At 56.5% G+C, this 115,343-nt stretch carries 109 protein-coding genes and 1 pseudogene (2 of these 110 running past the window's edge); 56 read left to right on the forward strand and 54 right to left on the reverse strand.

All coding sequences use genetic code 11. The features are described from left to right. The 5 genes and pseudogenes from ENH71_RS16110 to zapE all read right to left on the reverse strand — a co-directional run. Positions 1 to 882, reverse strand: a pseudogene (locus ENH71_RS16110) (cytochrome b); its annotated part reaches 387 nt to the left of the window's first position; the annotation flags it as partial. Further along, entirely contained in the window at positions 882 to 1,484 is a 603-nt protein-coding gene (petA, locus tag ENH71_RS15395) for a ubiquinol-cytochrome c reductase iron-sulfur subunit (RefSeq protein ID WP_294131171.1), read from the reverse strand. The pseudogene ENH71_RS16110 and the gene petA, both read right to left, overlap by 1 nt. Before the next feature lie 396 nt (positions 1,485 to 1,880). Continuing rightward, positions 1,881 to 2,273, reverse strand: coding sequence for a 30S ribosomal protein S9 (gene rpsI / locus ENH71_RS15400; RefSeq protein ID WP_294131169.1), 393 nt, complete (start codon positions 2,271 to 2,273; stop codon positions 1,881 to 1,883). A gap of 37 nt (positions 2,274 to 2,310) precedes the next feature. Further along, a complete protein-coding gene (gene rplM, locus ENH71_RS15405) occupies positions 2,311 to 2,739 on the reverse strand; it encodes a 50S ribosomal protein L13 (RefSeq protein ID WP_070119093.1) in 429 nt (142 codons plus the stop codon). 98 nt (positions 2,740 to 2,837) lie between these two features. Continuing rightward, positions 2,838 to 3,947 carry a cell division protein ZapE gene (gene zapE, locus ENH71_RS15410; RefSeq protein ID WP_294131152.1) on the reverse strand — a complete coding sequence of 370 codons (1,110 nt, stop codon included), beginning with the start codon at positions 3,945 to 3,947 and terminating at the stop codon, positions 2,838 to 2,840. Between the two features lie 186 nt (positions 3,948 to 4,133). Here zapE and ENH71_RS15415 point away from each other — a divergent pair, with 186 nt between their 5' ends. From ENH71_RS15415 to cysN, 3 genes are all read left to right on the forward strand, one after another. Next, a complete protein-coding gene (locus ENH71_RS15415) occupies positions 4,134 to 4,700 on the forward strand; it encodes a Z-ring associated ZapG family protein (protein WP_294131149.1) in 567 nt (188 codons plus the stop codon). A 75-nt stretch (positions 4,701 to 4,775) separates the two neighbouring features. Next, positions 4,776 to 5,684 carry a sulfate adenylyltransferase subunit CysD gene (gene cysD / locus ENH71_RS15420; RefSeq protein WP_294131146.1) on the forward strand — a complete coding sequence of 303 codons (909 nt, stop codon included), beginning with the start codon at positions 4,776 to 4,778 and terminating at the stop codon, positions 5,682 to 5,684. 1 nt (position 5,685) lies between these two features. Next, positions 5,686 to 7,596, forward strand: coding sequence for a sulfate adenylyltransferase subunit CysN (gene cysN, locus ENH71_RS15425; RefSeq protein ID WP_294131143.1), 1,911 nt, complete (start codon positions 5,686 to 5,688; stop codon positions 7,594 to 7,596). 7 nt (positions 7,597 to 7,603) lie between these two features. Here cysN and ENH71_RS15430 read toward each other — a convergent pair whose 3' ends face one another. Further along, positions 7,604 to 8,365, reverse strand: a complete 762-nt coding sequence (locus ENH71_RS15430; RefSeq protein ID WP_294131142.1) for a Nif3-like dinuclear metal center hexameric protein — start codon at positions 8,363 to 8,365, stop codon at positions 7,604 to 7,606. Between the two features lie 143 nt (positions 8,366 to 8,508). Here ENH71_RS15430 and ENH71_RS15435 point away from each other — a divergent pair, with 143 nt between their 5' ends. After that, a complete protein-coding gene (locus tag ENH71_RS15435; protein ID WP_294131139.1) occupies positions 8,509 to 9,741 on the forward strand; it encodes a S1C family serine protease in 1,233 nt (410 codons plus the stop codon). Positions 9,742 to 9,753: 12 nt separating this feature from the next. Here the strand turns inward: ENH71_RS15435 and hisD are convergent, their stop codons facing one another. From hisD to ENH71_RS15460, 5 genes are all read right to left on the reverse strand, one after another. Continuing rightward, positions 9,754 to 11,094 carry a histidinol dehydrogenase gene (gene hisD, locus ENH71_RS15440; protein ID WP_294131137.1) on the reverse strand — a complete coding sequence of 447 codons (1,341 nt, stop codon included), beginning with the start codon at positions 11,092 to 11,094 and terminating at the stop codon, positions 9,754 to 9,756. Positions 11,095 to 11,107: 13 nt separating this feature from the next. Then, entirely contained in the window at positions 11,108 to 11,758 is a 651-nt protein-coding gene (gene hisG / locus ENH71_RS15445; protein ID WP_294131134.1) for an ATP phosphoribosyltransferase, read from the reverse strand. A 17-nt stretch (positions 11,759 to 11,775) separates the two neighbouring features. After that, entirely contained in the window at positions 11,776 to 13,044 is a 1,269-nt protein-coding gene (gene murA / locus ENH71_RS15450) for a UDP-N-acetylglucosamine 1-carboxyvinyltransferase (RefSeq protein WP_294131132.1), read from the reverse strand. 42 nt (positions 13,045 to 13,086) lie between these two features. Beyond that, positions 13,087 to 13,338 (reverse strand): BolA family protein, encoded by a 252-nt coding sequence (locus ENH71_RS15455; RefSeq protein ID WP_294131129.1) that lies wholly within the window; start codon positions 13,336 to 13,338, stop codon positions 13,087 to 13,089. 92 nt (positions 13,339 to 13,430) lie between these two features. Next, the gene (locus ENH71_RS15460; protein ID WP_294131126.1) at positions 13,431 to 14,042 is read right to left on the reverse strand and encodes an MlaC/ttg2D family ABC transporter substrate-binding protein; all 612 of its coding nucleotides are present in this window, start codon (positions 14,040 to 14,042) and stop codon (positions 13,431 to 13,433) included. Positions 14,043 to 14,271: 229 nt separating this feature from the next. Between ENH71_RS15460 and ENH71_RS15465 the strand changes: the two genes are divergently transcribed. From ENH71_RS15465 to yjgA, 11 genes are all read left to right on the forward strand, one after another. Further along, positions 14,272 to 15,222: a calcium/sodium antiporter gene (locus tag ENH71_RS15465; RefSeq protein WP_294131123.1), complete on the forward strand. Its 951-nt coding sequence runs from the start codon at positions 14,272 to 14,274 to the stop codon at positions 15,220 to 15,222. Positions 15,223 to 15,242: 20 nt separating this feature from the next. Continuing rightward, entirely contained in the window at positions 15,243 to 16,217 is a 975-nt protein-coding gene (locus ENH71_RS15470) for a KpsF/GutQ family sugar-phosphate isomerase (RefSeq protein WP_294131120.1), read from the forward strand. Positions 16,218 to 16,304: 87 nt separating this feature from the next. Further along, positions 16,305 to 16,844, forward strand: a complete 540-nt coding sequence (locus ENH71_RS15475) for a KdsC family phosphatase (RefSeq protein ID WP_294131117.1) — start codon at positions 16,305 to 16,307, stop codon at positions 16,842 to 16,844. A gap of 52 nt (positions 16,845 to 16,896) precedes the next feature. Further along, positions 16,897 to 17,487, forward strand: a complete 591-nt coding sequence (gene lptC / locus ENH71_RS15480; RefSeq protein WP_294131114.1) for an LPS export ABC transporter periplasmic protein LptC — start codon at positions 16,897 to 16,899, stop codon at positions 17,485 to 17,487. After that, the gene (locus ENH71_RS15485; protein WP_294131111.1) at positions 17,474 to 18,082 is read left to right on the forward strand and encodes an LptA/OstA family protein; all 609 of its coding nucleotides are present in this window, start codon (positions 17,474 to 17,476) and stop codon (positions 18,080 to 18,082) included. Before lptC ends, ENH71_RS15485 begins: the two co-directional genes overlap by 14 nt. Further along, the gene (gene lptB, locus ENH71_RS15490; protein ID WP_294131109.1) at positions 18,082 to 18,807 is read left to right on the forward strand and encodes an LPS export ABC transporter ATP-binding protein; all 726 of its coding nucleotides are present in this window, start codon (positions 18,082 to 18,084) and stop codon (positions 18,805 to 18,807) included. The genes ENH71_RS15485 and lptB overlap by 1 nt, the downstream gene beginning before the upstream one ends. A 198-nt stretch (positions 18,808 to 19,005) precedes the next feature. Then, positions 19,006 to 20,550: an RNA polymerase factor sigma-54 gene (locus tag ENH71_RS15495; protein WP_294131107.1), complete on the forward strand. Its 1,545-nt coding sequence runs from the start codon at positions 19,006 to 19,008 to the stop codon at positions 20,548 to 20,550. Between the two features lie 80 nt (positions 20,551 to 20,630). Continuing rightward, positions 20,631 to 21,098 (forward strand): PTS IIA-like nitrogen regulatory protein PtsN, encoded by a 468-nt coding sequence (gene ptsN, locus ENH71_RS15500; RefSeq protein WP_294131105.1) that lies wholly within the window; start codon positions 20,631 to 20,633, stop codon positions 21,096 to 21,098. A 92-nt stretch (positions 21,099 to 21,190) separates the two neighbouring features. Beyond that, positions 21,191 to 22,069, forward strand: a complete 879-nt coding sequence (gene rapZ / locus ENH71_RS15505; protein ID WP_294131103.1) for an RNase adapter RapZ — start codon at positions 21,191 to 21,193, stop codon at positions 22,067 to 22,069. Further along, a complete protein-coding gene (locus ENH71_RS15510; RefSeq protein WP_294131101.1) occupies positions 22,066 to 22,332 on the forward strand; it encodes an HPr family phosphocarrier protein in 267 nt (88 codons plus the stop codon). Before rapZ ends, ENH71_RS15510 begins: the two co-directional genes overlap by 4 nt. 16 nt (positions 22,333 to 22,348) lie before the next feature. Beyond that, entirely contained in the window at positions 22,349 to 22,915 is a 567-nt protein-coding gene (gene yjgA / locus ENH71_RS15515) for a ribosome biogenesis factor YjgA (protein ID WP_294131097.1), read from the forward strand. Positions 22,916 to 22,958: 43 nt separating this feature from the next. Here the strand turns inward: yjgA and ENH71_RS15520 are convergent, their stop codons facing one another. Beyond that, positions 22,959 to 25,112 carry a prolyl oligopeptidase family serine peptidase gene (locus ENH71_RS15520; RefSeq protein WP_294131094.1) on the reverse strand — a complete coding sequence of 718 codons (2,154 nt, stop codon included), beginning with the start codon at positions 25,110 to 25,112 and terminating at the stop codon, positions 22,959 to 22,961. A gap of 15 nt (positions 25,113 to 25,127) precedes the next feature. Further along, a complete protein-coding gene (locus ENH71_RS15525; RefSeq protein ID WP_294131180.1) occupies positions 25,128 to 26,015 on the reverse strand; it encodes a LysR family transcriptional regulator in 888 nt (295 codons plus the stop codon). Positions 26,016 to 26,173: 158 nt separating this feature from the next. On the opposite strand from ENH71_RS15525, the gene ENH71_RS15530 reads away from it, so the two are divergent. From ENH71_RS15530 to ENH71_RS15545, 4 genes are all read left to right on the forward strand, one after another. Further along, positions 26,174 to 26,869 (forward strand): histidine phosphatase family protein, encoded by a 696-nt coding sequence (locus ENH71_RS15530; RefSeq protein WP_294131091.1) that lies wholly within the window; start codon positions 26,174 to 26,176, stop codon positions 26,867 to 26,869. Between the two features lie 46 nt (positions 26,870 to 26,915). Continuing rightward, a complete protein-coding gene (locus ENH71_RS15535) occupies positions 26,916 to 27,956 on the forward strand; it encodes a phosphotransferase family protein (protein WP_294131088.1) in 1,041 nt (346 codons plus the stop codon). A gap of 75 nt (positions 27,957 to 28,031) precedes the next feature. Further along, entirely contained in the window at positions 28,032 to 28,355 is a 324-nt protein-coding gene (locus tag ENH71_RS15540; RefSeq protein WP_317622354.1) for a DUF4212 domain-containing protein, read from the forward strand. Next, entirely contained in the window at positions 28,352 to 30,025 is a 1,674-nt protein-coding gene (locus ENH71_RS15545) for a sodium:solute symporter family protein (protein ID WP_294131082.1), read from the forward strand. Before ENH71_RS15540 ends, ENH71_RS15545 begins: the two co-directional genes overlap by 4 nt. Before the next feature lies 1 nt (position 30,026). Here ENH71_RS15545 and apbC read toward each other — a convergent pair whose 3' ends face one another. Then, entirely contained in the window at positions 30,027 to 30,875 is an 849-nt protein-coding gene (gene apbC / locus ENH71_RS15550; RefSeq protein ID WP_317622353.1) for an iron-sulfur cluster carrier protein ApbC, read from the reverse strand. A gap of 144 nt (positions 30,876 to 31,019) precedes the next feature. On the opposite strand from apbC, the gene ENH71_RS15555 reads away from it, so the two are divergent. After that, positions 31,020 to 31,637 (forward strand): hypothetical protein, encoded by a 618-nt coding sequence (locus tag ENH71_RS15555; RefSeq protein WP_294131079.1) that lies wholly within the window; start codon positions 31,020 to 31,022, stop codon positions 31,635 to 31,637. Positions 31,638 to 31,697: 60 nt separating this feature from the next. Here the strand turns inward: ENH71_RS15555 and ENH71_RS15560 are convergent, their stop codons facing one another. Next, entirely contained in the window at positions 31,698 to 32,315 is a 618-nt protein-coding gene (locus ENH71_RS15560) for a hypothetical protein (protein ID WP_294131075.1), read from the reverse strand. 220 nt (positions 32,316 to 32,535) lie between these two features. Between ENH71_RS15560 and ENH71_RS15565 the strand changes: the two genes are divergently transcribed. From ENH71_RS15565 to ENH71_RS15575, 3 genes are read left to right on the forward strand one after another with little or no spacing between them, the layout of a single operon-like run. Next, the gene (locus ENH71_RS15565) at positions 32,536 to 33,894 is read left to right on the forward strand and encodes a hypothetical protein (RefSeq protein WP_294131073.1); all 1,359 of its coding nucleotides are present in this window, start codon (positions 32,536 to 32,538) and stop codon (positions 33,892 to 33,894) included. A gap of 57 nt (positions 33,895 to 33,951) precedes the next feature. Then, on the forward strand, positions 33,952 to 35,190 hold the full coding sequence (locus ENH71_RS15570; protein WP_294131070.1) for a cystathionine gamma-synthase family protein: 1,239 nt from the start codon (positions 33,952 to 33,954) through the stop codon (positions 35,188 to 35,190). Positions 35,191 to 35,213: 23 nt separating this feature from the next. Beyond that, positions 35,214 to 35,558 (forward strand): Rieske (2Fe-2S) protein, encoded by a 345-nt coding sequence (locus ENH71_RS15575; RefSeq protein WP_294131067.1) that lies wholly within the window; start codon positions 35,214 to 35,216, stop codon positions 35,556 to 35,558. Between the two features lie 12 nt (positions 35,559 to 35,570). On the opposite strand, the gene ENH71_RS15580 is transcribed toward ENH71_RS15575, so the two are convergent. Beyond that, entirely contained in the window at positions 35,571 to 36,785 is a 1,215-nt protein-coding gene (locus ENH71_RS15580; RefSeq protein ID WP_294131065.1) for an aminotransferase class I/II-fold pyridoxal phosphate-dependent enzyme, read from the reverse strand. A 318-nt stretch (positions 36,786 to 37,103) separates the two neighbouring features. Here ENH71_RS15580 and dksA point away from each other — a divergent pair, with 318 nt between their 5' ends. The 11 genes from dksA to ENH71_RS15635 all read left to right on the forward strand — a co-directional run bounded on the left by dksA (position 37,104) and on the right by ENH71_RS15635 (position 50,663). Next, on the forward strand, positions 37,104 to 37,550 hold the full coding sequence (gene dksA / locus ENH71_RS15585) for an RNA polymerase-binding protein DksA (RefSeq protein ID WP_294131063.1): 447 nt from the start codon (positions 37,104 to 37,106) through the stop codon (positions 37,548 to 37,550). Between the two features lie 10 nt (positions 37,551 to 37,560). After that, complete coding sequence (gene gluQRS / locus ENH71_RS15590; protein ID WP_294137927.1) at positions 37,561 to 38,460, forward strand: tRNA glutamyl-Q(34) synthetase GluQRS; 900 nt, start codon at positions 37,561 to 37,563, stop codon at positions 38,458 to 38,460. A gap of 11 nt (positions 38,461 to 38,471) precedes the next feature. Continuing rightward, on the forward strand, positions 38,472 to 38,648 hold the full coding sequence (locus tag ENH71_RS15595; protein WP_294135454.1) for a hypothetical protein: 177 nt from the start codon (positions 38,472 to 38,474) through the stop codon (positions 38,646 to 38,648). Beyond that, the gene (locus tag ENH71_RS15600) at positions 38,638 to 41,565 is read left to right on the forward strand and encodes an ATP-binding protein (RefSeq protein WP_294135452.1); all 2,928 of its coding nucleotides are present in this window, start codon (positions 38,638 to 38,640) and stop codon (positions 41,563 to 41,565) included. Before ENH71_RS15595 ends, ENH71_RS15600 begins: the two co-directional genes overlap by 11 nt. A gap of 36 nt (positions 41,566 to 41,601) precedes the next feature. Next, on the forward strand, positions 41,602 to 42,993 hold the full coding sequence (locus ENH71_RS15605; RefSeq protein ID WP_294135450.1) for a sigma-54-dependent transcriptional regulator: 1,392 nt from the start codon (positions 41,602 to 41,604) through the stop codon (positions 42,991 to 42,993). 542 nt (positions 42,994 to 43,535) lie between these two features. Further along, positions 43,536 to 45,083 carry a polynucleotide adenylyltransferase PcnB gene (gene pcnB / locus ENH71_RS15610; protein ID WP_294135448.1) on the forward strand — a complete coding sequence of 516 codons (1,548 nt, stop codon included), beginning with the start codon at positions 43,536 to 43,538 and terminating at the stop codon, positions 45,081 to 45,083. Beyond that, positions 45,083 to 45,730, forward strand: coding sequence for a deoxynucleoside kinase (locus ENH71_RS15615; RefSeq protein ID WP_294135446.1), 648 nt, complete (start codon positions 45,083 to 45,085; stop codon positions 45,728 to 45,730). Before pcnB ends, ENH71_RS15615 begins: the two co-directional genes overlap by 1 nt. A 43-nt stretch (positions 45,731 to 45,773) precedes the next feature. Further along, complete coding sequence (panB, locus tag ENH71_RS15620) at positions 45,774 to 46,586, forward strand: 3-methyl-2-oxobutanoate hydroxymethyltransferase (protein WP_294135444.1); 813 nt, start codon at positions 45,774 to 45,776, stop codon at positions 46,584 to 46,586. 17 nt (positions 46,587 to 46,603) lie between these two features. Next, a complete protein-coding gene (gene panC, locus ENH71_RS15625; protein ID WP_294135440.1) occupies positions 46,604 to 47,458 on the forward strand; it encodes a pantoate--beta-alanine ligase in 855 nt (284 codons plus the stop codon). Between the two features lie 42 nt (positions 47,459 to 47,500). Further along, positions 47,501 to 49,438, forward strand: a complete 1,938-nt coding sequence (gene acs / locus ENH71_RS15630; protein WP_294135438.1) for an acetate--CoA ligase — start codon at positions 47,501 to 47,503, stop codon at positions 49,436 to 49,438. A gap of 46 nt (positions 49,439 to 49,484) precedes the next feature. Further along, on the forward strand, positions 49,485 to 50,663 hold the full coding sequence (locus tag ENH71_RS15635; protein ID WP_294135436.1) for an acetyl-CoA C-acetyltransferase: 1,179 nt from the start codon (positions 49,485 to 49,487) through the stop codon (positions 50,661 to 50,663). Between the two features lie 16 nt (positions 50,664 to 50,679). Here ENH71_RS15635 and sulP read toward each other — a convergent pair whose 3' ends face one another. Further along, the gene (gene sulP, locus ENH71_RS15640) at positions 50,680 to 52,386 is read right to left on the reverse strand and encodes a SulP family inorganic anion transporter (RefSeq protein ID WP_294135434.1); all 1,707 of its coding nucleotides are present in this window, start codon (positions 52,384 to 52,386) and stop codon (positions 50,680 to 50,682) included. Positions 52,387 to 52,427: 41 nt separating this feature from the next. After that, positions 52,428 to 52,856, reverse strand: coding sequence for a protein tyrosine phosphatase family protein (locus ENH71_RS15645; RefSeq protein ID WP_294135430.1), 429 nt, complete (start codon positions 52,854 to 52,856; stop codon positions 52,428 to 52,430). 510 nt (positions 52,857 to 53,366) lie between these two features. Here ENH71_RS15645 and ENH71_RS15650 point away from each other — a divergent pair. From ENH71_RS15650 to ENH71_RS15675, 6 genes are all read left to right on the forward strand, one after another. Continuing rightward, positions 53,367 to 53,891 (forward strand): GbsR/MarR family transcriptional regulator, encoded by a 525-nt coding sequence (locus tag ENH71_RS15650; protein WP_294135428.1) that lies wholly within the window; start codon positions 53,367 to 53,369, stop codon positions 53,889 to 53,891. Positions 53,892 to 53,932: 41 nt separating this feature from the next. Continuing rightward, on the forward strand, positions 53,933 to 55,117 hold the full coding sequence (locus ENH71_RS15655) for an efflux RND transporter periplasmic adaptor subunit (protein ID WP_294135426.1): 1,185 nt from the start codon (positions 53,933 to 53,935) through the stop codon (positions 55,115 to 55,117). After that, the gene (locus ENH71_RS15660; RefSeq protein ID WP_294135424.1) at positions 55,114 to 58,257 is read left to right on the forward strand and encodes an efflux RND transporter permease subunit; all 3,144 of its coding nucleotides are present in this window, start codon (positions 55,114 to 55,116) and stop codon (positions 58,255 to 58,257) included. Before ENH71_RS15655 ends, ENH71_RS15660 begins: the two co-directional genes overlap by 4 nt. A gap of 269 nt (positions 58,258 to 58,526) precedes the next feature. Further along, entirely contained in the window at positions 58,527 to 58,724 is a 198-nt protein-coding gene (locus tag ENH71_RS15665; protein WP_294135422.1) for a CsbD family protein, read from the forward strand. A 222-nt stretch (positions 58,725 to 58,946) separates the two neighbouring features. After that, entirely contained in the window at positions 58,947 to 59,522 is a 576-nt protein-coding gene (locus ENH71_RS15670; protein ID WP_294135420.1) for a general stress protein, read from the forward strand. A gap of 164 nt (positions 59,523 to 59,686) precedes the next feature. Next, complete coding sequence (locus ENH71_RS15675; RefSeq protein WP_294135418.1) at positions 59,687 to 60,097, forward strand: CBS domain-containing protein; 411 nt, start codon at positions 59,687 to 59,689, stop codon at positions 60,095 to 60,097. A 277-nt stretch (positions 60,098 to 60,374) separates the two neighbouring features. Here the strand turns inward: ENH71_RS15675 and ENH71_RS15680 are convergent, their stop codons facing one another. From ENH71_RS15680 to ENH71_RS15695, 4 genes are read right to left on the reverse strand one after another with little or no spacing between them, the layout of a single operon-like run. Continuing rightward, a complete protein-coding gene (locus ENH71_RS15680) occupies positions 60,375 to 61,139 on the reverse strand; it encodes a hypothetical protein (RefSeq protein WP_294135416.1) in 765 nt (254 codons plus the stop codon). 58 nt (positions 61,140 to 61,197) lie between these two features. Beyond that, the gene (locus ENH71_RS15685; protein ID WP_294135414.1) at positions 61,198 to 62,421 is read right to left on the reverse strand and encodes a molybdopterin molybdotransferase MoeA; all 1,224 of its coding nucleotides are present in this window, start codon (positions 62,419 to 62,421) and stop codon (positions 61,198 to 61,200) included. Further along, a complete protein-coding gene (locus tag ENH71_RS15690) occupies positions 62,414 to 63,319 on the reverse strand; it encodes an SDR family oxidoreductase (protein ID WP_294135412.1) in 906 nt (301 codons plus the stop codon). Before ENH71_RS15690 ends, ENH71_RS15685 begins: the two co-directional genes overlap by 8 nt. Positions 63,320 to 63,345: 26 nt before the next feature. Continuing rightward, positions 63,346 to 63,888: a single-stranded DNA-binding protein gene (locus tag ENH71_RS15695; protein ID WP_294135410.1), complete on the reverse strand. Its 543-nt coding sequence runs from the start codon at positions 63,886 to 63,888 to the stop codon at positions 63,346 to 63,348. A 185-nt stretch (positions 63,889 to 64,073) separates the two neighbouring features. Between ENH71_RS15695 and uvrA the strand changes: the two genes are divergently transcribed. Beyond that, a complete protein-coding gene (gene uvrA, locus ENH71_RS15700) occupies positions 64,074 to 66,935 on the forward strand; it encodes an excinuclease ABC subunit UvrA (protein ID WP_294135408.1) in 2,862 nt (953 codons plus the stop codon). Here the strand turns inward: uvrA and ENH71_RS15705 are convergent. Next, entirely contained in the window at positions 66,899 to 69,088 is a 2,190-nt protein-coding gene (locus ENH71_RS15705) for a PQQ-dependent dehydrogenase, methanol/ethanol family (RefSeq protein ID WP_294135406.1), read from the reverse strand. The two genes, uvrA and ENH71_RS15705, sit on opposite strands and share 37 nt — an antisense overlap. Positions 69,089 to 69,227: 139 nt before the next feature. Next, positions 69,228 to 69,965: an SIMPL domain-containing protein gene (locus ENH71_RS15710; protein ID WP_294135402.1), complete on the reverse strand. Its 738-nt coding sequence runs from the start codon at positions 69,963 to 69,965 to the stop codon at positions 69,228 to 69,230. 36 nt (positions 69,966 to 70,001) lie between these two features. Here ENH71_RS15710 and pxpB point away from each other — a divergent pair, with 36 nt between their 5' ends. From pxpB to pxpA, 3 genes are read left to right on the forward strand one after another with little or no spacing between them, the layout of a single operon-like run. Continuing rightward, the gene (gene pxpB / locus ENH71_RS15715) at positions 70,002 to 70,694 is read left to right on the forward strand and encodes a 5-oxoprolinase subunit PxpB (RefSeq protein WP_294135400.1); all 693 of its coding nucleotides are present in this window, start codon (positions 70,002 to 70,004) and stop codon (positions 70,692 to 70,694) included. Then, positions 70,691 to 71,662: a 5-oxoprolinase subunit C family protein gene (locus tag ENH71_RS15720; RefSeq protein WP_294135398.1), complete on the forward strand. Its 972-nt coding sequence runs from the start codon at positions 70,691 to 70,693 to the stop codon at positions 71,660 to 71,662. The genes pxpB and ENH71_RS15720 overlap by 4 nt, the downstream gene beginning before the upstream one ends. 29 nt (positions 71,663 to 71,691) lie before the next feature. Next, the gene (gene pxpA / locus ENH71_RS15725) at positions 71,692 to 72,444 is read left to right on the forward strand and encodes a 5-oxoprolinase subunit PxpA (protein WP_317622406.1); all 753 of its coding nucleotides are present in this window, start codon (positions 71,692 to 71,694) and stop codon (positions 72,442 to 72,444) included. A 36-nt stretch (positions 72,445 to 72,480) separates the two neighbouring features. On the opposite strand, the gene gspN is transcribed toward pxpA, so the two are convergent. From gspN to ENH71_RS15795, 14 genes are all read right to left on the reverse strand, one after another. Beyond that, the gene (gspN, locus tag ENH71_RS15730) at positions 72,481 to 73,281 is read right to left on the reverse strand and encodes a type II secretion system protein N (RefSeq protein WP_294135395.1); all 801 of its coding nucleotides are present in this window, start codon (positions 73,279 to 73,281) and stop codon (positions 72,481 to 72,483) included. Positions 73,282 to 73,284: 3 nt separating this feature from the next. Beyond that, positions 73,285 to 73,770 carry a type II secretion system protein M gene (locus ENH71_RS15735; protein ID WP_294135393.1) on the reverse strand — a complete coding sequence of 162 codons (486 nt, stop codon included), beginning with the start codon at positions 73,768 to 73,770 and terminating at the stop codon, positions 73,285 to 73,287. After that, complete coding sequence (gspL, locus tag ENH71_RS15740; RefSeq protein ID WP_294135391.1) at positions 73,767 to 75,104, reverse strand: type II secretion system protein GspL; 1,338 nt, start codon at positions 75,102 to 75,104, stop codon at positions 73,767 to 73,769. Before gspL ends, ENH71_RS15735 begins: the two co-directional genes overlap by 4 nt. 17 nt (positions 75,105 to 75,121) lie before the next feature. After that, entirely contained in the window at positions 75,122 to 76,180 is a 1,059-nt protein-coding gene (gene gspK, locus ENH71_RS15745; RefSeq protein WP_294135389.1) for a type II secretion system minor pseudopilin GspK, read from the reverse strand. After that, entirely contained in the window at positions 76,177 to 76,923 is a 747-nt protein-coding gene (gspJ, locus tag ENH71_RS15750; protein WP_294135387.1) for a type II secretion system minor pseudopilin GspJ, read from the reverse strand. The genes gspK and gspJ overlap by 4 nt, the downstream gene beginning before the upstream one ends. A 1-nt stretch (position 76,924) precedes the next feature. Continuing rightward, positions 76,925 to 77,341: a type II secretion system minor pseudopilin GspI gene (gene gspI, locus ENH71_RS15755; protein ID WP_294135386.1), complete on the reverse strand. Its 417-nt coding sequence runs from the start codon at positions 77,339 to 77,341 to the stop codon at positions 76,925 to 76,927. After that, positions 77,338 to 77,937 carry a GspH/FimT family pseudopilin gene (locus tag ENH71_RS15760; protein WP_294135385.1) on the reverse strand — a complete coding sequence of 200 codons (600 nt, stop codon included), beginning with the start codon at positions 77,935 to 77,937 and terminating at the stop codon, positions 77,338 to 77,340. The genes gspI and ENH71_RS15760 overlap by 4 nt, the downstream gene beginning before the upstream one ends. Continuing rightward, positions 77,912 to 78,364: a type II secretion system major pseudopilin GspG gene (gspG, locus tag ENH71_RS15765; RefSeq protein ID WP_294135383.1), complete on the reverse strand. Its 453-nt coding sequence runs from the start codon at positions 78,362 to 78,364 to the stop codon at positions 77,912 to 77,914. Before gspG ends, ENH71_RS15760 begins: the two co-directional genes overlap by 26 nt. A gap of 49 nt (positions 78,365 to 78,413) precedes the next feature. Continuing rightward, the gene (gene gspF / locus ENH71_RS15770; protein ID WP_294135381.1) at positions 78,414 to 79,634 is read right to left on the reverse strand and encodes a type II secretion system inner membrane protein GspF; all 1,221 of its coding nucleotides are present in this window, start codon (positions 79,632 to 79,634) and stop codon (positions 78,414 to 78,416) included. 40 nt (positions 79,635 to 79,674) lie between these two features. After that, positions 79,675 to 81,114 carry a type II secretion system ATPase GspE gene (gene gspE, locus ENH71_RS15775; RefSeq protein ID WP_294135458.1) on the reverse strand — a complete coding sequence of 480 codons (1,440 nt, stop codon included), beginning with the start codon at positions 81,112 to 81,114 and terminating at the stop codon, positions 79,675 to 79,677. Between the two features lie 32 nt (positions 81,115 to 81,146). Next, positions 81,147 to 83,198, reverse strand: coding sequence for a type II secretion system secretin GspD (gene gspD, locus ENH71_RS15780; RefSeq protein ID WP_294135380.1), 2,052 nt, complete (start codon positions 83,196 to 83,198; stop codon positions 81,147 to 81,149). A 24-nt stretch (positions 83,199 to 83,222) separates the two neighbouring features. Then, a complete protein-coding gene (locus ENH71_RS15785) occupies positions 83,223 to 84,092 on the reverse strand; it encodes a type II secretion system protein N (RefSeq protein WP_294135378.1) in 870 nt (289 codons plus the stop codon). Positions 84,093 to 84,173: 81 nt separating this feature from the next. Then, positions 84,174 to 86,846 carry a TonB-dependent receptor domain-containing protein gene (locus tag ENH71_RS15790; protein ID WP_294135376.1) on the reverse strand — a complete coding sequence of 891 codons (2,673 nt, stop codon included), beginning with the start codon at positions 86,844 to 86,846 and terminating at the stop codon, positions 84,174 to 84,176. A 110-nt stretch (positions 86,847 to 86,956) separates the two neighbouring features. Continuing rightward, on the reverse strand, positions 86,957 to 88,594 hold the full coding sequence (locus ENH71_RS15795; RefSeq protein WP_294135374.1) for a beta-helix domain-containing protein: 1,638 nt from the start codon (positions 88,592 to 88,594) through the stop codon (positions 86,957 to 86,959). Between the two features lie 282 nt (positions 88,595 to 88,876). Here ENH71_RS15795 and ENH71_RS15800 point away from each other — a divergent pair, with 282 nt between their 5' ends. Together ENH71_RS15800 and ENH71_RS15805 are read left to right on the forward strand one after the other, a co-directional pair. Continuing rightward, a complete protein-coding gene (locus tag ENH71_RS15800) occupies positions 88,877 to 89,917 on the forward strand; it encodes an MBL fold metallo-hydrolase (RefSeq protein ID WP_294135372.1) in 1,041 nt (346 codons plus the stop codon). A 102-nt stretch (positions 89,918 to 90,019) separates the two neighbouring features. Next, positions 90,020 to 90,832 carry a toxin-antitoxin system YwqK family antitoxin gene (locus ENH71_RS15805; protein ID WP_294135370.1) on the forward strand — a complete coding sequence of 271 codons (813 nt, stop codon included), beginning with the start codon at positions 90,020 to 90,022 and terminating at the stop codon, positions 90,830 to 90,832. 25 nt (positions 90,833 to 90,857) lie between these two features. Here the strand turns inward: ENH71_RS15805 and ENH71_RS15810 are convergent, their stop codons facing one another. Genes ENH71_RS15810 through ENH71_RS15820 form a run of 3 tightly spaced genes read right to left on the reverse strand, consistent with a single transcriptional unit; the run spans position 90,858 to position 93,864 of the window. Next, a complete protein-coding gene (locus tag ENH71_RS15810) occupies positions 90,858 to 92,405 on the reverse strand; it encodes an ATP-binding cassette domain-containing protein (RefSeq protein WP_294135369.1) in 1,548 nt (515 codons plus the stop codon). A 7-nt stretch (positions 92,406 to 92,412) separates the two neighbouring features. Continuing rightward, the gene (locus tag ENH71_RS15815; RefSeq protein WP_294135367.1) at positions 92,413 to 93,435 is read right to left on the reverse strand and encodes an alpha/beta hydrolase; all 1,023 of its coding nucleotides are present in this window, start codon (positions 93,433 to 93,435) and stop codon (positions 92,413 to 92,415) included. A gap of 15 nt (positions 93,436 to 93,450) precedes the next feature. Then, positions 93,451 to 93,864 carry a hypothetical protein gene (locus ENH71_RS15820; protein ID WP_294135365.1) on the reverse strand — a complete coding sequence of 138 codons (414 nt, stop codon included), beginning with the start codon at positions 93,862 to 93,864 and terminating at the stop codon, positions 93,451 to 93,453. Positions 93,865 to 94,050: 186 nt separating this feature from the next. Between ENH71_RS15820 and ENH71_RS15825 the strand changes: the two genes are divergently transcribed. Both ENH71_RS15825 and ENH71_RS15830 read left to right on the forward strand, forming a co-directional pair. Then, positions 94,051 to 94,986 carry an FkbM family methyltransferase gene (locus tag ENH71_RS15825; RefSeq protein ID WP_294135363.1) on the forward strand — a complete coding sequence of 312 codons (936 nt, stop codon included), beginning with the start codon at positions 94,051 to 94,053 and terminating at the stop codon, positions 94,984 to 94,986. Further along, the gene (locus tag ENH71_RS15830) at positions 94,983 to 95,813 is read left to right on the forward strand and encodes a glycosyltransferase family 2 protein (protein ID WP_294135361.1); all 831 of its coding nucleotides are present in this window, start codon (positions 94,983 to 94,985) and stop codon (positions 95,811 to 95,813) included. Before ENH71_RS15825 ends, ENH71_RS15830 begins: the two co-directional genes overlap by 4 nt. A gap of 93 nt (positions 95,814 to 95,906) precedes the next feature. Here ENH71_RS15830 and ENH71_RS15835 read toward each other — a convergent pair whose 3' ends face one another. The 3 genes from ENH71_RS15835 to ENH71_RS15845 all read right to left on the reverse strand — a co-directional run bounded on the left by ENH71_RS15835 (position 95,907) and on the right by ENH71_RS15845 (position 100,016). Then, positions 95,907 to 97,097 carry a serine hydrolase domain-containing protein gene (locus ENH71_RS15835; RefSeq protein WP_294135359.1) on the reverse strand — a complete coding sequence of 397 codons (1,191 nt, stop codon included), beginning with the start codon at positions 97,095 to 97,097 and terminating at the stop codon, positions 95,907 to 95,909. Between the two features lie 229 nt (positions 97,098 to 97,326). Further along, complete coding sequence (locus tag ENH71_RS15840; RefSeq protein ID WP_294135357.1) at positions 97,327 to 99,120, reverse strand: thioredoxin domain-containing protein; 1,794 nt, start codon at positions 99,118 to 99,120, stop codon at positions 97,327 to 97,329. A 248-nt stretch (positions 99,121 to 99,368) separates the two neighbouring features. Then, the gene (locus tag ENH71_RS15845) at positions 99,369 to 100,016 is read right to left on the reverse strand and encodes a TetR/AcrR family transcriptional regulator (RefSeq protein WP_294135355.1); all 648 of its coding nucleotides are present in this window, start codon (positions 100,014 to 100,016) and stop codon (positions 99,369 to 99,371) included. Between the two features lie 186 nt (positions 100,017 to 100,202). Here ENH71_RS15845 and ENH71_RS15850 point away from each other — a divergent pair, with 186 nt between their 5' ends. Both ENH71_RS15850 and ENH71_RS15855 read left to right on the forward strand, forming a co-directional pair. After that, entirely contained in the window at positions 100,203 to 100,559 is a 357-nt protein-coding gene (locus tag ENH71_RS15850) for a glutaredoxin (RefSeq protein ID WP_294135353.1), read from the forward strand. A 10-nt stretch (positions 100,560 to 100,569) separates the two neighbouring features. Then, complete coding sequence (locus tag ENH71_RS15855) at positions 100,570 to 101,013, forward strand: DUF2214 family protein (RefSeq protein ID WP_294137929.1); 444 nt, start codon at positions 100,570 to 100,572, stop codon at positions 101,011 to 101,013. 20 nt (positions 101,014 to 101,033) lie between these two features. On the opposite strand, the gene ENH71_RS15860 is transcribed toward ENH71_RS15855, so the two are convergent. Continuing rightward, entirely contained in the window at positions 101,034 to 101,699 is a 666-nt protein-coding gene (locus tag ENH71_RS15860; RefSeq protein WP_294131681.1) for an alpha/beta hydrolase, read from the reverse strand. A 133-nt stretch (positions 101,700 to 101,832) separates the two neighbouring features. Here ENH71_RS15860 and ENH71_RS15865 point away from each other — a divergent pair, with 133 nt between their 5' ends. Then, positions 101,833 to 102,594, forward strand: a complete 762-nt coding sequence (locus ENH71_RS15865; RefSeq protein ID WP_294131683.1) for a class I SAM-dependent methyltransferase — start codon at positions 101,833 to 101,835, stop codon at positions 102,592 to 102,594. Between the two features lie 2 nt (positions 102,595 to 102,596). After that, positions 102,597 to 103,013 (forward strand): SMI1/KNR4 family protein, encoded by a 417-nt coding sequence (locus tag ENH71_RS15870; protein WP_294131685.1) that lies wholly within the window; start codon positions 102,597 to 102,599, stop codon positions 103,011 to 103,013. A gap of 7 nt (positions 103,014 to 103,020) precedes the next feature. Here the strand turns inward: ENH71_RS15870 and ENH71_RS15875 are convergent, their stop codons facing one another. The 3 genes from ENH71_RS15875 to glpD all read right to left on the reverse strand — a co-directional run bounded on the left by ENH71_RS15875 (position 103,021) and on the right by glpD (position 107,597). After that, on the reverse strand, positions 103,021 to 104,418 hold the full coding sequence (locus tag ENH71_RS15875; RefSeq protein ID WP_294131687.1) for a methyl-accepting chemotaxis protein: 1,398 nt from the start codon (positions 104,416 to 104,418) through the stop codon (positions 103,021 to 103,023). Between the two features lie 233 nt (positions 104,419 to 104,651). After that, on the reverse strand, positions 104,652 to 106,058 hold the full coding sequence (locus ENH71_RS15880) for a 1-acyl-sn-glycerol-3-phosphate acyltransferase (RefSeq protein WP_294131688.1): 1,407 nt from the start codon (positions 106,056 to 106,058) through the stop codon (positions 104,652 to 104,654). Positions 106,059 to 106,061: 3 nt separating this feature from the next. Then, positions 106,062 to 107,597 (reverse strand): glycerol-3-phosphate dehydrogenase, encoded by a 1,536-nt coding sequence (gene glpD / locus ENH71_RS15885; protein WP_294131689.1) that lies wholly within the window; start codon positions 107,595 to 107,597, stop codon positions 106,062 to 106,064. Positions 107,598 to 107,668: 71 nt separating this feature from the next. Between glpD and glpK the strand changes: the two genes are divergently transcribed. The 4 genes from glpK (at position 107,669) to lspA (ending at position 111,292) form a co-directional block, all read left to right on the forward strand. Next, positions 107,669 to 109,186, forward strand: coding sequence for a glycerol kinase GlpK (gene glpK, locus ENH71_RS15890; RefSeq protein ID WP_294131690.1), 1,518 nt, complete (start codon positions 107,669 to 107,671; stop codon positions 109,184 to 109,186). After that, positions 109,183 to 109,842, forward strand: coding sequence for a histidine phosphatase family protein (locus ENH71_RS15895; protein ID WP_294131691.1), 660 nt, complete (start codon positions 109,183 to 109,185; stop codon positions 109,840 to 109,842). The genes glpK and ENH71_RS15895 overlap by 4 nt, the downstream gene beginning before the upstream one ends. Next, positions 109,832 to 110,638: a DUF1499 domain-containing protein gene (locus ENH71_RS15900; protein ID WP_294131693.1), complete on the forward strand. Its 807-nt coding sequence runs from the start codon at positions 109,832 to 109,834 to the stop codon at positions 110,636 to 110,638. Before ENH71_RS15895 ends, ENH71_RS15900 begins: the two co-directional genes overlap by 11 nt. Before the next feature lie 138 nt (positions 110,639 to 110,776). After that, a complete protein-coding gene (gene lspA / locus ENH71_RS15905) occupies positions 110,777 to 111,292 on the forward strand; it encodes a signal peptidase II (RefSeq protein WP_294131695.1) in 516 nt (171 codons plus the stop codon). A 13-nt stretch (positions 111,293 to 111,305) separates the two neighbouring features. Here lspA and ENH71_RS15910 read toward each other — a convergent pair whose 3' ends face one another. The 6 genes from ENH71_RS15910 to rpsM all read right to left on the reverse strand — a co-directional run. Then, entirely contained in the window at positions 111,306 to 112,484 is a 1,179-nt protein-coding gene (locus tag ENH71_RS15910) for a pyridoxal-phosphate-dependent aminotransferase family protein (RefSeq protein WP_294131696.1), read from the reverse strand. A 111-nt stretch (positions 112,485 to 112,595) separates the two neighbouring features. Beyond that, positions 112,596 to 112,991 (reverse strand): 50S ribosomal protein L17, encoded by a 396-nt coding sequence (rplQ, locus tag ENH71_RS15915; RefSeq protein ID WP_294131697.1) that lies wholly within the window; start codon positions 112,989 to 112,991, stop codon positions 112,596 to 112,598. Positions 112,992 to 113,039: 48 nt separating this feature from the next. Next, positions 113,040 to 114,038, reverse strand: coding sequence for a DNA-directed RNA polymerase subunit alpha (locus tag ENH71_RS15920; RefSeq protein WP_294131698.1), 999 nt, complete (start codon positions 114,036 to 114,038; stop codon positions 113,040 to 113,042). Positions 114,039 to 114,110: 72 nt separating this feature from the next. Beyond that, the gene (gene rpsD / locus ENH71_RS15925) at positions 114,111 to 114,731 is read right to left on the reverse strand and encodes a 30S ribosomal protein S4 (protein WP_294131700.1); all 621 of its coding nucleotides are present in this window, start codon (positions 114,729 to 114,731) and stop codon (positions 114,111 to 114,113) included. Between the two features lie 70 nt (positions 114,732 to 114,801). Then, positions 114,802 to 115,200 (reverse strand): 30S ribosomal protein S11, encoded by a 399-nt coding sequence (gene rpsK / locus ENH71_RS15930; protein WP_070119188.1) that lies wholly within the window; start codon positions 115,198 to 115,200, stop codon positions 114,802 to 114,804. Between the two features lie 70 nt (positions 115,201 to 115,270). Beyond that, positions 115,271 to 115,343, reverse strand: partial view of a 30S ribosomal protein S13 gene (rpsM, locus tag ENH71_RS15935; protein WP_294131704.1) — the 3' portion only. It continues 284 nt past the right edge of the window; the window shows 73 of its 357 coding nt (coding positions 285–357); the start codon falls outside the window, past its right edge; its stop codon occupies positions 115,271 to 115,273.

The raw sequence follows: 115,343 nt of genomic DNA on the forward strand, positions 1-115,343 counted from the left end.
CAACGGATTGGCTTCCTGGAAGTTTGGTGGCTCAAGGAAGTAGCCGCCCATTTCCGGCGCAAAGAAAATCACGAAACAGAACACAAACAGGAAGACAGTGATGCCGACCAGATCGTGCACCGTGTAGAACGGGTGGAAAGGAACACCGTCGACAGGGATGCCGTCCGGACCCTTGTTCTTCTTGATATCGATACCGTCAGGGTTGTTCGAGCCGACTTCGTGCAGCGCCAGCAGGTGCAACACAACCAGACCGATCAGGATGATGGGCAATGCCACCACATGCAGCGCGAAGAAACGGTTGAGAGTAGCACCGGAGATCAGGAAGTCACCGCGCACCCAGATCAGCAGATCTTCCCCAATGACAGGAATGGCACCCACCAGGGACACAATGACGTTCGCACCCCAGTAGGACATCTGGCCCCAGGGCAATACGTAACCCATGAAACCTTCCATCATCAGAACCAGGTAAATGGCCATGCCAAACACCCAGATCAACTCGCGTGGTTTCTTGTATGAGCCATACATCAGGCCGCGGAACATGTGCAGATAAACCACCACAAAAAACGCGGACGCGCCCGTTGAGTGGATGTAACGCAACAGCCAGCCGAATTCCACATCACGCATGATATATTCAACGGACGCGAAAGCAGCCTCGGCACTGTTGGTATAATGCATGGTCAGGAAGATGCCTGACACCAGCTGGATAACCAGAACTATCAGCGACAGGACACCAAAGAAATACCAGAAATTGAAGTTCTTCGGTGCGTAATACTTGCTCATATGCTTTTCCCAAGCATTTACTATGGGCAAGCGGTCATTAGTCCAGTCTCGTAGTCCCGCCAGGGCAGATACGACAAAGCCTTGTTTCTTAGTATCGCTCATTATGCGTTCACCCCGTCTTCACCAATCACCAGGACATTATCGGTTTCGTAGTAATAAGGCGGTACTTCCATATTCCGCGAAGCCGGTGAACCGTTATAAACACGACCCGCCATATCAAACTTGGAGCCATGACAGGGACAGTAGAAACCGCCTTTCCAGTTAGCCTCAAAAGGCTCCGGCCGGATGGCCAGACGTGGTGTCGGCGAGCAGAACAGGTGCGGGCACAGACCTATCAACACCAGAATTTCCGGTTCGCGCGAACGATATTCATTCTGAGCGTACTCCGGCTGTTCCGGCTGCTCTGAACCAGGGTCCTGCAGGACATCCTCGCCCAACGTATCCAGTGCTGCCAGTGCTTCCTGAGTGCGTCGCACGACAAAAATGGGTCGTCCGCGCCAGGCGGGAATCGGGCCAATAATGGCACCCTCTTCAATACGACTGATATCAACCCTAACCGGCGCTCCCGCTGCACGCGCTTTCGCGCTGGGATTCCAGGAACCGACGAAAGGAACAATTGCCCCCACGACGCCGGCTGCCCCTACGACCGAGGTTGACCCCAATAAAAACCGTCTGCGGCCAGAATCAGTACCGTCTTCACTCACCGTGTATTCTCCTGAGCTTTGTCGTCTGTCAAAAAAGAGTAGAGCCTGCCCCGATACTGAATCCGGGCTCGGCAAAAATCTGCTAATGCTGCTTTGCTGCGCTTATTATTATGCTGGCCTCTTGACCCCGGAGCTGACAAAAACCCCGGATCGACAGCTTCAGTCCCTGCTGTCTGACAATGATGGTACTGGCTGAAAGGCGCAAACCGGCAAACGGGCGAGATGGTAGTCAATTTCACGATTTTTTTCAAGCACGCCATCATGGCAATTGCACTTAAGCGGCTGAATTAAAAAGGAATTTATTTTTTCACCAGAAACAAAAAAAGCGCCTGCCTATCGGCAACAGCGCTTTTTTTGTTAATCAAGGGCTGATAAGGCCGGGATAACCCCGACAGATCAACGCTTGGAGTACTGAGGACGCTTGCGTGCTTTACGCAGACCGACCTTCTTACGCTCAACCTCACGTGCATCACGGGTCACAAAGCCAGCTTTACGCAGCGGCGACCGGAGCTCTTCGTCATAAGCGATCAGAGCACGGGTCAGACCGTGGCGAATCGCGCCTGCCTGACCAAAACTACCACCACCTTTTACGGTGACCTTGATATCGAACTTGCCAGACATCTCCAGCAGCTCAAGCGGCTGCTGAACAATCATGCGGGCAACTTCACGGCCAAAAAAGCCGTCGAGCGTGCGCTGGTTTACCGTGATATTGCCACTGCCTTTGGTGATGAACACGCGAGCAGTCGCTGTTTTACGTCGGCCAGTGCCGTAGTATTGAGTCGTTGACATAGGAATTCAGTGAGCCTCGTAAATCCTTTGTAAATTCTTACAGTTGCAGTGCCTGCGGCTGTTGGGCCGCGTGAGGATGCTCAGTACCAGCATAAACTTTCAGCTTTTTGAACATCGCCCGACCCAGCGGCGTGCGAGGCAACATGCCTTTCACAGCCAGCTTGAGCACACGCTCAGGAGAGCGGTCAATGAGCTTCTCAAAACTGAAAGTCTTCAGTCCGCCCGGGTATCCCGAGTGGCTGTAATACATCTTGTCTTTTGCTTTCTTGCCGGTTACCCGGACCTTCTCAGCATTTACCACAACAATAAAGTCACCGGTATCCACGTGAGGCGTGTACTCAGGTTTGTGTTTTCCACGCAGGCGGCTTGCGATTTCAGTTGCCATACGCCCAAGCGTTTGGCCTTCTGCATCTACGAGCAGCCAGTTATGTTCTACATTCTGTGGTTTTGCACTAAAAGTCTTCATGTAACGTCACCGAACGGGCATTATCTTCAGGGAGCGCGAATACTACCGAAGCGCCTGTCATTATTCAAGCATTTTATGGATAGAAAGTATTAAATTGATCACGGGCGGTGTTCGCGGGCCAGATATTCTTCCGACTGCATCTCCAGCAGTCGACTGCGGGTGCGCTCAAACACAAACGCCAAACCCTGCCCAATGTATAAATCAGACAATGGCACGGCGGCGGACAAAATCAATTTTACGTGGCGATCATACAGCTCATCGACCAGACTGACAAATCTGCGTGCAACATCGTCCTGCGCCGGGCCCATTTGCGGGACACCGCCCAGCACCACCGCGTGATAAACTTTTGCCAGCTCTATATAGTCATAAGCACTGCGGGCTCCGTCGCACAGATCATCAAAATCGAACCAGACCACATCATCAGCCACTCGCCTGACCGGTAATGAGCGCCCCAGAATCCCGATCTCTCCGCCAAGCTGGGAGTCGGCATGTTCGGGCGCCAGCCGCGCAAAAGCTTCCTTCAGGGCCTGCTCCGCGTCATCGCCTAACGGCGAGAAGTACAGACTGGCCTGCTTCAGGGCACGCAAACGGTAGTCAACCCCGCCGTCCAGCTCAATGATATCGGTATGTTTATGCAACAGGGCAATGGCGGGCAGAAAACGCTCACGCTGCAAACCGTTGGCATAGAGCCCATCGGGATGAATATTGGAGGTTGCAATCAGCACTACTCCCGCCTCCAGCAAATGCTCCAGCAAGCGCCCGAGGATCATCGCATCACCGATATCGGAAACAAAGAACTCATCGAAACACAACACTTGTGCATTTTCTGCGATATCAGCCGCGACTTGCTCAAGTGGATTCTTCTGGCCCTTTAGCGCCGTCAGGCGGCCGTGCACCATTTGCATAAAACGGTGAAAGTGCGTGCGCTGCTTACTGGCCAGTGGCAGACACTCGTAAAACGTATCCATGATGTAGGTCTTGCCACGACCCACGCCGCCGTGAAAATAGAGCCCTTTCACCGGCCCCGCCGGCTTGCCTGCCAGCGCACCCGCCAGCCTTCCCCACCAGGAATCCCGGCTGCCACGTCGCTCGGCAGCCATCACGTCGTCGTAGACGCGCTGGACATGAACAATCGCCCGCGCCTGCGCTTCGTCGGGCAGCAGCAGACCCTGGGCAATATCTTCCTGGTAGCGCTGTATAGGTGTCATTGTGTGAAAACCGGCATTGCCTGAAAGCCCAGCATTCTAGACTCCTTAAGGGGACGGAGGGAAGACTCCGTCCCCTTAAGGACTGCTGTCGTTCAACACTGGGCAGACATCATGCTAGAATACCGGCAGGTCATCCGGCCTTAATCGTTATACTTGCGCTTACTCGGGCGAAGGAAGAGTTTTAATATGTTGTGGTTAACCGGTATCGTTTGCCTGGCTGTCGGCCTGGTGGCGGGGGTGCTTATTGCCAAACGATTTAACGGCAGCAACTCTGCCAAAGTATCTGAACTCGAAACACGGGTGCAGGAACTGCAGCGTCATCACGCGCAGTATCGCGACGATGTCAGCACTCATTTTAATACCACCGCGGAGCTGGTTCAGCAAATGACCGAGAGTTACCGCGATGTTTACCAACATCTTGCTGGTGGCGCGCAGGATCTGTGCACAGATGATGTTGCCAGCAAGCTGCTGCCGGCGACAGAGCAGTCGATGTTTTACCACGCCGACGACAACGCGCTGGAGCCGCCCAAGGACTACGCACCGAAAAAGATTCCCGGGCAGTCCGGCGCGCTGGCTGAGAACTTTGGCCTGGACATTGATACTGGCCCGGGCCAGGCCAAGACTCCTTACCAGAGCAAGGACAGCAGCCAGGGCCCGGCGTCGGACGCCAAACCGGACGGAAGCCCCGACAACGCCGCGAAAGAGAGCCGAGAGAAAGCCAAAGACCACAGGCAGACTGTCGACGAAAGCTGAGCAACCCCCGAACCCTATTGAACCATCACAGCGCCGGCTTACTGAAGGCGCTGCAGAACCCGGTGCGAAAACATCATGGCTGATTATAACCTCACACACCTCAAACAACTGGAAGCAGAGAGCATTCATATCATTCGCGAGGTTGCCGCTGAATTCAGCAACCCCGTCATGCTCTATTCGATTGGCAAGGACTCCTCAGTCATGCTGCACCTGGCACTGAAAGCGTTTTATCCCGGACGCCTGCCGTTTCCCCTGATGCATGTTGATACCACCTGGAAGTTTCGCGAAATGATCGAGTTCCGGGACGCCCAGATGGAAAAACTGGGACTGGACCTGATTGTCCATATCAACCAGGAAGGCGTTGCTGCCGGTATTGGCCCGTTTACGCATGGCAGTGAAAAACATACCGATGTCATGAAAACCCAAGGCCTGCGACAGGCGCTGGATGAACACAAATTCGATGCCGCTTTCGGCGGCGGTCGCCGCGATGAAGAAAAATCTCGCGCCAAAGAACGGGTATTTTCCTTCCGCGACAAAAACCACCGCTGGGATCCGAAAAATCAGCGACCGGAGCTGTGGAACATCTACAACGGCAAGGTCAATCGTGGCGAAAGCATCCGTGTGTTTCCGCTGTCCAACTGGACCGAGCTGGATATCTGGCAGTACATCTACCTTAACAATATTGAAATTTCACCCCTGTATTTTGCCAGGGAGCGGCCTGTCGTCAATATGGACGGTATTGACATCATGGTTGACGACGACCGCATGCCCATTGCACCGGGTACCAAAATCGAAAACAAGATGGTGCGTTTCCGTACCCTGGGCTGCTATCCGCTAACCGGCGCCGTAGAGTCTAACGCGACGACGCTGCCCGACATTATTCAGGAAATGCTGTTAACCACCAGCTCCGAACGCCAGGGACGACTGATCGATTCAGACCAGGCCGGCTCCATGGAAGAAAAGAAACGCAAAGGGTACTTCTGACATGTCACACCAATCAGAGCTTATCAGCACAGACATTACCGCCTACCTGGCACAACACGAACGCAAAGAAATGCTGCGCCTGCTGACCTGCGGCAGCGTTGACGACGGCAAAAGCACCCTGATCGGACGCCTGCTGCACGACTCCAAGATGATCTACGAAGATCAGTTGGCCGCGATTACCGCCGACAGCGTCAAATCCGGCACCACTGGCGGCAAGGTTGATCTGGCACTGCTGGTCGATGGTCTGCAGGCAGAGCGCGAACAGGGCATCACCATTGATGTGGCTTACCGCTACTTCTCCACCTCCAAGCGCAAGTTCATCATCGCCGACACGCCCGGTCACGAACAGTACACGCGCAACATGGCCACCGGCGCCTCTACCTGCGACCTGGCCATCATTCTCATCGACGCCCGCCACGGCGTGCAGGTGCAGACCCGCCGTCACAGCTTTATTACGTCCCTGCTGGGCATCAAGCATATCGTGGTGGCCATCAACAAGATGGATTTGATGGAGTACAGCGAGGAAGTCTTTGCCAGGATCAAGGCTGATTACCTGAAATTCAGTGAAAAGCTGCGCGATGCCGAGTTCCACTTTATACCGATGTCTGCCCTGGACGGTGACAACGTGGTTAACGCCAGCGAACACATGCCCTGGTACGCAGGGCCGACCCTGATGTCGCTGCTTGAGCACGTCCAGATTGCGGAAGACCGGAACTACGACGACTTCCGCTATCCCGTGCAGTACGTCAATCGCCCCAACCTGAACTTCCGCGGCTTCTGCGGTACCGTTGCCTCCGGGGTTGTCCGCAAGGGTGACGAGATCATGGTGTTGCCCTCACGCAAAAAAAGTCGCATCAAATCGATTGTCACCTTCGACGAGGAGCTCGAGCTGGCGCATGCGGAAATGGCAATCACACTGACCCTGGAAGATGAAGTGGATGTCAGCCGTGGCGACATGATTGTGCACAGGGATAACCTGCCAACCATTACCGAAGAATTCGACGCAACCGTGGTCTGGATGACAGACGCTGCCATGTTGCCGGGCAAACTTTACGACTTCAAACTGGGCAGCAAAACGGTGAGTGGACGCATTAACGCCCTGAAATATCAGATCGACGTTAACAGCCTGGAAGAAAAACCGGCGCCGGGCCTGGAGCTCAATGAAATCGGACTGTGTGAAATCAGTGTCGATCAGCCGGTCTGCATCGACAGCTATGAAAAGAATCGCAGTACCGGCGCTTTTATCGTTGTTGACCGACTAACCAATGTCACGGTCGGCGCCGGCATGATCAATCTGGAAAGTGCCGCTGCCCGTCGCAACAGGGCTCGCAGCAGCGCAACACACGTTACCCGCGAAGAGCGCGCCGCCAGATATGGCCAGAAACCAGCCACGATTATGTTCATTGGCGTCTCCGGCGCCGGCAAATCGACGCTGGCTCATGGTCTGGAACGCCGTCTGTTTGACATGGGCCGGGTCAGCACCGTGCTGGACGGCAAAGCGATGCGTCTGGGTATCAGCAAGGATCTGCCTCATGATGCCCAGGGCCGTGCTGAAAACCTGCGCCGCAGTGCTCACATCGCACGCTTCCTGAACGACTCAGGCATGATCTGCTGCGCCGCTTTTGTCGCACCCAATCCGGATTCGCGGGAACACGCGGTCAGTGTTATTGGCAAAGACAACTGCCACATCGTGTACCTGAATCCGCCCATAGAGGTGTGTCAGCAGCGCGACCCCAGTGGCATTTACGCAGCGGCGGAAACGACCGGTTCGGCGGACATCCCCGGCATCTCCTTCCCCTATGCTCCACCTGAAAAAGTGGACCTGGAGCTGGATACCGGACATCTGTCAGTCGAGGACTGCCTCGACCAGGTCGTCGCCCTGATGCAGGATAAAGGCGTGATAAAAAGTTAGGGAACCCCTAAACCGGGTTGTCGATATCAATAAACTGATGCTGCAAATCAAAACGCTGGGCCAGCAATTGGCCCAGCGCCTGCACACCATAACGTTCGGTCGCGTGGTGACCGGCGGCGAAATAGTGAATGCCGTGCTCACGCGCGCTATGCACAGTCGGCTCGGATATCTCACCCGAAATATAGGCATCAGCACCGGCGGCTACCGCCTGCTCGATATAACCTTGCGCAGCGCCCGTGCACCAGGCCACCGTGCGGATAGGCGCTTCTGACCCGGCAATATGCAGGGGCTCTCGTTGCAGGCGGGCGGCCAGCAGCGCGGCAAAATCGGCACCGGACATCGGCGCTGGCAGCTGCGCCACCAACCCCATATCGTGATTGTTTTGCCGGGATAGCGCCGAGCCGGGGTTCAGTCCCAGTATTTTCGCCAATTGCACATTGTTGCCAAGCTCAGGGTGGGCATCCAGCGGCAGATGATAGGCTATCAAGCTGACATCATGTTCCATCAAGGTTTTGATCCGACGCCGCTTGATGCCAGTCAATACCGCATCCTCACCACGCCAGAAGTAACCATGGTGTACCAGTATTGCATCGGCTTTCTGCTCGATGGCAGCATCAATCAACGCCTGACATGCGGTCACACCTGTGACCAGCCGCCCAATGTGCGCCCGTCCCTGAACCTGAAGCCCGTTCGGGCAGTAGTCCTTGAACTGTTCGGGCTTCAGCTCGCGCGTCAGTGCGGCCATCAACTCATCTAAACTGACAGTCATTCCGATTTACCTTCACTTAGGCTGTAATTGTTCGCATAATACATTCTGAAGCTGTGCCTGCAGACAATGTGAGCACACTCTATAATATCCGAGTATCAAAGAAGTCGGCGATTATAGCAATTCACACGAACAACAGCGGCCCTATGAAGAAATTTCTGCAGTTTATAAGCTGGCCCGTCATGACCGGTATTCTCCTCGCTTTGGTGCTGGTGCAGTACCAGCAATTGCAAGACCTGTCGCGCCAGATCTCATCCATGCCCGCCGCTCCTGCAGTGCCACTTACTGCTGCCAATGCCATACCGACAACCACGGCCACAAATCCGACCTCCTACGCCGATGCAGTGGCACGTGCGGCGCCATCAGTGGTCAGTATTCACTCCACCATTCGCGAGCAGATCGAGCTGCCGCCCGCCGATGAATTGCCGCCTGCATTCCGTGACTTGTTGCAAACCATTCCATCGGAGCGCTTGTGGGATAGCCTGGGATCAGGTGTTGCCGTCAGCGATGAAGGTCACATCCTCACTGCCCTTCACGTCATCGAGGGCGCCGAAGACATTGAAGTGCATTTCACCGACGGGCAAGGCAACAGCGTCAATGCGCGGGCACGGTTGATAGGCTCCGACACCAGCACTGATCTGGCCCTGCTGCAGGTGGACAGCGCTGTGCTGCCGCCACCGATGCCCATCGGCACGTCGGAGGGTATACGCTTGGGCGACCCGGTTTTGACCATCGGCTATCCGCGCCGTGATCTGATGAATCAGAAATCCGTTTCGCTGGGTGTCGTCAGCGCGCTGGGTATTCCACGTGACGGGCTGCCCATCGTTCAGTACATCCAGACTGATGCAGCAATGAATTATGGCAATTCCGGTGGTGCGTTGATTGATGCCAATGGCTCGTTGATTGGCATCAATTCATTTATCTATTCCGAATCGGGCGGATCCGATGGCATCGGTTTTGCGGTACCCGTGAACAAAGCCATGATCGTTGTCGAACAATTAATTCAGCACGGTGTTGTCACCCCGGGCTATCTGGGCGTGATAACCGGCGAGCTGTTAACAGAAGAGACAAGTCGCACATTTTTTGGCAATGCCGATATCGAAGGCCTGCTAATTGAACAGGTGACGGCCGGTAGCCCGGCCGAGGAAGCCGACATTCAGGCAGGCGATGTCATGGTGGCGATTGACGGCAATGCAATCAGCAGCGTCATCGGTGCGATCGAGCAAATTAACAGGAAGGCGCCCGGCCAGACAGTAGAGCTGACCATATATCGGGGCGGTGAGTATCAGACAATTTCAGTCACACTGGGCACCGGCACTGCGCAATACCGGACCCAGTTCAATGACAGCGCAACCATACCGGAAAGTGGCCTCGACTAGTTTCTCCCGGACTTATTCGCGCCCCGATTTGCGACCCGGAATTCGCCACGCGGCTGACAAAGCGTGCGCCTGCAGATGCTCGTTCTGCGCCAGCTTTTCCGCCACCGGTGCCAGTCTTGCCGCCCCTGCCGCTGAACAGTTAATGATTGAACTACGCTTCTGGAAATCATAAACCCCCAGCGGGGAAAAGAATCGTGCCGTGCCCGATGTGGGCAGAACGTGGCATGGTCCTGCGCAGTAGTCACCCAGCGCTTCCGGTGTGTACCTGCCAAGAAATATCGCCCCGGCATGCCGCACTTTGGGCAGCCATTGCTCGGGTTCTGCCACCGATAACTCCAGATGCTCGGGGGCTATCTGGTTACAGATTTTCATCGCCGCGTCCTGGTCAGGCGCATAGATAAGAGCACCACGATTCTGCATCGAGGTACGAATGATGTCCCGTCGCTCCATGCCTGGCAGCAGCCGATCAATGCTCGCGGCCACCTTGTCCAGAAAAGCCCGGTCGGTGCTGATCAGAATCGATTGCGCCTGCTCGTCATGTTCGGCCTGTGAAAACAGATCCATGGCTATCCAGTCAGGATCGGTGTTGCCGTCGCAGATCACGGTCAACTCAGACGGCCCGGCAATCATGTCGATGCCGACCTCACCAAAAACCTGCTTTTTGGCCGCAGTCACATAGACATTGCCCGGGCCGGTGATCTTGTCGACGCGCGGGATGGTCTCAGTTCCAAAGGCGAGCGCTGCGATTGCCTGCGCGCCGCCAATGGTGAATAACCGGTCGACACCAGCCACCGCAGCTGCAGCAAAAATAAGCCGCCCTTCACCGCCGGCATCTGCGCCATAAGGCGTCGGTACCACCGCGATGACTTCATCAACACCTGCGACTCTGGCAGGTATCGCATTCATCAACACCGACGATGGGTAATTGGCCTTGCCGCCCGGCACATAGATGCCCACCCGCTCTAGCGCAACAACATACTGACCGTAAACCGAGCCATCCTCCTCTTCATACTGCCAGGACGGCTGCACCTGTCGTTCGTGATAACTGCGAATCCGGTCTGCTGCCGTATGCAAAGCATCAGCCAGTTCCTGATCGAGACTGTCCAGTGATGCCTGCATTTGCGCTTTGCTCACTTCCAGTTCACTGACCGTATTGCCGGCAAAGCGATCAAAGCGACGACTGTAGTCGACCACTGCGGCATCGCCACGAGTGCGGACATCAAGCAGAATATCGGCGACTGTTTTGCTGGTCTGTGGATCCTCGATCATACGGCGATCCAGCAAGGCATCCAGGGCCCGCGTAAAATCCGCCTGTCCGGCATCCAGTCTTTTAATAACCATGTTGTCAGTCATTTCCGGTCCCGTTTCAGTCCTGTTTGTTGACTGCCTGCTCTATGCTGGCCAACAACCCACTGAGTTCAGTGTGCTTGATTTTCATGGCGGCCTTGTTGACGATGATGCGCGAGCTGATATCCGCAATCAGCTCCAGTGGCTCCAGACCGTTGGCACGCAGGGTATTGCCACTGTCCACGATATCCACAATCCAGTCCGCCAGCCCCATGGAAGGCGCCAGCTCCAGCGCCCCGTTGAGTTTGATGATATCGGTTTGCAGGCCCTGCTCGGCAAAATAGCGGCGGGCGATGTTGACGAACTTGCTGGCGACCCTGACGCGGCCGCGTGGCGGCTGGGCGCCCACCGGCGCTGCCGTCATCAAGCGGCAGCGGGCGATCCCCAGATCCAGCGGTTCATAAAATGCACCCTCACCATACTCCATCAACAGATCCTTGCCGACCACACCCAGGTCGGCACTGCCGAATTCGACATAGGTCGGTACATCCGAGCCACGCACAATCATGATACGCAAACCAGCCATATTGGTATCAAAAATGAGTTTCCTGCTCTTGCTGTAGTCTTCCAGCAGACGGATACCGGCGCGCTCGAGCAACGGCATGACTTCATCCAGGATACGACCTTTGGTCAAGGCCATCACAATTGGCTGCTTTGATTCTTCCACCATGGTTTGCTCCCTGCCCGTCAGCTTCCGGATGCCACACGACGTATAATCGCACCCAGTGACTGCATTTTTTCTTCAATACATTCATAACCACGATCGATATGGTAGATGCGATCTATCAGCGTCTCGTTGTCAGCCACCAGGCCGGCAACCACCAGGCTGGCCGAGGCTCGTAAATCCGTCGCCATCACCGGCGCGCCTTTGAGTCTGGCCACGCCGTTAACAATAACGGTATTACCCTGCACCTGCATGGACGCTCCCATGCGGTTCATCTCGTGCACATGCATGAACCGGTTTTCGAACACGGTTTCGGTGATCGACCCGGTACCGCTGGCAATAGCATTCATGGCGGTAAACTGAGCCTGCATATCGGTCGGAAATGCCGGGTACGGCGCGGTACGCAAAGACACCGCCTTCGGGCGTCTGCCATGCATATCCAGCTCTATCCAGTCGTCACCAACACGCACATCGGCACCGGCTTCTTCCAGCTTGCTTAACACCGCTTCCAGAGTGTCGGGCCGGGTGTCCTTGATTTTGATTTTGCCACGCGTGGCCGCGGCGGCGATCAGGTAAGTGCCGGTTTCGATGCGGTCGGGCATCACCGAATAGCTACAACCATGAAGTTTGGCTTTGCCATTAATAATAATGGTATCAGTGCCCTGCCCGTGAATATCAGCACCCATGGCAATCAGGCAGTCAGCCAGGTCAACAACTTCCGGTTCCCGCGCAGCATTCTCGATCACTGTCTGGCCATCAGCCAGCGTCGCCGCCATCAACACGTTTTCGGTGCCGGTAACTGTGCACATATCCATAAAGATATGACACCCCTTTAGCCTGCCATCCACTGAGGCTTTGATATAACCGTCTTCCACAACAATGTTGGCGCCCATCTTCTGCAAAGCGGTGATGTGCAAATTGACGGGCCTGCTGCCAATGGCACAACCGCCGGGCAACGCAACTTCGGCCTGACCAAAATGCGCCAGCATCGGCCCCAGCACCAGAATAGAGGCACGCATGGTTTTTACCAGATCGTATGGGGCACTGAAATGCGTGATTGAGGAGCTGCTGATCTCCACATTCAGCCTGGCATCCACCACATGCTCCACGCCCATGCAGCCCAGCAGCTCGAGCATGCTGGTGATGTCATACAAATGCGGGAGATTGCAGACCTGCACTGTATCGCGGGTCAGTAGCGTTGCCGCCAGAATCGGCAATGCCGAGTTCTTGGCGCCAGCGGCACGAATTTCTCCGTTCAGGCTGGCGCCACCCTGAATTAAAAGCTTGTCCATTGATGATCCTGGTGCCGGGGTAGGCTGGGTAGGGATGCGAAATCAGGCCGTGGCAGACTCGCCGGGCGTGAGCAAATTCATTGATACGGCATGCACAGCGCCGGAACGTATATGCGCATTCAAATGCTGGTATACCAGCTGCTGCCGCTTGACCGCATTCAGTCCGGAAAAAGCATCACCCACCATGGCGACCTGAAACTTGCCGCCACCGCCTTCAACCCGCACCTCACAGTCCGGAAAGCTGTTTCGCAGCAAATCTTCCAGGGCATGGGCGTCAATAATTACATCTGTCATTCATCTTTCTCCAACAACGGGCTCCAACAACGGGCTCCAACAACGGGCTCCAACAACTTGCTTCGATGGCTGCCGACAGCGGCAACCGCGACTTATTGCCAGGCGTCAATAACGGCATCAATATCATTGTTGTGCCGGGCCATCAGCGCAGCAAACTGGGTGTGGTACTGCCGACGCAGGTTGATACCACCCACATACAGGTTCCGCAACTTCCACTCTCGGTCTGCATTCAGGAACAGGGCATATTGCAATTCGATACGCGTCCCGTCAGATACAATCTGCATGCGCACATTGGTTGGCGCTTCAGGATCTTCAGGCGGGTTTCGCGGTGGCATGTAGTTAAGCTCCTGACCACCGTACTCAACCAGGGCTGACCCGTAGAATCGCGTCAATGTCGCCCGCAGTTTTTCGCCAAACGCGTCAATCTGCTCGGCTGTGGCGTCTTCGGAAAAACGCGCCATGACCCCGGTCGCTACCTGGGTAAAATCAACGAAACGACCGACTTCCTCTTCGATGCCGGCATAATACCTGTCCTTGTCGGATTCGAAATACGGGCGCAGCTCTTCCACACGCTTGAGCAATTGCGTAACGGACTGCTCCGCAGCTTCAACCGCCGTCAGGGCCGGTGCCTGCGCCTGCACTGCAGTCAGCGGCAACAGTATCAGAGCAAAACTCAGGAACACAAATTTAGTAATATATTTCATATGGTTAAAACTCCAATCAAGCCCGGCAAGCAAAGACTGCCAAGGCGGGCCGATGTTGACGACAGATGCAATCGATTGAGAATAACGGTAACATCCGACGACTATTCGGGACACTGATGCAGTGTACCTCAATTAGCACGGCCAATAAATTACTACTTGCAAGCCTAAACAATCATCCGTCTAATGAGCGACCCGCGATTAGCCCAAACATGACTTTGTACTAAACACTATGCTGTTAGACGTAATTATAATTTGCCTGGGTTTCGCCGGCCTGATCTGGGGCGCTGACAAATTCGTCTTCGGCGCATCAGCGCTGGCCCGCAATCTGGGTATTTCACCGCTGGTGATTGGCCTGACCATTGTCGCGTTCGGCACTTCCGCGCCGGAAATTTTCTCGTCCGCCGCGTCGGCGCTGGCGGGAGAGCCCGAACTGGCAATCGGCAATGCTATCGGTTCCAATATTTTCAACCTGGGCGTGGCGCTTGGCGTTGCCATCATCATCAAACCCATCACTCCGCCCAAATCCCTGTCCCGCAAGGAAATGCCCGCATTGTTACTGGTCAGTGTGGTCTGTGGCCTGCTGCTGGCGAATCTCTACCTCGGCGCCGCGGACAGCCTGATTCTGATAGGCGTTATTGCCTACTTTATCTACGCCCTGTTCACGCGCAAGGCTGCAGGCCTTGAAGAAGATGACACTGAGTTGCCGGAACAGACCTCTATCCTGCGCGCCTCAGGCTTTCTGGCACTGGGCCTGACGCTGCTGATTATCGGCGCCGAAGCTCTGGTCTACAGCGCCATTTCAATCGCTGACACACTGGGTGTTTCATCCGGCATTATCGGGCTGACCCTGGTCGCACTGGGCACCAGCCTGCCCGAGCTGGCCGCCACCGTTACCTGCGCACTGCGTGGCCATCACGAACTGGCCATCGGCAATATCATTGGCTCCAATATCCTCAATATCCTGGTGGTGCTGCCCTTTCCCGGGCTACTGGCAGCAGGCAGCTTCAACAGCGACCTGTTCTACCGCGACTACACTGCGATGATGGTGATGACCCTGCTGTTGGCGGCGCTGTGCTATTTTGCCATCCGCCACGGCAAACAGATCGGACGACTCAGCGGCATTGCATTCCTGCTGCTTTATGTCGGCTGGTTCGGCATAATGTATTATCAGATCCACTAGTTAATCGAATGCAGGTAAACATGGAAAAAAGGCAGTCGCTGATCAACAGTGCCTTGCGCACTATTCGCATCGAACACGACGCCATTGGTGCGCTGGCGGACCGGATTGATGACAGTTTCGCCCGCGCCTGCGAGCTGATGCTGGCCTGCGACGGCCGGATTGTTGTCACTGGCATGGGCAAATCGGGACATATCGCCCGCAAAATCGCCGCTACCCTGTCCAGCACCGGCAGCCCTGCGATGTTTGTACATCCCGCCGAAGCCAGCCATGGCGATCTAGGCATGATTACCGCCAGAGATGTGGTGCTGGCGCTGTCCAATTCCGGCACCACCGAAGAGCTGATCAATATCCTGCCATTGTTCAAACGCAAAGGCGTGCCATTTATCACCATGACCGGCAATCCGGACTCCATGCTGGCTCACAGTGCCGACGTCAATCTGGATGCCAGTGTCGACGAAGAGGCCTGTCCGTTGGGCCAGGCGCCAACCTCGAGCACAACGGCTGCGCTGGTGCTGGGCGATGCCATCGCCATGGCCCTGCTCGAAGCCAAAGGTTTTACCCAGGAAGATTTTGCCATTTCACACCCGGGAGGCCGACTGGGTCGGCGTCTGCTGCTGAAAGTCGCTGATATCATGCACGGCGGCGATGCCATACCACGAGTGCAGGAAAATACATTGCTGAAAGATGCACTCTACGAGATCAGCAGCAAAGGCCTGGGCATGACCACGGTTGTCGATTCGGACGGCCAGTTGGCCGGCGTTTTCACCGATGGCGATTTACGCCGTGCACTGGACGCCGGTCGCGATATCCTGGCAACGCGCATGCAGGATGTCATGTCGAGCAACAGCAAAACGGTAAAAGCCCAGGCACTGGCCACCGAAGCCGCAAAACTGATGGAAGACAACCGGGTGTACACTCTGGTCGTTGTCGACGAAGAATCGCGCATGAGCGGTATTATCCGTATGCATGACCTGCTGCAAGCCAATGTTATCTGATGACGGTTACTGCACCGATGATCTCGGCTGTGCTGCCCCCAGTGCCCCATTACAACCAAGTCATTATTGCCGCCGGAGCGCCAACCAATGAAATACTATGACACCGCCGACGAGGTTTTGCAGCGTGCAGCAACCATCAGTCTGCTGCTGCTCGACGTTGACGGCGTGCTGACCAACGGTCAACTGTATTACGGTGAGCATGGGGAAGTCATGAAAGCCTTCAATACACTCGACGGTCAGGGTATCAAGCTGCTGCAACAAAACGGCATCAGGGTTGGCATCATCAGCGGGCGCAAGTCGGCGGCGCTGTCGCTGCGCGCCGCGGCGCTGGGCATAACGCTGATAGCGCAGGGGCGGGAAGACAAAGCGGTCGCCCTCGATGAGCTGTTACAGGACCATCCGTGCCCGCTGGACCGCATAGCTTATATCGGTGACGATTTGCCCGACCTGCTGGTCATGCGCCATATCGGCTTGCCGATCGCCGTACCCAATGCACACGACAGCGTTCACCACTGCGCAGCACTGTGCACTACCCGTGCAGGTGGCGATGGAGCTGTGCGGGATGTCGCCGACTTCCTGTTGCGGGCACAGGGAAAGTACGAAGACGCCCTGCGAGCTTTCCTGTGACACCACAGCGCACGATTGATAACCTGAATCCAACTGGCACCGCAGAGCAGACATGAAACGATTGAGATACCGATGGTTACTGGCACTGATTCCGGCCATTCTGATTGCCTGGTTGCTGACCGAGCGCACAGGCGTATCGCCCGTCGAAGAGGCCGGTGTCAGCACTGAGCTGAACCCGGAAACCGGCTATGAAGGTTTTGGTCGTGGTATTCGCAGCGTCATCTATGATGCCAACGGGCAGATGGCTTATACCCTGTCTGCCAGCCAGCAGAGAGTCTTCCCCGGACAGGTAACCGAGCTGACCGCACCGGTTATGCAAATGTTTGAGGGGAACCGGGAACGCTGGAATATCTCCGCCGCTTCAGGCAGAATTCGGGCCACCAGCGGAGGTGACATTCTGGAGCTGAATCTGACGGATGCCGTGCAGATCCTGCATCGCAGTGAGGACAACAGCAATGTGCGCCTGACCAGCAACCGACTGACAGTGGAGCCACCGACACAAACCATGTTTACCGACGCCCGCGTCAGAGTTACCGGCAAGGGCCTGGAGCAGACGTCTCAGGGCATGCATGCCGACCTCAGTGTAGACACCATTACTTTTTTATCCGACATACAGGGCCGCTACTATCGTGTTGACAATTAAGCTGACAGGTCAGACATCACTGGCGGGCGCCGCCATCGCGCTGATGCTGTGCCTTGTTTCCCCGGCTCACACGCAGCCCCTGTCTGAAGCTCAGTCAGCCAGTGATGACGACGTGCTGACCATTGACGCGGACGGCGCCAGCAGCATAGAAACCTCAGGCAATACCCGCATCGCGACGTTTCGTGACAATGTCCACTTCCGCCAGGGCCTGATCGAGATCATTGGTGACACCGCCCGTCTCGAGCAGGATATTGTCACCGGCGACCTGATCAGGATCACTGTAGAGGGTGACCCGGCACTTTTCTCAAGAGATGCGGAAGTCAGTGCAGACGTCATCACCGGCCACAGCGACGCTATCGTGTATTATTACCAGACGGTCAACGAGACCTTGCTGTCCGTCGTCGAATTCATTGGCAGCGCCAGCTTCAACCGCGGCCGCACTGCGTTCGAATGCACACAGATCAAACATATCATCGAAACCGGCGCCACTGACTCGCCGGGCCCGTGCAGCGGCCTGTTGGCACCCACAGCACAGGCAGAGCAACCCGTATCACAACCGGACGCCAGCGCGGTGCCGAACGACAGCGAGAACTGATGGATACTCTGGCAGCCAGACACCTGGCCAAATCATATAAAGGTCGGCAAGTGGTTCGTGACGTGTCCATAAGCGTCAACAGCGGCCAGATCGTTGGTCTGCTGGGCCCCAATGGCGCAGGCAAAACGACCTGCTTTTACATGATCGTCGGCCTGGTGAAGGCCGATGCCGGCACGATACAGCTCAACGATACCGAGCTTTCCGGCCTGCCGATTTATTCGCGCGCCCGACTGGGTGTGGGCTACCTGCCACAGGACTCGTCGATTTTTCGCAACCTCAGCGTTGAAGACAATATCATGGCTATTCTGCAGACCCGTAAGGATCTGGAACCGGCACAACGTCATGACAAGATGGAAAGTCTGCTCCAGGAGTTCCATATCACCCACATACGCCACAACAAAGGCATGAGCCTGTCAGGCGGCGAACGCCGCCGCACTGAAATTGCCAGGGCACTGGCCAATGACCCGCGCTTCATACTACTTGATGAACCGTTTGCCGGCGTCGACCCGATTTCCGTCAGTGATATCAAATCCATCATTGAGCATCTGAAAATGCGTGGTATCGGTGTTTTGCTGACGGATCACAACGTCAGGGAAACGCTGGACATCTGTGAGAAAGCCTATATTGTCAGCGAAGGTTGCATCATAGCCGAAGGTAACTCCGAGCAGATTCTGTCCAACCAAACAGTACGCGACGTCTATCTGGGCGAAAAATTCCGGATTTGAGCGGGCTCTTTCCTTTCGTGCGCAACCGATGCCGGCGACAGCCGAATTTTTCCTGGTAAAAATATTGCAAAATGTGCCACATATCGGCATGATGCTTGCTTAGCGCGCATGACCAGAGCGCTATAGACCACCGCCACCAAAGCGGCTCATCGACAACCGGTTTCGCGACCTACGAGCAACAAAGATGTATTGGATGCCATGAAAATTTCGCTACAGCTAAAGCTTGGTCAACAGCTGACCATGACTCCCCAGCTGCAGCAGGCAATCCGGCTTCTGCAGCTATCCACTCTGGATCTTCAACAGGAAATTCATCAGGCACTGGAATCCAACCCCATGCTGGAGGTTGATGAATCCCATGACGCCGACAGCACCGACACCCGCTTCGAAAACGACACCGGCGAGTCGAATTCGCAATCCGACGGAGGCAAGGACAACACTGGCCCCGACGAGGTTCGCGACACCTTCGCAGAGCAGTCGTCGGCTGACGCCTCCTACGAAGCCAGCGGCGACGAGTCACATTGGGAAGACAACATCCCGGAACAACTGACCGTTGACACCAACTGGGATGACATCTACCAGAACAGCTACACCAGCGGCAGCCCTGGCCCCGATAACGACGATTTCGAATCACGTGACGCGGCGTCAGAAACGCTGCAGGATCACCTGCTCTGGCAGCTGAACCTGACCACGATGTCGGATACCGACCGACTGATCGCCATGGCCATCATCGATGCAGTTGCTGCCAACGGCCAATTGTCCGCCAGCCTGGAGTCCATTCTGGAAGGCTTGCAGGAACACCTGGAGATAGAAGAAGACGAGGTGCTCGCGGTACTGCACCGGATCCAGCACTTTGACCCGGTCGGCGTGGCTGCGCGGGACTTGTCCGAGTGCCTGCTGATACAACTCAATCAGGTCCCTGATTCGATGGTCACCGACGCCGTGCGCCATGCCCGCATTCTGGTCAGGGACCACCTGCCGCTGCTGGGCAATCGCGACTATGCCCAGGTCATGCGCCTGACCCGACTGAAAGAGCCGGATTTGCGCGATGCCATAGCCCTTATTGAGAAGCTTGACCCGCGTCCTGGCGCCGATATCGCGCCCTCCTCCGCCACCTATATTGTGCCGGACGTCTTTGTCAGCAAGGACCCTCGCAGCGGGCGCTGGCGCGTGGAACTGAACCCCGAAACAGCGCCCAAGCTGCGTATCAACGCGGATTACGCGGCGCTGGTCAAACGTTCTGAAAACAGCTCCGATAACAACTACCTGCGCGACAATCTGCAGGAAGCGCGCTGGTTCCTGAAGAGCCTGCAAAGTCGCAACGAGACCTTGCTTAAAGTATCCAGCCGTATCGTCGAGCACCAGCAGGGCTTCCTGGAGCAAGGTGAAGAGGCGATGAAACCACTGGTCCTGCACGACATCGCCGAAGCCGTGGAAATGCATGAATCCACGATCTCGCGGGTGACCACACAGAAGTACATGCACACTCCGCGTGGTATCTTCGAGCTGAAATATTTCTTCTCCAGTCACGTCAGCACAGCCGGTGGCGGCGAGTGTTCCTCCACCGCCATCCGCGCCCTGATCAAAAAACTGGTGATCGCGGAGAACCCCCGCAAGCCGCTAAGCGACAGCAAGATCACACAATTGCTGGAAGAGCAGGGAATCAATGTCGCCCGACGCACCATCGCCAAATACCGGGAGTCGTTATCAATACCGCCTTCCAACGAACGAAAACGACTGGTATAGCGCCAGACTTAACGTTGACGCATTGCCAGCGACCAGCCAAGGTTCTAGAATGGCAGCCATCGGAAGATTAGGAAAACCTGATGCAACTGAGCAAAATTCTTAGCCCCGAACGCACCGTCTGTGATATGCCCGGGGTCAGCAAAAAACGCTTTCTGACTACAATCAGTGAGCATATTGCGACGAGTACCGGCAGCCTGTCAGCGGACGCGATCTATACAGCCCTGCTGGCGCGCGAACAATTGGGCAGCACCGGCATCGGCAATGGCATTGCCATCCCGCACTGCCGCGTGCAGGAATGCACGCAGATCATAGGCACACTGGTCAAGCTGGACGAAGGTATCGACTTTGACGCCATCGATTCGCAGCAGGTCGATTTGCTGTTCGTGCTGATCGTGCCGGCAGAGGAAACCGATGAACACCTGCGCGTCCTGAGCGGGCTGGCGCGACTGTTCCATCAGGAGGCATTTTGCCAGGCTCTGCGTGACGCCGGCAGCAGCAATGAGCTTTACCAGACCGCCATCCGGTTCAGCGAACAGACAGAAAGCTGATAACAGGCTTTAATCGGCACCATCCGTACCGGCATATCTGCTCCGGGAAAAACAGACTGATACCCAGACTCAACTGAGACAGGCGGGCAATTGTGAGACTCCTGATCGTTAGCGGCCGCTCCGGTTCCGGCAAAAGCACCGCGCTCAACATGCTGGAAGATCATGGCTATTATTGTATCGACAATTTGCCAGCCAGCCTGTTGCCGGCGTTTATCAGCCGAATCTCTACGGAAACGGTGGCATTGCCCTGGGTCGCAGTCAGCATTGACGCGCGCAACATCCCTGATGACCTGAAAAAGGTACCGCAGATAATTGTTGAGTTACAGACGTCGAAAATAGATACGGAAATTATCTTCCTTGATGCCAACAGCCCGACGCTGATCAAGCGCTTCAGTGAGAGCAGACGCAAACATCCGTTAACCACTGAGACCATCGGGTTGCGCGAGGCAATCAACAAAGAGCGCGAGATGCTCGAGCCCATCGCGGCACTGGCAGGCCTGTCGATTGACACCAGCACCATGTCAGTTCATGAACTGCGCGCCACGGTACGTGCTCGTGTGGTAGAGAAAAAGGACAGCTCGCTGGCTCTGATGTTTGAATCGTTCGGCTTCAAGAATGGCGTGCCCATTGATGCCGATTTTGTGTTTGATGCCCGCAGCCTGCCGAATCCTTATTGGGACCCGGCGCTGCGCCCATTAAACGGACTTGACGAACAGGTCAGTCAGTATTTGTCGACCCAGGACGACGTCATCGCCATGCAGACTGACATATTCCAGTTTCTGGAAAAATGGCTGCCCCGGATAGAGCGCAGCAATCGCAGCTATCTGACTGTCGCTATTGGCTGCACCGGTGGACAACACAGGTCTGTGTATTTGTGTGAACAACTTAAAAAGGCGTTTTCGGGCCGCATCAGTAATCTGCAGGTCATGCACCGGGAACTCGCACGCAAGGAGGCTTCCCGTCAGCCATGATCGAATCCACTATCACGATTTGCAACAAAGCAGGATTGCATGCGCGTGCCGCCGCACGGCTGGTCGGAACCGCATCCCAGTTCGACAGCAGTGTTCGAATAGGTACTGAAAAACTGGTCGATGGCAAAAGCATTCTGTCATTGATGATGCTGGCGGCCAGCAAAGGCACTGTGCTTACTATCGTTGTCGATGGCAACGATGAGTCCGAGGCGCTGCGCGCGATACAGGAACTGGTAGACAACCGCTTTGAAGAAGGCGAATAAAGGTACAGGCACTGACATGAAAGATAACCGGTTGAACCTGGATGAACAGTCCGGACATGACGACAACGCTGAAGACGGCGAGGAAAGCAAAACCCAGCGCAAGAAGCGCATGACCGAGCTGCAGAAAATGGGTGAAGACCTGTTGAGCCTCAACAAAAAACAGCTGGAACAGATAGATGTTCCCGAACCTTTGCTGGGCGCCTTGCGCGAGTATCAGCGCCTGCCTAACCGCAACGAAGCCAAGCGGCGCCAGCTACAGTTCATCGGCAAACTGATGCGCGGCAGTGACCACGAAAGCATTCGCGCGGCACTGGAAAAGTTACGCACACCGGATCGCCAGGAGATCCGCAGGGGCCAGGATATCGAACATTGGGGCACCCGCCTGCTCGACGGCGGTGAAGATGAAATCCAGGCTTTTATCGAAACCTGGCCCAGCGCCGAACGGCAGACCCTGCGGCAACTGCTGCGTCGATACAGCCAGGTAGCCACCACAGCCAGCGAAGTCGAGGAAGAAAAAACCAGCGAGGCGGCAAAGATCCAGCGCCGGCGGCTGCTCGATTACATCAAGACCTGTATTGACTGATTCGCGCCCTCTCCACTCAGCCCTCTCCACTCAGTCCAGGCACTCAGTCCTTGACTCCGGTCCTGCTCAGAAACGTCCAGCGCAGCGCATAATCGTCAATCATGTCTGCCACGCGCTCACTGCTACCATGACCCCGGCCCGGCGTTACTGCCAGCAGCGCGTCGGCCGGCGCGGATGACAACTTTGCCTGCAATGCCTGCACATACTTGAAACTGTGCGCCGGTGCGACCACCGTGTCATTGGCGCGCGTAACCAGCAACGCAGGTGGATGCGCGTCAGGCCCGGGCTCAGCTGATAGCAACATTTGATACGGCGACGATGTTGCACCGTGATATTCCTGCTGCCAGAACCCGGCCCCACCCAGAGCGTCAAGTCGCATCAAATCGAACACGGCCGCGTCCGTTACCAGGGCGGAGAACAGGTCCGGGGCCCGAAGCACAACTTCGGCCGCCAGCAGTCCGCCATGGCTGCGGCCACTGACGGCCAGCCTGCCATTGTCAGTCAGTCGCTCATCGCGCAACCAGCCCGCTACCGCCAACACATCAGCAATACTGTTAACTCTGCGCTCGCCACTGCCGTCCACATGCCAGCTCGCGCCGTAGTCGCCGCCGCCCCGGGGCCCGGCGATGGCGAGAGCGCCGCCGTTGGCTACCCATACCAGGCGACTGATCGAGAACGAGGTTTCCATGGGCGAGGCAAATCCTCCGTAAACCTCCAGTAACATGAGGTCGTCATCACCGCCGCGCATAGCACCCGAACTGGTCACCCAGACCGGAACCCGGACGCCATCACGGGTGTCCACCCGAAACAGAGAAGCACGCAGGTCACTCAATGGCACATCTGGCTGGTCGCTGGTAAGGATTGTTTGCTGACCATTGCGCAGATCAACAAGCACGCTTCGCGGCGGCGTCAGCATACCGCTGAAGGACACCAGTAACTCATGCTCACCGGCTGCCCGCAAGGCTTCGATCCTCACCGGCGCCGGCAGGACCAGCGCATCATTGTCGCCGGCGGAGCGGCCATCAAGATCAACGACTTGCAACGTTGAACTGCCATGCACCAGATACTCCAGCACCAATTTCTCACCAAGCACCAATGCAGACAGCAGAGGGACTTCCGACTCGGGGATCAGGGTCCGCGACTGCCGAGTATCAGCCAGCATGATGGCACCAGTACCGCGCACACCCCGGGCAAGGAATGCAGGCACACCACCGATGTCGCCGACAAATTGTGCGGCATGGCGATCGGCTGTACGGGTCGGTTGCAGAGACAGTCGGCTTGCCCGCGCCGGCGCATCAATTGTTGCCTTGTCCGGCTCGATAACAGCCCAGCGGCGGGTGTTGCTGTCGCCGACACCGGACGCTTGATCAGCCACTGCAATCAGTAAGCCGCTGTCACTGACATGCAATTGTTCAATATGACGCGAGGCCGCCTCGAGGTAGATCAGCTCGGCAGCTGGTATGGACCCATTGACCCGCCAGGCATACACCCGGGACTGCCAGTCAGACCCGGTGAGGGTATCTGGCGCTGCCATCGGACCCGTAACCGGGGGTGCCGATACCGTGAAAAACACACGGCCACTATCACGCCCCCATGCCAGTTGCTCCGCCGGCAGGGTCCATACCTTATGCTCAACACTCAACAACAGCGGCGCTGCAGTCGTGTCTGCTAACGACTGCAGATACCACAGACTTTGCTGGTTGCCGGACGGCATCCACCGGTTGACCTGATAGGCCAGCCACTGCGCATCCGGACTGATCGAAATGGCACCCGGATTGGTGTTGTCGGCAAAAGTATCGTTGCCCAGCAATCGCCGCGCGCGGCCAACCGGCGCCAGACCACGGGCACGGTCTGCAATGAACGCCGGATACGACTGCTGATACAAGCTATAGTGGTCCTCAAGACCCGGGTTGAAATAAAAGAATACCTGATCACGCTGAATGGCGGCGACCATCCATTTGGGGTGATCCCACGCGGCATGCAGCTGTTCCCGGAACCGGTGATAGTTCGGCTGTTGCTGTTGCCAGTTTTGCGTAGACTGCGCCTGTTGCTGAAGCCAGGCTTGCACCCGGGGACTGCTCGCCGGCGACTCCAGCCAGCGGTGCGGATCAGTGTCGGTTACCGTGACCGGAGCATGCGTGCAGCCTGCCAGCAAACCCAGCATCAGCATCAACAACAGGCGGCCCCGGATTCGCATGCGCACCGACCGCACCTAACCGGCTTTGAACAAGGCCAGCAGACTTTCCCGTAACCAGCGATGAGAAGGGTCGCTGTCGGATTGTCGATGCCAGTATAAATGCAGATCCAACGGCGGCACTTCAAACGGCAGCGGTCGCAACGTCAGATTATACTGGGACGCCAGAAAGCGCGGCACCGTCAACACCTGATCAGTGCCACTGACCACCTCCGCTGCTACCCGATAGTGCTGCACCCGTAATTGAATTCGGCGTTCGGCTTTATGTTTGAGCAAGGCCATATCCACTTGACCCAGACCTTTACGACGGCTGGATACATGAATGTGGCGCAAGTTCAGATACGCCTCCAGAGTCAACTCCTGGTCGGCCAGCGGATGTCCTGGACGCATGGCACAAACGTAGTGATCACTGATCAGTGACTGATGCGACACCTGCGTGTCCTCAATCAGCGGCACATCAATGGCAAAGTCCAGCTCTCCCCGCGACAGGTGACGGACCAGCTCATGGCGCTTGGTGTAATAACTCTGCAGCACCAGGTGGGGCGCATTGATTTCGAAGAACGGAAACAGCCGCGGCAAAATGATCGCTTCGGCGAGATCTGTCATGCTGAAATGATAGGTCCGGTCTGCCGAATCCGGGCTGAACTCCTCACGCTCCAGTACGCTGGCGTTCAACAGCCCCAGGGCCGCCGACACATTTTGCGCAATGCCATCAGCGACCGGTGTTGGCAGCATGCCTTTTGAGGTCCGCACAAACAATTCATCGTTGAACACACGTCGCAGTCGCGACAGCGCATTGCTAACCGCCGGTTGCGTAATTGCCAGCGATTTAGCCGCCTGCGTCAGATTACGCTCGGTATAGATGGTATCGAAGACCAGAAAAAGATTGAGATCGATTTTCTTCAGAACGGCCTACCTTTCGCCCAAGACGTTGTTTCTGTAAATTTCATGGCGAGAGTCAACACAGATGTGTTTTCCAATGACGTTTTCTTCCATGTCCTATTTGTTTCATGAATAATAGCTAAAATACTGGATAATACAAATCAATAGCCGGAAATTTTTATATGAGTCAGCTCTACCTCGTGCGGCACGGCCAGGCCTCCTTTGGCGCCGCCAATTACGATCAGCTTTCACCGTTGGGTTATCAGCAAGCCCAGTGGCTGGGCGAACATTGTCGGGAACTGGGTATTCGGTTTGACCGGGTTGTTTCCGGCAGTCTTTCGCGGCAGCAGCAGACCGCGCAAGCCATTCTGGCCGGCAATGATCAGGACCTGCCACTGAATATTGATGCCGGTTTTAATGAATTTGACTTTCATGGCCTGGCCGCCATTTATTGCCGGTTCAGCGATATTCCACTGCCGGGGACAGACAACGGGGGGCGGGAATTTTTCCAGATGCTGCGCAAAGCCATGACAGCCTGGTCACGCGGCGAGCTGCATGCAGCGGGTCAGGCGTCGGACAACCCGACGCTGGAAACCTGGGAACAGTTTCACGACCGGGTTCATCACGCGCTGCAGCAACTTGTTGCCCGGGAAAAGGACGAAACGGTGCTTGCGGTCAGCTCGGGCGGCGCCATGGCCATGGCGTTAAGCCAGGTGCTGCACTGCGGTGTCGACACACTGATAAACCTGAACATGCAAACTCGCAATACCGGCGTGCATCACCTGTTCTACAACCAGCGCGGATTTCAACTGGCGGGCTTTAACTCTCTGGCGCACCTGCAGAGACCGGAACGCCTCAACGCCCTTAGCTACACATAACCGCAGACCTGCCAAGCAATCACCATCAAGAAGAGCCAACCTGATTATGTCATCACATCAAAGCAGCACAAACAGCGAACAGCAAAATACGGCGTTGCATACATGGCTGGCACAAACGTTGCCGGATTACACCGGCCACTTCCATCTGGAGAAATTTGCCGCCGGACAATCGAACCCGAGCTTTCTGCTCGACCTGGGTTACAACAAATACGTGCTGCGCCGCAAACCGGCCGGCGAGCTACTGGCTTCCGCGCACGCCGTGGATCGCGAATTCAGACTGATCAGCGCTCTGCAGCACACGGACGTGGCGGTGCCCACACCCATCGCCCTGTGCGAAGACAACAACGTTATTGGCAGCATGTTCTACCTGATGAGTTATGAGGACGGCGACATCCTTTGGGACCCCGCTTTGCCGGAAGTGACGGCGGCAGAGCGTCCGACATACTACCAGGCACTGGTGGAATCGCTGGCCCGGCTGCACCGCGTGGATTACCACGCAGTGGGCCTGGGCGACTTCGGACGACCGGGCAATTACTACGAGCGCCAGCTGTCGCGCTGGGCCAAGCAATACCAGGCCTCCGCAACCTCTGAGCTGCCGCAAATGGATGCACTGATTCAGTGGCTACAGGCTCACCTGCCGGAGGACGACGGCCAATGCAGCATTATTCATGGGGACTACCGGCTGGACAATGTCATCTTCTATCGCGGTGAAGCCAGAATACGCGCGGTGCTGGACTGGGAGCTGGCAACACTGGGGCACCCCATGGCAGATCTGGCCTATTACTGCATGGCCCTGCGCCTGCCGCGCAATGGTGAAATAAAAGGCCTCATGGGAGAGGATCTGACAGCGCTCAATATTCCTGACGAAAACACCATCATCAGGCACTACTGCACGGCACGCGGAATTGAAGCTCCAGAACACTGGACGTTCTATCTGGCATTCAGCTTTTTCCGGCTGGCTGCCATTTTGCAGGGAGTATACAAGCGCGGCCTGGACGGCAATGCATCCAGTGACAAGGCTATTCGCATGGGGCGTCTGGTCGCGCCACTGGCGGCGCAGGGGCTCAGGACAACGCTGGAAGAATAGCTGCACCGCTCTGCTATGCACTCTCTGTGATTAGTGCTAATATCGAAAAAAACCAATAAAAACCGAGGGTAAGGCATGCGCGACGAACACGCACGAGCATACTGGAAAGCCAATGTCAGGATACTGACCATCCTGATGAGCATCTGGTTCTTCATTTCATTTGTCTGCGGCATACTGCTGGCAGACTTTCTCGATAACTTCCGTTTCGCCGGCTTCAAACTTGGTTTCTGGATCGCCCAGCAGGGCTCCATTTATGTTTTTGTCATCCTGATTCTGGTGTACCTGGTTTTGATGGACCGGCTTGATGCCCAGTACACACGAAACAAAAAGACCGGAAACCACATCGACAGCGACAGTAACAACGCGGATCAGAAACACCCGCCGGAGGGACAGGCATGAGTGTTCAGATCTGGACCTACATATTTGTTTTCCTTTCCTTCAGTCTTTATATCGGCATCGCCATCTGGTCGCGGGCCGGCTCCACCAATGACTTCTATGTCGCCGGCGGCGGCGTCCACCCGCTCGCCAACGGCATGGCAACTGCCGCCGACTGGATGTCTGCCGCCTCATTCATCTCAATGGCCGGACTGATCTCCTTTCTGGGCCGTGATGGTGCTTTTTATCTGATGGGCTGGACCGGCGGTTATGTCTTACTGGCCTTGTTGCTGGCCCCCTACCTGCGAAAATTTGGTAAATTTACCGTACCGGATTTCATCGGCGATCGTTACTATTCCAACAGTGCCCGACTGGTCGCTATTTTCTGCGCCATTTCTGTATCGTTCGTTTATGTTTGTGGACAAATGCAGGGAGCAGGCATCGTTTTTTCCCGCTTCCTGGAAGTCGACATCACCACCGGCGTCATCATCGGCATGACCATCGTTTTTTTCTACGCGGTCATGGGTGGCATGAAAGGCATTACCTATACTCAGGTGGCCCAGTACTGTGTGCTCATCTTTGCCTACCTGGTACCGGCCATTTTTATCTCATTGATGATGACCGGCAACCCCATTCCGCAGCTTGGTTTTGGCTCTGAACTCACCCCGGAATACGGCGGCGGCTACCTGCTGGACCGGCTCGACAATCTGAGTCTGGATCTGGGTTTTGCGGCCTACACGGAAGGCCTGCGACCGACTCAGGATGTGTTTTTCATCACCGCGGCGCTGATGTTTGGTACTGCCGGCCTGCCCCATGTCATCATCCGTTTCTTCACCGTGCCCAGTGTGCGCGATGCACGCAAATCAGCAGCCTATGCCCTGGTTTTTATTGCCATCCTGTATACCACGGCACCGGCAGTGGCAGCGTTTGCCAAAACCAATTTGCTGAATACCGTGGATAACGCCACCTATGAAGAGCTGCCAGGCTGGTTCGGCACCTGGGAAACAACCCAGCTGATCCAGTTTGACGACCGCAACGATGACGGCATGGTGCAGTATTCGGGTGATCCGGCGGTCAACGAGTTGACAGTGAACCGGGACATTATGGTGTTGGCCAACCCTGAAATTGCCGGTCTGCCCAACTGGGTGGTGGCGCTGGTGGCCGCCGGCGCTCTCGCGGCCGCTTTATCCACCGCGGCCGGTTTGTTACTGGTGATATCGACGGCGGTGTCCCACGACCTGCTCAAACGCAGTCTGATGCCGGGCATCACCGAAAAGCAGGAGCTTCTGTACGCGCGGCTGTCCATTTTCGTCGCCATCCTGATTGCCGGCTATTTTGGCATCAATCCACCCGGCTTTGTCGCTGAAGTGGTTGCCTTCGCCTTCGGCCTTGCCGCCGCGTCATTCTTCCCTGCTATTGTGCTGGGCATCTTCTATCGGCGCATGAACCGGCAGGGTGCCATCTCTGGCATGCTGGCAGGTTTCTTCTTCACCGCGGCGTACATTGTCTACTTCAAGTTCATTGCGCCGGAAACCAGCAACGCCGAACACTGGTGGTTTGGCATTTCACCTGAAGGTATTGGCACCCTGGGCACCTTCGTTAATACCGTGGTTGCGCTGACGGTCAATCGTTTTTACCCGGCACCGCCACAAGACGTACAGGACATGGTTGAGGAAATTCGCCTGCCTAACTGAGTCAGTCATCGCTAACACTGATGGTCGGTGCGGAAACCCTGGCAGCCTCCAACTCGGCCACATTGGCGACCAGACGGCGGGCCAACGCATGATACGCGCTGGCCACGGCGCCATCGGGCTGAGACAACAGAATGGGTCTGCCGGCATCGGTATGCTCACGTATGGAGAGATCCAGCGGCAGGGAGCCGATCACATAGACACCGTAATCGTTTGCCAGTTGTTCGCCACCGCCCTCGCCGAAAATGGCCTCTGCATGCCCACACTGTGAACATATGTGTACCCCCATATTTTCCACCACACCCAGCAATGGCACATTGACCTTGCGAAACATTTCAATGCCCTTGCGGGCATCCAGCAGCGCCACATCCTGAGGTGTGGTCACGATGACGGCACCGGTCAGACTGACCGACTGCGTCAGGCTAAGCTGTATATCCCCGGTTCCCGGTGGCATGTCAATCAGCAGATAATCCAGTTCTGACCACAGGGTGAATTTCAACATCTGATTGAATGCGCCCACAATCATCGGCGCTCGCCACACCATCGCTGTACTGCCATCAACCAGGTATCCCATGGAGTTGGTTTCCAGACCACAAGCCATAATCGGCTGCATGTATTTCTTGTCAATAATCTCCGGCCGGGTGCCGGCACCTACGCCCAGCATCATCGGCTGACTGGGGCCGTAGATATCCGCATCCAGCAGCCCCACCTTGAAGCCCTGCTGCTGCAACGCCACCGCAAGATTGACAGCGGTTGTTGATTTGCCAACACCGCCTTTGCCGGAAGCGATACAAATGATGTGCTTGATTCGGGACAAATTATCCACGTTGTCTGAACTCCTGATAACTATCAATCCGGTCTTGTGGAGCGTCGTTAGCCGCCCGGCCAGGCCAACCTGAAAGCAGCCATGCTGAACAATTGAAACTTGATCTCGGGCCTTAATCCATGTTCTATTAAGGTCTTGATAATCCTGACTGCATTAATGGATCCCCACATCATGTCTGAATATCGTATCCCGAACCTGCTGACAAGATTGGCGCCTGTCGCCAGCAGCACGTCCTGGCGTCTGGCCGGGCTGGGATTACTGGGCTGCCTGTTCGCACCATTAACCACACTGGCGCAATCCATCGACCCGTTGACAGCAGCTCAGGAGCGCTTTGAAAGTCCGGTTAAATATGCGATCTATTCCGCCGCCTGGCATCTTAACAGCAACGCCGGCTTGCGTGTTGTGGCACAGAACCAAAGTGAGTCAGCCATTAAGCTGGAGAGCATCCTGTTTCGGGACGAGACCGGTACGCAGACTGACGCAAAACTGCAACTGGACATGGTCGTGCCGGCGCAGGCGTGGGCTGAAGTCGAGTTACCCTACCAGGATCTGTTGTCCGGCAATGACTGCGTTAACCGCACCATGGAAGATGACTGGAAACTGGTTGAAATCTCCAACTACACACTCAACCCGTCTGTCCGCGGACTGATCATCGAAAACACACGCTCTTTTCGCATATATCAGTGTGTCCGCAACGTTCAGACCGTCTGGTACAACCCTGAAGACGGCACTGAGCGCTCGCAAAATCAGTGGCTGATGTATCACTTCGAACGCCTGCCACTGGACTGACGTTGCATTTCGTCTTGATTGAGATGGGCAGGCTGAGTAATGCTGACCGCACCGCCGGCGTCAGTTGCCCAACTGCCGCGCCTCCCGAACCAGCGTATTCTTGCGCGTCTCGAGCTCGGAAATCAGCGATTTTTGCAAAGGCTCAACAGTCTGCCCCTGCGCGTCCAGATTTTCATATTTGAGTTGTTCGCTGGCCAGCATCTGCAAAAGCTCCTCGGCTGCAGTGATGGCTTCCGCCAGTTTCGCATTGGCCTGCTCCCGCCGCTGAATACGCGCATCCGCATCGGCAATCTGCTGTTCCAGCGCCGCGATGCGCTCTGCCTGCTCACGTTGCATGCGTGCTCGCTCCGCAGCTTCCTGCTGGCTTTGCAGTGCTGCTGCCTGTCGCGCCCGGGCGGCTGCTTCACGTTCGGCCTCCGCGCGAGCCTCAGCCAGCTCAGCGCGCTCTCTTTCCACCCGCGCAAGCTCCTCCCGCATTTCACGCTCTGATTCCTCAGCTGCCAGTCTGGCTGCTTCGGCCTGTTGCGCGCGCTCTGCCATGGCCCTGGCTTCAGCCACTGCGGCTTCCTGCTGCGCCAGTAGCGCCTCCTGTTCGGCCCGCTGTCCTGCACAAGCAGACAGCGCCAGCAGCAGCACCAGGCCACTGAAGCGTATTGGTCTAATTAAGGAGTTATTCATCAGCCTACCCTTGAAAATCATTGAATCCAACGCTTACTTTATAATGAGTGAGGTCACGCTGACCAGTGCCACACGACGAATCGTGGCAAAACCATCGATTTCCTGGCCCGAACCGGCACTGACACTGAAAATTCACCGCCAATTACTTTATAATCGACCTCTCTTAAGCTGACCTTTGGCACCGACTGCCAACTTCCGCCAGACCTTCAGGCCTTGCTATATGACGGACCTACGTAACCGGCAACCGCACATTCGGATACCACGCATCCGACGCCTGCTGGTATGGCTGTTGGCGCTGACCCTGTTAGCGGTGCTGTTGCTTGCCCTGAGCACGGTCAGCTTGCGCCCGGCAGTACCGGCATCGGCAGCGCTGTCGAGCACCGATATCCGCCGGATCGAACAAATCATCGTTGACAATAGTCCTGTCCGGTTCAGCAGCCGGGGCGAGCGCCAGCTAAGCCTGGACGCCGGAGAGCTGAACCTGTTGACCGCCTTTGTCATGGCCAACGTGCCCCGGACTCAGGATGTCACGGCCCGCTTCAGTCTGGAGGACGATACCGCGCAGGCGTGGGTGAGTATTCCGCAACAGCTCGGACCGCTGACGCTGTACCTGAATCTTCATGCACGTTTCGCGCAGGATCAGGGTCGGGCGCGACTGATATCACTGCATGCCGGCTTTCTGCCGGTGCCCCGCCGCATCATGCGTGGTGCCGAAAACCTGGTGGGTGACCGACTTGAGACTGCCAGCGTCGCGAGTCAGGAGCTGGCTGAATTGCGCCATGGCATCAGTTCAGTCGAACTCCGTGACGACCTGCTGCACCTGACCCTGCAATGGAAACCCGAGGCGCTGGAGCAGCTGCGCGCTCAGGCGCGACAAATTTTCATGAGCGAGGATGATCGTCAGCGCCTGTTAAGTTACTACATCTATATCGGCGACATCGCCCGCGAGGTAGCACAACAGGGGCGTACGGTGTCAATGCAGGCTTTTCTGCCGGACCTGTTTGCCCGCGCCAGTGAGCGCTCGGCAGACAGCAGTGCGATAGCGGAAAACCGCAGCCTGTTGCAGGCGCTGTCCCTGTACGTTAACAACCTGAGCATTGGCGAGTTGCTTGATGGCATTCCTGATGACAGTGTTTTTTCACCTCCGGCCTTGCGCGTGACACTGTATCAACGCCAGGATCTGGGGCGGCATTTTACCAGTGCTGCGGCCATAGCCGCATCGGCCGGTGCTGGCATAGCCGAAGTACTGGCCAACAGCAAAGAAGTGTATGATGCCCGCTACACAAGCGGTTTCAGCTTCAGTGACATGACCGCAAATGTCGCCGGCCTGGCCCTGGGCGAGACGGCCACGCGGACCGAAGCGCAGGCGCGTGCGCTACAATTACGACTGCGCGATGTCAGCGCCGAATCCGGGTACATGCCAGCGCCGGACACTGAAGGTGACGGGATGACGGAAGAGGCTTTTATCGAACGCTATCGCGACCGTAACAGCCCGACCTACCTGGCACGATTGCGCAGCATTGAAGCAAAGGTCGCTGAACTGCCACTGTACGCTGCGCCAGAACCGTCGACACCCTAAATTTTTAACGCCCAGTGCCGGACCTGTTGCGACAGTTCCTCAGGAAAATCAAAGCAGATGAACAACGACAACGACCAGGGGTTTATCACCCGCAACTTGCACGCCGACCGCGCCGACAAACCCGAGCACGGCGTGTTGCACAAACCCATCCATACCTCGGTGGCATACACCTATGACGATGCCCGCGACCTGGCCGCGGTGTTTCAGGGCAAAATGGCCGGATACAACTACGGACGCCAACAGAACCCTACCGTCAACGCACTGCAGACGCGCATTACCAAAATGGAGCAGGGCATCACCAGCACCGCGTTTGCCACCGGCATGGCTGCCATCGGATCCACACTGTTCGCTTTACTGCGCGCCGGTGATCACATGATTGCCAGTGCATTCCTGTTCGGCAACACCAACAGTCTCTTCAACTCGTTCCGCAATTTTGGCATCGAAGTCAGCTTTGTTGATACCACCTCGGCCGATGCAGTTGCAGCTGCCATTCAGGGCAACACCCGCCTGGTCTTCACCGAAACCATCGCCAACCCGGTTACTCAGGTTGCCGACCTGGCAGGCATTGGTCAGCTTTGCCAGCAACACGGCCTGATCTATCTGGTCGACAACACCATGACCTCACCCTGGCTGTTCCGCCCGGTCAGCGTCGGCGCCAGTTTTGTTATCAACTCGCTGACCAAGACCATTGGCGGCCATGGCAATGCTCTGGGTGGCATGCTTACCGATACCGGCCTGTTCGACTGGAGTCGGTACGACAACATTTTTGACACCTATCGCAAGGGCGACGTTAAGCTCTGGGGTACTACCCAGGTGCGTAAAAAGGGTCTGCGGGATTTCGGCGCGACATTGGGTCCGGAAGCTGCCCACCATCTGGCGGTTGGCTCCGAGACCCTGCCCCTGCGTATGGACCGGGCATGCGACAATGCACAGAAACTGGCCGAGTTCTGCGATAGCCACCCACGCATCCGGAAGGTGTATTACCCGGGACTGTCACATCACCCGCAACATGAGCGCGCCAGGTCTCTCTTCAAAAAGACCGGCTCCATCATGAGCATCGATCTGGCGCACGACATTGACTGTTTTGACTTCCTGAACAGACTGCAGTGCGTTATCGCTTCCAGCAATCTGGGCGATACCCGGACACTGGCGATTCCGGTTGCCCACACCATATTTTTCGAAATGGGAGCCGAGCGTCGGGCTTCCATGGGTATTGGCGACAACATGATCCGGCTGTCAGTCGGCATCGAAGACATTGATGACCTGTTGCATGACTTCAGTCAGGCGCTGGCCTGAGTATCGGGGGGACAAACAAAGCAATGATTACCCTGTGTCACCAGAACGAGATCGAGGAAGGCCGGGCCAAAGGCTTCGAAGTCACTGGCAAATACCTGTTCGCAGTAAAAAAGGACGGCCGGGTCTACGTCTATTATAACTACTGCCCGCACCTGGGCACGCCGCTGGAATGGCTGGAAGACCAGTTCATGGATCCGGACGGCAACTTCATTCAGTGCGCCACCCATGGCGCACTGTTTGTGGTTGAGGACGGCCAGTGCATTTCCGGTCCGTGCCGGGGCAAGTCTCTGAAAACCATCCCCCATGAAAGCGGCAACGGTTTTATCATGGTCAACGAAAATGATGTCGCCCTGCTTGGCAGAATCTGAACAGGATCAGGCTTAATCAAGCGCCCGCTGCAGTCGCTGCACCGCCAGCTCAAGTCTTGGCATGGCGCTGGTGAAGGCGAAGCGGACATAGCTGTTGGCGTCATGGTCACCGAAATCGGTGCCCGGTGTCACCGCAACCCCGTGTTCCTCCAGTAACATGCGGCAAAACGCCTCGCTGTCATCGGCGAAGCGCTCAATGCCCGCGTAGCAGTAAAACGCACCATCGGCCTGCCAGGGCAAGGAAAACCCGATCGACCGCAGGGCGTCACAGAGAAAGTCACGACGCTGCCGAAAAGCGTCCCGACGCTGTTCCAGCACGGCAATGACGTCGTCATCAAATGCCCGCAAAGCGGCGTGCTGTGCCGGCGTGGGCGCGGCGATAAACAGATTCTGCGCCAAAATATTGGCCGTCGCTGCCAGCGCCTGAGGCACGACCAGCCAGCCAACACGCCAACCGGTCATGCCAAAGTATTTCGAGAAGCTGTTTACCACCAGGTTTTCCGGATTGCATTTCAGGGCTGACGGCAGGTTACCCATGGCGCGTGTGGCTGACGGGTTCTCTGCATAATCCAGGCCCTGGTAAATCTCGTCCATGAGCAGGTGCACGCGACGTTTTGCCGCCCAATCGCTGAGCGCCTGCATCTCCGTTTCATGAATCACGGCACCGGTCGGATTGGCAGGTGATGCCAGCCACAGACCTTTGACAGTAGGGTTATAGGCGCTATCGAGCTGAGCCAGTGAGGGCGCCGGCCGACCCGGAGAAGCCGGCGGAATCAATGCGGCCCTGGCACCAACCAGATGCACATAGTTCCGATTGCAGGGATAGGAAGGGTCCGGCATCAGTACCGTATCACCTGAATTCAGCAACAGGTTGGACGCCAGCACCAGTGCGCCGCTGGCACCGGGGGTCACCAGAATACGGGACGGATCAACAGTAACGCCGTGATGACCGGCATAAAATTCAGCGATGCGCTCACGCAAGGCCGGTAGCCCCGCCGCCGGTGTATAGGCCGTATGGCCACCCTGCAGCGCCTTGACACCGGCCGTGACAATTTGCGGCGCCGTGGCAAAATCCGGTTCTCCGACCTCAAGGTGCACGATATCGCCACCAGCCGTCTCGAGCTGTCGGGCACGTTCAAGGACATCCATGACGCGAAACGGGTTAACCAGCCGGGCTCTGTCTGCTGCAACCGGAGTGAAATCTGACATGCGTTTTATAACTGACATAATTGGTCTGCATAATGCCCCGTCGGCCGTGAATAGCAAGGGCGTTCCCAGGAGCGGCGAACATAGCATTTTTTGTAGCCTGCGCGCTAATAATCTGGTAGCCTTCTGCGCTTGCCGTATTGGACCCGCCTGCACCGGAGTGTGTAGTGCCCGATTCGGCTATACTTCTGTTGGCAAGCGCGCAGGATCGCGCTACTGTTGAGAGTACAATTCTGATCACCCTGCTCTGCCCGCCGGATCCTTTTACCGGCATGCCGGTATCAGGGACAAAGTGTCAGAATTCTGGAAAACCCGCGAGGGTATGAGGCCTGGTTCACCATGTCCAAGAAAGAAACACCTGTTGTCAGCTCGTCGGTATTAAAGAACTTCACTCCCTATAAAGTCAAAAAGGGAGAGGAGTACATGAACGAGAACCAGAGAGAACATTTCAAGATGATTCTGCGCCAGTGGCGCAATCAGTTAATGGAAGAGGTCGACCGTACAGTCCATCATTTGCAGGATGACGCGGCCAATTACCCCGACCCGGCCGATCGTGCCACCCAGGAAGAAGAATTTAGTCTGGAGCTGCGGACCCGCGATCGTGAACGCAAACTGATCAAAAAAATCGACTCCACGATCGAAAAAATAGCCCAGGACGATTACGGATTCTGTGAGTCCTGTGGTATCGAAATCGGCATTCGTCGCCTTGAAGCCCGTCCAACAGCAGACAAGTGCATTGACTGCAAAACGCTGGACGAAATTCGCGAGAAGCAGTGGGGCGCCTGATCCTCCTCTGATGACTGCCGCCAGCGACCACATCATTGGCCGGTTCGCCCCGTCACCCAGCGGGGCCCTTCACTTTGGTTCCCTGCTCGCCGCACTGGCGAGCTTCCTGGACATCCGTTCGCGCGGCGGTCAATGGCTGTTGCGCATGGAAGATCTTGACCCTGCCCGCGAACCCGCCGGCGCTGCCGATCAGATTCTGCTTACCCTGGAAGACCTTGCCCTGACCTGGGACGGGCCGGTGCTGTATCAAAGCCAACGGCTGCATGCTTATGAAACTGCACTGACTGAACTCACCGGGCACGACCTGACCTACCCTTGTGATTGCTCACGCCAACGGGTCAGAGCGCTGGGTGGCGTGTACGACAATTTTTGTCGCTCACGCGACACATCCCCGACCGGCAGCAGTGCGATCCGCTTAAAACTACCGGACCAGGAATGCGCGTTTGACGATCGCATTCAGGGCCGGTATTCCCAGAATCTGCGTCACGGCTGCGGCGACTTCGTGCTGCGTCGCCGTGACGGGCTGATGGCCTACCAGCTGGCCGTGGTGGTCGATGATGAGTGGCAGGGCGTGACTGATGTTTTGCGCGGCCATGATCTGCTGGACTCCACTCCCCGGCAGATTGCCCTGCAACAGGCATTGGGATATCAGCAACCGGCATACGCCCATATTCCCGTGGCAACCAATCATCGTGGACAGAAATTGAGCAAACAGCATTTTGCCCGCCCCTTGCAGCGCGACAGCGCCAGCACATATCTTTTCGAAGCACTGATGTTTCTGCGCCAGCAACCACCGGCAGAACTGCGTCGGGCGCCGCCCGCCGAGCAGGTGGCATGGGCGATTCCAAACTGGGATATACAGCGCGTACCCAAGTTAGCTACTATTCCCGTCAATTCTTCGTTCAGCTGACAACAACGACCATGTACATACCACCATCAACACTGATCTTTTTGGTTTTCACCTATCTACTGTTTCTGTTCAGTGTCGACTGGGCACTGGATGTGGATGGCGCCTGGTATCGACCGTTTGTGATCTGTTTTGCCGTCATCGCACTGGCCGCCTGGGCCTACCGGGAACAGAACGCCGATGAGCTTTGAACTCAGCACCCTGTTTGCCATCGGGATCGGCTATCTCGCCATCCTGTTTGGCATCGCCTTTATTACTGAAAAGGGCTGGATTCCCGAGAGAATTGTCCGTCATCCTGTGGTGTATGTATTGTCGCTGGGTGTTTTCGCCAGTGTCTGGTCCTATTTTGCCGCCACCGGCAATGCATTCCGGGACGGCTTTGGTTATCTGGCACCGTTTATCGGAATTTCACTGGCGTTTCTGCTTTCCCCCATCTTCCTGCGCCCGATTCTGAACCTGACCAAAACCTACCAGCTCAGCTCCCTGGCCGACCTGCTGGCATTTCGCTACCGCAGCCCGTGGGCGGGTACCCTGACCACGCTGGTGATGATGATGGGTGTAATGCCACTGTTGTCCCTGCAAATCCAGGCCGTTGCCAATATTGTCGGCCTGCTTTCGCCCGACGCATCACAAACCACATTGGCATTGAGTTTTTGTATTCTGATCACACTGTTCGCCATCTTTTTTGGTACCGGCAAAGGCTCTGGCCGGGAACGTCACGAAGGCCTGGTCATGACAATTGCCTTCGAATCGCTGGTCAAGCTGGTTGCCCTGTTGCTGGTCGGTGGTTTTGCCGTGTACACCGGCTTTGGCAGCATGGACGCCATGGATCAGTGGCTACGGGAGCAGCCGGAGCTGCTGCAACAACTGAAAGAACCGGCGCCGCCGGGCACCTTCCAGGTCATGGTGCTGGTTTTTTTCACCGCCGCGGTCGCCACCCCGCAAATGTTTTACATGACTTTTCATGAAAACAACCATCCACGGGCGCTGACCATCGCCAGCTGGGGTTTGCCGCTGTACTTCCTGCTGCTCAGCCTGCCAGTACTGCCCATCCTGTGGGCCGGACTCAAAGCCGGTAGCGCCAATCCCATGGAATATTTCACCGTCACACTGGGCATGGACTACGGCTCGGAGCTGTTCACGCTGATCGGCTTTGTTGGCGGTCTGTCTGCCGCCAGCGGCCTGATAATTGTCATCACTCTGGCGCTGTCCACCATGTGCCTGAACCACCTGATACTGCCGGTATGGCAGCCCACCGCCAAGCAGGACATTTACCGCTGGCTGTTGTGGAAACGGCGCCTGTTGATTACCGCGCTGATCTGGGGCGGATTTCTGTTCTATTACATGCCGAGCGACGACCAGAGCATTCGGGCAGTCAGCAACATCGGGCTGATCGGCAGCCTGCAATTCCTGCCCGCCATTATTGCACTGCTGTACTGGCCACGTGGCAACAAGAAAGGGTTTATGGCCGGACTGGCAGTTGGCACTGCCATCTGGGTCATATTCCTGGTGCTGCCGGTCATCGCCAGCACCAATCTGGTCACACTGGGCAATATGGACACGCGCGGCATTGTGGCACTGTCACTGGTGTGCAATGTCGCCATGTTCATGCTGGTGTCGGTGATGACGCGCAGCTCCAAGGAAGAGCGCATTTCGGCTGACATCTGCTCCGTTGACAATCTGCGCCGCCAACGGCGCGCCGGATTAAGAGCCGCATCACCGGAAGAATTCATCACTCAGCTCACCAAACCGCTGGGCGAGCGCACCGCCACCCGCGAAGTCGTGCAGGCCTTGCGCGATCTTAATATGGAGCGACAGGACACGCGCCCCCACTCTTTGCGGCTGTTGCGCAGCCGCCTGGAGGCCAATCTTTCCGGCCTGCTGGGACCCGCCATAGCGCATGATCTGATAGACCGGTTTCTGCCATTCTCCTCCAACAGCGAACCGGGCACCACGGATGTCACGACCATTGAGAGCCGCATCGAAGCCTACCGCAGCAACCTGTCCGGCATGGCCGCGGACCTGGACAACCTGCGACGTTATCACCGGCAGATTCTGATGGAACTGCCGCTGGGCGTGTGCTCGCTAGGCCCCGAAGACCAGATCGTGATGTGGAATCACGCCATGGAGACCCTGACCGGCCTCAACAGCGACGAGGCCGTGGGCCTGCACATCAGCGAAATCGGCCAACCCTGGTACAGCCTGATCAACAACTTTCGCAGCGCCGAATCAGCACATCTGCACAAGCAGGCCGTGACGGTTCAGGGCAGTAAGCGTTATATCAGTCTGCACAAGGCCGTTATCGAGAAGTCCGCCAGTTTGCGCATCCGTCAGGACGGCGTCATTGTATTGCTGGAGGACCTTACCGAAACCGAATTGCTGGAAGAGGAGCTGGCGCACAGTGAGCGACTGGCGTCCATTGGCCGGCTGGCGGCCGGTGTCGCCCACGAGATAGGCAATCCAATCACCGGCATCGCCTGCCTGGCGCAGAATATTCGCGACGAAACGCAAAATGATGAGCTGCGCACCATGGCGCGACAGATCATCGAGCAGACTGACCGGACATCAAGGATCGTGCAGTCGCTGGTCAATTTTGCGCACAGCGGCAGTCACAATAAAACCGAGCGTCGCCGGGAAGTGGTCAGTATCGCTGAAAGCATTGATGAAGCGATCACCCTGGTCTCCCTGAATAAAAAAGGCAAAGAAATACGTTTCGATATCCAGTGTGCTGCCGATGCCCGCCTGCTGGGAGATTCACAGCAACTGTTGCAGATCCTGGTCAACCTCATTAATAACGCCCGCGATGCCAGTCCGCCGGACAGCACCATCAAAATTGAATGCGAGCGTATCGCAGCATCTGTGCAGGTCAGCGTCAGCGATGAAGGCACGGGCATCCCCGACGATCTCAAGGATCGGGTTTTTGAGCCATTTTTCACCACCAAGGAACCCGGGGACGGCACCGGACTGGGTCTTGCCCTGGTCTACAGCCTGGTTGAAAACCTCGACGGACATATTGATATAATGAAGGCATCACAGCGCCAGGACTACCCCGGAACACGAGTAATCCTGAGTTTTCCCTGTTATGATGAAAACACGCTTGAAGGCTGATTTAATCATTCCGGCCTCCAGTAATTGAGTACACACATGACTGCACAGCACAAAGTTCTGGTTGTAGAGGATGAACAGGTAATCCGCACCGCACTTCGCCGGTTGCTGGAGCGCCACGAGTATCAGGTCAGCGAAGCCGGCTCCGTGAAAGAGGCGCTTGAGCAACTGGGCGACAAACAGTTTGATATCGTCATCAGTGACCTGAGGCTGCCTGGCGCACCCGGTACCGACCTGATCAAGGCGACCCGGACACCGGTGCTGATCATGACCAGTTACTCCAGCCTGCGCTCGGCAATCGACTCCATGAAAATGGGAGCCGTTGACTACATTCCCAAACCGTTTGAACACGAGGAAATGCTGCAGGCTGTTGCCCGCATCATCAAGGAAAACGCCGACCGGCAACCCGCCGCCAAGTCGCACGAGCCTCCGCCTGAACCGCCCGTGCCGGGCATGATCGGCAGCTGTCCGCAAATGATGGAACTGTTCCGCCGTATCCGAAAAGTCGCACAAACCAACTCCACTGTGTTGATCAATGGAGAGTCGGGCACCGGCAAGGAACTGGTCGCCCGTGCGATTCATCGATTGAGTGATCGGCACGAGTCGGAAATGATTTCCGTCAATTGTGCGGCAATCCCGGAAAACCTGATTGAATCGGAGCTTTTCGGGCATGAAAAAGGCGCTTTCACCGGCGCCACCGCGAACCGCACCGGACTCGTTGAAGCCGCCAGCGGGAGCACGCTGTTTCTGGATGAAATCGGTGAATTGCCGCTTGAGGCCCAGGCGCGTTTGCTGAGAGTTCTGCAGGAAAGCGAAATACGCAAGGTAGGCTCGGTACAATCACGCAAGGTGGATGTGCGCCTGGTGGTTGCAACCCACCGGGACCTCAAACAACTGGTTATTGATGGTGAATTCCGCGAAGACCTGTACTACCGGATCAACGTTATGGCCTTGCTGCTGCCGCCACTGAAAGAGCGCGGTAACGATATTCTGGAGCTAGCTGACGCCATACTGGTGCGGACCTGCAAACGCCTGAAGTCCCCCATGCTGCGCTTTACCGAGGAGGCCACGCAGGCGATCTCGACCTACCCCTGGCCGGGCAATGTCAGAGAGCTTGAGAACGCAATCGAGCGGGCCGTGGTGCTGGCTGAAAATGAAGATATCGGTACCGAATTGCTGGCAATCGACCTGAGTGGCAGCAAACGTGCCATTCGCTCACTGCTGGAGCGCACCATAGATGCGTCGGATACCGGTGACGAGGGCGACGCTGCGGAAGAGCTCTCGCTGGAAGACTATTTCCAGAAATTTGTGCTGGAGCATCAGGACCAGATGAATGAAACCCAACTTGCGAAAAAGCTGGGCATCAGCCGCAAATGTCTTTGGGAGCGACGTCAGCGTTTCGGCCTCCCCCGCAAAAAGAAACAGGCCTAGAAACCCCCGAACAAAAACTGTTACCGATACCCATCTACCCACGGCACAAGAGAAATTTGGTAACACTTTGTGTGGCTCAAGCCACATGACAAACCCCTTCAAATAACCAACATACTGTTTTTAAAAATCTTTTTATTTATGGCACGCTTCCTGCTCTATATACCGCAATAACAATAAAAACAGACAACAATAATAACGCTTGATAACAATAAAAATGGCATCCTGAATGGGTGCAAAATAACAACAACAATAATCAAAATGGGCAAGTAGGCATGGGTCGGCAAGTTGCTGATTGCTACTGGTACTGTTTAGAGCTCAGGCATTAAATTTGGTGCCCCCTGAACAACAACAAAAAGAAATAATAATAAAAATAATCAAATACCTTCCTTGCGGGGGGGTCGAGTCACCCCCCAGAGCATTTCTCTCTGCAAATCCCTGCAAATCTCTGCAAAGCTCTGCCACTTCAGTGTATTATTAGGTCTTATGCCATTGTCTTCACGACAGCGGTGCCGAATGCTATGTGAACGGATACAGAATATCTGATGTTAAAAAAGCTTACCCGACTGCTTTTCGGCAAAACCAGCAAGGTTGACGCTGAACCTGCCAAGCCAGCGGCTCCTGTCAAGCCTGCCGATGCCCGTAACAGCGGCCAGGCAAGCAGATCAAGACAGCCCCGGAAAACCACACAACAGTCAGGCCGCCACCGCCAGTCATCCGATCCGCGCGACGACCTGCGTCGAATGAACCTCGATATCGACGTCAACAAGGTTACCGTTGTCCCCCGCGAAAAACACAATATCTCGCGCAAGGACATTTCTGCCAGCGCTCTGAAAGTCCTGTACCGGCTCAACGACGCCGGTTTCCAGGCATTTCTGGTGGGCGGCGGCGTGCGGGACCTGCTGCTTGACGGCCACCCCAAGGACTTTGATATTTCAACCAATGCCACGCCTGAGGAAGTGCGAGATCTGTTCCGCAACTCCCGTGTCATTGGCCGCCGTTTCAAGATTGTCCATGTGCGCTACGGCCGGGAAATTATTGAGGTAACAACGTTTCGCGCGCACCATGAAATAGAAACCGAGGTCACTGAGGGAGAATCGCGCAAACACATCAAGCACCTTGATTCTGCGCACTCCAGCACTGGCATGATTTTACGCGACAACGTTTACGGCAATATCGCCGAAGATGCTGTGCGTCGTGACTTCACGGTGAATGCCCTGTATTACACAACAAACCAGTTCATGATTCTGGATTTTGTTAACGGCCTGCCCGACATAGAACAACGCCTGATCCGCATGATCGGTGATCCGGAAACCCGCTACCGCGAAGACCCGGTTCGAATCCTGCGCGCGATCAGACTGGCAGCCAAACTCGATTTCGGCATTGAGCAGCACACCGAAGAACCCATCCCGCGTCTGGCAACGCTGCTGGAATCGATTTCTTCCGCCCGCCTGTTCGATGAAACCGTCAAACTGTTTACCAATGGCAGCGCAGAGAAAACCTTTGCCCTGCTCCGTCAGTACAAGGTCGCTGACTATTTGTTCCGGCCAACGCTGGAATGTCTGCAGGATGACGACAATGATATCGACAGCAAGCTGTTAACACTGGCGCTGCGCAATACCGATAATCGCCTGGCCGACGGCAAGTCAGTTACCCCCGCTTTTCTGTACGCCGCTCTGTTGTGGCCACCGCTGCAGGATGCCATTCGCCAGGACTGTGGCAACAAGGTGCCGACACTGGGCGTGTTGCAGGAATGTGCCGGTGACGTCATTGTTGAGCAACTGAAATACACCGCCATTCCCAAGCGCTTCACGGCAATGATGCGGGAGATCTGGGAGCTGCAGTTGCGCCTGAGCCCGCGCAACCGGCGCAGCGTTGAGATCGCGTTCACGCACCCCCGCTTCCGCGCGGCATACGACTTCCTGTTATTGCGCGAGGCAGCCGGTGAGCAGCTCAACGGCCTGGGTGATTGGTGGACCCGCTTTCAGCAGGTGGATAGCGACGCCCAGAATGCGATGATCGATGCCCTGCAAGGTCCCAAGACACCGCGCAAACGTCGGCGTAAACCACGCAAACCGGAGTCAACTGACTGATGGCACGCATACCGCACTATATCGCCGTCGAAGGTCCCATAGGTGTCGGCAAAACCAGCCTGGCCAAACGTCTGGCCGAGACTTTCAATTACGACATCGTGCTGGAGAAACCCGAGGACAATCCCTTTCTCGAACGCTTCTATCGCAACCCGAAACAACATGCGCTGGCAACCCAGCTTTTTTTCCTGTTCCAGCGCGCACAGCAATTGCAGGAACTGAAACAGGACGACCTGTTCGAGCCGGTCAGGATCGCCGACTTTCTGATCGACAAGGACATGCTGTTTGCCCGTCAGAATCTGGACCCGGATGAGTTTCTGCTGTATCAGAATGTGTATCAACACCTGACCATAGACGCCCCGGTTCCGGAACTGGTCATATACCTGCAGGCGCCTACGCAGGTCCTGCTGCAACGCATACAGAAGCGCGGCATTGCTGCCGAGCAAACCATTGAAGCCGATTACCTGAGCCGACTGAATGACGCTTATACCTCGTTCTTCCACTACTATGACCGCTCTCCACTGTTGATCGTCAACAGTACCGATCTGGATCTGGTCAGTCATGATGAAGACTACCGGCAACTGGTCAACCAGATCATGACTGCGCCTCAGGGAACGCACTACTTCAACCCCAAACCGACCTTGCTGTGACATCATCTGTCACGCTAAGCTGGCACTCAGGAGGCGGCTTCGCATGAGTTCACAATCCACACAAAAACACATCACTTTGAGCACGCTGAACAAGATTCGCGCCGACGGTCTCAAATTTGCCTGCCTGACCGCCTACGACGCCTGTTTTTCCGGTCTGCTCAACGACGCCGGGGTCGAGGTCATACTGGTGGGTGATTCGCTGGGCATGGTGCTGCAGGGCCACGACAATACCCTGCCGGTAACGATGGCAGACATGGTTTACCATGTACAGTGTGTCAAACGGGGCAACAGCCGTGCCTTTCTGATGGCAGACATGCCGTTCATGAGTTATTCCTCGGAAACCGAAACGCTCGAGAACGCGGCTGCCCTGATGCGTGCCGGCGCCGAGATGGTAAAGCTTGAAGGCGGTGCCTGGCTGGCCAGCTCGACTCGTCTGCTGGCAGAACGCGGCATTCCGGTCTGTGTTCACATGGGCCTGACCCCACAGTCCATCAATCGCATTGGTGGCTACCTGGTGCAGGGTCGTGATCCGGTGCAAGCGCAAAACATGATCAGGGAGGCCGAGCAGCTGCAAGAGGCCGGTGCCAGCATTTTGCTGTTGGAGTGTGTTCCGACAGCGCTGGCAAAGCGCATCACGGAAACCCTGAGCATTCCTGTCATCGGCATTGGTGCCGGACCTCACACAACCGGTCAGGTTCTGGTACTGCATGACCTGCTGGGCATTTCTCCGATCCGGCCAAAATTTGTGAAAAACTTTCTGGCCGAATCAGACAACGGCATTGCCGGCGCCATCAGAGGTTATGCTGATGCCGTCAGAACGGGCGCCTTCCCCGCGGCAGAACACAGCTTTGACTAAACACCGGGAGCGCTGATATGCGGATCATTCATCATGTCAACGAACTCAGGGCGCTACTGGATGACATTCGACGCGCCGGCAAGCGCATCGCCGTGGTGCCCACCATGGGCAATCTGCACCGGGGTCATATCAGGCTGGTGGAAACAGCTGTTACCCGGGCCGATTTTGTGGTCAGCACCATTTTTGTCAATCCGATGCAATTCGGCCGCAACGAAGATCTGGACACCTACCCGCGCACACCAGACGCCGACATCGAAAAACTGACGACCGCGGGTTGCCACTGTCTGTTTGCCCCGCCCGTGAGCGACATTTATCCCAACGGCCTGGACGACCATACCGTGGTCAGTGTCCCGGCTATATCAGAACGCCATTGCGGTGCCAGTCGCCCCGGCCACTTTGATGGTGTCGCCACCGTGGTCAGCAAACTGTTCAATCTCGTTCAGCCGGATATCGCAATATTCGGTCTGAAAGACTACCAACAGTTCCAGGTCATTCGTAAAATGACCAGCGACCTGTGTTTTCGTATCGACATTATCGGCGTTGCCACTGAACGTGACACTGGCGGCCTCGCCCTCAGTTCGCGCAATGGTTACCTCAGCGACGCGGAGAAAGAAACGGCGCGACAACTCTACCAGACACTGACACAAACAGCCGAGCGCCTGACTCACGGCGCCCAGGATTTTCGGGCCCTGGAGCGCGAGGCGCAGCAATCCTTCATAACCCATGGTATAAAACCCGATTACTTCAACATTTGCCAGGCTGACACGCTGGCGCCGGCCAATGCCGCAGACCAACATCTGGTCATCGTCACCGCCGCATTTGTCGGTGCCACCCGCCTGATCGACAATATTGAAGTGACTCTGAAAAAATAAAAACGGCAAAGTAGAAATAGAGCCCTAACCAAGGAGAGCATCATGTCGCACACCAACATCTATCCGGTTGATCCTGACAAGGCCGCTCACAGCCTGATCGACAAGGCCGGATACCAGCGCATGTATGAGCAGTCCATCAACGACCCGGAAACGTTCTGGGGCGAACAGGCCGAGCAATTTCTGGGCTTTTTCCAGCCCTGGACGAATGTCCTGAGCGGTGACTTCAGCAAGGCCGATGTGGCGTGGTTCAAAGACGCCAAACTCAATGCCTGCTGGAACTGCGTCGACCGGCATCTGCCCCAGCGCGCCGATCAGACGGCCCTGATCTGGGAGGGTGATGATCCCGGTGACAGCCTGCATATCACCTATCGCGACCTGCACCAGGCGGTATGCCGGCTGGCCAACGTACTGAAACAACGCGGCGTCAAAAAAGGTGACCGGGTCTGCATTTACATGCCCATGATTCCCGAAGCGGTTTACGCGATGTTGGCCTGCGCTCGCATCGGCGCAATTCACTCAGTGGTTTTCGGCGGTTTTTCACCCGATGCCATCAAGGACCGTATACAGGACTCTGATTGCCGGTCGGTCATTACCGCCAACCAGGGTGTACGCGGAGGCAAGATAATTCCGCTGAAAGACAACGTCGACAAAGCGCTCGTGCATTGCCCGGACGTTCACAGCGTTGTGGTGGTCAAACGCACTGACGCCGATGTGTCGTGGCACGAGGGCCGGGATATCTGGTACCACGATGCTATCGGCCAGGTGGACGACCAGTGTCCGGCCGAAGTCATGGATGCCGAAGATCCGCTGTTTATCCTGTACACCTCAGGATCCACCGGCAAGCCCAAAGGGGTCTTGCACACCACTGCCGGTTACCTGTTGAGCGCCGCCATCAGCCACAAATATATCTTTGACTATCACGAAGGCGAAGTCTTCTGGTGCTCGGCCGATGTCGGCTGGGTCACAGGTCACAGCTATATTGTCTACGGCCCACTCTGCAATGGTGCCACGTCACTTGTTTTTGAAGGCGTACCCACTTACCCCGATGCCTCTCGCTTCTGGCAAGTCATCGACAAACATCAGGTGAATATTTTTTACACGGCACCCACCGCACTGCGGGCATTGATGAGTATGGGCAATGCGCCGGTGCAAAAAACCTCCAGACAGTCGCTGCGCCTGTTGGGCTCGGTCGGTGAACCGATCAATCCGGAAGCCTGGGAATGGTATTACAATATAGTCGGCGAAAAACGTTGCCCCATCGTCGACACCTGGTGGCAAACCGAAACCGGCGCCAGCATGATCAGTCCGCTGGCCGGCGTCACGGATTTGAAACCCGGTTCGGCAACATTGCCATTCTTTGGGGTCAAGCCCGAACTTCTGGACGCAGAGGGCAATATCATCACCGGTGCCGGCAAAGGCAATCTGGTGATAACTCAAAGCTGGCCCAGTCAGATTCGCACCGTATTCGGGGACCATCAACGCTGCATCGACACCTATTTCACGGCCTATCCGGGTTACTATTTCACCGGCGACAGCGCGCGGCGGGACGAGGACGGATATTACTGGATCATCGGCCGCGTTGACGATGTTCTCAACGTATCCGGCCATCGCTTGGGTACTGCGGAGCTTGAAAGCGCCCTGGTGTTGCACCCGGCCGTTGCTGAAGCGGCCATTGTTGGTTTCCCGCACGACATCAAGGGTCAGGCGGTGTACGCTTATGTCACGCTGATGCTCGATGTTGAAGAGTCGGAGGCATTGCGCAAAGAACTGATCGCCTTCGTGGCAGAAGAGATCGGCGCGTTCGCGAAGCCAGATATCATTCAGTTCGCGCCCGGCTTGCCCAAAACCCGCTCGGGCAAGATCATGCGGCGGATTCTGCGCAAAATCGCGGCCAACGAAACTGACAATCTGGGTGATACCAGCACGCTGGCAGATCCGTCAGTGGTTGAACAGCTAATTGCCAATCGTTTCAACCGGTGATATCTGTCCATAATTTCTTACGTAACAGAGTCTACAGGCAACAATTATGCAGGATTTAGTTATCGTCGCTGCCGGGCGCAGCGCCATTGGTACCTTTCAGGGCGATCTCGCCGCCATCACTGCCGCCGATCTGGGCAGCCAGGTCATCAGAAAATTGCTGGCAGCCAACAACATCAGCCCGGAGCAGATTGACGAGGTCATTCTGGGTCATGTGCTCACTGCCGGCTGCGGCCAGAATACTGCACGGCAGGCAAGTGTGAACGCGGGGCTGGGCTTCGAAACGCCAGCCATGACGATCAACAAGGTCTGTGGTTCCGGTCTCAAAGCGGTGCACCTGGCCGCACAGGCCATCGCCAGTGGCGACGCCGGAATGATCGTGGCCGGTGGCATGGAAAACATGAGCCGGTCAGCGCATGTGCTGCCCAACTCACGGACAGGGCAAAAAATGGGGCACTGGCAGGCAGTTGACACCATGTTGCATGACGGTCTGTGGGATGCTTTCAATGACTACCACATGGGCATTACCGCTGAGAACCTGGCAGAGAAATACAGTATCAGCCGCGCCGAGCAGGATGCGTTTGCGGCACTGTCGCAGCAGAAAGCCAATGACGCGATTGCCGAAGGGCGGTTCAAAAACGAAATAATCGGGGTTGAAATACCACAGCGCAAAGGCAGCGCTGTGGTCGTAGACCAGGATCAGGGGCCACGTGCCGGAACCACAGCCGAATCGCTGGCACGGCTGCCTGCTGTGTTTAAGAAAGACGGCAGCGTTACTGCTGGCAACGCCTCGGGACTGAACGATGGCGCCGCAGCTGTCGTGGTCTGTAGCAGGGCTGCCGCCGAACGGGCCGGGCTTAAACCTCTGGTAACGATCAAAGCCTGGGCCAATGCTGGCGTCGACCCAGCCATCATGGGCATCGGTCCGGTTTCCGCCACGCGACGCTGTCTGGCAAAGGCTGACTGGACTCTGGACGAGCTCGATCTCATTGAAGCCAATGAGGCGTTCGCAGCTCAGTCTCTCGCCGTGGGCAAAGAGCTGCAGTGGGACATGAACAAGGTCAACGTCAACGGCGGCGCCATTGCCCTGGGTCACCCGATCGGCGCCTCGGGCTGTCGTGTGCTGGTCACCCTGATTCACGAAATGATCCGCAGGGATGTCCACAAGGGCCTGGCGACGCTGTGCATCGGCGGTGGCCAGGGCGTTGCTATCGCCGTGGAGCGTTAACGGCGAGAGAGATTCCCTAGACCAGATCCTGCACGGCCAGATGTTGACTCAGGTACACCTGGCCGCTCAGATCGTGCAGGAAGTGTGATCGCTGCAGGGCATCCATGACCGGGCCCTTGACCTCAGACATGTGCAGCTTTATACCCATCTCGGCCAGTCGTCGGTTAACCGCTTCCAGTGATTCCAGGGCACTCAGATCAATTTCGTTGACTGCGCTGCACATCAGAATGACATGCTGCAGCTCCCCGCGCTCTGAAACTTCTTTGTATATGAGGTCCTCCAGATAACGGGTATTGGCGAAGTACAGGCTCTCATCAATACGCAGCGACAGAATATGGCGATGGGTGATCACCTGGTGGCGTGTCACATTGCGAAAATGCTCACTGCCGGGTATCTCTCCCACAATCGCCACATGGGGTCGGGAGCTTTTGTACAGGTGCACCAGAACGGAGACCACAATACCGGCGGCGACACCCGTCTCCACGCCCACCAGCAACGTCAACACAATAGTCGCGGTGACGGCCATAAAGTCCGCCCGGGAATAACGCCAGGCCTTGCTGACAATGGCAATATCGACCAGCGACCAGACCGCGACGATAATGGTCGCAGCGAGGGTCGCCTTGGGTAACCAGGCCAGTAACGGCATGAGGACAAATGTCGCCGCAGCAATCAATATGGCAGCAAACAGACCGGCGGCCGGCGTTGCCGCACCGGCATCAAAGTTGACAACGGAGCGCGCGAAACCGCCGGCGACCGGAAAACCACCGGAAAAACCGGCGGCCAGGTTGGCAGCCCCCAGACCGATCAACTCCTGGTTCGGATCTATACGTTGCCGTTTCTTCGCCGCCAGCCCCTGAGCAACAGACACTGATTCCACAAATCCCAGAATGGCAATCAGCACAGCTGGCCCCATCAGACTCGTCCAGGGAATTGATGATAACGCCGGCAGCCCGGGCACAGGCAGTCCGGCCGGCACTTCGCCCACCAGAGCCAGGCCACGCTCACCGAGATTGAAGTACCACGCTGCAGCTCCACTGGCGACAACAGCCACGATCGGACTGAGTCGGGCGGAAATGACAGCGCGCCGATCCGACACACCCGCCCTGCGCAACAGCGGCGCCAGCTTGCTTCGTGCCCAGAAAAGATAAACCAGCGTGGCCAGGCCCGTGATTATGGTAGGCAGATTCAGATCAGGCCAGGCACTGAGAGCGGCAGCGCTCAGAGCCTGTAATTGCTCGGGCAAATTATGCCCGGAAGCGCTCAGCCCCAGTAAGGCAGGAAGCTGACCGATCGCAATCAGAATGCCAGAGGCCGTTATAAAGCCGGCAATCACCGGGTGTGACAGAAAATTGGCAAGAAAACCCAGGCGCAGAATACCCAGCACGACCAGAAACAAACCGGACATCAAAGCCAGCGTCATCGCAGCGCTGACGATTTGCGCCGGATCCGTCAGACCCAGTCCGGATATGGCTGCCGCTGTCATCAGGGAAATAACGGCAACCGGCCCGACCGACAGGGCACGGCTGGTGCCAAAAACGGTATAGGCCACCAGTGGCAGTATGCTGGCGTAGAGCCCCATCTCGGGTGGCAGGCCCGCCAGCATGGCGTAGGCCAGTGATTGCGGCACCAGCATAACCATGACAATAACCGATGCCAGCAGGTCGTCAGAGAATTGCTGCGAGGTGTATAACCTGGCCCAACTCAGAACGGGGAAATAACGCATAGGCGTGGCCCTGTCATTCAGTTATGCGGCACTGCCGCACGCTACTCCTGCTGTTGTTGCGCAAGCCACCCGGCAACGCCGCGCAGATCGTAGCCAAGTTCAGCGCCGCGTTCGACGATATCCTTGGGCGGCATGCCCTTGAGCCCCTTGACCAGGCCCCAAAGCTGTATCGAGCGCGTGCCAGTCCGGCAAAAGGCAAGTACGGGAGCCGGACATTCATCCAGCGCCGCGGTGAATTCGGCAATATCCTGCATGCTCAGTTGGCCTGATACCACGGGAATGTGACGGAAAATCATACCGTGATCTTCTGCCGCTCCCTGGATTTCATACACCGGTGGTTGCCCGACAGCTTCGCCGTCAGGCCGATTGCAGATGATGGTTTTGTACCCAGCCGCTGCCAACACATCCACGTCATCAGCAGTAATCTGCTCTGCGACCGAAAATTCATCTGTCACTTGTTTTGCTGTCATATTCAACTCCATGTTCACAGATCAGGGAACGACCTGTTTTATCATTGCTCGTCACCATTGCCGCGTTGGCGTAGCCTATTGTAACGCGCCACAACAATCAATTCATCGCTCCCTGTCAATCTCCGGAATCTGCCGCTCAGCAGCACCCCGAACAGAGCATTATGACAACGTCGGCCCGGCCAGTTTATGCGCTGGCGCAAAGCAATGGCTTATCCGGACATAAAAAAACCCGGCGCAAGTAAAACCTGGCCGGGCACAACCGTCGAACCTTCCGTTGCATCATGTCAATCGAATCGCGACACACCCAGTTTCCAGTATTGCAAGTGAGTGTGTTTGTCATGGATACGCCGTGAATGTAAAACCGGTTCAGTCAACAGACTGACCGCTTAACCGACTGACCGGCCTGGACGGCGGTTTGTCGCATATGTCCACATTCCACATGTCACAGCGCACCACAATGGCATATCATTCAGTCTATTCAGTCACAACTAAACAACCTGGCAATCATTGATGCATACCAACACAAATCCCGCTGATACACTTCCGGCCCGGCAACCGTCATCACGGGATGCTGACATCGACGGGGTGAGCTATTTTGTCGAGCAAATGGGCCTGACTTCCCAGACCGACGGCCTGCCACGGATCGCCGGGCGTATCGCCGGCTACTTTATCATCCACGGCGGACCGGTCAGCTTTGCCCAGCTGGCTGAGGAGCTGAAAGTCAGCCGCGGCAGCGTCAGCACCAATGCCCGCATGCTGGTCACTATCGGCTTTATCGAGAAAGTCACAATTCCCGGCGACCGCCAGGACTATTATCAGCTCAGTGACGCTCCGTTCCTGCGTATGATTGACGGCTATCTGCAGCGAATGCGTCATATGCAGTCCATTGTGGAAACCGCGGACAACAATATTCCGACGGCGTTGACCGACACCAAGAAACGATTGCAGCAAATGCGACATTTCTACCGGGAAGCAGTGCTGAGCAACGAATTGTTACTGGAACGTCTGTCCGGTGCACCAGACAGCCGAAACTGATGACTGAAAAATACGGACATGAACCACATCAAGGAACTCACATGAAATCGACTCTTTGGCAAACCAGCCGGCGCTGGCTGCTACCCCTGTTCATCATCACTGCCGGCGTTGCAGCAACCACTGCCATGATCATGCTCAGACCACAGCCTCCCAGCACACCTACCGCCGAGCGTGTCGTTCCGGTTGAAATTATGATTGTCACCAGCGTCGACATGAACATCAATGTCAGTTCCCAGGGCACTGTGGCTCCGCGCACACAGACGACGATAGTCGCCGAGGTGTCGGGCCGGGTAACCGACGTATCCGACAAACTGGTTTCCGGAGGCTTTTTCAGCGCAGGCGAAATCATGCTCAATATCGACCCCGCCGACTATGAAGTGGCGGTGGATCAGGCCCAGGCGAATCTGCTGACTGCCCAGGCCCAACTGGCACAGCAACGGGCGCAGGCAGATCAGGCCGCCAGGGAATGGGACCTCTCCGGAAGGCCTCGTGAAAACGCCCCGGCAATCGCGCTGCGCACTCCGTTTCTGCGTGAAGCTGAAGCCCGTGTTTTGTATTCAGAGTCCGAGTTGCGCCGCGCGCAACGGCAACTGGACCGAACTACCGTGCGGGCACCCTATGACGCTCTGGTACGCGATAAATCCGCCGACATTGGCCAGTACCTGGGTACCGGCGCACAGATCGCAGAAGTATTCGCCGTTGACTATGCCGAAATCCGTTTGCCGCTCAGCGACAGTGATATGCGATGGCTGCGGCTACCCGAACCGGGACAACTGGCACCCGCCAACGCAGCGTCAGTAACCCTGGCCGCCAACGTCGCTGGTAAGCGCCATCATTGGCAGGCGGAGATTGTTCGCACTGAAGGCGTCGTCGACAGCAACAGTCGAATGCATTACGCCGTTGCGCGCGTCAATGACCCCTACGGACTGCGCAGCCAGTCTGGCCAACCAGCCCTGCCGGCCGGCACTTTTGTTAATGCCGACATTGAAGGCATCCGGGTCACGGGTGTATTCGACCTGCCACTGGAGGCTTTGCGCAATGGCAATCAGGTACTGGTCATGGATCAGGAACAGCGCTTGCGCCAGCGTCAGGTCAATGTCATTCGCAGCGCGGGAGACCGGGTCTACGTCAACGAAGGTCTGAACAACAACGACAGCGTGATTGTGTCACCTGTTGCCATCCCCATTGAGGGCATGCGTGTTAATCCGGATGCAGGTCAATCATGAAGGCTTTACCCACCACAAAACATAAAGGCATTATTGCCTGGTTCAGCTCGAACTCGGTCGCCGCCAATCTGCTGATGCTGTTCATTATTGCAGCAGGCTTTGCATCGGTGTTTTTTATCAAAATCCAGGTGTTCCCGGAGTTTGAAACACGCATGATCACCGCCAGCATGGCCTACCCCGGTGCTGCGCCTGAAGAGGTGGAGCTGGCCATTGTGGTTCCCATGGAAGAGGCCATACAAGGGCTAAGCGGCATCAATCGCATCAACTCAACAGCGCGGGAAAGTTCCGGCAGCATGATGATGGAGGTGTCGGGCAACTATGATGTCATGGAGTTGCTCAACGAGGTCAAAAGCCGGATTGATCGTATCTCCACGTTTCCTGACGACGCCGAACGCCCTGTCGTCCGCGAGATAGAAATCACCCAGCCGGTACTTCAGGTATCCATATTCGGCAACCTGGATGACCGCGCCCTGAAAACCCTGGCGCAGAGCATACGGGACGATATTCTTCTGTTACCGGAAGTGAGCCAGGCTCAAATTCAGGGCGATCGCGACTATGAAATCGCCATTGAAGTTTCAGAGAACACACTGCGCAAATATGGCCTGACCATGGGACAGGTGGCTGCCGCGATTCGCAGTGCCTCCATCGACGTACCCGGCGGTGCCATTCGTACTGACACCGGCCGCATCCAGCTGCGCACACAGGAGCAGGCTTATACGGGCGAGGAATTTGGCAACATCGTACTTCGCACCAACCCGGACGGCAGCCGTCTGCTGGTCAGGGACATCGCCACCATCGTTGATGGTTTTGTCGAGACCGAGAACTTCTCGCGTTTTGACGGCAACCGATCGCTTAACATTCAGATCATGGCGACGCCGGAACAGAACGTTCTCGATATTGACCGTGCCGTCTCCGAATACATTGACCGGAACCAGGGCAGTTTTCCGCCCGGTGTCAGCATTGACAGCTGGGGCAGCAACGCCTTTTACCTGAAAGCACAGCTCAACATGATGCTGGGCAACCTGCTGATGGGAGCCATGCTGGTGTTTCTGGTATTGACCACATTCCTGCGCCTGAAGATCGCACTGTGGGTAATGGTCGGCATCCCCATCAGTTTCTTTGGAGCCATCTTTCTGATGCCAATGGGGCCGTTCCCTGTTGACATCAACATGCTCAGCCTGTTCGGCCTGATCCTGGTACTGGGCATCGTGGTTGATGATGCCATTATTACCGCCGAAAGCATTCATACCGAAGTCACACGCAACGGCCATAGCCTGGATAATGTGATAACCGGCGTCAAGCACGTGGCAGTGCCCGCAACGTTTGGTGTACTGACGACTATCGCAGCCTTTGCCCCCATGTTACTGGTGGGTGGGCAGGTCGCGCCCTTCTTTGAAGCTATCGGCATGGTCGTTATTCTGTGCCTGTTCTTTTCACTGATCGAATCCAAACTGATTTTGCCATCGCACCTGGCGCATACCCGCATCAAGAAGATCAAGCCCAAAAAGGCCAGTATGCTCGAACGCTACCAGCATCGCGTCGCAAAAGCTTTGTCACATTTCACACATAACGTGTACAAGCCCGCATTGATCAAGGCTGTGACCAACCGATATGCCACAGTAGCGTTATTTCTCACCGCCCTGATCCTCAGTGCCGGGCTGGTGATTGGCGGACTGGTGCGCTTTGAGTTCTTCCCCAACATACCCAGCGACTTTATTCAGGCCAGTGTCAACATGAATGAAGGCTCATCATACGAGGCCCGCAATAATGCACTGGAACGCATGGAACAGGCCATCCTGAGCCTGAACGAAGAGTACCCCGACGAAAACCCGGTTGACCATGTCATGGTGTTCACTAACGGTGACAGCGGTGGCGAAGTCCTGGTTGAACTGACCAAGGCGGAGGAACGTTCAGTAGACGCGCTGGAGATCGAACAACGCTGGCGGGCGCGGGTCGGCACGATTCCCGGGGCGCGCGATGTGCGCTTTTTCTCCAGCACCAGCGCCGGTGGTGGCTCGGCCATCAACCTGCGGTTGATGGGTTCGAATTATGCGCAACTGGAGTTGGCAGCCAACGCACTCGAACGCAAACTTGGCGCATATACCGGTGTGTTTGATGTCACCAACTCCTACAGCCGCGGTGGTGACGAGATTCGTCTCAACATCAAACCCAACGCCGAGCAGTTAGGTCTCAACGCCACCAACCTCGGCACCCAGGTCCGGCAGGCTTTCTACGGCGAAGAAGCGCAACGGCTACTGCGCGGTCGCGACGAACTCAAAGTCATGGTGAGATACCCCGAAGCTGACCGCAAATCCATTGCCAGCCTGCAGAACATGCGTATCAGAACCGCCAATGGTGACGAAGTGCCCTTCTCCGAGGTGGCCGAGGCCACTGTCGGTGAAGGATTTTCCACCATCCAGCGCATTGATCGACAACGCACAGTGTCGGTAACAGCGGATGTTAACCCAGAGATGGCACAGTCGGCGGCGGTTATCCGCGATATTATGCAAAACTTTGTACCGGAACTGACGGCCACCTATCCCGATGTGACCTTTGGCCTCGGTGGCGCCAGCCAGGAACAGGCGGAATTGATTCAACGCATCGCTGTCTGTTTTCTGGCAGCCATGTTCCTGATCTACGCTTTGCTGGCAGTGCCACTAAAATCCTACACACAGCCATTCATTGTGATGGCCGTTATTCCTTTTGGATTTATCGGTGCATTGATAGGACACATCGTGTTTGATACGACGCTGAGCATGATGTCGCTGTTTGGCCTGGTCGCACTGGCCGGCGTTATCGTCAACGACAGTCTGATTCTGGTCGACTTTGTCAACCGCGCGCGTCGCGACGGCATGAGTATGCTCGAGGCAGTGGTCGAATCCGGCACCAGTCGCTTCCGCGCGATTTTGCTGACCTCGCTGACCACGTTTCTGGGACTGTTCCCGATCATGTTTGAGAACAGCATGCAGGCGCAGATGGTCATACCGATGACACTGTCTCTGGGTTTTGGCATCGCCTTCGGGACGGTACTGACTCTGTTCCTGATACCTTCGCTTTATCTCATTCTGGAAGACCTGACCCGGCTGTTTCGAAGCACTCCCGCAGGAGACCCTGAACCCATAGCGCAGCCTGCCAGCTAATCCAGCTGCCGCTAGCGATTGGTCGCAGACGTTACCCATGTGTTAGCTGAATCAGGGTTGCCCGCCGGTGCGGTATTGCTATACTCTGAGTGACGCAGTGAAAAGAAATATCAATAGTATTTTGATAGACTGATCTGCAAAACACGAGAAAACAAAGAACGGTCAATGTCATGTCATGACACAAACTGCTCGTGGCGCCCGTTGTATCATCGGCACAGCTGAATTACATCGGCAAATTACGCCAAATTCATTTTCTCAAGGAGAAATATATGAATAACGACATTTTCGAAGGTAAATGGAAGCAATTGAAAGGGTCTGTTCAATCTAACTGGGGCAAGCTCACTGAAAGTGACCTTGACCGTGTTGAAGGTAACCGCGAACGCCTGATAGGCATCGTCCAGGAACGTTATGGCAAGAGCAAGGAAGAGGCCAAAAAAGAGGTAGAAGACTACCTCGACTCCTTGTAAAGCGTAGCCTGCAGCGGCTCATACCCAAAGCCCCGATCAGAGCGGAACTCCTGCCCTGACCGGGGCTTTTTCGTGCTCTGCGACTGCGTCTGTTGCGGTTAAAAACACGCCAGTGGATTTTTTTTGTCAACATGGTTATTCTCGGATATCGTTGTTAAAGAAATAAGCGCATTCCAATTTCGCAGCCGGGCGCTGATCAGCCCGCCAAGGATAAGGAAACTTATGACTAGCACAAACGGTAAAAAAACAATTCGTGAAGCCATCGCGGTTTTTTTTGATCCTCAGAGTATCAAAAGCGTCGTCAAAGACCTGCGTTCCGCCGGCATCAGTCCGGACCATATCGGACTGCTGGCAAGCGAAAATTCCGTGCGCGAGTCGCTGGGCGACTTTTATACCCAAACCAACAACACGCATGAACCAGGGCAGTCTCCTGTCACTGCGTTTGTGGGCAAGGACGACGCCAACCAACAGCAGGATTCGCTGGGGGGTAGCCTGTTTTTTGTCGGCACTACCGGCGCCATGGGCGCCGTCGTTGCCTCTTCCGCCATTTTCGGTGGCGCCTTGCTGGCGGCACTCAGCGGCGTTGTTGCGGTAGGCGCTATTGGTGCCATGGCAGGAAAAATAATTCAGCAAAATGATGCGGATTACCTGCAACAACAGGTTGATGAAGGACATATCCTGCTGTTTGTCAGAATCACTGATAACGTCAACGAGAAGCAAGTAATCGACCTGTTATCCCGCCACGGTGGCCATCATGCCAAAGTCCATAAACTGAAACAGCAGGATCCTGACGAATAGCAGAAAGCGCCGGCCGCCGGTAGACTTTGCCAGGCCATGATTGAAACCTTGCCGGGTGGCGGGTAGACTGATGGTAATGGTATGAGTGGTACCGGATGACCGGTATCAGCAGTTCACCGGCGCTTGAATCAATATTCCGAATCAAAAAAACAAGAGATCATGCCATGCTGCGCTCCGTCGATCTGAAAGACTATATGCTGGAGAAACCCATCACCATAGCGCCCGATGCGTCTCTTCACGAAGCCGTTGACCTGATCACCAGCAACAAGGTATCCGGGCTCTGTGTCACTCGCGAAGATGGCACGCTGTTGGGAATCCTGTCAGAACTTGACTGTCTGCGTGGCATACTGGCTGCTACGTACAGTCAGGGCACCGTAGGGCTGGTGAGCGAACACATGATTACCGAGAATATCAACTCAGCCCGTATCAGCGACGATATTATCAATGTCGCCAATGACATGCTTGCCAAGGGTCAGCGGCGCAGACCCGTGGTATCGGACAACAATCTGCTGGTCGGGCAAATCACCTGCCGACAAATTCTCGCCGGCATCAGACATTTGGGCGCAACACCCTGACCGGGACCATTGCGGCGCGTCAGCCAATCCTCACGGCCATAAAAAAACCGGGCAGTCCTTTTTGCCAGGGACATACCCGGTTCAAAATGAAGAAAACCACTGCTATCAATCGGTTTGAAACCTGACGACGCTAATCACTCACCTTCCACGAAGAGTCATTACCTTGTCACTCGGCGAAGCAGGACTGTCCCCCTTGCTGCCGATGGTGGGTACAATATCAGCTCAATATGTCAGATTGATGAAGCCGTGACCGTTTTTTTGCATAATTGAATTCGGCTCAGGTAGCGCGCGGCAACACCAGACGAACAGAGGCCTGCTCACCGATTTCGATATCAGCCCGCAGCCGTGAATCTGTCATCGACGCCTGCAACTGTGCGTATATCCATCTGCCCAGTTCGTCGCTGGGTGCCGTAATCAGTACGAAAGTATTGTGCTCTGCCGCCAGACGGGCAATATCATTGAGTTGTTGGGCAACTGACGGCTGTCTCGCGGCCAGTTCACCATTATTCAGAGTGTGCACGCTATGCGTCTGGGCACGCGCAGTAGCCAGCGTCTGCCTGGCATCAGCAATGGCTGGCAGCTCGTCGTTGACACTCTCGGCACGGCGCAGGAATGACTCCGCATTGTCAAACTGACCCTGTCTGGACGCGGTGTCTGCCAACTGCAAATATCGTAACGCGATGTCGCGCATGCCATCATGGGCGACTGCATTATCCGGCTCAAATGCCAATACCCGACTGAAATAGTGGTAGGCGCTGTCTTCAGGGGGCGTCATCAGCCGATCAGCGCGCAATGCACGCATGCCGTCGTACAGAATGTTGGCGATGTATCGTCGGTGGCGTTCAGCGTCTTCGCGCGCGGCTTCAGCCGCAGCCTGCTCCGTCACCACCACCGCCACATCGGGCGCCCGATCGGGCTCGGAGCCGGAATAGGTTACGCTTTCAGGCTGCGACATTTCGCAGCCTGTCAGTGCCAGCAACAGAGCCGCCATCACCGTCAGGCGAACGCCCGGATACAATTGCAACCATTGGGGCACGTACATGGGAATGGATACTCGCTACTGCTGACGAATGCGCGTTGAATATGGTCTGTAAACTACTTCAATAAACTATGTCACTAAACGACAGGAATCTCAACTGATCGCCGGGCGCCACCGCGGTAAAAGGCGGAATGATAGCCAACCCGTCGGCGCGGGAAACCGAGCTCAGGACGCCGGAACTCTGATCAGGCAGCACCTGTAATTCCCTGTCACCGGCACCGCCTTGCAGACATACACGCAAGTAAACCTGACGCGGCCCCGAGACAGGCAGTGCAAACCCGGAGCGTTCGACGCGCTCCGGCAGGCTGCTGTCAGTCGCGCCCATCATCGCCAACAGTGCCGGCCTGACCAGCAACAGAAAGGTGACAAACGCCGACACCGGGTTACCGGGCAGCCCGAACAGCAGCGAACCATCGATTTTGCCAAACGCAAACGGCTTCCCGGGTTTTAACGCCAGCTTCCAGATTGCCAGTTCTCCGCAGCGCTGCAGCGCCGAGCGCACATGATCTTCTTCGCCGGCAGACACACCACCGCTGGTAATAATGCAGTCAGCCTGCTGCGCCGCCTGACGCAATGCCGTTTCGGTCTCTGCCAGCGTGTCGGGAACCCTTCCGGCATCAATCAGCTCAATACCCAGGGCCCGCAACAAAGCAGCCAGCGTGTAAAAATTGCTGTTGTAGATCTGTCCCGGTCGCAACGGCTGTCCCGGCTCGACCAGTTCATCACCCGTCGTCATCAGCGCCACGCTTGGTCGTCTACCCACCTGCACTGTTGCGTGCCCCGTGGCTGCCAGCAGACCAATGTCCTGAGGGCGCAAACGATGGCCGGCCTGCAGCAAAGTGCTGCCCCGGGCGACGTCTGCGCCCTGCCGCCGGACATTTTCGCCGGACGCTACCGGCGATGTCACAACAACCTGGCCATCCTGCATGCGGCAGTTCTCCTGCATGACAACAGCGTCCGCACCCTCAGGCATGGGAGCGCCCGTGAAAATGCGGGCAGCAGTTGCCGGCACCAGCGCCTCAGGCGCTACGCCGGCGGGTATTCTCTGGCTGACGACAAGGGGAGCATCTGTACGCAATGACCGGCTGTCGACGGCATAGCCATCCATGGCACTGTTGTGCCAGGGCGGAACATCACAGGCGGCAACGATCTCCTCAAACAGCACCCGTCCACCGGCCTGCGCCAGCGCAACGGTTTCACTGACCAATCGCGGCCTCGCTTCGTCAAGCAACCGCGTCAGCGCCTGCTCAACCGGCATCAGTGAGCTGGCCGCCGACTCAGGCATCGCCGCGCGCCTTGTACCAGGATTTCACCAGGCGTTGCAGACTGCCGTGCCAGGGCCTTGGCTTAACGCCAAAGGTTTCGAATATTTTTTTGGTCGCCAGCGTCGCATTGGCAATCTGCGGGACTTCGGTGCGGCTGAGGTTTATGGTCAGATGATCCAGCAGTCGATACACGGCCTCATCGTGCTGGGCCGCGAACTTGACCAGTTGTTGGACAAACTCGCTTTCGCGCAGAGGTTCCAGAGCCGCATAGTGATAAATGCCCCACACATCTGCGTGGCAGTCGACCTGCTGGCATATCGCCAACAGGACTCTGGCCAGGTCTTCAATGGGGGTAGGCGCGAATTTGCGTCGGTAAACGGTGACACTGCCATCACCTTTCTTGAGCTCGTCCAGCCAGTGCCGCAACATCTCATCCTGATGACGACCGAACAGCCAACCGCCGCGAACGATAATATGCTGTTTTGTCGTCGCTACAATTGCCTGCTCTGCAGCCAGTGCGGTTTGCCCGTAGACGCCCTGGGGCTTGGGCAAATCCTGCTCGTTATAGGCCAGCTTTTTGTCGCCACCAAACACATATGCTGTTGACAGATGAATCAACGGAATATGCAGATGATCGCATACCTGCGCCACCAGCTCGGTTTGTTTGAGATTGATCAGCTCGCACTCTTCGGGATGGGTCTCGGCCTTCAACACCGCGTGCTGGCTGCCGGCAGCGAAAGCCGCCAGATTAATCACCTGATCAGGGGCTGCCTGGGTAATGATTCTGGCGACACTGAGCGGATCTTTCGGCAGAATAGCGCCAGCGTCCGGCGCTACCCAGCTGATCTGGCGCTCGTTGAGAAGTTTGCCTAGTTCAACACCGACACCACTGTCGGCTCCGATAATTAATAGCTTCACCTGCGGTGTGTGCTCCGGCCCGCCTGTCAGAACGGTATGTCGTCGTCAAAATTGTCAAAATCGGCCGGTCGCGAAGGATTGTTACCGGCAGGCTGCTGTCCCTGACCGCCGCGCGCTGCGCCGGCATTGCCGCCAGCAGAACTGCCCGAAGGACCACCACCGTAAGACGATTGCGGCTCCTGACGGCTGTTCTGGCCGAACTGGTCATCCTGATTGCCGCCTCCACCGCCGCCGCGCGAGTCCAGCATCTGCATTTCATTGGCAACGATTTCAGTGGCATAGCGGGTGATGCCATCCTGCTCCCAGCTTCGGGTCTGCAGCCGGCCTTCAATGTAGAGCTTGCTGCCCTTGCGCACATACTCGTTGACGATTTCTGCCAGTCGGTTGAAGAATACAATACGGTGCCATTCGGTCTTTTCCTGCGGCTGCCCCGTGTTCTTGTCTTTCCACGTGTCGCTGGTGGCCAGCGTCACATTGGTCACCGCACCACCGCTGGGCAAATAACGTGTCTCCGGATCCTTGCCTACATTACCTACCAATATCACTTTGTTTACGCCGCGACTTGCCACCTTGTGCTGTCCTCCCGTCCGGTTATGCTTAACTTGTTTTTAAAGCATAGCATGAATCCGGCGTTGTCGCCGACAACACGATAAAATGCCGACAAACTGTAATCGGCTTTGCGATATCAGCCAATATTGCCCATAATTGCCTGTTTTGTTGTTGCGCCAATGGCGCGGGGAAGTGCGGGAAAAACATGGACAAGATCACGATCCGGGGTGCCAGAACCCATAATTTGAAGAATGTGAATCTGACCATCCCTCGCAACAAACTGGTGGTCATTACCGGTTTGTCAGGGTCCGGCAAATCATCTCTGGCGTTCGACACGCTGTACGCCGAAGGTCAGCGTCGTTATGTCGAGTCCCTGTCGACCTATGCCCGCCAGTTTCTGTCAATGATGGACAAGCCCGACATTGACCACATCGAAGGCCTCTCGCCTGCCATTTCCATCGAGCAGAAGTCGACCTCGCACAACCCGCGCTCCACCGTCGGCACCATCACCGAAATCTACGATTACCTGCGCCTGCTGTTCGCCCGCGCCGGCGAACCTTTCTGTCCAACCCACCACAAGAAGCTGCAGGCCCAGACCGTCAGCCAGATGGTAGACCAGATCCTGGCGCTGCCGGAGGGCAGCAAGATCATGATTCTGGCGCCGGTGGTGCGCGACCGCAAAGGTGAGCACCTGCATGTGTTCAAGGAATTGCTCAGCGCCGGATTTATCCGCGCCCGCATCGACGGCACGGTCACCGAGCTGGACTACCCGCCGGAGCTGGAAAAAAACAAAAAACATCAGATCGAAGCCGTCATTGATCGCCTGAAAGTACGTCCGGATATTCAACAGCGGCTGGCAGAAAGCCTGGAGACCGCCCTGCAACTGACCGACGGCCTGGTCAGCGTAGCATTCATGGATGACGATGCTCCCCGCGATGAACTGACGTTTTCATCACGTTTCGCGTGCCCGGTGTGTGGCCACAGTATTGCCGAGCTGGAGCCGCGCATGTTCTCCTTCAACAACCCGGCAGGCGCCTGCACCAGCTGTGACGGCCTGGGCGTGAAGCAGTTCTTTGACGCCCAGCGCATCATGACCGATACCTCGCTATCGCTGGCCGAGGGCGCCATCCGCGGCTGGGACCGGCGCAATTTTTACTATTTCCAGATGCTCAGTTCACTGGCTGCGCATTACAAATTTGCGGTCGACACGCCGTTTGAAGAGCTCAGCAAGCGCCAACAGGACATCATTCTGCATGGCAGCAACGGTGAAGATGTCGATTTCCGTTTTATGAACGACCGCGGTGACAGCACAGTGCGGCGCCACGCCTTCGAAGGCATCCTGCCCAATATGGAGCGGCGTTATCGCGAAACCGAGTCACAAACCGTGCGTGACGAGCTGGCGCGTTATCTGAGCTCACATGCCTGTCCTGACTGCGAAGGTACGCGACTTTGCCGTGACGCCCGCCATGTTTACATAGAAGGCACCACCTTACCCGATATCACCAGCATGACCATCGTGCAGGCGTTCGACTATTTCCATTCGCTGACTTTGCAGGGTTCGCGTGCCACCATCGCTGACAAGATTCTGCGCGAACTGGAACAACGCCTGCAGTTCCTGATCGATGTCGGGCTGAACTATCTGACCCTGAGCCGCAGTGCCGACACCCTGTCTGGTGGTGAAGCACAACGCATCCGGCTGGCCAGCCAGATCGGCGCCGGCCTGGTCGGGGTAATGTATATCCTGGATGAACCGTCCATTGGCCTGCATCAGCGCGATAACGACAGACTGCTGTCCACGCTCTTCCATCTGCGGGATATTGGCAATACCGTTATCGTGGTGGAACACGATGAAGACGCCATTCGCAGCGCCGACCATGTCATTGATATCGGTCCCGGCGCCGGCGTGCATGGCGGGCAGATAGTGGCACAAGGACAGGTCGCCGACATTATCGCAGCCGAAGATTCATTGACCGGTCAGTACCTGTCCGGTAAGCGCCGCATCGAAATACCGGAACAACGCAACAGGCCCGATGCTAAAAAAATGCTGCTATTGAAGAACGCCAGCGGCAACAATTTACAGAATGTAGATCTCAAAATACCACTGGGACTGTTCACCTGCGTTACCGGGGTTTCCGGTTCTGGCAAGTCAACCCTGATCAACAACACGCTTTACCCGGTGGCGGCAACCCGTCTCAACGGCGCCACCACACTGGAACCAGCCCCGTTTGAGAGTGTCGAGGGCCTGGAGTTGCTGGACAAGGTAGTCGATATCGATCAAAGCCCGATCGGGCGCACGCCACGCTCCAACCCGGCAACCTACACCGGTATTTTCACGCCGGTGCGCGAACTGTTTGCCGGCACCCAGGAAGCGCGCACCCGGGGCTACAATCCCGGCCGCTTCAGTTTTAACGTCAAGGGCGGCCGCTGCGAAGCCTGCCAGGGCGACGGTATGGTGAAGGTGGAAATGCACTTTCTGCCGGACGTTTATGTATCCTGTGATATCTGTCACGGCAAACGTTATAACCGCGAAACCCTGGAAGTGAAATACAAAGGCAAAAACATCAGCGAAGTGTTGGGCATGACGATTGAGGATGCACGGGAATTTTTTGATCCGGTACCCGCCATTGCGCGCAAATTGCAGACCCTGATGGAAGTCGGCCTGTCGTATATCTGTCTGGGACAGGCGGCAACCACACTGTCAGGCGGTGAAGCGCAGCGGGTGAAACTGGCAAAAGAACTGTCCAAGCGCGACACTGGCCAGACCTTGTATATCCTTGATGAACCCACTACCGGTCTGCACTTCGAAGACATCCGGCAACTGCTGGCGGTGCTGCACAAGTTGCGTGATCAGGGTAATACCATTGTGGTCATCGAACACAACCTGGATGTCATCAAGACTGCTGACTGGATCGTCGATCTGGGTCCGGAAGGTGGCAATGGCGGCGGCCAGATTGTTGCCGAAGGCACGCCCGAAAAAGTGGCGCGCTCAACAGTGTCCCATACCGGCCACTATCTCGCGCGCCTGTTCTCTCAGTTTGCGACTGACGCTGCCAGCTCCAGCAAGTAAGCGCGGATACCTTCGGCTTCCGCCGGCCCGATATCGGCAGCGAAGCCGGGCATACCGCGGCTGGACAGACTGCCTTCAAGTACGATGCTGGCAAAACCTTCTTCGCTCAGCATCATCGGGGTGTAACGAAGGTCCGGCAGCGGGCCCGAGCTCATGGCGAAGGTGCCGTGACACACCGAACAGTAGGCACCGTACATGATGGCGCCATAGTCGGCATCACCATCGCTCTGGGCACCGGACACATCCAGTGGTTCGAGCGGCGTTGTCGCTACTATCGGACTTTGCATGTCGGCACCCAGCTTGAATGCCATCAGACGGCCATTGCGCTCACGCGGATAATTGCCTGACAGCAGGCCCATGGTCAGCGGAATAGCGCCGCCCTGTCCTGCCAGCGCCAGCACATATTGCTCGCCATCCAGCTCGTAGGTAACCGGTCCACCCAGAATCGCGTCGCCAACCTCGGTCGACCACAAACGTTCACCGGTGTCAGTGGTATAGGCATGGAAAACTCCGTCGGCCGAACCCTGAAACACCAGACCACCGCCGGTCGATAACAGACCGCTGTTGCCATATACCGGATAGTTCACGCGCCAGACTTCACGCTGCTCCACGGGATCCCATGCCAGCAGTGCCGACGGTGACATTTCCAGCACGCGATTGGCTTCTTCCGGGTTTACTGCGGGTCCGGGCGCAGCATCCTGCCCCAAGTTCCAGCCTACTGATTGCTCAACGAACTCAGCCGGATTGGAGTAGACGTAGGACGTGTTCTGGGTCGGGATGTAGACCAGTCCGGTGTCGGCATCAAAAGACATCGGGTACCAGTTATGGCCACCCAATGGACCCGGAATGACGACCGCGGGGTCACGCTGATAACGCACAACTTCGGCCTCAATGGGACGACCGGTGACGGCATCAAGACCACTGGCCCAGTTGATTTCAACGTAGTTTTCACCGGAAATGAACTCCCCGGTGGCCCGATCAATCACATAAAAGAAGCCATTCTTCGGCGCCTGCATGATGACCTCACGCAGTTCGCCATCGATTTCCAGGTCAGCCAGAATCATGTGCTGGGTCGCTGTGTAGTCCCAGGACTCCGCCGGCGTGGTCTGGAAATGCCAGACATATTCACCGGTATCCGGCCGCAGAGCCACGATGGAAGACAGGAACAGGTTGTCACCCTCACCATTGGAGCGGATCTCATGATTCCAGGGACTGCCGTTACCCACACCGACATAGAGCAGGTCCAGATCCGGATCGTAAGCCATGGAGTCCCATGCCGTGCCGCCACCACCAATCTGCCACCACTCCCCGGCCCAGGTTTCTGCTGCCATCTCCATGGCCTCATTTTCAAAACCATCCGCCGGGTTACCTGGCACAGTATAGAAGCGCCAGACCATGTCACCGGTTTCGGCATCATAGGCTGACACGTAGCCGCGTACACCGAGCTCGCCACCACCATTGCCGATGATGACCTTGCCATCCACAATGCGCGGCGCACCGGTAATGGTATAGCGCTGCTCAGGGTCCGCCGTCACAACAGACCAGACCACATCACCGGTGGCCCGGTTCAGCGCGATCAGGCGGCCATCAAGCGCCCCCAGATAAACCTTGTCGCCCCAGGCCGCCAGGCCCCGGTTGACCACATCACAGCAGGCATTGGCCGCGTACTCGCGCGGCACCTCCGGATCATAACGCCAGATTTCTTCGCCGGTGCGGGCATCCACGGCAAAAGCCTTGCTCCACGCCGAAGTCAGATACACCACGCCATCTATAACCAGCGGTGTTGCCTCCTGGCCGCGGTCGGTATCCAGTTCAAAATCCCAGGCCAGGCCCAAATCTGCCACGGTGTCGCGGTTGATCTGGTTCAGCGGACTGTTGCGATCTTCGGCATAGGTCCGGCCATGCGTCAGCCAGTCACTGTTATTGTTTGCAGCGCCGTTAATGCGCGCCGCATCCACGGGCTGAATCGGGCTTCGCGCCTCACTGGCTGTCGCCATCTGGCCGGCGCTTGCCGGATTTGTGGTGCCGGACACGGCTGTGTCCTGCTCCGGCGAGCATGCTGCCAGGATGCCGGCGACGAGCAGACCTGATAGTGAGCGATAGAAGGCAAGTCGGCGATGAGCGGGTACGCTGGCCGGAGTCTGAATATGCATAAACCTTATTCCTGTTCTTCTGTTTGTTATGGCAGTTTAGGATGCTGACATGAGCATAAACAGCCTGCCACTCAAGCGCAAGCATGGATGAACGCCCGTTCGGCAGCCTTTATCCTGGTGCCACTTGGTTAACGCAGATTTATTGCGCCACGGCCTGAATCCGGACATTCAGGGTAACCTCGGTTTCGCCTGGCTCGGCATTTGGCGGCGCCATTTCACGGCTCCCCGTATCAGCCATGGACCGCATCATCACCGGTGCCGAGTAATCGGAGGAGGTATCCACATCCAGCACTGCGATATCGAAACGTGATTTGCCCAGCGCTCTGGTCGCGCGCTCGGCTTTTTCCGTGGCTCGTGCTATCGCCGACTCCATCAGCGAGTCCCGAACCTCGTCAGCGCGCTCTGTGCTCAACTGGTAGGACAACTGGTTCATGACAAAACCCATAGCCTGCAACTCGCCCGCCAGTGCCAGCAGCGCCTGTGCGTCCTTAGCCTCCAGGGTCAGGCTTTGTGAGCCCCGCCACAGAGTCTCCGCACGTCCGCCCTGAGGCTGTCGATCATATTGATAAACATTATAGTAACCGGTACTCTGACTGACCTCGTTTGCCTCACGTGCCTGCTCCAGGCCGCGGGCCATGACGCTGTTGATCCGGTTCTGCACTACCGAAGCATTACTGTCTTCGGCTTCGATACGCAAACTGGCGATAACCAGATCCTGTTCAACGTTCATACGTTCGGTCACCGACAGCGTTATCAGTGTCTGACCCTCTGGCAACAGCGTCTGCTGTGCGTGCACAGATGTGCAGGCGCCGGCCATCATGCCGACGAGCAGTACAACAAAAATTGTGACAACGCCGGAAAATTTCTCATTTGTCATTTGTGATTACCCCTGAAGCTGGATTAGAGTGACGCTATGAGCATACCAGAACCCAGCATAAGTTATGTTAACGAGAGCGCAATTCTGCTGCGCTTCGCTGAACATGATCACTCTAATACCGAAGCGCAGCCAGACCCGGCCTTGCAACTTCGTATCTGCCAACTGGCACAGGCCTTGCGCAGCCACCCGGACCGCGCTGCCATGCTGCAGGAAGTTGTACCCGGACCTGGCAATCTGCTGCTGGTCATGCATCGTGGCGTTATCACTGAGCAGGTTTTGCAGCACGCTGAATCACTGTGGCTGGAAGACGGTCAGATCCGCGACGAATCAGCATTGATTGAGATCCCGGTCAGCTATGGTGGCAAAAACGGTCCTGACCTGACACAACTGTCGCGACATACCGGGCTCGACGTGAACGAGATTATCCAGCGTCACAGCGCACCCGAATACCTGGTGCAATGCCTGGGCTTTATGGCCGGCTTTGCCTATCTGGGCGGCCTGGATACGACACTCGCCATACCACGTAAAAAAACACCGGCGACCAGTATCCCTGCTGGCGCCGTCGCTATCGGCGACCACTACACGGGCATTTACCCGTCGGCCACACCGGGCGGCTGGCATATCATTGGCCACACCCCAAGCAAGCTGTTTGATCCGCAAGGTAACCCACCCTGTCTACTGAAACCCGGTGACCGGGTTCGGTTTGTGCCTGTGGAGACCCGGTCATGATTGAAGTGCTACGGGCCTCCCCCCTGTTAACCGTTCAGGACACCGGACGATCCGGTTTGCGTCACCTGGGTGTGCCGTTGACCGGCATGATGGACACCCCTGCGCTGATGGCGGCCAACCTGCTACTGGGCAACCCGATCGATGCAGCCGGGCTGGAGGTGAGCTTTGGCCCGACCTGGCTCAAGGCGCATCAGGACATTCAGATTGTATTGATGGGCACCGATATGCGGGCACGACTGATGACGCCTGATGGTAAGCACAGCATTCAGGACTACCTGGCACCCGGTTTTATTCATGATATTCCCGCCGGCCACCGCATACACTGTCAGGCGGCGGCAGACCCGGGTCAGCGAAGCTGCCTGGCCGTCGCCGGGGGCATTGATGTGCCATTGGTCATGGGGTCAAGAAGCACCGACCTGAATAACGCTTTCGGCGGTTATCAGGGACGGACTCTGCGCGCCGGAGATATATTGCCGGTAGCGATTTCATCGCGGCAATCCAATAAAGGCGCCAAATCGCACGGCATCAGACAGGCCCGGGCAAACATGACACTGCGCACCGTCACGGGGCCCGAATACGGGGCCTTCACAGACCGCAGTCAGTCCGCCTTCTGGCACACAGAGTGGCAGGTGACACCACTGAGCAATCGAATGGGACTGCGCCTCAACGGCGAGCGCCTCAGGTTGCAACAGCCCGGCGACCGGCAATCAAGCGGCGTCATGCCCGGCGTGATACAGATTCCGCCTGACGGACAGCCCATCATCCTGGGCAATGACGGCCAAACCACCGGCGGTTACCCTCAGTTAGGCAGTGTTGTCGCTGCCGACCTTTGGCAACTTGCCTATTTGTCGCCCGGCACGGTAATCAATTTTTTGCAGATTTCCATTGATGATGCGTTGGCACTGTCGGCGACGCAGTCGCTGAAACTGAAACAGCTAGAGCTGTGGCTTGGCTGGTCACAGTCATAGCGGCTGCACGCCCGCAACACGGAGCCGGCATGGCAACAGGATTGCACATAGACCTGAATGCAGACCTGGGCGAAGGTGGTGCCCTGGATGCTGAGCTGCTGGCCCTGGTTTCATCGGCTAACATCAGTTGTGGAGCGCACGCTGGCGATGAGTCCGACATTCGTGTCGCTCTGCAGCTGGCCAAAAAAAACGGCGTCTGTATTGGGGCACACCCGTCCTATCCCGACCGGGCCAATATGGGTCGCGTGGCAATGAAAATGTCAGCAGACCAACTGCAACAGTCTCTGCTGGAGCAGTTGACCTACCTGCAAAACCTGGCCCACGACGCCGCTGCAACTGTGCATTTTGTCAAACCCCATGGTGCTCTTTATAACCAGGCCGCCCGGGACCTGACCCTGGCCAGACAAGTTGCCCGCGCCGTAAAGTCGTTCGATGCCTCACTGACACTGGTCGGCCTGGCGGGTAGCCAACTGCTTCGCGCCGGTCACGAAGCCGGCATAAAAACCTGTGCCGAAGCTTTTGTTGATCGTGCCTACCAGGCCGACGGCAGTCTGTTGCCACGTTCGTGCGACGGCGCTGTTATTGAGGATACGGAAGTGGCCATGCAGCAGGCCATGAGCATCATCACTGAGCAGCGCGTGCAAACCCATGATGGCAAAATGATACCGATTGTGGCGGATACGCTTTGCGTTCATGGCGACACCCCACAGGCGTTGGCTTTCGCCCAGGCGTTGCATTTATGCCTGGGTGATACCGGCATCCTTATCCGTGCCTGCCATTGACCTGAGACCTGCTGCAGATAGCAGACTGACCCGGACTCAGGGCTGGCTGCGGAGTTCCAGTGTATAAAGACCAGCGCCCTGCGGCTCGGCAACTACGTCCAGCAGCTCGATCACCGAATCCGCTGTTTGTGACTGGACGGTCAGTTCCGCCCGGGTGTGGAAGCTGCCATCGAGTGTCACTGTTGACTGCAGTGCAACATGCAGCGGTGTATCCCTTTGCTGGGCAAGCAAATCGCCATTGTCCAGCTGCACAATAATGCTGTCATCACTGTCGCGACGAAAGCTGAACGGCAAGGTTTGCAGGGTCAGGTTCAGCGCATCAGACAGAATCCCGGCGTTGCTCCACAGACCTTGTCCGTGAAGCGCCGTCAGACTGCCGGCCTGCCATGTCAATGTCGTCAGCAGTCCGGAGATCTCGCCACCCAGACGCAGGTCCGCAGATCGCAGAAAATACGCTGCCGGCAAATCAAAGGTCACATCACGCAAGGTCAGATCACCACCAGCCGTCACACACGCGGTGCCCGCCACAGTGCCCTGCGGCGCTGCTGGCAACCCGCTGTCGACAAAGGTGAGCTCAACACAGGGGGACAGGCGCAGCAATGACAGTGGCCTGACCCGCCAGGCCAGGCGCCCCTGGACCAGCACCTGCCCACTCTCCGCCAGCGCTGCCTGCGCCGCGACGCCGGACCAGACAGTGCCGGTAATGCCCTGCAACACCAGAGGTGCATTGGCGGGCAACAATCTGGTCATGACGGCCGCAGGCGCCAGCACCACGATCCATATCAGGGTAAATGCCAGTAACAGCAGCAATGCTTTGGTTTTTGTCCGCCTGGCCATGACTCAGTTTCCGCGCAGTCGCAAGCTGACGGTGACATTGCCCGGCGTTTGCACCGGCGACAGGGTTAATGCATCAATGCTCATGACACCGCTGCTTTCAACGTCAGACAGCCAGGCCAGTACTGTCGCCATGCTGACGTCATTGAGCCGGACCGCGACCGATGAATTGTCTGCTGACGGCTCCAGCGATGCGATGCGAAGCCCCAGCGCTGACGCCGACTCATCCAGCGACTGTGCCAGATTGCCACCGGTGCCACTGTTACCTGACGCCGCGCTCGCGCGCGCACTGGCGAGTTCCTGTGCCAACACCCGCACGGACAGCAAAGACTGTTCGGCATTGGCGACACGCTGCGCCGACAGCGCCCGCGCCTGCGACATCGGTTGCCACAACAGCAGCCACACCAGATATGTCAGCACCACACTCAGTCCGGCAAGCAGTATCAATTGTTCTCTGGGGGTTTTCAGCTGCAACCAGGCTCTTACTTTCATGGCATTGTCTCCGTGATAATCAGACTCGCCTGTTGCCGGTTGCCTGACTGCGTCATATTCTGTGCCCGGGCCTGCAAACCACCGTTGTTGAGCTGTTCACTGAATTGCAGAATAGCAGTATTACTGGTGGCCTCGACGCTGAGTTGCAGCTCGCTGCGGGCCGTTGCAGAGCTGCTGCCGTTATAACTCAGGCGGTTTATGCTGACCTGTGAATTCTGTGCCAAATGCGGTGTAATCCGGTCCAGCAGGGCCAGTACACTGCCACCCGCAGAGTCGCCGCGTAACTGCCCCAGTTGTGCCCGCAACTGCTGTTCGGCGTCGACCAGCACACCTGCAGGCACAATCTCCCGGTACACCGATTCAATATCCTGCTGCAGAGATCGGAAGCGTTGATTATTGAGCTGGGTTTCCAGTAACGTCACCGATACAAAGGTCAATACCGCCAGGCCGGCAGCGTAAAGTGGTAAGCGCATCGGGCGCCAGATCTTCTGCCAACGCACGGGCCGGGCAAATCCTCCCTGACGCAGGTCCGGGATGGCCGGCGACACCTTGTCGACGCGGCCGTCCGAGCGAGAGTGACAAATGCCATCCCACTCCCCCGACAGCAGCATGGTCACTACCTCCGGCTGCCAGGACTGCACCAGCACACTGGCCAATACCTGTGCCTTCATGGCCTCCAGCTCATCGCTTGTCAGCGCCTCTAGTTGCAGAGACTGTGGTGGGGTGGCTCCTGCGGCCGCTGGTGCATGCAACACAGAGTCCAGTAGCACGCCCAGCATCGACAAATCGACACTGGCAGCAGCGCCCGTCCCCCAGCATATATCCACCTGATTGCCAGACAGTCGCAAAATCCAGCAGCTGGCTGTGGCCGGCAGCAACAACGGCTCCGCGTAGCAATGTCTGACATCAAAACCGGCCGTTTCCAGCTCTGTAATCCGGCTATGCAGCTCGCGCCTGTCGATATACGAGACCACGACTTCCGATGCTATTTCGTCGGTTGCCGCGTTGTCAGCCGTGTGCGACTGGCGCTGGCTGTGTTTGCCTGGCATGGGCGAGCCCTGGGCAATATGCAGCCCGGCTATTTCTTGCGCCAGGTCGGCCTCCAGTTCATAGGGAATAAGACGGGTCAGATGCCTTTTTTCTTCAGGCCTGAACGCCAGACGCCGACTGGGGCAGTCAGCGCCCGCAATCAGCAGCGTCAGCGTCGCCTCGGGCCAGCGGTCCGCCATCACTGACAACGTGCTGCTGCCCTGCTCACCCGACTCGCACTCATACCAACGGTAGCAGGCATGCTCTGTGTCGCCGCTGATCTGTCTGACCCATAAATCAGTCATTGTGTGTTCCCGTTTAACTATAAAGCGAAATTTCTGGATAAGGTACGAACACCGTTTTCATCACGAAACAGCAGTGCCTCCATGAATCGGGTGTGCTCGCCAATGGTCGCACTGGCGTAAACGATAAAGTACTCGCTGGCGACGCCATAGGGTCGGTTTTGCCTTTCTTCATCATGACTCTGGCTTTCGTTGAGCGCGATTTTGTCGCCTATACCCTGTAGCACCGGCACCGTCGCCAGCTCAGCAGTTTCGCCAAAAAACGCCTGCGCCCGGTACTGTGCCAGTGCCAATACCGAGTCCGCCGGAAGCGGTTCAAGATCCTGGCTCGCGTTGATCGCGCCCAGCACTTGCGGCGGTGCCGAATTGATATTGAGCGCCGTAGGCACAGGCAACGCGGTGACCAGAGGCATTATTCTCAGCAACAGCTCCGCGCTCATATGCCGCACCAATGCCAGCTCGCTGATGTCGGAGACAAACTGATTGGCGGCATTCAGAGCTCGCGACTCCGCGCTGTAATACAACGACTCGGCACCGCCCGGTCCCGCAGGCTGATCATCCTCATCCACCCAGTCTATAACGGCTTCCGTAATCTCAATGGCCTCCGCCTCACTCAACGGGTATTCGGCGAAGCTCTGCAACAGGCGGATAAACTGCTTTTGTTGCTCGCTGAAGCGCTGTGCGGGTGGCATCGACAGATCATCCTGATAGGCACTTTTAACAGACAGGTTATTGATATTGTAAAGTCCCTGCGCATCGACTAACTGAACCTCCAGCCAACCATCGTCGGTCGGAAATGGCGGCAGCTGCGTGGCCCAGGCTTCCTGCAGGTGGTCGAGCTGCGAGTCCATGCCGTCCGTTGCCAGCACCTGGGCCGCCAGGGTTTCCGCGCCCTGCAGGTAGGCGTGGAAGCGCGCCTGCAACAGTCCATTTTCGGTACGATTGGCTTGCAACAGGAAGGCCTGGCCAAACTGCACCGCCAACACCGCCACCAGCCCGGCAATCAGCAGCGCAAGCACCAGCGCGCTGCCGCGATTGTGCGCAGGCTGACCCAGCCTGCTTTCATGCGCCACTGTCATGGTGCCCCCGCCAATAAAAATATCCGGCTGATGTTGCCGAGCGCGCGACTTTGCAATTGCACTTCCACCGCCGCAGGTAACCGTGTCATCAGTTCATCGTTTGCCTGTCTGTCATCGCCCGGCGCGGCTGTGCTCACGCTGTCGTTTAAAACCGGGGGCCATTCACGCGACCAGGCATCCTCACCCGGCAGCGCCCCGACAGGAAGAAATCGAAAACTCAATGCCTCGACATTCTGCAACAGGCGCAGACTCCCTGCGGGCGTCTCAGTCAGGCTCTGATTGCGCTCCGGCCAGTAATCCCGATACAGATTGCCGTCAACAACCCGGTAAGCTACGCGCTGCAATTCGGAACGTCTTTGTTGCAAAGGGTTGCTCCAGCCTGCCCGCACAAACCACAACTGTGCACCCGGTCGCTGCAGTGTGGATGGTAAAAACATACCGCCGCCAGCAAGACTCAACATGGCAGGACGACCACGAGGCTGGAGATCCGTGACCGCCAATGCATCCACGCCGGTGGCAGGCTTTGCTGCAGGCCGCGTGCTGGCCTGTTGCAGATCCGCCGCCATTAATAACCATACTCGCTCAAGATCATTGAGCTGCTGCAGGACATCCGAGCCCTGCTCCGACACCGCCATCGCAGTGTCCAGAAAACGGTATGACATGGCACCTATCAGTGCCGTCAGGGCCATCGCAATCAACAACTCAATCAGGGTGAAACCACGCTGGCCGCAGAAAGCAGTCATCTCAGAGCGCTCCACTGACAGCGCCCGTGCGGGCATAGACCGTCATCTCGACAATGGCATCACGCTGCCTTTGTCGAGCCGTCACATCGGGATAAACACGCAGCGTCTGCCGCACCATGCCCGGTACCGGTGTCGTTTCTGTCGACAACAGCCAGGGCCATTCCCGTTCTGCCAGCAGACGTTCGCCCTGCAACTCACCGGAGGCATTGCCCGCAGACTGCAGCCGATGAATGGCCAACTGATCCTGCGCCACCCAGGACGCCAGCGTCTTGTCTCGCAGAACCCCGGTACTGCTCAACTGAGTGCCCAATTGAAACATCAGTGCGGGCAACGCCACCGCGACCACAAACAATGCCACCATGACTTCAATCAGGGTAAAACCCTGTGCCTGTATCTGTGCCGGCAACCGGCGGCTCATGGCTGCCTCCACTCGATCTCTCCGGTGCTGGCATTGGTCAGGGTCACGGCCTGTTCACCCCGGGCCAATAACCAGTGAAAAGCGGTGCTCTCGCCAGTGGGATAAAACACCAGTGCCGGCATGCCTGGGCTTGCTGCCAGTACCTGTGCATCAATCAGTTCGCCTTCTATGCTCAATTCACTGCTGAGCGCCGACGGCAATGGCAAGTCGCGCAATCCGGCCTGGCCGGAAACCTGCTGCCACATCGCCTGACGATTGCGGACCGATCCGCCGGTGACGCGTCCGTAACGCAGCCAGGTGACCGCAATACCTTCATCTTGCGCTGCCGATGACGAGGCAAATCCCATTGCCATTGGCTCACCGCTCAACACCGCCTGCGATGAGGCGGCTGCCATCAGCACCATCAGCTCATCTGCGACCGACTCTACCGATCCTTCACCATCCGCGCCAAAAACCGAAGACAGGAAACCCGTGGACAGGGTGACTACGCTGACAATAAGCCCCATGATGGTCATCACCACCAGCATCTCGATCAGACTGAAACCTTGCGCCTTACCCTGCACCGCGGTCTTACTCCATGTCCTGCCAGTTGCCATAGTCGGCATTCTGGCCCTCACCGCCACGCGTGCCATCAGCGCCGTAGGTGAAAATGTCGTAATCGCCATTCTGGCCCGGGCTCAGGTAGAGATAGGGATTGCCCCAGGGATCAACCGGCAGCGACTCCAGATAACCATCGCTTTTCCAGTTCGCCGGCACTGGCGCCAGCGTCGGGCGCTCAACCAGCGCATTTAACCCCTGCTCACTACTCGGGTATGAATAATTATCCAACCGGTACATACGCAGCGCAGTTTCAATGGCACTGAAATCGGCAAACACTTTTTGTACCCTGGCTTCGTCGGCGCGGCCCAGCACATTGGGCGCGATGATACTGATCAGCAACCCCATGATGACCAGCACTACCAGAATCTCGATCAGACTGAAGCCGCGCTGACTGACTGTTGCCGGTCTTGTTTGTCGTTGCATTTGCATAATCCCCACTTCCTCGTTAACAATTTTGGGCGTTGCCGCCGGTTCAGATCAGAGTATTGATATTAAAAATCGGCAACAACACCGCCAGCATTATCAGGGTCACCAGCCCGCCCATCAGGACAATGGTCAACGGCTCCAGCAAAGCCATGGTGGTACCCAGGCGCATCTGCAATTCACGCTCCTGGTTGTTGGCGGCGTAGGCCAGTTGTTTGGCCAATGTGCCATTGGCTTCGCCGTTGGCGGCCATCTGCACCAGCAATGGCGGAAACACGTCGGCCTGCTGCATACTTTTACTGAAGCTGCCCCCTTCCTGCACGCGCACTGCCAGTTGTTCAGTGGCGTTACGCATCACCTCGTTGTCCAGCACCTGCGCGGCGATGCGCACCGATTCAAGCAGGGGCACACCACTGCTGAGCAGAATGGCCAGCGTCGAGGCAAACCGGGCACTGTCCATCTGCCGGAGCATGTCGCTGAGCAACGGCACATGCAGCAGGAACTGATGCCAGCGCATGCGGGCGCCGGCATCGCGCAGGCGCCAGCGAAAACCGATCACTGCGGCAATCATCACCACCAACAACAACAGCGCCCAACCCGATGCCATAAAGTCACTGACCACTATCAGGGCCTGCGTCAATCCCGGCAATTCCCGGTTGGAGCTGGCAAACATGCTAACCAGTCTGGGCACCACAAACGTCATCAGCAAGCTGACAACCAGCACACTGACACCCAGCAACGCCAATGGGTAAATAAGTGCCATTTGTAACTTCTGCCGCGACTGCTGACCGGTCTCGGTATACTCAGCCAGACGTTCCATGACTTCACCCAGATAACCGGCCGATTCCCCGGCGCGTACCATGGCACAATACATGCGGTCGAAGGCGGCCGGATGTTCGCTCATCGCTTGCGCCAGCGTGTGGCCTTCCAGCACCCGCGAACGCACCTGCGACAACAGCGTTTTTACCCGGATATTGCGGCTCTGGCGCGCGCTGATCTGCAGCGCTTCGTCCAATGGCAGCCCCGACTGGATCAGTGAGGCCAGTTGCCGGCTGACCAGTGACAATTCGGCCACCGACAGACGCCGCTGACGCCTGAGCAGACTCGCCAGCCCTGCTGCCGAGGCAGGCGCCTTGCCGGAGCTGATCGTCAGAGGTTTGAGTTTCTGCGCGCGCAATTGCGCACGCACCTGGCGCTCGCCGTCGCCCTCAATGACACCGCTGACCTGCTTGCCCTCGGCATTCAGCGCCTGGTAGGTAAATGACGGCATGATTATCGGGCCTCCGCCATTGAATGACGCGAACCAGTCGCTACGACCATGTCGTCACCCGCAACACTTCTTCCAGACTGGTTTCACCCGCGAGCACGCGCTGCCGCCCGTGTTCGTCAATGGCCGGGCTGGTGGCGCGCAGATGCGCCAGCATGGTCTGTTCGCCGGCGCCATCATGGATGAGCCGGCGCAGCGCTTCATCGACTTCGATCAATTCATAAATACCGGTTCGACCCTTGTAACCGCTTTGGTTGCAGGCATCACAACCGTGGGCGCGATACACCACCGAGCCTTCGGGCAAGCCGAAGCGTTGCTGTTCACTGAGATCTGCCGCAACGGGCTGGCGACACTGTTGGCACAGGCAGCGCACCAGGCGCTGCGCCAGAATCACTTCGATACTGGACGACAACAGAAACGGCTCAATGCCCATGTCCTGTAGTCGCGTCACTGCACCGATGGCGGTATTGGTATGCAGTGTCGACAACACCAGGTGGCCGGTCAGCGACGCCTGCACCGCTATCGCTGCGGTTTCCTGATCACGGATCTCGCCCACCATCACCACATCAGGATCCTGTCGCAGGATGGCGCGCAGGCCGCGCGCAAACGTCATCTCCACCTTGGTATTGACCTGTGTCTGGCCGATACCGGGCAACAGGTATTCCACCGGATCCTCGATGGTGAGGATATTGCGCTGGCGATTGTTGATATGATGCAGACCCGCATACAGGGTTGTGGTTTTGCCCGAGCCGGTGGGCCCGGTCACCAGAATAATGCCGTGCGGCTTCTGCAGAGCACGACTGAATGCCTGATAGACCTGCGCCGGCATCGCCAGTTGTTCCAGATCCAGTTGCCCGGCCGCCTGATCCAGCAAACGCAGCACGATGCGCTCGCCAAACGACGAGGGTATGGTTGACACCCGGATGTCCACCGCATGCCCGGCCAGACGCACACTGATACGACCGTCCTGCGGCAGGCGTTTCTCGGCAATATCCAGCCGCGCCATCACTTTAAGACGTGACACCAGCACCGGGCCCAGCTCCGCCTTGGGCGCCAGTACATCCCTGAGCACACCGTCAACACGAAAGCGCACTGACACTCTGTGTTCAAACGGCTCAATATGAATATCGGACGCCTTTTCACGAACAGCCTGCGACAGCACGGCATTGATCAGCCTAATCACCGGCGCGTTGTCAGCGCCCGACATCAGATCACTGTTTTTGGGAATCTCGTCGACCAATGCACCCAGATCAAAATCATCCCCCAGCTCGTCAGCGGCGCGCTGGGCGGCGTCGGCACCACTCTGGTACAGCCGGGTCAAGCGTTGCTGGAACGTCTCTGCATCCAGGCTGACCGGTGCAAATGCGCGACCCAGTACCCGGCGCAGTTCCATCAACACCGGCACCGTCAATCCGGGCCGATGATAGACTACACCTTCGTCGACGATGACACCGTGGGCATCCGCGAAGTCGTAAGGCAACATGGCAAAGCCATTGTCCGGCGCCGTCTGCTCGCTCACGGCGCGTCCCCGGCGTTTGTGTCGGTCGCTGTTCCGGTTGTTCCTGCTGCCGACGATGCCGCGCCAGGAGACACGCTTTCCCACGGCGGCAACACCGGCAGCTCGCCGGCGTCAAACAGGAAGCCGTGTAATGGCGTTTGCTGCAATTGCTGATCCCGTATCAGCTGGTATTTTTCAGCGGTCGCGCCTCGAAGGGCATCATCGGTGCGCAAAATCGTCGGGCGGATGAACACCAGCAAATTGGTCTTCTGCACCGAACTGTTGCGTGAGCGGAACAGTTGTCCAATGCCGGGTATGCTGCCCAACAGCGGAACGCGGGTTTCGTTCTGCACCACGTTGTCGCGTATCAATCCGCCCAGTACCACCGTTTCACCATCTGCCACCGTGACCCGGGTTTCAATCTTGCGCTCATTGGTGATCAGGTCGACTGCGCCCGCTTTTGGCGAAATACTGGAAATCTCCTGACTGATATCAAGCGCGACCCGATCACCGCGATTGACATGAGGGGTGACCTTCAAGGTTGTGCCCACATTCTGTCGATTGATGGTCTGAAACGGATTTTCCACTCCGCCACTGCCGCCTGGCGTGGTAAATGACCCGGTCAGAAACGGCACACTTTCGCCAACCGTGATCACCGCTTCGGTATTGTCCGTGGTCAATATGTTTGGTGTCGACAGAATATTGGCACCGGAGTTGGCCTGCAGCAGATCAATCAGCGCCAGCAAGTCGGTGCTGCCGCCCAGACGACCCAGGCCAATAGTCTGTCCGGCCGCACCGGCCAATCCAGCAGCGATGCCGGTTAACGCTGCCGTGCGATCTTCGTTCAGCGCACCATCAACCACCAGACCCAACTGTTGCAGATTGTTACCGGCATCAAAGCTGCTGGCAAAAGCACCGCTTTCATCACGGAACAGCCACTGAATCCCCAGGTTCTGCCCCACGTCATCATTGATCTCGACAATGACCGCTTCTACCAGCACCTGCGCACGCTGAATATCCAGACGTTGCACGATATCAAGCAGCGAATCGATGATGTCCAGACCCGCAGTGATAATGAGGGCATTGTTGTCCGGATCCGCCTCAATGGTCGCACGCCGGCCCGTCTGATTTTCCGCGCTGTCTCCCTCAGCCAGCCCGAACATGTTGCGTACAACCGAGCTCAGGACTTCGGCAATGCGGGCGGCGTCGGCGTATTCAAGATACACCACACGCGTATTACCGCTTTGTTCGCGCGGTTGATCAAGCAGTCTTACCAGGCCGCGAATATTATCGCGCTGACGTTGGCCACCGGTGATCAGTACGGAATTCGTGCGTACATCAGCACTGATCTGCAATCGTGTGCCCACCGGTTCCTGATCGGCCACCTGCGGATCCTCGTTCATTTCCCGCAACAATGCGACGATCGTGCCAGCTTCAGCAAACTCCAGGCGGATTACTTCAGTTTCAGGTATGGAGGTCTGGTCGATACGTTCAAGAATCTGTCTTATACGTTCAATATTGGCCACGGTGTCAACCAGCACTATCATGTTGCCGTTCGGGTACGCCGACATCTGGCCGTTGCTCTGCGATACCAGAGGGCGCAACACCGGCAGCACTTCGGCCACCGAGACATTGTCGAGCTGGATGGCTTCGGTGACATAACGATTGCTATCGGTCGCATCGTAATTGGAAAACGGCAGCGGCGCTGAACGCGCTTCCTGCGTCGGCAGAATGCTGACCATATTGTCGCTGGACTCCACTGCAGTAAAACCATTAATGTCCAGTGCGCGCAGGAAGATACTGTAGTAACCCTGTGCATCGACGGGCTGACTGCTCATCACGGTGATCTGCCCGCGCACACGTGGGTCGATAATCATGGTTTTACCGGTGACATCCTGTACCGCGCGAATAACTTCGAGAATGTCGCTTTCGCGGAAGTTCGGCGTCCAGCTTTGCTCCTGCGCCAGGGCACCGGTGGTCAGCGCAAACGCCATCACAACACCGACCAGAAAGCGGTATAAAGCCGAACTTGAAAAGGATTGCTTGCTCATCATGGCCTGCTGTTTCATCTAAAGGGGTTCCTGCTGTTGTCGTCAGAATGCAAACGCATCACGGCTTACTGTCACCGTCATCGTGGAGTTGTTGCGAATCAGCGCCAGATCCACCTGGTTCCGGTTCGCCAGTTGGCGAGTCAAAGAAGACAGATCATTGTCCTGATTGACGGCAACACCGTCGACCGAGGTAATGATGTCGCCCGCCTGCAAACCAGCTGCTGTGAGCATGGCCGGATCGCTGTCTTCCCGGATCTGGAAGCCGCGGACAGTGCCATTGTCGCGATAGATTCGAATCTGTACACGTTCGGTCAGCGACGCGGCCGCAGACTCTTGCCTTTGCATTGAGGCCAGGCCAGAGTTGCCGGCACGGACGGCGGGCACACTGGCAGACGCCTGCGGCTCATACATCCACAGGGATTCCAGACGCCCATTGTTGTTCAGCACCACATAGCCGGGATGCACGCTTTCCAGCATCACGCCGGGCGTGGTGAATTGCAGCTCGTCACCGATAAAATAGATACGTTGCTGTTCACCGCTGGCAATAATCGCTGACGAATCTGCTGCCGCGCTGCCGGCAATCGAGCCCCGCAGGACCAGACTCAAGCGAGTACTGGCAGCCTGCCGCGATTCGCCGCCACTACTGTCCGGGGTATTGTTGCTACGACCGTTTTTGAGCCGGAAATTTGCCTGCAGGTACGCGACATCAACACCGCCAGCTTGCCGGGCTGTGCGCGCCACAGGTTGCGTGGCAGGCAACACTGAGCCGGCGGCGGCAGAGGATTGCTGAGAATTGAATAACCAGAAAAGTCGCGCCAGACTGTGACCCGCCCAGGCCAGCATCGCGATAATGATTATCGCGGTGAGACCCGGGCGCAACACAGAGGCAAAGCTCTGTCGAGTTTTAAGCAAGATCGTGTTCAGTATACTCTCCCAAATATGCTGATCGCGCCTGATTGAGCTGTACCGCGCCGTCGTGTTACGGCGCGGGTTTTACAGGTTCCATTGCAGATCCAGTCGCAGTCTGGCACCACTTTCCACGTCGATAATGCGGACGTCGTCGCGGTAGAACTCGCGATTCTCATTCAACAGGTTCTGCGCGCGCAGACGCAGCGTCAGACTGTCGGTGGGGAAGTACGAGTAGGTCAGATCCAGTGAGTGGAACGGATCTTCGAACGCATCAGGTGACGGTGAACGACCACCAAAAAATACGCGCTCACCGAACACGTTGTACAACAAGGATGCCGAGTGCTGGCCATTTTCCGAGTCATATCCCAACTGCGTATTCACAACGTATTCCGAGTGCCCGGTCAGGCGACGCTTCAGACTGGTCTGTGAACTGGCTTCGGTGAAGGTCAGCTCTGAATCGCTCAATACCAGGTTGCCACTGACAAAGAAACCGGCACCAATCACTTTCAGGCCTTCGAATTCAACACCGTAGATCTCGCCGCCTTCCGCATTTTCAAAACTGAGCAGACGTGCATCCTGTGGCCCCGGACGCTCGACACGCTCAATCGGATTGGCGATATCCTTGTAGAACAAAGACACGGTGAGGTTGTCACCATTATCAAAAAACAGCTCCGTACGCAGGTCGATGTGTTCGATATCGGAGAACTTCAGGTTCGGGTTACCGGCGACACGGTCGTTCAACTCAGGGTCGATGAACTGAATATTGGCGTATTCGCGCAGATCCGGGCGAACCACTGTCTTACCGTAACCCAGACGCACCTGGAAGTTTTCCGTACCCAGGAAACCGTCCTGCATGTAAGTCAGTGCCGCTGCCGGATAAAAATCATCATCGCGCACCGTGAAGGTCTGATCAGGCGACTGCATCTGCTCAATAATACCATTCAGGGAATTCCCGGTGTAATCCAGTAAATCCAGTGGCAACACACCACGATTGAAGTCTTCCCAGCGCACACCAACCGTCGCACGCCAGTTATCCATAAAGAAGGCATCAACAGAACCAAACGCGGCCGCCTTGGTTTCGGCGGCCAGATAACTCTCGGTGCCGAAGTTGGAACCCATATCCAGGAAGAAACCGTTATTCAGATCGGACAGATTGTTGTCGCTGAACACCTGTGCCGGGGCGCCATTGCGACCCAGCGCGCCCATCACGATATTGGCCGTATAACCCTGATAGTCACGGGATTTCCGGCTTCGGTTATAGCCGCCACTGATGGTACCGTCGGCAAAACCCAGATCGAAAGGCGCATCGACCTGATACCCCCAGCTTTCTACCTGGTCTTCCAGATTCAGGAAGCTGAACTGCGCTGACGCACCGGTATTAACCTGGGTTGCCAGCAAGGCGTCGGTGTTGGGGTCGCGCTGGTTGATTGACTGCACGGATGATGCATTGGGTACTTCGGTGCTGGCGCGGGCATCGGAGTAGTACCAGTTAACATCCAGACTGGTAATAAAATCGAACACCGCCGGAATTGTCAGGAAGTCCAGGTCATAACGTTCAAAGGTGTGTTCACCGGTGACCTGATTGACTTTGAGCTCGCGCTTTTCCAAGCGAGTGATATTGGTTTTGCGTTGACGGCCGTTGGCCTGCTGAAAGTCAGCGTTGTAACCCAATACGATGGAGGACTGATCTTCATCATCGCGCAGCAGATAACTGTTGGTGCCAATTTTGTGGCGATCCTGATAGTTGATGCTCAGGTTGACGGCAGCGGTTGTGCTCTCGTTAGTGAACGTGCGCTGGATATTTCTGAACGATTCATCAGGGTCAGTAAAATTCTGCTCAAACTGATCCGAATTGCGGCTGGATTCGCCAATGGAAACATTGGCCAATGCGCCAAATGACAGATCATTGTTAATGTCCCAGGCATTGCCAGCAGTAACCGAAATGTTGCGATCCGGGTCGAGGTCTGTTTCGCGGTCAATATCAATATTACGATTCAGGTCCAGCATCAGGTCGCGGTTAATCGCAACGCCTGCAGCCTGCTGCGCAGCCGTGGGTGTGCCCGACCCCGGAAATTCGAAACGGGTAATATTGGCAGGGCTGATATCGCCCTGATACTTGTTCAGTGCTTGCATGATTGATGACGGCAGGTCGCCCTGGTCACCCAGATTGGGCAGACCTTTGCCGGAGTTTTCGGTATTCCAGCCGGTGCCCACGCCGATATCAAAAACCAGCTCATCCGGCGTACCACGGGTACGGATGTTGACGTTGCCGCCACCAAAAGCTGCCGGCTGATCCGCCGAGTAGGCTTTGCTGATCTTGACCGACTCAAGAATCGACGCCGGGATGTAATCCAGCGGAATCACGTTACGACTCAGCTCCGGAGAGGGAATCTCCGCGCCGTTTAGTGTGGCGCTGGAGTAGCGCTCGCCCAGACCGCGCACGTAGATGAATTTGCCATCGACCAGCGTCAGACCGGTCACCCGACGCAGCGCCGAGGCGACATCGGAGTCACCGGCACGTGAGATCTGCTCAATGCCAACAACTTCGGCCGCAAACGGTTGCTCAATCCGCTCCATGACCAGCGACCGGGCCGCATCTCGCAATCGGCCGGTGACGACGATTTCGTCAATCTGGGGAGCTGCCTGCGCAGAACCGGCGTCCTGCGCCAGTGCCGATGGCGCCACTGCGAAGCCCGACACTGTCAGCGCGACTGCCAGCGCCAGTTCCCGTTTCTGCCAAACCATTTGTTTTTTCATGATCATAACCTGTAATTTTGTCAGCATCTTCAAGCCCGAACGGGGATAAGTCCGCAAACCGGCCTTATCCCCGTGAGTCTGCGTCCGGTAACCAGACGCAATCGGCGGTGTTACAGGCCGGTTGTCCAGCCTGACACCCAGTCGTCACCTTCTTTTACTGCACCGACAAAGTCGACAGCTTCGAAGAAGGAGCTGCTACCTGAACCGCCCAACGCCGGTGCAGAAGCTGCATCGAAGTTGTTGTTCAGGCGGGTCACATCAAACACATTGACGTTGATCGCAGTACCGTTGGCATCCGTCAGGTTTGCTGCGGTGACGTAAGCGGTCGGGTTGGCCGGGCTCAAACCCTGGATCACGTTCGCCGGCAAATTGGCAGGCGCATCTACCACAGCGTTACCGCCGTTGACCCACCAGCTACGAACGTCAAAACCGCTGGCTTTCAGCGCTTCAGTACAGGCGACCACGTTGCCGCTGGCGACCGAGATGCCGGAGTTGATGCCGGAAATGGTCTGTGCGCTGTCAATTTCCATACACTCGTTGCTGGCCATGCCGTCTGCACTGGATGTGATGATGGAGTTGTACATTTCAAAGTACGTGCCTTCACGATACAGAGGGCCTTCCGCATCACCCTTGGAGCTGGGAGCAGTACCGTTATTGGTGTCCACATTGGAGGTGATGCAGGTCATGTTTGACACGCGCCCCTTGGTGAACGGCGCAATATCGTCAGGGCGGCTGTCACCGGTGTTATCAGCCTCGATGCAGCGGTTGCCGCCTGAGGTATGAATGAACAGGCCAAACTGCATATCGCCCGCCCAACCTTCTGAGTAATCGAAAGCGTCATCGCCAACGTTAACACCGACGATGTACTTCAGGTCCACTGCGCCACCGAACATTTCGAAACCGTCGTCCAGTGTGGTGTAAGTCTGTACGTATTCAACGGTTGTGCCTGAGCCAACAGCGTTAAAGGTCAAGCCGTTCACTTCGTCGCCATCAACCACTTCAAAACCGGCGTGACGAATCTGCACATAACGCAACACACCGGAGTTCTCGGCATTGTTATTGCCACCGTAGGTGTTGGGCTTGCCTTCAGCTGCCACGTGACAGTTGTGCGGGTTGCTGGAAGTTGACTGACGATCAGCATCGGTACACTTGTTGGTAAGACCATTGCCGTTGATCTGTATGCCACCCCACAGACCACGGTCGGCCTCGGTAGCCTGACCATCGCGCAGGTCGGCGACGGCACTGAAAATAATGGGACGCTCACGTGTGCCTTCCGCAATGATGCGAGCACCACGCGTAACCACAACGTAATCCTGAGAACTGAAGAATGCGAGCTCGGCGCCAGCGCCAATAGTCAACGTGGGGCCTTCGCCGTCCTGCGGGATACGCACGCCCTGGGCAGCGGAGTTCTCGTTAACATCGCGACCAACAAACAGACTGTCTTCAAAAATGTGCAGGCCATCATCAGGCAGGTCGTTGATGACCAGATCAGAGGTCAGCGGACGCGTGTCAGCAACAAATGTAGAAGAATAGGTACAATTGGTGCCGTCGTAGCTGCCCTGCAGAGTCTGGCCGGATGCTGTATAGCTGGCACAGGGGTTGGTTGTACCGCTGTTGTCACCACCCTGGTTGGTGGTATTGTTGGAGTTCGTCACAGTCGTTGAGGGTGCCAGTGTCACACCGCCGCCGTCACAGGCGGTCACTGCCGCTGCCAGCAGGCTGATGCTGAAAATAGTCTTGATGTTCATGTTCACAATCGCTCCTTTTTATGGTCCTGCACCAGAAATTGGTCTTGGCAATCGAGTCGCTGTCGAGTCGAAAACTGAGCGGTTCAATCAACCTGGGACAGACAAATTCGATGCCCAGGCAACCGCGGTGCGATATTGTTGATCAGCAATCGTGTCAGAATCGTGACAAGCAAAGGCAGTCAAAATATTTTTGGCATTTTTTGAAAATGTTATATTTCAATGCTTTACAGATATCACGAAATACGCGACCGCTAACCGGATTACGGAAAAAGGAGTAAAATCATGATTTTGAGACAGCTCTATGACGCAGTGTCGTCGACCTACACATATTTGCTGGCAGACGAAAAAACCCGCGAAGCCATACTGATAGATCCGGTCTTTGAACAATCACAACGTGATCTGGCGCTGCTCCAGGAGCTCGACCTGACATTGAAAATCGTGGCCGACACTCACGCGCATGCCGATCACATCACTGCCGCCTGGCTGCTGAAACAGAAGACCGGGTGCCGGATCGCATCCTCGGTTGTCATCAGTGCGCAACATGTCGATATCCCGCTGCGCCACGGCGATCGTTTTGGCGTCAGCGACATCACTCTGGAAGTGCGGGCCACGCCCGGTCATACTGATGGCTGCAACACATATGTGCTGGCTGACCACAGTATGGCGTTCACCGGCGACACCCTGCTTATCCGCGGCTGCGGGCGCAGTGACTTTCAACAGGGCGACCCGGCGAAACTGTATCACTCCATCACTGAACAGATTTTCAGCTTGCCTGACAGCTGCGCGATCTACCCGGCTCATGACTACAACGGCCGCACCCGTTCATCGGTTGCGGAAGAAAAAGCCTTTAATCCGCGCGTCGGTGGCGGAGCCAACGAAAAAGACTTTGTGCATTACATGCAGGCCATGCAATTACCGCATCCAAAAAAGATCGACGAGGCCCTGCCCGCCAATATGCGCAGTGGTATGCCAGAAGACGGTAAATTGCCCGACGAGCCTGACTGGGCCGACATACGCATCACCTTCGCTGGTATTGCCGAAGTTGAACCGGAATGGGTGATACAGAACCAACCCTCAGTCACCATCCTTGATGTTCGCGAAGTCGATGAACAGGATGAACCGCTCAACGGCGTTAACAATGCCATGTCCATACCCTTGAGTGAACTGCGCCAGCGCGTTACCGAGGTACCACAAGACCGGCCCGTAGTGACTCTGTGTCGCTCCGGCAAACGTTCGTCACTCGCCGTGGGCATCCTCAAGGACGCAGGTCATGAGCGGGTGGCAAACATACACGGCGGTGTTCTGCACTGGCAAAATAGCTGACATTTTCGGTCCATTCAGCAGGCGTTAATTCGGAGCATCGTAGGCTGTCCCTGACAATCGAATAACCGGGCTCTCCGGCGACAGACTCAGAGGGACAATGACATGAAAATAAAACACCTGCGCAACTTACTGGCGGCACTCGTGCTGGCGGCTGGCAGCAACATGGCAGCGGCTGACGCCGGCTCAGTCAGCAGTGCCTGTGCATCGCTGGAATTTATGGCAAAGATGTTGGCGGTGAACACCACGCTGCCTGCCAACTATGACAACCCCCGACAACTGACCGACATGCAGTCGGCCATGCAAGAGCTGAACCGACTGGCCTGCCAACCCGTGCTGTTGACTGAAACTACCCGCTTCAGCAGCCGCTACGGCAATGGCCAGTTTGTGTCTGCAGACCTGTATGACTCCGCCTGGTATTACCCCAATGGGCAGCTGTTTGTCGCGCGGCCGGGACGTGATACACCCATCTACTACCCTAACGGGCAGGTCATGGCGTTCCGCTGGGCGCGGGGCGGCCAGACGCTGTATTGGCCCAATGGCAACCCAGCCACCTTCAGCTTCCGCACGATCAACGAGGCCTGGTATTACCCGGACGGTCACATCATCACTTACCTGGCCGGCGCCCGCGATGAACGCTGGTTTTACCCGTTCGCCCGCCTCGACGGTCAGGTCGGCCAGGAGCTGATTTCATCCCACTGGGGCGTCGACGGCGAAACCTTCCAGGCCATCAACTACACCAACGACGGCTGGATGTTCATGCGGCTCGAGCGTATTCGCGACAAGCTGGTGCTGTCAGACGCCGAATTGCTCGACGTGCCTGGTGTCTTGCTGATGCTGACGCGCTTTTATCAGGTGCCGGACGCTGCCAAACAATTCATGCCCGGCGACAGCAGTATTACCGATGCGCCATGGTAACAAACGTCACCCCTATTGACGGCTGTTATCCGTCGCACTGGCCGGCACCAATTTCCTGCACGGTTATTGCGGCCGGTGCATCGGCAGACGATTTATAGAACGTCAACTTCTGGTTGATAAATACCGGGCACTCTTCGTCATCGTGACTGATATATATTATGTGTGTCCTGCCCCTTTTTGCTATCAGATCCAGCATGGCAAGCAGCTTTCCCCGATGATGGTCATCAAGCCCGACACTGGCTTCGTCCAGTACCAGAACCCACGGTTGCTTGACCATGGCGCGGGCAAGCAGCACCAGCCGTTGTTCGCCGAATGACAGTTCGTGGTAATACGCGCGCGCGAGCTCACCGAGACCCAGGGTTTTCAGCCAGGCCTGCGCAGTTGATGCCTCAGCGGCACCGCTGTCATCGTATAACCCCTGTGAGTCGAAAAAACCGCTGACCACCACATCCAGCGCTCGCCAGCCCTTGATGTACCTGTTGTGCAATTCATTGGACACAACACCAAACCGTGCCTTGATCTGCCACACGGTTTCCCCGGTACCGCGCAGCCGGCCAAACAGATATACGGGTTGACCATATGCTTTGTGGTTATCGCCATCGATCAGCCCCAGCAGCGTCGACTTGCCACTGCCATTGGGGCCTGCAATCAAAACATGCTGCCCGGCCTTCATTTCCCAGTGCAGATTGCTGAATACCGGTTTGTCGCCATACGCAGCGCTGACACCGCGCAAGGAAATCAGACTTTGTCCGGGCGCCGCCAGCGCCTGTTCGTAACCCACACACGGCGCCGGTAACTCTGCTGGCAGTTGCGCGACATCGGACATCCACGACGTGCCCGGAGCTTTGGTGTCAGCGCTACGCGCAAAGACTTCGTCGCGCATGCCAACAGCAGTCACCACCAGATCATGCATCAGTGCCAGATGAGTGATGCCGGGTAGCACATCCCGACGACGACGGCTCAATTGCAAAGTGCAGTTGTCGGCTGACATCCAGCACTCAATGGCCTCGCGAATTCGATTGGCGCTGATGCGGTCGATACTCTCTAGCGGATTATCCAGGATCAGTAGTTTCGGGCGCCGGTACAGGGCACGGGCGAGTAAGGCACGCCGGACCTGCCCTGAAGACAGAAAACGAATACCCTGGTTCCTGATAGCGGCAATATCCAGTAGCGTCAGAACGGAGTTGAGCCGGTCAGTGTCCAAAGGGTCAATGCCGGCCGAACAGATAAGGGCGCTGACCGTTGTTCCTGCATCCGTGGCAGAGGTGCTGAACTCACTGACATCGTGCCGGTCGTCGTGCTGCCACCAGCGCTTCTGTTCGGCAAAGGATACTTCGCAAATGTCAGCACGCGGATCAAAACCATCGGCAAATGTTGGCTGACCGCTACCACAGAGCCGGCCACTGAGCAGAGCAGCCAGCATCGACTTGCCGGCACCGTTGCCGCCGAACACACACCAGTGCTGACCGGGAAAGAGCGCGAGTGCATCGACACGCAATACGTTGCGCGCCGAGATTCGATACCGGGCGTTATTCAGTTCGATCAGGGGGGTCGACATCGCTGTTGATATCACAGAACTCTCAGGGTCGGTTACCCAGGGCGCGTTGCATGACCTCGTACTGCACTGACATCAGATGGCCGACAGAGCGCCTCCAGTATTCCGAATTGTGTCTGCCGTGAGCCTGCATATAATCGAACGGGATATCATTGAGTAACAGAATCTGCATGAATTCCAGCGCCGCATTGATCAGGCCGTCATCAATACCACTGTCCAGATAAATATGTGGCAACTGGCTCTTGGGAACTTCATAGATGATATGGAAAGGATCATAGGCTTGCGCCTGCGCGACAGTTGCAAAATCAGTGCCCTGAGGATTGCGATCATCCTGACTGCTGAATCCCGGAATATCGATGATCTGCGAGATGAAGGCGTCAGCACGTGCCAGTTCCGGTGAGTCCCGGACGCTGCGCGCTACCGGTGCCGGCTGGCCCTCGGCGATGGCCGTGGCCCGGTCCCTGGCATGTGCCAGCGCACCGCTGGTACTCGCCATGGAGACAAACAGGTCGGGATGTCGCAGACCCAGCATTATCGCGCCATAGCCCCCCATGGACAGGCCGGCAACGGCCCGGCCTTCCCGGCGGGCCAGGGTGCGAAAATTGCTGTCAACATGACCAATCACATCGCGCACGATATGATCTTCCCAGTTGTTGCGCTGATTTCCCTCGCTGCTGGCATAGTTGATATACCAGCTATTGCCGGCATCCGGCATTACCACAATCAGATCAGAGAAGTTACGGGCATAAAACGCTGCGCCGAGATTGCGGCCCCACACGGTATAGTTCTGCATGTAACCGTGCAGCAGATAAATGACCGGGTAACGTTCATCGGATTCGTCGTAGCCGGGCGGCAACACGATATCGAACTTCATTTGCCGCGAAACAGCCGGGCTGAAAAAAGACACCGTTTGCAAACCGGCAGGCAATGCCGGTGCTGCTGGTGATGGCTCCGCTGCCGGCTGGGCCGACAACGCGGGCGTCGCCAGTGCCAGCACAATCCACAGGCAACGGGTCAGTAAATGTACAGCAATCAGTCTGTGGCTCATGGCGGATCCAGCTTGCTAAAGTGGTATGGGGCCGGTCGAAAAACGTTCACGATCGGCATCGGTGGCGTCTTCACGGCATTCCCCGCGCACCGAAAATCCGCTAAGGGTCTGCTCGCGGTAAAGTTCGAAAAAGCCTTCCCGGCAATACGCCGTGCGTTCCATGATCAGTGTCAGGCGCTGCTCAATGTTGCGCTCACCCATCAGCAATTCATCGCCTGCGCGACCACGCGGGCGAGCGGGCGTCGCGGTGTCAGTGTTTTGTTCCGGCCGCAGATAGTCGCGCTGCAGGACAAAAAACTTGGTTCCTTCCTCTGTTATCTCGGGTATCAGGCGCTCACTGGCCGGCGGGGCGACATAGCTGGACATGCCGCCGCATGCCGTCAACGCTGTGGCCAGCATCACTGATAAGGCAAATTGCCGTGTTCGCATAGCTTCCTCGCAATCGAAATGCCGACCCGATAGTCGTGACGACAATGGGAAACTCTAAAGTCACCGACGCCTAAAGGCAAGCGCCAAGCGCCTGACAGTGTCAGGCAGGCGGTCTGAACTGGACTCAGCGGGCGCACACTGACATCATTGACACACGGCTGTCAGCACACATGGAGTCACATCACATTGACACACAATAACAAACGGGATGAAACGGCCCCTCTGCCATTTGGCAGCCATAGCCCTGCCCCCGTGTTAAACCGGTTGCTCGCTGTGTGTCATCGTGACCATGGCCCGCGTAGCAGTCGGCTGTTGGCACCGGTGCTGCGCAAGGTCATGACCCGACTGACACCATTGCCTGTTGATATCTGTGTCGGTGGATTAAATCTACGCTGTCAGTTCAATGACAACTATTCAGAGAAAAAATTCGTGTTTACCCCATGGCGCTACGATCTGCCGGAGCGCAGATTACTGCGCGAAAACCTGCCGGCAGACGGCGTGTTTCTCGACATCGGTGCCAACATCGGGCTTTACACATTAACAGCGATGCAGGTCATTGGTGCAGGCGGGCGCATCCTGGCGTTCGAACCCAACCCGGCGACACGCCAGCGTCTGCTGTTTAACATTGCGGCCAACTCATCGAAAGTCAACGCGCCAGCACCCAATGTGCTGGAGATCGGCATTGCTGACCGCGAAAGCCAGTTTGTGCTGCAACTGGACAGCAGCAACCTCGGCGCCAGCAGCATAAGCGATAACAATCGCTCGCGCCTGGGTCACGACGACCCACGCCGGACCGATGTCATCATCCATTGCCGCCCCCTGCTGAGCGTCTTGCAGGAGCAGCAGATCAGCCACATCGACGTCCTCAAAATTGACATCGAAGGTGCCGAGGACAAGGCCATGGGCCCATACCTGCGCGAGGCGCCGGATGCGCTACTGGCCAGACTTGTGATCATCGAAAATTCGCCGCACCTGTGGCAGGAGGATATTTTTGCCCTGCTGCAACAGCGCGGTTACCAGCGTATACTGCACAACCGCATGAATTCCGTGTTTGAACGACAGCCCGGCGCCACGGCGCAGGGACTCAGAACTACACCCCGTGCACAAAGAGCCATGTCATGAAACTGTCTGTCATTGTTACCACTTATAACGCCCCGGCATGGCTGGAGAAAGTCCTTTGGGGCTACAGCGTGCAGGAGCACACTGATTTTGAACTGATAATCGGTGACGACGGCTCTGGACCCGAGACCAGGACATTGCTCGACAGGCTTCGCGTTGAAACCGGCCTCGATATTAAACACGTATGGCAGGAAGATGACGGCTTCCGCAAATGCGCCATCCTGAACAAAGCGATTGCTTGCGCAACCGGTGACTATCTGGTTTTTTCCGATGGTGATTGTATTCCGAGACGCGACTTCCTTGCGGTTCATGCCCGCGAGGCGGAGCCGGGCCGATACCTGTCCGGGGGTTATCATAAGTTGCCGATGTCCACCAGCACCGACATAAGCCACGACGATGTGTTAAGCGGTCGCTGTTTTGAGCTGTCATGGCTGAAGCAGCATGGACTACCATCAAGCTACAAGAACAGCAAACTGACGGCAGGGCCGGTGCTGGCCAGGTGGTTCAATCGACTGACGCCGACGCGTTGCAATTTCAAGGGTTCTAATGGCTCGGCCTGGCGCCAGGATGTTCTGGCCATCAACGGTTTTGACGAACGTATGGCATGGGGTGGTCTGGACCGGGAATTCGGTGTCCGCCTGATCAATCTGGGCATCAAACCCAAACATGTACGCTACAACGCGATTGTGATTCACCTTGATCACAAACGGGGCTACAAGGACCCGGCGACGGTGAAAGCGAATAAGGCACTGCGACTGGAGAACGCAAAAAAAGGCGTTTACTGGACCGATTTCGGCATTGCCAGGAGTAAGCCCGGGAACGTGCAGTAGACTGTTGCTACAGACATGTCATGACCATCAGGGTAAGCCTTACACACCGACAACGAGTCGCGCAGCACAAGATCCAGCACTGATTCCCGGGCCTCAGGGGACTATCGACTGGGCAACCAGAGACTTGAACAGTGCCGACAAATTATAGGCGCCCGAGGGTTGTATCTGCAGCATCAACACCGCCACGGTCCCTGTTTCGGGGTCGGCCCAGGAAAACGTACCCAAGGAGCCGTTCCAGCCAAACTCTCCGTTGTTGCGCGCGAACCCACTCTCTGCGGCGTCAATGACAACACTGAAACCGTAGCCCCAGCCCAGATCGCGCATGGGACGCTGGGGATTGAGCGCGATTGGCAGCACCTCGGCAGGAAGCTGGTTTGAGGTCATCAGGGCAACCCCGGGCTCGCTGAGTACGCGCTGTCCGTCCAGCTCGCCACCATTCATGAAGGCCTGCAAAAAGCGCAGGTAGTCCGGCACCGTGCTGACCAGGCCCGCAGCACCTTCCATCAAAGGAGGATCCTGCGTGATGGGTATCTCCATATCAGGCTCCCGCTGCATGCCTTGCGGGCCCAGGCGATACACACCAACCGCCTGGTCTATTTTGCCCTCAGGTACAAAAAAGCCGGTATCACCCATGTCAAGCGGCGACAGTATTGCTGTTTGCAGGTAGTCATCCAGTGGCAGTCCGGACACAATCTCCACGACCCGCCCGAGCACCGTCGTCGAGATACTGTAGTTCCAGACCGCGCCCGGATCAGCGATCAAGGGCACCTGCGCTACCTTGTCGGTCAACTGCACTAATGTATCCGCGCGCGAACGCACCTCACGGTCGACATACAGAGCGCTGTTGCGATGACTCAGGCCGCCAGTGTGTAACAACAGATCCGCGATCGTAATGCGCCGGGATGCCGGCCGGGCAGACCCATCAGGGTCGGCGGGATTTTCCAGCACCAACATATCCGTGAATGCGGGGATATAATGTGACACCGGGTCATCGAGCCGCAACTGACCCTGTTCTATCAGTTGCATAACCGCCAGTGACACGATGGGTTTGCTCATGGACCGGATCTGGAATATGGCATCGGCGCGCATGGGGACCTGTTGTTCCACATCCTGCCAGCCCAGACTTTCCAGGTACACAATACGGCCATGGCGGGCGATACCGGCTACCAGGCCCGGGATGTGACCGGCATCAACGTAGTGTTGCAAAGTTTCGGTAATCAGCGCCAGTCGCGCAGGTGAAAATCCAAGTGCATCAGGCTCTGCCCTCGGCAGTGCTGCTGTCACGCCAACCATTCCGGCGGCGATCATGAACGTACTCAGGCAAGTCCGTAAAAGAGACATTTTCATGGCGTTGTTTGCTTTGTAGTTAGACAGGCGTTTGTTGTACACCAGCACCCTGCCTGACACAAGCGCTTTGCCCCTGCCGTGGCTTATGCCAAAGCAAAAAAAAGGGGAAGCATTTCTGCCTCCCCTTTTTTTCCGGAGTCGCTACCCCGGGATGCAAATCAGCAATTTACTGAGCCGCACTTACCAGGTTGCTGTCTGCCGGCGCGTTCTCGGTGACCGCATAACGGCTCTGGTCTACCAGCTTGTAGTAAACCTGACCGAAGAACATTTCGTCCCAGCTCTGGTCGCCCCATGGCACGTCACGAGACGCATCCGGGTTGGCCTTGTTCTGCTCGGAATTGTCGAAGGCACCGGTTGCAACTACGCGGGTTCCGGCAGGCACCAGCATCGGCTCTTCCAGCTTGTACTCCATCTGCCAGTTGTAGTTGTAATTGGCGATGTTGATCAGCGGCTTTACCGTACCATCGGGCAAGTGAGCGTCGAAGCGCATGTACTTGCCGCGGAAATGCATGTGCGGCAGGAAGCTGTGCAGGTATGCATCTTCCGGAATTTCGATCTGGGCCTGCATCTCGAAGTTGGGATCATACGCCGGAATCGTGGTCCAGGTAGGCGTGAAGATACACGCACACTCACCGGTCATACGCTCTTCCGGAATTTCATCCTCGTCGTAGAACCAGACACCAATACGGCTGGCATCCTCGGTCTCGCGGCCCGTTGTGGTGTAGTGAAGCTGGATGGCGATGGTAGAACCATCCTGCAGCAAACCACCGGTGTTGGGTTCTTCGGTATAGGGCGCCGCGCCCGGGATATAAGGCGTGATGTATGCCAGGTTTGGATCCGGCGTACCGACAAAACCGCTACCACTGGGGCGCTCACCCGGTGCAAACAGAGCGTTCAGGGTATGGTGCAGTACGGTACGGTCGCCCGGCATGTACTGACTGGCCTTGACATAACGATCCTTGCCATCAGGCAGGTTGATCGGAATGAATTCATAGCGGTAATCCAGTACCCCCGTTGCAGGAACTGACTGCTTGGGCACCTCAATGACATAGTCAGGCTCGCCGAACGCCCACTCTGTGGGTGGCCACTCAATCATGGCCAGCGGATCTGTGCTGCCATCTTTCTTTGAACCGGCAGCGATCCAGTCCAGCACCTTGCGCTGATCTTCGAAAGGAACCACATAGCTGTTGCGGAATTCATTGATGTGAGGGTCGATCTGACCCGGCGGCATGCGCTTGGTCATCAGAACTTCACGAATCATTGGCGACCAGCCTTGCAGCATGGCATGGCTGTTCAATGCGAACGGCGCAATGCCGCCTTCACGGTGACAGCTGGCACAGTTTTCAGCAATGATAGGTGCCACGTCTTTCTCGTAAGATACCGCTGTGATGTCGCGCTCAGGGTACTCGACCTCGGTGCCCCGGGCAGCCACATATTGGGTAGCAACAGATTCACCGGCTGCCACACTGGCAACGGCATCGGCGAATGCCTGACCGACTGCACCGCGGTAAACCACACGGAAAGACTTGGGATCATAAACCACGGCTTCGCCAATGTGTTCGATGCCAATTGACTCGGACACAGCCTGCACATCATCAATCAGCACAGGAATATCAGTGCCCAATGCGGCCACGTCGGCAGACACGGCTGCGCGATCTTCACCCAGCGGGTTGATCATCATGAACACCAGACCCTGATCTTCGTAGCGGGCCTTAAGTTCGCTGAATGACGCCAGCGCATCACGGGTTTCCTGAGCGCCGTTGCCCTGAACCAGGAAAACGACAGCTTTATTGTTGTCATACCAGGCCATGTGGTGAAAATAACCTTCGTGGTCCAGCAGCGCGAAATCGCCCACACGCTCATCGGCAGCGTGGCTTGCGCCCGCGCCAACGGCCAGCGACAGTGCAGTCAGTGCTGCACAGGCCGTGGTCTTGCCTTTGTTCTGAAACCAACTGATCATCGTATCCTCCAACAATTAAATATTTTTGCCTTGAACTTACAATTTGCCCTGGCCGTCTAATTCGCCTTCAATTGTCTGACCTGCAAGACTGAATCAAGCCAAAAATGAGCCCGTTCATGTTTCGAATCGTATCACTGTGGGAAACAAAGTCAAACGCTATCAGACAGATACCCGGGCGCTGCGACAGAATGTCGAATGTGTGCGACAACTCGTTGCGGAGCGGGCTGGCGGAACACTGCCCGGGCAGTTCAGGTGAGCAGAGCAGCCAGGGCATTGCGCAGACTTTTGCGAAATTCCTCTTCGCTATGAAATCCGCACAAAAAGCCCTGTAGCAGGTGGTAATACAGGGCAAACGTGCTCCAGGCCATGGTGCCGGTGAACACTTCCTTTTGCAGACGCCCGTCACGGCGCGCGCGTTCAATGAGCTTCATCAACTTGGCATACGTGCTGTTCATGATCTGGTCGATATCCTGACGACGTTGCTCGGTTGTTGAAAAGGATAACTCCTTCAACACCATGCGCGACAAGGCCTGGTCTTTCAGGTGATAGTTGATATGGCCGTCGAAAAAGGCCATCAACTGATCAATAAGTGGCTCGCCGGGCGCTATGGCAGCATAGGATTCGTCAATCATGACCAGAATATCGTCCTTGAACACCAGGACCAGCAGATCTTCCTTGCTCTTGGCGTACAGGTAAAGGGTTCCCAGTCCGACGTCTGCCTCAACCGCAATGTCCTGAATGGTTGTGGTGGTAAACCCCTTGTTGATGAACAACTGACGTGCAGCAGCGACAATTCGCTGCAAACGGATCAACTTTTTGCGCTCTCTGAGTCCCATGGACGCCAGATCCGGCTCATCACTTATCTGATTTTTTCGTGCTGTGTTTTCACCGGTCATGCTGATTGTAACCCTGCCTGGATTTAAATTGCTGTCAGATGGCCGCGACATCCGCCCAACATCACAAAATGACAACGCGCTGTCAAATATCGGCAGTCCATGGGCATGCCGGCTGTCATTCAACACTAAAGATTAACACAGTCGGATATGGCACAATAGCGCAAATTTTCCCCAAAGGTAGCATCCATGACTGAGACTCAGGCATCTAATACCAGCGTACAGGCAATCCTGCAGCAGGACCGGATACCGGTCACCGTCTTCACGTTGTCATGGTGTTCGTATTGTCACGCCGTCAAGAGCTTGCTGGACAGCCTTCGCATCCCCCATCAGACCATTGAGCTGGACAGTGGCATTTACATTGAGACCCGGCTACACCAGCAAATGCGCGCCGAATTACGCCAACTCAGTGGCAGCCAGACCCTGCCCCAGGTATTCGTCGGCCAGGAAAATATCGGCGGTTACACGGAAACGCAGGCGGCTGCGCGTGCCGGTGTGCTACAAAAACTGCTGGCAAACAAGGGCATTGAGATTTCGACACCCTGAGTGACGGAGGATGGATACCATGGCGGAAGCCCTGTTTAGTGGCCTGCACCTGCTTGGCGCCCTTGGCATGGCCGCCGGCCTGGTTATCGCAACTCTGGCTGCCGGTAGCCTGGCAGCAGACAGCCAGCAACATGAATCTGCCTATCGGACGTTCCGGAAGATATACGGGTATACCGGCCTGGCAGTCATTGTCACCATCGGCGCCGGCCTGATGTTATGGCTGGCGGTCGGCAAACCGGCCGCATTTTTCAGCAACAACCCGGTTTTTCATGCCAAGCTGGCTCTGGTCGCCACACTGCTGGCAACGGCGGTCTACCCGGCCTGGTTTTTGTGCCGGGCACAAGGACAACAACCGGTCCCCCAGGCAGTGCTCCGCATGCAGAAAAGCACGCTGCCGCTGTTGCTTGTGGTGCCTGTGCTGGCCTATCTGGCGGCACGCGGCATCGGCTACTGACAGCTTCGTGAGGCACGGATTCAGCCCAGTAGCTTTTGCAGCCAGGCAGATATGTCCCGTATTTCCTCCAGACAGACACTGTGCTGCATCGGATAGCTGCTGTATTGCGGTTGAAATCCAAATGCCTCCAGCACGCTAACGCTGTTTTTACCCAGCGCTTCATTGACCACGGGATCCGCCGTACCATGACAGATACGGATCGGCAACTTTCGGTTGGCGTCATTAATCCGGACGCTGTCCGCTGTAGGAAAATAACTCGACAGCGATAGCAGGCCTGCCAACGGGTGCGGACAGCTCAGCCCTGCCTCAAGTACAACCGCACCGCCCTGTGAGAAGCCCGCTAACACGATCCGACGGCTGTCGATGCCGTTGGCCATCTGTTGAGTGACGAACTCGTGCACTGCGGTGGCTGAGGCACGCAGCTGCTTTTCATCTACCCGACGCTGAACGTCCATTTCGACGATGTCGTACCAGGCAGGCATGACATAACCCTGATTGATGGTCACCGGTATCGATGGCGCGTGCGGAAAAATAAAACGTACGGACAAATCCGCCGGCAAATGCAGCTCCGGCACCAGACCGGCAAAATCGTTACCGTCGGCGCCCAGCCCGTGCAGCCAGATAACCGCAGCGTCAGCGGTTTTTCCCGGATTGCTTTCCCGGACAATGGCAGGTAAAAGTGACATAAACATCCCCAGTTGTGTGATTGACCCGGCGCACTGACCGGAAATATACGTGCAGGGATTATAGGGGACTGCGCATCAGTGATCGACTATAATCAGGCCCATGAAATCAATTCGTGACACCAGCAACGGACTTATGACGACACTACTTCGAAGTGTGATGGCAGCAGCGCTGCTCTATTGCGCCAGCAGCCATGCGCTCGATCCGCAGGCCTTGCGCGAGGACCTGAGTGGCAGCGATCGCGATATCGCCGATCGCATGCGCGACGACGCCCGCAAACCGGTCGACGTCCTGACCTTTCTGGAGCTGCAGGAAGGCATGACGGTGCTCGAGGTTTATGCTGCCGGTGGTTATTACACCTTTGTCCTGTCTCGCGCCGTCGGCGACAATGGCACTGTTTACGCACAAAATTCGCCACGTGCATTGCGCTATGACGAGGATCGTACCGATATCACTCAGGGCGATGCGTTAGCAGGCAAGATAGAACAAGGCAGGCTGACCAATGTGATCCGGGTTGATCGGGCGATTCAGGACACGGAACTGCCTGACGCCTCCGTGGACTTCATTCTGGTGTCCCAGATACTGCATGACTATTACAATGGCAGCCCCGCCAGGGCGCACGGCCTGCTGGTCGAGCTGCACAGATTGCTCAAACCCGGCGGCATCGTGGGCATCATTGACCACACTGGCGCCGAGGGCAACGACAACCGGCGCCTGCACCGCATGCTGAAGACACAGGCAATCGAGGCGGTTACCCGCGCCGGTTTTATTGTCGAAGCGGAAAGCGACCTGTTGGCAAACCCCGATGACAACCCCCGCCGCTCGATTTTCGACCCCTTGCTGAATCGCGGTACCGATCAGTTTCTATTGCGTCTGCGCAAACCCGGAGTCCAGTAACCATGGAAGATGTAATCGAACTGTTGCGCGAACGCAACGAAACTATACCCGTGCCGCTGGAACTGCCGGATGAAGACTTGCTGGTTGAAATCGAAGAGCAGGTCCTGATGTCGCTGCCGGATGATTTTCGCGACTACCTGCTTGAAGTCAGTGACGTGGTATTTGGCAGCCTGGAACCGGTGACAGTTACTGACCCGCGATCACACACCTTTTTGCCTGAAGTAGCGGCGCAGGCCTGGAACGATGGCATGCCACGCTACCTGTTACCCGTTTGCCAGCTCGGCGATGGCTATTACTGTACTAATAACGAGGGCGAAGTTCGTTTCTGGAATGGTCATAAACTGGGCAAGGACCCGCAAGGGACCAAGTCCTGGCCCAGTATCTGGCACTGGGCGCGCGAGGTCTGGCTACAGGAATAACGCCGGCTTACTTCAGCAACGCCGACAGGCGCGCGTCCGCACCCAGGACACGGACAATTCGTCCATTCTGATCAATGATGGGAACGGATACCGTAAAGCAGAAGTCATCCGTTGCTGCCGATCGATAAACGTCAGAGACATAAGGCTGCTTGCTGCGCATCACGGCACTGAACCAGGCACGCCCGGCCCAGTCCTTGCCCCTGGCCGAGTCCGAGCCCCGCCCCTCGACATCAGCGGCAAATATATTCTCACTGACCTGTTTGCCGTCTGCCCCCACCAGGTACATCAGTTCGAAATGCGTGTGCTTTACCAGTGCCTGTTGCATCAAGTTCTCTGCCACTGGCAAATCGGCATTCAGTAAGGCCCGGTCGGTCGCCAGCCGGGTGATGTCAAGGCAGGCCTGATTGTGCACGTTCAGGCGAAAACCGCCCAGGCTCTCCAGCAGACGATCGCTTTCCCGGTGCACCGCGTGGCCACGCTCACCGACTTCCGCCGCCTTGCTCTTCATGTCCGCAGCGACTGTCGATACCGTGTGAACATCGTGATTGACCGTCGACATCGCCTTGCCCATCTGCTCTGTGCTGGCGGCGATTCCGTGCACTTTCTGGTCAAGGTCGTCCATGGCCTGACGCACGCCACTGAGCTCTCCGCGCATATGCCGGACGCTGCCGGCGCCTTCGCTGACGACGGCCTGCATTTGCTGCCCGGCAACTGCCAGGCCTGACACTTCCGCTTTGAAAGACTCAATGATGGTTGCAACCTGACTGGTCGCCTCCGTGGTGTTATTGGCCAGCGCCCTGACTTCTTCCGCCACCACTGCAAAACCCCGACCATGCTCACCGGCCCGGGCCGCCTCGATGGCGGCATTTAGCGCCAGCAAATTGGTTTGTCTGGAGATATTGGAAATGGCAGATATAACCCGCACCACCTCATCCAGTTGTGTTTGCAGACTGCCAATAACCTGAGTCAGGTGCTGTTCAGTGGTGCTTACCTGATTGATGCTGTTTTCAGCCTGTGCACTATCACGCTCGCAATTGCGCACTGCGTCCGCGACAGAGGCTGACAATCGCGCCACATCCGTTGTTGCGGGAATCAATTCGGCTTCAATGGCCGTGGTGACCTGCTCGCTGCTGCTGGCAATGGCTTCGGACGACTGTGCCAGTTGCGAACCGGTCTGCATGGTCTGATGGGCAATCGCTGACAAGGCGGGTGCCTGGGCAGCGATACCAACAGCCGCGGCGACTCCGCCCTGTATGCGTTCATGTAAGGTTTTCTGCAGCAACGTGAGTGATCGACCGGCGGCATCATCGCCACTGCGCTCAACCGTCAGATCCAGATCTTCCGCCAGCGCAGCAAGCGCATCTGCCATGATGTGACGCTTGCGCGCAGAGTTGAGCAACTTCATACCGTCTCCGTCCTAAATCCATTTATGCAAATATCGACTCCGTTAGCCGATGGCCCTGGTCCCCATTGTTACACATAGATCTAGCAAACAAAGTGCCATCTCTCTTTCTACCCGGTAAATGTATCGGCAGCGACTGCGGAGGTCTTTAATGCCGTCCGATATAGAGATCAATGTCGCCCGAAAGCACCAGAAAAGTGCAACGAATCCCATGGCCGCCCTTGCAGGTGGCAGTATCAGCGCCAATGAATGATGGAATTGGCATAGTAATGGATGAGACGTTCGAAGGCGGGATTGATGCGGTACACGTCGTTCTCCTCCAACAGGATATGACGATGGCGCAGATTGTCGAGCGCAGCCGCTATCGTTTTCTGCCTGGGCTTCTGCTCATCCCGTATCGCAGCCCCCGATGTAATCATGTCATCGATGATTTCATCGCACCCGGCAATGATATCCAGCGAACGCAATCCTTCTCCTTTGTGCTGTGCAAACACTGTGGCAATAACCGGCACCGGTAACACAGGTATGACGTAACGCACCGCTTCCATCAGATGTTCCGCTAATGCCGTCACTGCCGGAATTCGGTCGCGTTGCGGCATGGCGGCAAACAACAACCGATGCTTTTCGCAATACTTGCGCATATCAATCGGGATACCAAAATTAACGCCAGCGTAGCCATAACGCTGCCAACGGCTCCGCGAATCGGAGAATATATTAACACGCAGGAATCGTAGCACCCTGATCAAGGTCTGCCATCTGGTAGAACGACGGCTTTTGTCGTCCCAGTGCATGAGATTCTTGTCCTCTATGACACGATCGTAGTTGATACCCACCGGGATAAAGGTGATGTTCCGGTGTTTGCGGTGGTCATGGTGTCGCAGCATGTAATCCAGAAAACCTATTTTGGGCTCTGCCACATTGCCGTCACGGCTCAGGCCGCCTTCCAGAAATACCGCCTGACATACACCGGACTGTGTTGCCAGCTGGACATAGCGCCCCAGAACCTTCCGATACAAAGGGTTTTGGGAGCCACGTCGCACAAAAAACGCACCCATCGCCCGAATCACCGATTCCAGCGGAAAAACCCGTGCCCATTCACCCACTGCATAAGACAGGGTGACCTGCTCTGCAGCCAGATAACAGATCAGGATATAATCCATATTGCTGCGATGGTTCATGACAAAAACCACCGTGGAATCCTTGTCCAGTGTTTCCAGAACTTCCTGATCAACGGCCGACACCCGAATCCGGTAGAGGAACCGCGAAATTCGTTTTGCCAGCCAGTAACCTAGCTGGTAATACACATAGGCATTAAACGATGGCACTATTTCGCGGGCGTAGCGTTTGACATCAAGCAGCAATGCTTCCCGCGGCACATTGGTTTCCCGCGCCTGGCTGTCAATCAATGCCAGCACCTGCGGATCGAATACCAGTTTGTCTATCAGTTCCTGCCGTTTGGTTTGCTGAAATGGCTTGATCTTGATACTCAAACTGGTATTGAGCCGCTCTACTGCGCGATTGAGGCGTCGCCGGACAAACCAGCGTACGCCGGGGTACAGAATGCTGACAACAATGGCGTAGACTACTGCTGCCCACAGCAGCAGGTAGAGCCAGGTCGGCAAGCTGACATTGTCGTCCAGCATAATTTAGTTGCCTTTTACTGTCCGGGCCTGCAGGTAGTTTTCCAGCGTGGCACGGGCAGCGTCATCGAACCACAGCCCGAGCTTGGTGCGACGCCAGAGAATGTCATCGACCGTGCGAGCCCATTCCTGTGAACACAAATAGTCGACCTCGCGGGCATACAAACCCGGGCCGATGCTGACTCCCAGCGCCGACAGGTCAGCAGCGTCTCCGAGCAGCTGGTAGACCAGCATACCGTACTGTTTCACCCAGCGCTCGCGCAGCGCTGCCTCCAGCCATGGATATTCGGTCGCCAGGCGATCCGACAGGCTGTCTTGCGAGGTAAAATCTCCGCCGGGCAAAGTCGCCGTGGCGGTCCAGTCCTCAGTCATGCCGGGAAACAGCGGCGCCAGTTTGTGCAGTACTGACTCTGCCAGACGACGGTAAGTGGTGATCTTGCCGCCATATACGGTCAGCAGGGGCGCCGGCGCCAGATCCAGTTCAAGTGTATAGTCACGCGACACTTTGCTGGCATTCTCAACCTCTTCATCAATCAACGGACGAATGCCGGAGAAGTGATGTTTGACATCCTTTTCACTCACACCTTTATGGAAATACTGGTTCACAATATCAAGCAGGTAAGTAATTTCCTGTTGCGAAATCCGGGCTTCGACAGGGTCCGCAGAAAAATCCTGTTCTGTCGTTCCTATCAACGAGAACTCATTTTCGTACGGAATCACAAAGATGACGCGTCCATCGCTATGCTGGAGCATGTAGGCCTCGTCGCCATCGTAGAGCCGTGGCACCACAATATGGGAGCCTTTGACCAGACGAACCGGCTCCGGAGGCGTTTGCGGCGTCAGCGCCTTGCCCAGGTGACTGACCCAGGGGCCGGCTGCGTTCACCACGCACCGGGCAACAACCTGACTGGTGGCCCCGCTCTCACTATCAGTCAACGTTGCGTGCCAGACCGGATGATCATTGGCATCTGTTGCTGCCGTCAAGCCTGTGCATGCTGTCCGCGTTTTAATGACAGCACCATGTTGTCGGGCCTGCATGGCATTGAGTATGACCAGCCTGGCGTCATCAACCCAGCAGTCGGAATATTCAAAACCCTTTTTCAGTTCGGGGACCAATGGGCTGTCCTCCCCAAAGCGAATGCCTTTGGACGCGGGCAAGGTTACACGTTTGCCCAGGTGATCATATAGAAACAGACCGGCGCGGATCATCCAGGACGGTCTTTGGCTGGGTTGATGCGGTAAACGAAAACGCAGGGGCCAGACAATGTGGGGCGCAGCGCGCAACAAAACTTCCCGTTCCGCCAGGGACTCCCGCACCAGTCTGAATTCGTAATACTCCAGATAGCGCAAACCACCGTGTATCAGCTTGGTGCTGGCCGAAGAGGTGGCGCCGCCCAGATCATTCTTTTCGCACAACAATACTGACAAACCGCGACCGGCGGCATCAGCGGCAATACCCGCACCGTTAATGCCGCCACCTACCACCAGCAGATCAACATCAGACGGCATTGCGGTAGCGGGCGCACCCGACGAAACAATCATAGCTCAGCCTCAGAAAACAGGATTTGTGATTTCGGGTATAGTACCATGCAAAAAAAACAGGGACAGCGAACATGAGTCACTATCTGCTAGCAATTGATCAAGGCACCACCAGCAGCCGTGCCATCATCTTTTCGCGCGAAGGCAAAGCCGTCAGTTCAGCGCAATACGATTTTGAACAACACTATCCCAACGACGGCTGGGTGGAACATGACCCGGAAGATATATGGCAAACCTGCCTGCAAAGCTGTCGCGAAGCGTTGACTGCGGGCAGGATTGACGCCGCCAGTATCGCCTCCGTTGGTATTACCAATCAACGCGAAACCACCGTTATCTGGAATCGCAATACCGGCAAGGCAATTCACCGCGCTATCGTATGGCAGGATCGACGCACGGCGGCCTATTGCCAGGCCGTCAAGGACAGGCTCGACAAAGAGGGGCGCGGCCAGCTTATTCAGGAACGCACCGGCCTGTTGCCGGATGCGTACTTTTCCGCCAGCAAAATCAACTGGATTCTGAGCAATGTCGAGGGCGCCAGGGCCGCTGCGGAAGCTGGCGAGCTGGCGTTTGGTACCATAGACAGCTTTCTGCTGTGGCGACTGACTAACGGCCAGCGCCACTGCACTGATGCCAGCAATGCTTCCCGCACCATGCTATTTAATATCCACACGCAGCAATGGGACCCGGAGCTGCTGTCACTGTTTGATATCCCGGCAGCATTGCTGCCGGAAGTGCTGGATAGCGCTGCCGATTTTGGCAATTGCGACAAAGAATGGTTTGGTCATTCCATTGCCGTGGGCGGCATCGCCGGGGACCAGCAGGCAGCCGCCTTCGGTCAGGCCTGCTTCTCCGCCGGCATGACCAAGAGTACCTACGGAACTGGCTGCTTCCTGCTGATGAATACCGGAGACCAGGTGCTGCAATCGGGCCATAACCTGCTGAGCACGGTCGCCTACCGGCTTAACGGCAAAACCAGCTACGCAATGGAAGGCAGCATCTTCATGGCCGGTGCCACCATGCAGTGGTTGCGCGACAAATTGCAGTTTTTTGCCAACACGGCGGATTCCGAAGCCATGGCTGCGCAGGCACACGAAGGCCTGTCGCTGATGTTTGTGCCTGCTTTTACCGGCCTCGGCGCCCCCTGGTGGGATCCCGATGCACGCGGCGCCATCTATGGCCTGACGCGCGATACCGGCATCGCTGATATTGTGACGGCCGCCATGATGTCGGTTTGTTATCAAACCAAGGATTTGCAGAAGGCCATGGAGTCAGATGGTCTGCGCCCTACAACGTTCCGGGTCGATGGCGGCATGGCTGCCAACAACTTTGTTGTGCAAAAACTCGCCGACCTGCTCGGCTGCCAGGTAGACCGACCGCAAATTACCGAGACCACAGCACTTGGCGCGGCCTATCTGGCCGGGCTGCAGTGCGGGTTCTATACGACACTGGACGATATTACACGCCTGTGGCAGCTTGAACGCTCATTCATGCCGACACAGGACAAAGCCTGGCGCGATCATCATTACGCGCGCTGGCTCGATGCGGTGCAACGCACACGAAGCCATGCCGGACCAGCGGAGGCGGAGCAATGAGCGCGATACGGCAAGTTCATCTCATTCGCCATGGTGAAACCAACTGGAACAGGGAACGCCGCGCACAAGGTCAGCAAGAGTCGGTCCTCACCGAAGCTGGCAAAGCGCAAGCGCAGGAGCTGGCGTCAACGCTCAGGGATATCGAGATCCACGAAGTGTATTGCAGCAGCAGTGTTCGCACGCGAGAGACTGCTGCCATCGCTTTCGCCGATCGCGCATTACCCATGATGTACTGCGATCAGCTCCGCGAAATCCATATGGGCCCCTGGCAAGGCCGACTCTATGATGAACTGCGACAAGTGTATCCGGAGCAATTCGATGCCTTCTGGAACCGGCCAGACAGCTTTATACTGGAAGGCGCTGAAACCTTTGAACAGGTTCAGCGCCGCGCGATGACACGCCTGAACCGGATTCTTGATGAAAGTCAGTCGCAGAGTATTGCCATAGTCAGCCATGGCCTGCTGATCAAGACCATCCTCAGCTTTATTGAACGACGCCCTCTGGCACAGGTGTGGGAACCACCGGCCATGCACAACTGCGCCCTGAGTACGATTGAAATCCACAAGGATGGTAATCAGCGTATAACTCTTTATGCCAACAAATCTTACCCATTAATCACCCGAACGGGTGAAACCGGAGTCTTGCATGAACAATAACAATCTGGGTACTTCCCAGCGATCGACCCCTCCTCTTCTGCTGATATTGACCGCGTTGGCTGCGTTGACGGGCCTTGGACTGGCGCTGTTCGCCCTGATCGCGCCGGTGGGCGTGTGGACCGGATGGTGGGATTTCCGTCAGGGTTTCTCAATACTGCGCAGTGCACAACCATTTGTACTGTGGATTACGCTGGGTTGCGCCGCCATCACCGCCATTGTTCTGGTGGTCGGCCGCCAACGTGCCGCTGCCGGCACTACCCGACTGGCGGGAGTCGCAGCGCTGGCAACGATTGCCGCCGGCATCGCCTGGTATGTGCCACAATCGTATCTGCCGGGAGAGGGCGTCAATATCCCGCCGATTCACGATATCAGCACAGACATTGCGGAGCCCCCGCAATTTGTCGATGTCTTGCCCTTGCGCGGCGACAGCAGCAATCCGACGGTGTACGGCACTGGTAACCCGAATATGACGCCTGAAGAGCACGCTGAGCGCCAGCGGGAGGCCTACCCTGACCTGACTACCCGGACTTATGATGAACCCGCCAGCGCCGTCTTTGAGCGCGCACTGGCAGCCGTTGATATGCTGGGCTGGGAACTGGTCGCACAGGATGCCAGCGAGGGCCGGATCGAAGCGACAGACACGACTTTCTGGTTCCGCTTCAAGGACGACGTGGTTATTCGCATTGAGCCAACAGCCGCTGGCACCGTCGTTGATGCGCGCTCTACCTCGCGTGTCGGCCTGAGCGATGTTGGCAAAAACGCCGAACGCCTGCGCGCATTTTTCAACGAGCTCTGACGCTCCTGATTGCAGACTCGCTGCCGGACCGGCAGGGAGCTTTTGCGTGACAACCGGCGGCGGCTTCCGTTAAGCTTGCCGCCGGATATCAACAGCATGCCGCTGCTCGCAACTCACGCCGGGCGACTGGAGACATGAATGTCAGGCAACTCACCCCTACGCTCGTTTCTGACGGCACAAGTCGCTGACCAGCGCGCACCTTACCTGGTTTATTTTGCCATGATCAGCGCCGCCTGCCTGGCGCTGTCACAACTCGGCAGCTATCTGGTAAACACCCACATTCCACTGGGTAGCAGTGTGCAAATAAGTCCGGTGCTGCACTTCACCCATATCCGTAACCTGGGCGGCGTGTTCGGTCTGGCTCAAGGTCAGGGCTGGATTTTTGCGGTGTTCAGTGTGGTGCTGATCGGCGCACTGGTCTGGTATCTGCTTCGAGGCCGACAGGTACGGGTATATGAGTTTTTGTGTTTCGGCTTTATCGCCGGCGGCGGCCTGAGTAATGTCCTCGACCGCCTGCTCTACGGCAGCGTTATCGACTTTATCGATGTCCGGGGCATTCCGTTCTGGCACTATATCTTCAATACCGCAGATACTTTTGTACACATCGGATTGTGGCCAATGCTGTTCATTGGTCTGCTGTGGCACCGCGACTGAGCCCGGCACTTTGCTATGTTGCGTAAACTGCCTGCGCTGCCTTGAGCCCGGCCTCCGGCATAACCGAAGCCCCCATGGACCGCAGGACAGTACCTAACGCCGTGAGACAGAGCAGCACATTGGTCTGATTGGCGGCATGACCCATCAAACCGACACGCCAGACTTTCCCCGCCAGAGAACCCAGCCCGGCGCCTATTTCGAGATTCCAGGCCTGTAACAGCTGTTTGCGGACAGCCGCCTCATCAACACCGGCGGGAACCTCGACTGCATTCAATTGTGGCAGGCGAGCATTTTTATCAACGATAAGACCCATACCCATCGCCTGTATACCCGCCGCAAACGCCGTGTGGTGATGCTCATGCCGGGCCCAGGCAGATTCCAGCCCTTCTTCTTGCAACATGATCAGCGACTCATGCAACGCATACAGGGCATTCACCGGAGCGGTGTGATGATAGCTACGCTTAGAGTCACCGCCCCAGTAATCCATGATCAGATTCATATCCAGAAACCAGCTTTGTACGCGATGACTGCGCCGGCGTATGCGCTCAACGGCGCGTTCGCTGAAACTGACAGGTGACAATCCGGGCACACATGACAGGCACTTTTGCGTGCCTGAGTAGATCGCATCAATACCCCAGTCGTCGACGCGCAGCTCGTTGCCGGCCAACGACGTCACCGCATCCACAATAGCCAGGCAATCGTACTGATGCGCCAGAGCACACAGCGCTTTGGCATCACTACGGACACCGGTTGAGGTTTCCGCGTGCACGAATGCGACCGCTATGGCGTCCGGATTGGCCTTTAATGCTTCTTCCAGCTTCTCCTGATCAACCGGTTTGCCCCAGTCGTCCTGCACCAGGATCGCCGTCGCGCCGCAGCGCTCAACATTCTCTTTCATGCGGCCACCAAAGACCCCATTCTGACAAACGACAACCCTGTCACCCGGCTCCAGCAGATTGGTGAACACCGCCTCCATACCGGCCGATCCCGGCGCCGACACCGGCAAGGTCAGTTCATTGCGGGTCTTATAGGCGTATTGCAATAATCCCTTTATTTCATCCATCAGCTTGATGAACTCGGGATCCAGGTGGCCAATCGTCGGTCTGGCCAGAGCTGCAAGCACGCGAGGGCTGACATCAGACGGACCCGGACCCATCAGGGTACGTTGCGGCGGATAAAAACTTTGGGTCATGGCGTGCCCCCTTTACTGGTGAGATAGACAGAAACAAAAAAGCCGGGACAAGCCCGGCTTTTTTGTTAATTCGGTCAGGTCATGCCAGGGCATGATCTGTATACCAGAGCATCAATCTTCTGCATTTTCCGTTGCCGCATCAGCGCCGGTCGGGCGACCTACCAGTTCCACATAGGCCATCGGCGACTTGTCGCCTGCACGCAGACCGCATTTCATGATGCGAATGTAACCACCGGGACGGTCCTGATAACGCGGGCCCAGATCGGTGAACAGTTTACCGACGGCTTCCTTGCTGCGCAGACGTGCAAATGCAAGACGACGGTTGGCAACGCTGTCGGTTTTAGCCAGCGTGATCAGAGGCTCAGCAACCATGCGCAGCTCTTTGGCTTTGATGACGGTAGTCTTGATCAGCTCGTGCTCTACCAGTGAGGTCGTCATGTTACGAAACATGGCCTTACGGTGAGAAGAGTTTCTGTTTAGCTGACGTCCACTATGACGATGACGCATATCTACTTTTCCTATTCCAACAGCAGCCTCACGGCTGACTAACTTTGATTAATTGGCTTTGTCTTCTGTGCGCAGGCTGGCAGGTGGCCAGTTCTCCAAACGCAGACCCAGGGAAAGCCCACGGGTCGCCAGCACATCTTTGATTTCAGTCAGCGACTTTTTACCCAGATTCGGGGTCTTCAGCAGCTCAACTTCTGTGCGCTGAATCAGGTCGCCAATGTAATAAATATCTTCAGCCTTCAGGCAATTTGCCGAACGCACAGTCAGCTCCAGATCGTCTACCGGACGCAGCAAAATAGGATCAATCTCGTCTTCCGGCTCTTCCGGAGCTGCCGCTTCCTGGCTCTGCAGGTCAACAAACACTGCCAACTGGTGTTGCAGAATCGTTGCCGCGCGACGAATAGCCTCTTCCGGATCGATAGTACCATTGGTACGCAGATCGATAACCAGCTTGTCCAGGTCAGTACGTTGCTCGACACGCGTGCTTTCAACCGCGTACGAGCAGCTCAGCACCGGGCTGTAGGATGCGTCCAGCACCAGACGGCCAACGGCACGGGTTTCATCGTCATCACGCTTGCGGGTATCAGCCGGCACATAACCACGGCCTTTACGGACTGTGATGCGCATATTCAGCTCGCCAGCGTCATTCAGATTGGCAATCACGTGCTCGGGATTAACAATTTCGACATTGTGGTCACAAACGATATCACCGGCCGTCACCACTCCCGCACCTTTACGGTTCAGATCCAACACGGCTTCGTCCTGACCATTCAATACAATGGCCACACCTTTCAGGTTCAACAGAATCTCGATGACGTCTTCACGTACACCTTCAATGCTGCTGTATTCGTGAACAACACCGTCGATTTCAACCTCTTCCACTGCACAACCGGGCATGGAGGACAGCAGGATTCTTCGCAATGCGTTGCCCAGTGTGTGGCCGAAACCACGCTCAAGGGGCTCAAGCACCACTTTGGAGTGATACTTGTCAAACTCTTCGACTTTGATCAACTGTGGTGTAAGAAAATCCGACAACGAAATCTGCATGGTTTCACCCTTAACAATTAGCCTGGTAATGTTCTTTACTGCCTTATCTGTTTAGCCCTGGTTTGTCAGGACTTACTTGGAGTAAAGCTCTACGATCAGGTTTTCGTTAATATCCTGAGACAAATCAGCGCGATCAGGCTTACGGGTAAACTGCCCTTCCTGTTTCGTTGAATCCACAGTCAGCCATTCCACTGCAGTACGCTGGCCAGCCAGCTCCATCGCTGACTTGATACGCAGCTGCTCTTTCGCTTTGGGGCGAACGGAAACCACATCACCGGGCGCTATCTGGTAAGACGGCACGTTAACGACTGCGCCATTGACCAGAATTGCCTTGTGAGACACCAACTGGCGGGATTCCGCACGCGTTGAGCCAAAGCCCATGCGATAAACAACGTTATCGAGACGACATTCCAGAAGCTGCAGCAGGTTTTCACCGGTTGCACCCTTACGACGGGCGGCTTCCTTGTAATAGGAGCTGAACTGACGCTCCAGGACACCATACATACGACGTACTTTCTGCTTTTCACGCAGCTGCACACCGTAGTCGGACAGACGGCCGCGACGCGCACCGTGCTGACCGGGAATAGTTTCTGCCTTGCACTTGCTTTCCAGCGGACGTACGCCGCTTTTCAGGAACAGATCTGTCCCCTCGCGTCGAGCTAGCTTGCATTTTGGGCCTAGGTAACGGGCCATAGACTGACTCCTGTATTCTTACTCTCGGCATAAAGCCTTGATGAGCGATAACTGATCCGGTGATTAAGCGTCAGACTCGGCGCTTTTTCGGGGGTCGACAACCATTGTGTGGAATCGGGGTAACATCAGTGATGTTACCGACTTTCAGGCCGCACGCATTAAGCGCACGCACGGCTGATTCGCGACCCGGGCCAGGACCATTTACCTTGACATCAAGGTTCTTCAGACCGTACAACTCGATCGCTGTTTTACCGGCACGTTCAGCAGCAACCTGCGCAGCAAACGGTGTGCTTTTACGTGAGCCACGGAAACCCGAGCCACCAGAGGTAGCCCAGCTCAGGGCGTTACCCTGACGGTCTGTGATTGTCACGATAGTGTTATTGAAGGATGCATGGATAAATGCAATCCCGTCCACAACCGCTTTTCGCGCCTTTTTCTTTGGGGCTGCTTTAGCTGCTGGCTTTGCCATAGATAATTCCTGAATCAGATTAAAGCGTTTATCTCTCGAACCCGCGCACTGTTGCCCGGGTCATTACAACTTATTTACGAATCGGCTTCCGCGGACCTTTACGGGTCCTGGCATTCGTTTTGGTACGCTGACCACGAACCGGG

Origin of the sequence: Pseudohongiella sp. (assembly GCF_011050365.1) — a bacterium.
GTDB lineage: Bacteria > Pseudomonadota > Gammaproteobacteria > Pseudomonadales > Pseudohongiellaceae > Pseudohongiella.

Excerpts from the sequence above, each read along its gene's own strand:
- rpsI (WP_294131169.1), bottom strand. The coding sequence starts at position 2,273 with ATGTCAACGACTCAATACTACGGCACTGGCCGACGTAAAACAGCGACT.
- rplM (WP_070119093.1), bottom strand. The coding sequence starts at position 2,739 with ATGAAGACTTTTAGTGCAAAACCACAGAATGTAGAACATAACTGGCTG.
- zapE (WP_294131152.1), bottom strand. The coding sequence starts at position 3,947 with ATGACACCTATACAGCGCTACCAGGAAGATATTGCCCAGGGTCTGCTG.
- ENH71_RS15415 (WP_294131149.1), top strand. The coding sequence starts at position 4,134 with ATGTTGTGGTTAACCGGTATCGTTTGCCTGGCTGTCGGCCTGGTGGCG.
- cysD (WP_294131146.1), top strand. The coding sequence starts at position 4,776 with ATGGCTGATTATAACCTCACACACCTCAAACAACTGGAAGCAGAGAGC.
- cysN (WP_294131143.1), top strand. The coding sequence starts at position 5,686 with ATGTCACACCAATCAGAGCTTATCAGCACAGACATTACCGCCTACCTG.
- ENH71_RS15430 (WP_294131142.1), bottom strand. The coding sequence starts at position 8,365 with ATGACTGTCAGTTTAGATGAGTTGATGGCCGCACTGACGCGCGAGCTG.
- ENH71_RS15435 (WP_294131139.1), top strand. The coding sequence starts at position 8,509 with ATGAAGAAATTTCTGCAGTTTATAAGCTGGCCCGTCATGACCGGTATT.
- hisD (WP_294131137.1), bottom strand. The coding sequence starts at position 11,094 with ATGACTGACAACATGGTTATTAAAAGACTGGATGCCGGACAGGCGGAT.
- hisG (WP_294131134.1), bottom strand. The coding sequence starts at position 11,758 with ATGGTGGAAGAATCAAAGCAGCCAATTGTGATGGCCTTGACCAAAGGT.
- murA (WP_294131132.1), bottom strand. The coding sequence starts at position 13,044 with ATGGACAAGCTTTTAATTCAGGGTGGCGCCAGCCTGAACGGAGAAATT.
- ENH71_RS15455 (WP_294131129.1), bottom strand. The coding sequence starts at position 13,338 with ATGACAGATGTAATTATTGACGCCCATGCCCTGGAAGATTTGCTGCGA.
- ENH71_RS15460 (WP_294131126.1), bottom strand. The coding sequence starts at position 14,042 with ATGAAATATATTACTAAATTTGTGTTCCTGAGTTTTGCTCTGATACTG.
- ENH71_RS15465 (WP_294131123.1), top strand. The coding sequence starts at position 14,272 with ATGCTGTTAGACGTAATTATAATTTGCCTGGGTTTCGCCGGCCTGATC.
- ENH71_RS15470 (WP_294131120.1), top strand. The coding sequence starts at position 15,243 with ATGGAAAAAAGGCAGTCGCTGATCAACAGTGCCTTGCGCACTATTCGC.
- ENH71_RS15475 (WP_294131117.1), top strand. The coding sequence starts at position 16,305 with ATGAAATACTATGACACCGCCGACGAGGTTTTGCAGCGTGCAGCAACC.
- lptC (WP_294131114.1), top strand. The coding sequence starts at position 16,897 with ATGAAACGATTGAGATACCGATGGTTACTGGCACTGATTCCGGCCATT.
- lptB (WP_294131109.1), top strand. The coding sequence starts at position 18,082 with ATGGATACTCTGGCAGCCAGACACCTGGCCAAATCATATAAAGGTCGG.
- ENH71_RS15495 (WP_294131107.1), top strand. The coding sequence starts at position 19,006 with ATGAAAATTTCGCTACAGCTAAAGCTTGGTCAACAGCTGACCATGACT.
- ptsN (WP_294131105.1), top strand. The coding sequence starts at position 20,631 with ATGCAACTGAGCAAAATTCTTAGCCCCGAACGCACCGTCTGTGATATG.
- ENH71_RS15510 (WP_294131101.1), top strand. The coding sequence starts at position 22,066 with ATGATCGAATCCACTATCACGATTTGCAACAAAGCAGGATTGCATGCG.
- yjgA (WP_294131097.1), top strand. The coding sequence starts at position 22,349 with ATGAAAGATAACCGGTTGAACCTGGATGAACAGTCCGGACATGACGAC.
- ENH71_RS15520 (WP_294131094.1), bottom strand. The coding sequence starts at position 25,112 with ATGCGAATCCGGGGCCGCCTGTTGTTGATGCTGATGCTGGGTTTGCTG.
- ENH71_RS15530 (WP_294131091.1), top strand. The coding sequence starts at position 26,174 with ATGAGTCAGCTCTACCTCGTGCGGCACGGCCAGGCCTCCTTTGGCGCC.
- ENH71_RS15535 (WP_294131088.1), top strand. The coding sequence starts at position 26,916 with ATGTCATCACATCAAAGCAGCACAAACAGCGAACAGCAAAATACGGCG.
- ENH71_RS15540 (WP_317622354.1), top strand. The coding sequence starts at position 28,032 with ATGCGCGACGAACACGCACGAGCATACTGGAAAGCCAATGTCAGGATA.
- ENH71_RS15545 (WP_294131082.1), top strand. The coding sequence starts at position 28,352 with ATGAGTGTTCAGATCTGGACCTACATATTTGTTTTCCTTTCCTTCAGT.
- ENH71_RS15555 (WP_294131079.1), top strand. The coding sequence starts at position 31,020 with ATGTCTGAATATCGTATCCCGAACCTGCTGACAAGATTGGCGCCTGTC.
- ENH71_RS15560 (WP_294131075.1), bottom strand. The coding sequence starts at position 32,315 with ATGAATAACTCCTTAATTAGACCAATACGCTTCAGTGGCCTGGTGCTG.
- ENH71_RS15565 (WP_294131073.1), top strand. The coding sequence starts at position 32,536 with ATGACGGACCTACGTAACCGGCAACCGCACATTCGGATACCACGCATC.
- ENH71_RS15570 (WP_294131070.1), top strand. The coding sequence starts at position 33,952 with ATGAACAACGACAACGACCAGGGGTTTATCACCCGCAACTTGCACGCC.
- ENH71_RS15575 (WP_294131067.1), top strand. The coding sequence starts at position 35,214 with ATGATTACCCTGTGTCACCAGAACGAGATCGAGGAAGGCCGGGCCAAA.
- ENH71_RS15580 (WP_294131065.1), bottom strand. The coding sequence starts at position 36,785 with ATGTCAGTTATAAAACGCATGTCAGATTTCACTCCGGTTGCAGCAGAC.
- dksA (WP_294131063.1), top strand. The coding sequence starts at position 37,104 with ATGTCCAAGAAAGAAACACCTGTTGTCAGCTCGTCGGTATTAAAGAAC.
- gluQRS (WP_294137927.1), top strand. The coding sequence starts at position 37,561 with ATGACTGCCGCCAGCGACCACATCATTGGCCGGTTCGCCCCGTCACCC.
- ENH71_RS15595 (WP_294135454.1), top strand. The coding sequence starts at position 38,472 with ATGTACATACCACCATCAACACTGATCTTTTTGGTTTTCACCTATCTA.
- ENH71_RS15600 (WP_294135452.1), top strand. The coding sequence starts at position 38,638 with ATGAGCTTTGAACTCAGCACCCTGTTTGCCATCGGGATCGGCTATCTC.
- ENH71_RS15605 (WP_294135450.1), top strand. The coding sequence starts at position 41,602 with ATGACTGCACAGCACAAAGTTCTGGTTGTAGAGGATGAACAGGTAATC.
- pcnB (WP_294135448.1), top strand. The coding sequence starts at position 43,536 with ATGTTAAAAAAGCTTACCCGACTGCTTTTCGGCAAAACCAGCAAGGTT.
- ENH71_RS15615 (WP_294135446.1), top strand. The coding sequence starts at position 45,083 with ATGGCACGCATACCGCACTATATCGCCGTCGAAGGTCCCATAGGTGTC.
- panB (WP_294135444.1), top strand. The coding sequence starts at position 45,774 with ATGAGTTCACAATCCACACAAAAACACATCACTTTGAGCACGCTGAAC.
- panC (WP_294135440.1), top strand. The coding sequence starts at position 46,604 with ATGCGGATCATTCATCATGTCAACGAACTCAGGGCGCTACTGGATGAC.
- acs (WP_294135438.1), top strand. The coding sequence starts at position 47,501 with ATGTCGCACACCAACATCTATCCGGTTGATCCTGACAAGGCCGCTCAC.
- ENH71_RS15635 (WP_294135436.1), top strand. The coding sequence starts at position 49,485 with ATGCAGGATTTAGTTATCGTCGCTGCCGGGCGCAGCGCCATTGGTACC.
- sulP (WP_294135434.1), bottom strand. The coding sequence starts at position 52,386 with ATGCGTTATTTCCCCGTTCTGAGTTGGGCCAGGTTATACACCTCGCAG.
- ENH71_RS15645 (WP_294135430.1), bottom strand. The coding sequence starts at position 52,856 with ATGACAGCAAAACAAGTGACAGATGAATTTTCGGTCGCAGAGCAGATT.
- ENH71_RS15650 (WP_294135428.1), top strand. The coding sequence starts at position 53,367 with ATGCATACCAACACAAATCCCGCTGATACACTTCCGGCCCGGCAACCG.
- ENH71_RS15655 (WP_294135426.1), top strand. The coding sequence starts at position 53,933 with ATGAAATCGACTCTTTGGCAAACCAGCCGGCGCTGGCTGCTACCCCTG.
- ENH71_RS15660 (WP_294135424.1), top strand. The coding sequence starts at position 55,114 with ATGAAGGCTTTACCCACCACAAAACATAAAGGCATTATTGCCTGGTTC.
- ENH71_RS15665 (WP_294135422.1), top strand. The coding sequence starts at position 58,527 with ATGAATAACGACATTTTCGAAGGTAAATGGAAGCAATTGAAAGGGTCT.
- ENH71_RS15670 (WP_294135420.1), top strand. The coding sequence starts at position 58,947 with ATGACTAGCACAAACGGTAAAAAAACAATTCGTGAAGCCATCGCGGTT.
- ENH71_RS15675 (WP_294135418.1), top strand. The coding sequence starts at position 59,687 with ATGCTGCGCTCCGTCGATCTGAAAGACTATATGCTGGAGAAACCCATC.
- ENH71_RS15680 (WP_294135416.1), bottom strand. The coding sequence starts at position 61,139 with ATGTACGTGCCCCAATGGTTGCAATTGTATCCGGGCGTTCGCCTGACG.
- ENH71_RS15685 (WP_294135414.1), bottom strand. The coding sequence starts at position 62,421 with ATGCCTGAGTCGGCGGCCAGCTCACTGATGCCGGTTGAGCAGGCGCTG.
- uvrA (WP_294135408.1), top strand. The coding sequence starts at position 64,074 with ATGGACAAGATCACGATCCGGGGTGCCAGAACCCATAATTTGAAGAAT.
- ENH71_RS15705 (WP_294135406.1), bottom strand. The coding sequence starts at position 69,088 with ATGCATATTCAGACTCCGGCCAGCGTACCCGCTCATCGCCGACTTGCC.
- ENH71_RS15710 (WP_294135402.1), bottom strand. The coding sequence starts at position 69,965 with ATGACAAATGAGAAATTTTCCGGCGTTGTCACAATTTTTGTTGTACTG.
- pxpB (WP_294135400.1), top strand. The coding sequence starts at position 70,002 with ATGAGCATACCAGAACCCAGCATAAGTTATGTTAACGAGAGCGCAATT.
- ENH71_RS15720 (WP_294135398.1), top strand. The coding sequence starts at position 70,691 with ATGATTGAAGTGCTACGGGCCTCCCCCCTGTTAACCGTTCAGGACACC.
- pxpA (WP_317622406.1), top strand. The coding sequence starts at position 71,692 with ATGGCAACAGGATTGCACATAGACCTGAATGCAGACCTGGGCGAAGGT.
- gspN (WP_294135395.1), bottom strand. The coding sequence starts at position 73,281 with ATGGCCAGGCGGACAAAAACCAAAGCATTGCTGCTGTTACTGGCATTT.
- ENH71_RS15735 (WP_294135393.1), bottom strand. The coding sequence starts at position 73,770 with ATGAAAGTAAGAGCCTGGTTGCAGCTGAAAACCCCCAGAGAACAATTG.
- gspL (WP_294135391.1), bottom strand. The coding sequence starts at position 75,104 with ATGACTGATTTATGGGTCAGACAGATCAGCGGCGACACAGAGCATGCC.
- gspK (WP_294135389.1), bottom strand. The coding sequence starts at position 76,180 with ATGACAGTGGCGCATGAAAGCAGGCTGGGTCAGCCTGCGCACAATCGC.
- gspJ (WP_294135387.1), bottom strand. The coding sequence starts at position 76,923 with ATGACTGCTTTCTGCGGCCAGCGTGGTTTCACCCTGATTGAGTTGTTG.
- gspI (WP_294135386.1), bottom strand. The coding sequence starts at position 77,341 with ATGAGCCGCCGGTTGCCGGCACAGATACAGGCACAGGGTTTTACCCTG.
- ENH71_RS15760 (WP_294135385.1), bottom strand. The coding sequence starts at position 77,937 with ATGGCAACTGGCAGGACATGGAGTAAGACCGCGGTGCAGGGTAAGGCG.
- gspG (WP_294135383.1), bottom strand. The coding sequence starts at position 78,364 with ATGCAACGACAAACAAGACCGGCAACAGTCAGTCAGCGCGGCTTCAGT.
- gspF (WP_294135381.1), bottom strand. The coding sequence starts at position 79,634 with ATGCCGTCATTTACCTACCAGGCGCTGAATGCCGAGGGCAAGCAGGTC.
- gspE (WP_294135458.1), bottom strand. The coding sequence starts at position 81,114 with ATGTTGCCTTACGACTTCGCGGATGCCCACGGTGTCATCGTCGACGAA.
- gspD (WP_294135380.1), bottom strand. The coding sequence starts at position 83,198 with ATGAAACAGCAGGCCATGATGAGCAAGCAATCCTTTTCAAGTTCGGCT.
- ENH71_RS15790 (WP_294135376.1), bottom strand. The coding sequence starts at position 86,846 with ATGAAAAAACAAATGGTTTGGCAGAAACGGGAACTGGCGCTGGCAGTC.
- ENH71_RS15795 (WP_294135374.1), bottom strand. The coding sequence starts at position 88,594 with ATGAACATCAAGACTATTTTCAGCATCAGCCTGCTGGCAGCGGCAGTG.
- ENH71_RS15800 (WP_294135372.1), top strand. The coding sequence starts at position 88,877 with ATGATTTTGAGACAGCTCTATGACGCAGTGTCGTCGACCTACACATAT.
- ENH71_RS15805 (WP_294135370.1), top strand. The coding sequence starts at position 90,020 with ATGAAAATAAAACACCTGCGCAACTTACTGGCGGCACTCGTGCTGGCG.
- ENH71_RS15815 (WP_294135367.1), bottom strand. The coding sequence starts at position 93,435 with ATGAGCCACAGACTGATTGCTGTACATTTACTGACCCGTTGCCTGTGG.
- ENH71_RS15820 (WP_294135365.1), bottom strand. The coding sequence starts at position 93,864 with ATGCGAACACGGCAATTTGCCTTATCAGTGATGCTGGCCACAGCGTTG.
- ENH71_RS15830 (WP_294135361.1), top strand. The coding sequence starts at position 94,983 with ATGAAACTGTCTGTCATTGTTACCACTTATAACGCCCCGGCATGGCTG.
- ENH71_RS15840 (WP_294135357.1), bottom strand. The coding sequence starts at position 99,120 with ATGATCAGTTGGTTTCAGAACAAAGGCAAGACCACGGCCTGTGCAGCA.
- ENH71_RS15845 (WP_294135355.1), bottom strand. The coding sequence starts at position 100,016 with ATGACCGGTGAAAACACAGCACGAAAAAATCAGATAAGTGATGAGCCG.
- ENH71_RS15850 (WP_294135353.1), top strand. The coding sequence starts at position 100,203 with ATGACTGAGACTCAGGCATCTAATACCAGCGTACAGGCAATCCTGCAG.
- ENH71_RS15855 (WP_294137929.1), top strand. The coding sequence starts at position 100,570 with ATGGATACCATGGCGGAAGCCCTGTTTAGTGGCCTGCACCTGCTTGGC.
- ENH71_RS15860 (WP_294131681.1), bottom strand. The coding sequence starts at position 101,699 with ATGTCACTTTTACCTGCCATTGTCCGGGAAAGCAATCCGGGAAAAACC.
- ENH71_RS15865 (WP_294131683.1), top strand. The coding sequence starts at position 101,833 with ATGACGACACTACTTCGAAGTGTGATGGCAGCAGCGCTGCTCTATTGC.
- ENH71_RS15870 (WP_294131685.1), top strand. The coding sequence starts at position 102,597 with ATGGAAGATGTAATCGAACTGTTGCGCGAACGCAACGAAACTATACCC.
- ENH71_RS15875 (WP_294131687.1), bottom strand. The coding sequence starts at position 104,418 with ATGAAGTTGCTCAACTCTGCGCGCAAGCGTCACATCATGGCAGATGCG.
- ENH71_RS15880 (WP_294131688.1), bottom strand. The coding sequence starts at position 106,058 with ATGCTGGACGACAATGTCAGCTTGCCGACCTGGCTCTACCTGCTGCTG.
- glpD (WP_294131689.1), bottom strand. The coding sequence starts at position 107,597 with ATGATTGTTTCGTCGGGTGCGCCCGCTACCGCAATGCCGTCTGATGTT.
- glpK (WP_294131690.1), top strand. The coding sequence starts at position 107,669 with ATGAGTCACTATCTGCTAGCAATTGATCAAGGCACCACCAGCAGCCGT.
- ENH71_RS15895 (WP_294131691.1), top strand. The coding sequence starts at position 109,183 with ATGAGCGCGATACGGCAAGTTCATCTCATTCGCCATGGTGAAACCAAC.
- ENH71_RS15900 (WP_294131693.1), top strand. The coding sequence starts at position 109,832 with ATGAACAATAACAATCTGGGTACTTCCCAGCGATCGACCCCTCCTCTT.
- lspA (WP_294131695.1), top strand. The coding sequence starts at position 110,777 with ATGTCAGGCAACTCACCCCTACGCTCGTTTCTGACGGCACAAGTCGCT.
- ENH71_RS15910 (WP_294131696.1), bottom strand. The coding sequence starts at position 112,484 with ATGACCCAAAGTTTTTATCCGCCGCAACGTACCCTGATGGGTCCGGGT.
- rplQ (WP_294131697.1), bottom strand. The coding sequence starts at position 112,991 with ATGCGTCATCGTCATAGTGGACGTCAGCTAAACAGAAACTCTTCTCAC.
- ENH71_RS15920 (WP_294131698.1), bottom strand. The coding sequence starts at position 114,038 with ATGCAGATTTCGTTGTCGGATTTTCTTACACCACAGTTGATCAAAGTC.
- rpsD (WP_294131700.1), bottom strand. The coding sequence starts at position 114,731 with ATGGCCCGTTACCTAGGCCCAAAATGCAAGCTAGCTCGACGCGAGGGG.
- rpsK (WP_070119188.1), bottom strand. The coding sequence starts at position 115,200 with ATGGCAAAGCCAGCAGCTAAAGCAGCCCCAAAGAAAAAGGCGCGAAAA.